The sequence below is a fragment of the Pseudomonas sp. LSJ-87 genome (assembly GCF_032971465.1).
GTDB lineage: Bacteria > Pseudomonadota > Gammaproteobacteria > Pseudomonadales > Pseudomonadaceae > Aquipseudomonas > Aquipseudomonas putida_Z.
On the sequence record NZ_JAWJYQ010000043.1, the window covers coordinates 1 to 98328 of the forward strand.

The window sequence follows — 98328 nt, forward strand, 5'->3', positions numbered from 1 at the left end:
GGCAGATGCTCTCCCGGCTGAGCTAATCACCCTTCGTCTCGGTGTGGCGCGCATTCTACGGACGGCCCCGTACCCTGGCAAGCACTTTTTTAACTTTTTTCAAAAAAAACCTCAGGCCTTTCAAAGACCTAGCGTTGCCACGTGCATCTTTACATTCAGCTACAGCTACTGGCACTCCGACAGGGTTGGCCTGAGAGCACCGCTCGGAGAATAATGCCCGCCTTATGCATTAAGGAGAGATTGCCCCTCATGTGGTTCAAGAACCTGCTGACCTACCGCCTGACCCAGGAAGTCCCGTTCGAGCCTGAAGCGCTGGAAGCGGCCCTGGCCAGCAAGCCGGCCCGCCCCTGCGCCAGCCAGGAGCTGACCACCTATGGTTTCGTCGCGCCATTCGGCAAGGGCGAAGACGCTCCCCTGGTGCATGTCAGCGGCGAGTACCTGCTGATTGCCGCGCGCAAGGAAGAACGCATCCTGCCCAGCAGCGTGGTCAACGACGCGGTGAAGGAAAAGGTCGAAGAGATCGAGACCGAGCAGATGCGCAAGGTCTATAAAAAGGAACGCGACCAGATCAAGGACGAGATCATCCAGGCCTTCCTGCCGCGCGCGTTCATCCGCCGCTCGATGATCTTCGCTGCCATTGCCCCGCGCCTGGGCGTGATCCTGGTCAACTCGGCCAGCGCCAAGCGTGCCGAAGACCTGCTGTCGACCCTGCGTGAAGTGATGGGCTCGCTGCCGGTGCGCCCGGCCACCGTGAAAATCGCACCGGTTGCCACCATGACCGAGTGGGTCAAGTCGCAGGAAGCTGCCGAAGGCTTCTATGTGCTGGACGAGTGCGAACTGCGCGACACCGCCGAAGATGGCGGTATCGTGCGCTGCAAGCGCCAGGACCTGACCGGCGAGGAAATCCAGCTGCACCTGAGCACTGGCAAGGTGGTTACCCAGCTGGCCCTGGCCTGGCAGGACAAGCTGTCGTTCATTCTGGATGACAAGATGGTGATCAAGCGCCTGAAGTTCGAAGAGCTGCTGCAGGAGCAGGCCGAACAGGATGGTGGCGATGAGGCTGCGCAGCAGTTCGATGCCAGCTTCCAGCTGATGATGATGACCTTTGCCGAATTCCTGCCGGTGCTGTTCGAAGCGCTGGGTGGGGAAGAGATTCCGCAAGGGGTCTGACTGGTTTTGAAATGCCGGTGCTGGCCTTGAAGTGATTTTTGGCAGTGCCGGCCCTTTCGCGGCGGTTCGACGCCTCGATGAACCCGCTCCCACAGGAACCGCACAGGCTTCGAATCTTGTGCAGTACCTGTGGGAGCGGGTTCATCGAGGCGTCGAACCGCCGCGAAAGGGCCAGTGAAATCAATAACGCTATAAACAGAAAAGGAATTGCCCTCATGCGTGCCCTCGCCGCCCTCAGCCGCTTCGTCGGCAATACCTTCGCCCTGTGGGTGCTGGTGTTCGCCGTACTGGCCTTCCTGCAACCGCAATGGTTCATCGCCCTGAAGGTGGCCATCGTGCCGCTGCTGGGCTTGGTGATGTTCGGCATGGGCCTCACTCTCAAGCTCGATGACTTCGCCGCCCTCGCCCGCCAGCCCTGGCGGGTGATGCTGGGTGTGGTCGCGCACTTCGTGATCATGCCGGGCATGGCATGGCTGCTGTGCCAGCTGTTCCACCTGCCGCCGGAAATCGCCGTGGGCGTGATCCTGGTTGGCTGCTGCCCGAGCGGCACGGCGTCGAACGTGATGGTCTGGCTGTCCCGCGGCGACCTGGCGCTGGCGGTGGCGATCGCTGCGGTGACCACCCTGCTCGCCCCGCTGCTGACTCCGGCGCTGATCTGGTTCCTGGCCTCGGCCTGGCTGCCGGTGTCCTTCATGGACATGTTCTGGTCGATCCTGCAGTTGGTGATGCTGCCGATCGTGCTCGGCGTGCTGGCCCAGCGGTTGCTTGGCGCGCGGGTGCAGGCGGCGGTGCAGGTGCTGCCGCTGGTGTCGGTGGTGAGTATCGTGATGATCGTGTGCGCGGTGGTGGCGGCCAGCCAGGCGAAGATCGCCGAGTCGGGGCTGCTGATCATGGCGGTGGTGATATTGCACAACAGCTTCGGCTACTTGCTGGGGTACCTGACCGGCAGGCTGTGCAAGCTGCCACTGGCACAGCGCAAGTCGCTGGCGCTGGAGGTGGGCATGCAGAACTCCGGGCTGGGCGCGGCACTGGCAGCGGCGCATTTTTCGCCGCTGGCTGCGGTGCCGAGTGCGTTGTTCAGCGTTTGGCACAATATTTCCGGGGCGCTGCTGTCGACCTGGTTCCGGCGCATGGGGGAACCTGTGGCAGAAGCTGAAGGTGGGGAGCCGGCCAGGCATTGATGTTGCCTGCACTGGCCCTTTCGCGGGTAAACCCGCTCCCACAGGTACTGCACAAGTCTGAAAGTTGTGGATATCCCTGTGGGAGCGGGTTTACCCGCGAAGAGGCCCGCACAGGCTTGCCCAGAGGGCTGCATATGTGCACCATGGCACCCACTGTGAGGACGACCTCACGACGCACCGCGTGACCATTCCGGGGACGGCCCCATCATTCACAACGATGGAGACGCACCATGTCCTGGATCATCCTGTTCTTCGCCGGCCTGTTCGAGGTCGGCTGGGCCGTCGGCCTGAAATACACCGACGGCTTCAGCAAGCCTCTGCCCACCGTCCTCACCGTCGCCGCCATGGCCATCAGCCTGGGCCTGCTGGGCCTGGCCATGAAAGAGCTGCCGCTGGGTACCGCCTATGCCATCTGGACCGGCGTCGGCGCCGTCGGCACGGTGATCGCCGGCATCATCCTGTTCGGCGAGTCCATGGCCCTGGTACGCCTGGTCAGCGTGGCGCTGATCATTACCGGCCTGGTCGGCCTGAAAGTCAGCGCCAGCTGACGCCCTCCCCTAGCGCAGGTTGCCGCGCAGGCGGCTGACCTGCTCACGCAAGGCTTCTGGCTGCGCCGCCTCCACCGGAATGGCGGCGCCTGCCACGATGGTCACCCGCGACCACAGGCGCTTGAAAAAGCCCTTGGCCGGGTCACGGCTGAAGAAGCTGCCCCACAGCCCCTGCAAGGCCAACGGAATGACCGGCACCGGGGTTTCTTCGAGGATGCGGTTGACGCCGCCCTTGAACACATCGATCTCGCCGTCCCCGGTCAGCTTGCCTTCAGGGAAGATGCATACCAGCTCGCCATCGGCCAGGTACTCGGCAATGCGCGCGAAAGCACGTTCGTAGATGGCCAGGTCTTCGTTGCGCCCGGCAATCGGGATGGCGCCTGCGGTGCGGAACACGAAGTTGAGTACCGGCAGGTTGTAGATCTTGTAGTACATGACGAAGCGGATGGGCCGGCGGATCGCCCCGCCCAGCAGCAGCGCATCGACGAACGACACGTGGTTGCACACCAGCAGCGCCGCGCCTTCGTCGGGGATGCGCTCGAGGTCGCGGTGCTGCACACGGTACATCGAATGGCTGAGCAGCCAGATCAGGAAGCGCATGGTGAACTCGGGCACGATCCTGAAGATATAGGCGTTGACCGCGATGTTGAGCAGCGACACCACCAGGAACAGCTGCGGGATGGTCAGCTCGGCCAGGCCCAGCAGGATGATGGTGAGCACTGCCGACACCACCATGAACAGGGCATTGAGGATGTTGTTGGCAGCGATCACCCGGGCGCGCTGGTCTTCGGCGGTGCGGGCCTGGATCAGCGCATACAGCGGTACGATGTAGAAGCCGCCGAACACCCCAAGGCCTACGATCGACAACAGGATCCACCAGGCCTGGCCCATGCCCAACAGCGCCAGCCAGTCGTGCGGTGCCGCCGCAGCCGGTACATCGCCGGAGTGCCACCACCAAAGCAGGCCGAACAGGCTCAGGCCGAACGAGCCGAACGGCACCAGGCCGATTTCCACCTTGCGCCCGCTCAGCCGCTCGCACAGCAGCGAACCCAGGGCGATCCCCACCGAGAACAGGGTCAGTACCAGTGTCACCACCGTGCCATCACCGTGCAGCCAGTCCTTGGCGTAGGCCGGGATCTGCGTGAGGTAGATGGCACCGACGAACCAGAACCACGAGTTGCCGACGATCGAGCGCGACACCGCCGGCGGCTGCCCCAGGCCCATGCGCAGGATCGCCCACGACTGCCTGAAGATGTTCCAGTCCAGCGGCATTTGCGGTGAAGCGGCAGCGGCCCGCGGGATCCAGCGGCTGGCCAGGTAACCAAGCACGGCAGTGCCGACCACGCCACCAGCCACCACGGTGGCATAGCTGTCGGCCGACATCATCACCCCGGCGCCGATGGTGCCGGCGAGGATGGCCAGGAAGGTACCGGTTTCCACCAGCCCGTTGCCGCCGACCAGTTCTTCTTCGCGCAGGGCCTGCGGCAGGATCGAGTACTTCACCGGGCCGAACAGCGCCGAGTGGGTCCCCATGCCGAACAGCGCCACCAGCATCAGCGCCAGGTGGTTGGTGATGAAGCCGAGCGCGCCTACCGCCATGATCGCGATCTCGGCCAGCTTGATGGCCCGGATCAGCGCATCCTTGGCGAACTTCTCGCCAAACTGCCCGCCCAGCGCAGAGAACAGGAAGAACGGCAGGATGAACAGCAGGGCGCACAGGTTGACCCAGATCGAACGGTCACCGTCGCCCAGGCTGAGCTTGAACAGGATCGCCAGGATCAGCGACTGCTTGAACAAGTTGTCGTTGAAGGCACCCAGCGACTGGGTGATGAAAAACGGCAGGAAACGCCGCTTGCCGAGCAAGGTGAATTGCGAGGAGTGACTCATCGTCCTTGGTCCTGAGGGCTTTTCAATTGGAGGCGCGCCGGGCGCGGCAAGCCACAAATCTGCATGGGAAATGCACTGACTGGCAAGCGCGGTGATTCTGTAGCAAGCCTGTCCCGGCCTCATCGCCGGCAAGCCGGCTCCCACAGGTACCGCACATGGCTTGAGATCAATGCGGTCGAGGTGGGAGCTGGCTTGCCGGCGATGGGCTGCAGAGCAGCCCCCATTTGTCATATGCTCCGATTCGGCTATTCCACAACAAGGACGTGGCAATGCTCGCCGCCATCAAATGCTACCCGCACACTGTGCGCCTGCTGCTCACCACCACCTTCACCCTCACCGTCGCCCGTGCCCTTACCCTGCCCTACCTGGTGGTGTACCTGGCCGACAACTTCCAGCTGCCGATCAGCCAGATCGGCCTGCTGATCGGTGGCGCGCTGATCATCGCCTCGCTGCTGAGCCTGTATGGCGGCCACCTGGTGGATACCTTGCGCAACCACACACTGGTCAGCGCCAGCACCCTGCTGTTTGCCCTGGCCTTCGTCGGCGCGGTCGTCAGCAATTCGGCGCTGCTGTTCTTTCTCTGCCTGGTACTGATCAATCTGGCACTGGCAGTGGTCGACATCGCCGCCAAGGCGGGCTTCTGCGCCTTGCTGCCGGTGGAGGAACGGGCCGAAGTGTTCGCCATCAAGTACACCCTCAGCAACGTCGGCTACGCCGCCGGCCCGCTGCTGGGCGTGGCCATGCTGGAGCTGAACGACCATATGCCGTTCATCGCCTCTGCCCTGCTCGGCCTGGCCATGTGCCTGGCCTACTGGCGCCTGGGTGACCGCAGCCTGCAGGCCAGTGCACCGGACAAGCCCGGGGCCGGCTTTGGCCAGGTGGCGCTGGGGCTGGCCCGTGACCGGCGGCTGGTATGCTTCACCTTGGGCGGGGTGCTGAGCGCGGTGGTGTTCGGCCAGTTCACCGCCTACCTGTCACAGTACCTGGTGGTGATCAGCAGCCCGGCCGAGGCGGCGCGCCTGATCGGTTACCTGGTGACCACCAACGCGGTGACGGTGATTGCCCTGCAGTACCTGATCGGCCGCCGCATCAGCCGCCAGCGCCTGATGCCCTGGCTGCTGGCCGGCATGGGCCTGTTCATCGCCGGGCTGCTGGGCTTTGCCCTGGCCGGTTCGGCGCTGGCGTGGTGCCTGGCGATGCTGGTGTTCACCCTGGGCGAGATCATCGTGATCCCGGCCGAGTACATGTTCATCGACCTGATCGCGCCGGAGCACTTGCGTGGGGTGTATTACGGTGCGCAGAACCTGTCCAACCTCGGTGCGGCGCTGGGGCCGGTGATGGTGGGGTTTGCCCTGGTGCATCTGTGGCCGGGGGCGATCTTCTACCTGCTGGTGTTGTCGGTGATACTGGCGGGGGTGTTTTATTGGCTGGGTACCCGCAAAGGATGATGTCTGCTCTGCTGGCCTCTTCGCGGGTGAACCCGCTCCCACAGGGACAGCGCCGCTTTCGAAGCCTGTGCAGTACCTGTGGGAGCGGGTTCACCCGCGAAAGGGCCGGCACAGGTTAAAGAGAACCCTGCGACCACCTGCCACTGCGACCATCGTCTGCGCTGACGAAGCGGCACCTGCGTGCCAGACTGATTGATCGGGACCGCGTTATCTTTTTGCTTCGGAGTCTTCATGTCGTTGTCCAGCGGGCTGATCGCCGTGGTCGCCCTGGCCTATATGGCCATCATGTTCGCCATCGCCTTCTACGGCGACCGCCGCAGCACGCCGTTGCCGCCGAAGCTGCGTGCCTGGGTGTACAGCCTGTCGCTGGCCGTGTACTGCACCAGCTGGACCTTCTTCGGCGCGGTCGGCCAGGCCGCCGAACAGCTCTGGGCATTCCTGCCGATCTACCTGGGCCCGGTGCTGCTGCTGATCTTCGCGCCCTGGGTGCTTCAGAAGATGGTGCTGATCAGCAAGCAACAGAACATCACCTCGATCGCCGACTTCATCGCCGCGCGCTACGGCAAGTCGCAGTCCCTGGCTGTGGTCGTGGCGCTGATCTGCCTGGTCGGCGTGCTGCCGTACATCGCCTTGCAGCTCAAGGGCATCGTGCTGGGCGTGAACCTGCTGATCGGCGCCAATGCCGACGCCACCGGCACCCGCGTGCAGGACACCGCGCTGGTGGTGTCGCTGGTACTGGCGCTGTTCGCCATCGTCTTCGGTACCCGCAGCCTGGACGTGACCGAACACCACCGTGGCATGGTCCTGGCGATTGCCTTCGAATCGCTGATCAAGCTGCTGGCCTTCCTCGCCGTGGGCATCTTCATCGTCTTCAACCTGTATGACGGCTTTGACGACCTGTTCAGCCAGGCCCGCCAGTCGATCCACCTGCAGGACTATTGGCAGGAAACCATCAACTGGCCGTCGATGGTGGTGCAGACCGCCGTGGCGATGATGGCGATCATCTGCCTGCCACGGCAGTTCCACGTTACCGTAGTGGAGAACATCGAACCCCAGGACATGCGCCTGGCGCGCTGGGTATTCCCGATGTACCTGGCGCTGGCCGCGCTGTTCGTGGTGCCGATCGCCCTGGCCGGGCAGATGCTGCTGCCGGGCACGGTGATCTCCGATTCGTTCGTCATCAGCCTGCCGCTGGCCGAGGCACACCCGAGCCTGGCCCTGCTGGCATTCATCGGCGGTGCCTCGGCGGCCACCGGCATGGTCATCGTCGAGGCCGTGGCGCTGTCGACCATGGTCTCGAACGACATGCTGCTGCCCTGGCTGCTGCGCCGTACCAACGCCGAGCGGCCGTTCGAGGCGTTCCGCCACTGGATGCTCTCGGTACGCCGGGTGACCATCGTGGTGATCCTGCTGCTGGCGTATGTCAGCTACCGCCTGCTGGGCTCCACCGCCAGCCTGGCGACCATCGGCCAGATCGCCTTCGCCGCCGTGACCCAGCTGACCCCGGCCATGCTCGGTGCGCTGTACTGGAAGCAGGCCAACCGCCGCGGCGTGTTCGCTGGCCTGGCCGCAGGTATTTTCCTGTGGTTCTACACCTTGGTGCTGCCGATTGCCGCGCACAGCGTGGGCTGGTCGCTGCAGCTGTTCCCAGGGTTGGCGTGGCTGCACGGCAACCCGCTGAACCTGCCGATCAGCCCACTGACCCAGGGCGTGGTGCTGTCGCTGGCGGGCAACTTCACCCTGTTCGCCTGGGTCTCGGTGCTGTCGCGCACGCGGGTTTCCGAGCATTGGCAGGCCGGCCGCTTCATCGGCCAGCAGACCAGCGCCAGGCCCAGCAGCAAGCCGCTGCTGGCGGTGCAGATCGACGACCTGCTGACCCTGGCCTCGCGCTTTGTCGGCGAAGAACGCGCCCGGCAGAGCTTCATCCGCTTCGCCTACCGCCAGGGCAAGGGCTTCAACCCCAACCAGAACGCCGACGGCGACTGGATCGAACACACCGAACGCCTGTTGGCCGGCGTGCTCGGCACCTCGTCGACCCGCGCCGTGGTCAAGGCCGCCATCGAAGGCCGCGACATGCAGCTGGAAGATGTGGTGCGTATCGCCGACGAAGCCAGCGAGGTGCTGCAGTTCAACCGCGCCCTGCTGCAAGGGGCCATCGAGAACATCAACCAAGGCATCAGCGTGGTCGACCAGAACCTGCACCTGGTGGCCTGGAACCGTCGTTACCTGGAACTGTTCAACTACCCCGACGGGCTGATCAGCGTGGGCCGGCCGATCGCCGACATCATCCGCTACAACGCCGAGCGTGGCCTGTGCGGCCCGGGCGAGGCGCAGGTGCATGTAGCGCGGCGCCTGCACTGGATGCGCCAGGGCCGTGCGCACTCTTCCGAGCGCTTGTTCCCCAATGGCCGGGTGATCGAACTGATCGGCAACCCGATGCCGGGTGGCGGTTTCGTCATGAGCTTCACCGACATCACCCCGTTCCGCGAGGCCGAGCAGGCCCTGCGCGATGCCAACGAAGGCCTGGAACAACGGGTGGCGGAACGCACCCAAGAGCTGTCGCAACTGAACCAGGCGTTGTCCGAAGCCAAGAGCCGTGCCGAAGCGGTGAGCCAGTCCAAGACCCGTTTCCTGGCTGCAGTCAGCCATGACCTGATGCAGCCGCTGAACGCCGCCCGGCTGTTCTCCGCCGCCTTGTCGCAGCAGGCAGAGGGCATGAATGAAGAGGCCCGGCAGCTGGTGCAGCACATGGACAGCTCGCTGCGCTCGGCCGAAGAGCTGATCAGCGACCTGCTGGACATCTCACGCCTGGAAAACGGCAAGATCACTCCGGATGCCAAGCCCTTTGCCCTCAACGAGCTGTTCGACACCCTGGGCGCCGAATTCAAGGTGCTGGCCGCCGAGAAGGGCCTGGAGTTCCGCCTGCGCGGCAGCCGCCTGCGGGTGGACAGCGACATGAAGCTGCTGCGCCGGGTGCTGCAGAACTTCCTGACCAACGCCCTGCGCTATGGCAAGAGCCCGATCCTGCTGGGCGCACGGCGCCAGGGTGAACAGTTGTGGCTTGAGGTGTGGGACCGCGGCCCGGGCATCGCCGACGACAAGCTGCAGGTGATTTTCCAGGAGTTCAAGCGCCTGGACAGCCACCAGACCCGCGCCGAGAAGGGCCTGGGCCTGGGCCTGGCGATCGCCGACGGCCTGTGCCGGGTGCTGGGGCACAAGCTGGAAGTGCGCTCATGGCCGGGCAAGGGCACGGTGTTCCGCGTCAGCGTACCGATTGCCCGCCAAGCCGCCCCGGCGCCCACCGCCCCGGTGGAACAGGGTGGCCAGCCACTGGCCGGGCTGCAGGTACTGTGCGTGGACAACGAAGACAGCATCCTGATCGGCATGAACAGCCTGCTCAGCCGCTGGGGTTGCCAGGTGTGGACCGCGCGCAACCGCGCCGAATGCGAAGCCCTGCTGGCCAAGGGCATGCGCCCGCACCTGGCGCTGGTGGACTACCACCTGGACGACGGCGAGACTGGTACCGGGCTGATGGGCTGGCTACGCGCGCGCCTGGGTGAGCCGGTGCCGGGCGTGGTGATCAGTGCCGACGGCAGCAAGGAAACCATCGCCATGGTGCATGCCTCTGGCCTGGACTACCTGGCCAAGCCGGTCAAGCCGGCGGCCCTGCGCGCCATGCTCAATCGCCATCTGAGCCTGGTTCAGTAAGCGCTTCATCCGGCAACGCCTCGTCGGACAGCGCCCGCTCCAGCAGGTCGGCCGGCAGGCTCTTGCTGGCGCGGGCGCCCAGCAGCTTCAGCTGTTCGCTGCGGCTGACCAGGTTGCCGCGCCCTTCGCACAGCTTGTTGCGCGCGGCGGCATAGGCCTTGTCCACCTGCTGCAGGCGGCTGCCCAGCTCGTCCAGGTCCTGGATGAACAGCACGAACTTGTCGTACAGCCAGCCGGCGCGCTCGGCGATCTCGCGGGCGTTCTGGCCCTGGCGTTCCTGCTTCCACAGGCTGTCGATCACCCGCAAGGTGGCCAGCAAGGTGGTCGGGCTGACGATCACGATCTGCCGATCGAAGGCCTCCTGGAACAGGTTCGGCTCCGCCTGCAGGGCTGCCGAGAAGGCGGCCTCGATCGGCACGAACAGCAGCACGAAATCCAGGCTGTGCAGGCCTTCGAGGCGGTTGTAGTCCTTGCTCGACAGGCCTTTGACGTGGCTGCGCAGCGACTGCACATGCTGCTTGAGCGCGGCCTCGTCGTTGCCGGCGACGAACTGCTGGTAGGCGGTGAGGCTGACCTTGGCATCCACCACTACCTGCTTGTCGCCGGGCAGCATGATCAGCACATCAGGCTGGAAGCGCTCGCCATCGGCGCTCTTGAGGCTGACCTGGGTCTGGTATTCGCGACCCTTTTCCAGGCCGGCATGCTCCAGTACCCGTTCGAGGATCAGCTCACCCCAGTTGCCCTGGGTTTTCTGGCCCTTCAGCGCCTGGGTCAGGTTGGTGGCTTCGTCGGACAGGCGCAGGTTGAGTTGCTGCAGGCGCTCCAGCTCCTTGCCCAGCGAGAAGCGCTCGCGGGCTTCCTGCTGATAGCTCTCCTCCACGCGTTTTTCGAAAGCCTGGATGCGTTCCTTGAGCGGGTCGAGCAACTGGCCGAGATGCTGCTGGCTGGTCTGGGCGAAGCGCTGCTCGCGCTCGTCGAAGATCTTGGTAGCCATGTCGGCGAACTGGGCGCGCAGGGTGTCGCGGGCTTCCTGCAGGTCTTCCAGGCGCTGCTGGTGGCTTTCCTGCTGCTCGCGCAGTTCGGCGTCCAGGCGTGCGGTCTGGGCCTCCAGGCGGCGCAGTTCGGCTTCGCGGTTGGCACGCTCGAGGTTCCAGGCGTGGGCGGCGTCACGGGCGTTGTCGCGGTCGATCTGCAGCAGTTCCAGCTCACGCCCCTGGGCGGCCAGCTGGGTCTGCTTGACGGTGTTGGCTTCGCTGAGGTCGCTGACCTCGTCGCGGCTGGCATCCAGTTGCGCCTGCAGGCCGGCCAGGGCCAGCTGGGCAGCATTGAGGCGCTCTTCGAGCAAGGCCTGCTCGCCTTGCCGCGCACCCTGGCGGCGCTGCACCTGCATGACCCAACCCAGGCAAGGTAATGCACCTGCCACCAAGCCCAGCAGAATGCTGGCCAGATCCACTGTCATGCTTACCCCGATCGCTCTGTTGCAAATTGAGTGCAGCTTATCAGCCTGGCAGGTGTGTTGCCTGTTCCGGCCCTATCGCCGGCAAGCCAGCTCCCACAGGTACAGCGACAACCTCGAGAGCAACGCTGTACCTGTGGGAGCTGGCTTGCCGGCGATAGGGCCAGTGCTGACAACACACCTCAGGCATGGAACCACTGCCTCAAAAGCCGCCGCGCTTCCTGCGACCCCTGCCCCGCCGCCAGCTCCAGCCAGTACCGCGCCTGCTCCGGCTCGCTGTGCTGGCACAGCCGCGCATACTCCAGCTGCGCCCGCCGATCACCAGCGCGGGCGGCCTGGCGCAGCAGTTCATGGCCAATACGACGGTCACGGGCATTGCCGCAATCGCGGCACAACATCTGCCCCAGGCGGCTTTGCGCCACGACCACGCCCTGGCGCGCCGGCTGTTTCAACAGGCGCCCGGCCAGGTGCTTGACCTGCGGCTTGTCACCCAGGCGCGGGTTGTCGAGCAGCCACAAGGCCACTTTGAGAGAGAAACGTTTGGGGGGAGGCGCAGGCGTCGATGCAGCGGGGCTGGCGAGGGGTTTACCGCGAAACTTCATGAGCAACAGGTTTGGCAACTCGAAAGGCGCGCCACTCTACCCTTTTTCTTGCGCCTTGGCCTTTCGATTTCCGGAGGATTGAAAAAAATTTTCAATGATCTTTTCTTGACGTTTTCAAGTGGATGACCAACAGGTCTCCCGGAGCATGTCGATTGTCGGACAGTTCAATGTATTGCTGGCACGCCCGTCCTAGAGCAAGCGCTCGGGACAATCCACAGTTCCTGTGGATAACTCGGTGGACAACCCCCTCCTATCCCCCGCAAACCCCCATGAATTGGGGCTTTCGCTCAAACTGACGATTTTTTCACCAGCTAAAAATAGTGTTTTTTTTCATTGACTTAACCGCCCAGTCAAGGCATTGGCGAGGCTGTCGTGGCGTGTTGCCAGGCAGTTGCAAGCGCTGCTCCGAATGTGAACAAGTGCACCATAAACCTTCATTTGAGTGCACGAAATCGGTACATCAGGCCGGATGCGGGCCTTTTGCCCCCTCTTCCCAGCAGGGCAAATACGCGCCATACTGCTCGGCTCACCTGAACAAACATGAAATGCTTGCCAAGCGCCTGTATTTCCGCTAAGGTGCGCCTCGTTAGTACCAAGCTGAAAGTCAATTCTGGCCTCAAGCGTCCTTGCAGACCCGCCCCTCCCAAGGGTGGCGCTGCTGAAACCAAGACCGGCCCATTCGATGATTCACTCGCCAGCCACGCGCTGTTCAAGCACGAATCACGTGACAGATTGATCAGGATTCCACACCGACGGCCTAGAACCTTGGCCCCGGCGTGCTGCCTGCCTTCTGAAGTACCTACCAGTCAGCCCATGCGCCCACCTTTGATTGCGCTCCCTCTGGCTGCCCTGTTCCAGTCAGGTTCGTTCGTCCCTTAATAAAGGCGTCACTGGAACGTTTCTATCATGCACGGATCATAACCCCGTGTTTAAAGCAGGAACCTCCAACAATATGCAAACTCATCATCAGATTCAGGCTGCCATTGGCACCCTCTCCCAGGCCTTCTCGCCGTTGAAGTGCCTCATCGTTGCCCCTCGCAAGGGCAGCTTCAGCTTTACCCTGGTAGACGAACACGGCGTCGCCTGCCACACCGAGCGCCTGTACCCCGAACAGTACAGCCGCAGTGAACCGCTGCAGGCGGTCATCGCCCGAACCCGTCAGTCGCTCACCGCGTGAGCGGCGAATACTGCGGTATTCAAGCGCTGAATCATCCCATCGCAAGCCTGCCTGAACGTTCGTGGCGTAATTGCCTTAAGGCATATAGCCCGGTACGTCAGGCAGCAATCGATTTAAAAACAGCCCTTTACACCACGATTATCACACTACACTTCAACTCGAGCGGTGCTTGCCGCTTCCGGCGGGCCTGATCACTCACCAGCTGCCAAGCTCCAGTGCCCGTCCGGCCCTTAACTGCTCGAGGGCATCATGGGTATCGCGGCGAATGAATTGTGTCAGTATGTGATCCGACCCACCCTGGTCTACCTGAACCGTCACTGCGCCAGCGCCGAAGCCTTGTTGCTGGGCATCGCCGCCAGCCAGTCGGCCCTGGGGTCGGCCTTGCACGACCGTCGTGGGCATGGCCTTTACCGTATCGGCGAACACCGTCACCAGGCGATCTGGGACGACTACCTTGCCCGTGACCCCGACCTGGCCAGCCTGGTCCGCGGCCTGGCCAGCCAGCACGCCTTCCTCGGCGGCCCGCACCTGGAACTCACCGTCAACCTGCGCTATTCCACCGCCATTGCCTGGATGCTCGTCGAAGAGCAGGCCACGCCACTGCCTGCCGCCGATGACCTTCTCGCGCTGGCGCGGATCTGGCGACAGATTTTCAACCCACAAGGTCGCCTGCGCGACTTCACCCATGCCTGGCATACCTGCATAGATCAGAGATTGCCGCAGGCATCTTAAGACGTGTCCTACAACACACCCGGAAAAAAGGGAATTTTGGTCGGATTGTCCTACAAAACCGCTCTATCTCCTGCGATTTAGGCTATAGCGCGGCGCGTGATTTGTTGGTAGCTTTTCGCCCCGGAGATCCCAAGGAGTTTTCTAATAATGAAAAAAGTAATGCTCAAAACCTCCCTCGGCATTGCCGTTGCTCTTGCTTCCAGCCAACTGCTTGCCGCAGGTTTCGCGCTGAACGAGCAAAGCATCAGCGGCATGGGAACCGGTTTTGCGGGACGTTCGTCTTCTGCCGAAGATGCCAGCACTGTGTATGGCAACCCTGCAGGCATGTCGCGCCTGAAGCGCGAACAGGTCACCGTGGGTGGTGCGGCCGTGATTGCCAAAACTGATATTTCGGGTCCTGGCAGCAATTTCGGGGGGGAAACCGATGGCGACATGGTCCCGGTCGTGGGCGTGCCCATGGGTTACTACGTCAAGCCGATCGATGATCATTGGAGCGTCGGTTTCGGTGTTTACGTGCCATACGGCCTGATCACCGACTACGGTAGCGGCGACGCGGCACGTTACTGGGGCAAGAAGAGCAAGGTCGAGGTTGTCACCTTCCAGCCAACCATCAGCTATGCCTTCAACGACAAGGTGTCGATCGGTTTTGGTCCGACCATCAACCGTATCAAGGGTGAACTGGGCTCGAACCTGAGCAGCGCCGCCTTCCCCGGGTTTCTGGGCGGTGGCCCTGATGGCGAAGTCAAGATCAAGGGCGACGACACCGCTATCGGCTACAACATCGGCGTACTCGTACAAGCCACAGATCGTACCCGCGTGGGTCTGACCTATCACTCGATGGTCGACTACAAGCTTGAAGGCGATACCCGTGTTTCCTACCCGGTTGCTCTCGCTGGTCTCAGCGGCAAATTCGACGCCAGCCTGAAAATCAAGACACCGGAGTCCGTGGACTTCTCGGTCACCCATGAACTGGATGACCACTGGACCCTGTATGCGGGTAGCACCTGGACTCGCTGGAGCCGCCTGGAGAGCATCGTTGTAAAGAACGAAGCACCGGCGGGCTACCCACTGCAGACCATCACCGAAGAGCAGAACTGGCATGACACCTGGGCACACGCCATTGGTGCTGCCTACAAGGTGAACAAGGAGTGGACCCTGCGTGCAGGCTTCTCCGTCGACCAGTCGCCCACCAACAACCACGATCGCTCGCCGCGCATTCCTACCGGCGACCGTAAAGCGGTCAGCTTTGGTGCCGGCTGGAGCCCGAACGATGACATGACCATCGATGTTGCCTACTCCTACCTGTGGGAAGAGGACACCAAGGTCAACAATCAACCGGACTCGCCGACGGAAGGTGCCTTGAAAGGCAACTACCAGGCCAAGTACGAGAACAGCGCTCACGGTATCGGTGCATCCCTTACCTACCGTTTCTGATAGCTTCAAGAAAGTCGGGGCCGCTTTGCGGCCCATCGCGACACAAGGCCGCTCCTGCAACGACCGCACAAAACCGATTCTACGGGATCATGCGGACGCTGTAGGAGCGGCCTTGTGTCGCGATGGGCTGCAAAGCAGCCCCAATATCGTTTCAGGCCTGCACCTGCCAGCTGTCACCCAGGCATTCGCGCAGGTAGCCCATGAACACACGCACTTTTGCGGTCATGGCGAAGCGGTCGGCCAGGCACAGGTAGATATCCATCGGTTCGGTCTGGGCATAGGCCTGGCCGCTATCGCTGTATTCGAACAACGGCACCAGCGCCCCGGTGGCCAAATGCGGCCTTACGATGAACTCGGCCAGGCGGGTGATGCCGCCATCATGCAGTGCCATCTGGGTCAGGGCGTCTATGTCGTCGCTGATCAATACGCTGCCGAACTCTGCCTCGAACCGCAGCCCGTCGCGCATGAACCCCCAACGCAGGAAGCGCCCATCCACCGGGTAGCGGAACACCAGGCAGCGGTGGTCACGCAAGGCCTCGGGCGTGGCCGGCACACCGGCGCTTTGCAGGTAACCGGGCGAGGCACAGCAAATGAACGGTATACGGGCGATATGCCGGGCCAGCAACTGGTCTTCGAGTTGCGGGGCAATGCGCAGGCTCACGTCCACATCCTCCCGCGCGTGGTTGACCCGGCGATCAGTCGTTACCAACTCTATCGAAAGCAGTGGGTAGCGGGCACTGAACGCGGGTATCAATGGCGCCAGGACATGGCGACCGAAGGCGGACGTCGAGGCAATGCACAGCCGCCCTTGGGGTTCACTGTCGGGGGCGGTGACGGCCTGTTCGGCCAAGGCCAGGTCGCGCTCGATGTGCCTGACGCGTTCGTAATACTGGGTGCCGGCGGGTGTCAGCGCCATACTGCGGGTGGTGCGGCTGAGCAGGCGAACCTGCAAGTGGCCTTCCAGGCGTGCCAGGTTCTGGCTGACCGCGGCCGGGCTCAGGCCCAGGTTGCGGGCACCGGCGGCGATGCTGCCGGCTTCGACCACCTTGATGAAGCTGCGAATGGCGTTGAGCAGGTCCATGCTGAGCCCTTGGATTCGTAAGAATCTCTTTATAAAGAACTCAATACGGCTGGTCTACAGCTGCTGCCGGGTGCGTTGCTAACCTGCGCCTCTACTTTCTTTTCAGGAGTTCGCATGAGCAACCTGTCCCAGACACGCAGCCGACGCAAATTGCACCCGGGCGCCACGCCCTACGTTTTTGCCTTCTACATGTCGTCGATCATGGCGCTATTGATGTGTTTCGTGATCACGGCAGCGAATGGGGGGATTAACCCTGAATACCTTGGCAACGTGCTGAAGGCTTACCAGTTGGCGATGCCTGTGGCGTTCGTTTGTGTATTGATGGTCAGGCCGGTGGTTGTGCGGTTGGTGGCGATTACTGTGCATGCAAAGTGAAGTAACCTGAAACCCAGGCGAGTCCCCTGCTTTGGCTCTTGATCTTGATCTTCGCGTCTTCAGGAGACCTTCGCTCGGCCTCCTGAAGTCGCAATCGGCGGCGCCTGAACTATCGCGCGCTTAGAAGCAAGAGCAAGAGCAAGAGCAAGAGCAAGAGCAAGAGCAAGAGCAGCCAGGTTATGGCCGGGAGGCAATGGCCTTTTCGATGGCTGCCCGGAACGCTGGATCATCCGGCTTGGTCAGGCTGGAAAAGTTACCAATCACTTTGCCCTTGCGGTCTACCACGTACTTGTAGAAGTTCCACTTCGGCGCACTGCTCTGGCTGGCCAGTTCCGCGAACAGCGGTATCGCATCCGCGCCCCGAACCGCCTGTGTCTTGGTCATGGTAAAGGTGACGCCATAGTTGGCATAACAAACCTTGGCTGTCTTCTCGCTGTCGGCGTCCTCCTGCTTGAAGTCATTGGAAGGCACACCAAGCATTTCCAGGCCTTGCTCGTGGTATTCCTTGTATGTCGCCTCAAGCCCCTCGAACTGCGGCGCAAAACCGCAGTAACTGGCCGTGTTGACCACCACCAGCGGCTTGCCTGCAAAGCGCTTGCACAGGTCCACCTGCCCCTTGCCCCGCAACTCTGGCAGGCTACCCTGCAACAACGCCGGGCAATCGGCAGCCCAGCTCGATGCGCCGGCAAGCAAGGCCAGCACCGGCACCGTCAACCAATGTGCACGCATGACTCGTTTCTCCCGCAAGACAATCCCTGAACTTGCAGGGTAGCGCCTAACAAACACTCATGCCCAGCTGCATCAGCGCCATCCCGCCCTTGTGCCAGCCCCACCACACCAGCGCCAGCAGCAACAGGGCGGCGACGGCCAGTAGCCCTCGAGCCAGGTAGCGGTTCATGCGGCCTGGGCCTGCAGGCGGGCGACCGGGCGTTCGCGCACGGGCCAGTTGAGGGCGGCAGCCAGCAGACTGAGCAGGATGGAAATCTGCCAGACCAGGTCGTAGCTGCCGGTGCGGTCATACACTACCCCGCCCAACCAGCCGCCCAGGAAGGCGCCCAGCTGGTGGAACAGGAAGACGATACCGCCAAGCATGGACAGGTTGCGCACGCCGAACACAGTGGCCACGGTGCCGTTGGTCAGTGGCACCGTGGACAACCACAGCAGCCCCATGGCGATGCCGAACAGGTAAGCGCTGACTTCAGTCACCGGCGCCCAGAGGAACAGCACGATCACTACCGCACGCAGCAGGTACAACCCGGTCAGCAGGCGCGGCTTGGACATGCGCCCGCCCAGCCAGCCAGCGGTGAAGGTACCGACGATATTGAACAGGCCTACCAGCGCCAGCACCGTTGTGCCGGTGGTCGCAGCCAGGTGCTGGTCGACCAGGTAGGCCGGCAGGTGCACGCCAATGAACACCACCTGGAAACCACAAACGAAAAAGCCCAGCGCCAGCAACCAGAAGCCGGAATGCGAGCACGCCTCGCGCAAGGCCTGGCCCAGGGTCTGTTCGGTACCATGAGTGGGCAGCGGCCGGTCGCGCAGCAGGCCGACGAAGGGCACGATCAGCGCCACCATCAGGCCCAGTACCAGCAACGCTGCGGACCAGCCCAACCATTGGATCAGGCCGAGCGTGCCCGGCAACATGGCGAACTGGCCGAAAGAACCGGCAGCGCTGGCAATGCCCATGGCCATGCTGCGCTTCTCCGCCGGCACGGCACGCCCAACCACGCCGAGGATGACCGAGAACGAGGTGCCGGACAGGCCGATGCCGATCAGCAAGCCGGCACTCAGCGACAACGACCAGGCCGAGTCGGCCATGCCCATCAGCACCAACCCGGCAGCGTAGAGAATACCGCCAATGATCACCACCCGCGCCGCGCCCATGCGGTCGGCCAGGGCGCCGGCGAACGGTTGCGCCAGCCCCCAGATCAGGTTCTGCAAGGCAATGGCGAAGGCGAATACCTCACGCCCCCAGCCGAAGTCCGCGCTCATAGGCGCCAGGAACAGGCCGAAGCCGTGCCGCACACCCAGGGACAGCGCCAGGATCAGCGCTGCCCCCACCAATACCCACCCGCTGGTTCGCCACACCGAAGTCATTGTCGTTATCTCCAGCACATCGCAAGGTTTTACGGGTATATACCCGCTTATAGTCGTATCAATTCAAGCCAGCTGGTTCAGCAAACGCACCAGTTCATCCCGCTGCCCTGCCCCCAGCCGCTCCACCAGTTCGGCCTGTGCCTGTTCCCAGGCCGGATGGGCAGCGCGCAGCAGTTGGGTACCGGCCTCGGTCAGCAGCACCACGCGGTTGCGCTGATCGTCACCATCAGCCAAGGCCACCAGCCCTTCAGCCTCCAGCACCCGCAGGTTGCGGCCCAGGGTACTACGCTCCAGGCCCATGGCCTCCGCCAGGGTGGTGATACTCGGGCGATCGAGCCGCTGCAGATGACGCAACAGGGAAAACTGGGCGACATTGACCCCGAAGCCGGCAAGGGCCTCGTCGTAATGCCGGCTCACCCCACGGGCGGCACGACGCAGATGGGTGCAGATGCATTCACTGGTCAACATGGATACGTGTATATACCCGCGTCATGCGTGTTGCAAGAGATTTCACGATTACCGACGCCCCTCAGCCCTAATGCCTGTCAGATAGCGTTAATGGGGCTGCTACGCAGCCCATCGCCGGCAAGCCAGCTCCCACAGGTACAGCGTTGCTCTCGAGGTTGTCGCTGTACCTGTGGGAGCTGGCTTGCCGGCGATGGGCCGCAAAGCGGCCCCCAATTACTTAACCAGGTTCAAGCGCCGGCGAATCGGCTCGAACTCTGCTGTAGCCTTGCGCGCCAGCGGGTCTGGAACGCCCTGCTCGATTGCCTGCCAATAGCGCCACGGCACCTTGGCCGAGCCCAGTTCGTAGTCCATGCCGTCCCAGTTATCTTCACGGAAGCTGTAGAAGGCCCAGTGCAACTGGTGGCGATCCAGCACGCTGAGCACGTCTTCCAGGTATTGCCGGCAGCCCGGCAGCCTGCGCATGCAGCCGAACTCGCCCACCACCAACCGCGAGCGGGGCACGTTCATGGCCGCGGCCCAGTCCAGCGGCTGGCGCAGATATTGCGCCACACGCTGGCCATCCCACTGCTGCGTTTGCCCCGCGAACGGTGCCGAGCCGGGATAGGCGATGGGTTGCTTGCGCGTCATGTTCGGTGCACTGGTCACCAGATAGGGCTCGTACATGTGCACGCTGTACAGCACCCGCTGGTCTTCCAGAGGTGCCGGCCAGTAACCAAAGGCGTCGGCGGCGGCGAACCAGCCGGCATCGAGCATGACCGGCGTGTCCGCGTCCTCCTCGCGAATGGCCGCTATCAACTGCCGATACAGGGCCGGCAGATCACGCGCACTGCCCTGCTGCCGTGCATACCACTGCTGCATTTGCCCAGGGTCGGCATGCTCGGCCAGGCCACCTTGCTTCTCCGGGGCGGGCTCGTTGACCAGGTTGTAGGCGGCGATGGCCGGGTGACCTTTCAGCTCACGGGCCAGATCCCGCCAGAAGGCCGCAGCCTGCAACCAGTAGCGTTTGTCCTGCCAGAGGCGGTCGTCGAACTGGCCCTGGTTGTTTTGCGACCAGCGCATGCCGGGTAGCGAGAGCGGTGCGATCACCACCTTGAGGCCGGCCTTATGGGCGCGGTCGAGGGTGGCTCGCAGCGTGGCCAGGTCAGCCGCAGCCAGGCCTTGATAGGCATCGGCATCGCCGAGGAGGAAGTCGCGTTCCGCCGGCTGCCATTTGTCGTAGGACAGCCGCACCCAGGTCGCGCCATAACCGCTCAAGGCGTCGAAGTAGGCTTGATCAGGCGGCAGCCGGTTGAAGCTGTTGCCACCGTGGCGGGGGGTGTTCCAGAAAGCCATGAGATCGGCTGCCATGGCAGCAGGCCCCATGGCCAACAAAAACGCAGCGAGAATGACATGACGCATGGTGCCGACACTCCTCGACGTTTGCGGGAGGGGCAAGCATACGCCAGTGAAAAGATGCCGGTTCTTGCTGAGTTTTTTCAGGAATTTACCAACACGTTAGGCTCAGAAACGCCCTACAGAAACATCCTGCTTGCGCGGTCACTAGGAGCGGCCTTGTGTCGCGAAAGGGCTGCAAAGCAGCCCCACGACTTCAGCGTTAGTGCATAAATCGCCGGGGCTGCTTTGCAGCCCTTTCGCGACACAAGGCCGCTCCTACAGGGTCCAGAGCAAGGCTCAGAGGCCCAACGCCAACCCCAGCACCACGGCCAGTTCGAGCAACTCCAGCATTGCACCAGCGGTATCGCCGGTAGTCCCGGCCAAGCGCCGGCACATCAGTTGTCGCAACCAGGCAAACACCGCCAACGCCAGCACCACGACCCACCCGCCCAGGACCAGGCAAAAAAGCACACAGCCCAGCAGCACCCAGCCGGCCGCATGCCGGGGCAGGTGCTCGGCCAGCGCTTGCCCCAAACCACCCTGCCGTACATAAGGCGTACTCAGGAACAATCCGAGCATCGCCGCCCGCCCGATCAACGGTGCCAGTAGCAACTGCACGCCAATGCCCTGCTCGACCAGCACCCACAAGGCGCAGAACTTCAACAACAGCACCAGCACCAGAGTGACCACGGCAATCGGCCCGCTACGCGGGTCTTTCATGATCAGCAGGGTGCGTTCGCGGTCACCGAAACCACCCAGCCAAGCGTCGGCGCTGTCCGCCAGGCCATCCAGGTGCAAGGCGCCACTGAGCAACACCCACAACGTCAGCAGCAGGGCCGCGTGCAACGGCGCCGGTGTACCCTCCATCAAGTGGCTGGCCAGCCACAGCAACAGGCCGAACAGCAACCCGACCAGCGGGTAGCAGAGCAGCGAGCGCCCCACCTCGCGCGGCGCCGGCATGCCCGGCAGACTCACCGGCAGGCTGCTGAGAAACTGCAAGGCAATCCACAACGGCAACATTTCAGCGCCCCTCGACCAACTGGCCGTCATCACCCGGCACCAATCGCATCAACGCAGCGTGGCCGACTTCGACCTGCAGCAACTGCGCCCTCGGCAACCCACGGGCACGGGCCAGCAGCAGCCGCATCACGCCGCCATGGGTGACCAGCAGCACACGCTTGCCAGCATGCTGATGGCTCAGGCGCTCGACAGCCGCCAGCACACGCTCGGCGAACGCCTCGACCGGCTCGCCATTGGGCGGTGTAAACGCGTAAGGGTCCGCCCAGAAGCGCCCCAGCGCGTCCGCCTGGTCTTCCATGATCTGCGCTGCACTACGGCCTTCCCAGTCGCCAAAATGCAGTTCCTGCAACGCCGCTTCGCGCTGTACCGGCAGGTTCAGCCGCTCGCCCAGTTCCTCGGCAAAACGCGCACAGCGCTGCAGCGGCGAACTGACCAACACCTCCCACGGGCCGGCTTCGGCCACGGCGCCACGCATCTGCGCCCAGCCCTTGTCGGTCAAGGCATCATCAAGGCTGCCACGCAGGCCTCCCTGTTCCGTTTCGCCATGGCGCAGCAGGTCAAGGATCATGCCGGGCGGTCCGCCACCGCAGCCTCGGCGAAGGTCGCCATCTGCCCGTGCAGCGCACAGGCCAGGCGTAACAGCGGTACGGCCAGGGCAGCCCCACTGCCCTCGCCCAGGCGCAGGCCCAGGGCCAGCAACGGCTCGGCCTGCAAAGCGTCGAGCAAGGCTTTGTGCCCAGGCTCTGCGCCTTGGTGGGCGAACAGCAACCAGGCCCGGCACTGCGGGTTGAGGCGCACCGCCAGCAGCGCGGCGACACTGCAGATGAAGCCGTCTACCAGCACCGCAATACCCGCCTGCGCACAGCCGATGTAGGCACCGGCCAGGGCCGCGATCTCGAAACCACCGACACAGCCCAGTGCCTGCAATGGATCGTTGGCGCTCAGGCCATGCAGGCTCAGCGCCCGTTCGATGACCTCGGCCTTGTGCCGCACCCCGGCGTGGTCCAGGCCGGTACCCGGGCCACTCAACTCAGCCGGCGGGCAGCCCAGCAAGACGCTGGCCAAGGCAGCGGCAGCCGTGGTGTTGCCAATACCCATCTCGCCACCGATGAACAGCTGCGCGCCCTGTTCGGCGGCGCGCAGGGCACTATCGCGACCAGCCTGCAGGGCGGCCTGCAGCTGGCCCTCGGTCATCGCTGGCTGGCGGGCGAAGTTGGCGGTACCGGCGCCCAGGCGCAGATGGCGCACGCCAGGCAGTTCCAGGTGCGGGTCGATGGTGCCCAGGTCGACCACTTCCAGGCTTGCCTGCAGCTGGCGCGCCAGCACACTGATTGCCGCGCCACCACCGACGAAGTTGCGCAGCATCTGCCCGGTCACCGCTTGCGGGTAGGCCGAGATGCCTTCCTCGACCACGCCGTGGTCACCGGCAAAAATGCTGATTGCGGCGTTATCCAAGGTCGGCCGTTCACACCCCTGCAGGCCGGCCAGCTGAATGGCCAAACCTTCCAGTTGGCCGAGCGAACCGGCAGGTTTGGTCAGCTGCTGCTGACGGGCGCGGGCCTGGTCCATGGCGGCGTTGTCGAGGGGTTGGCAGGCGTCACGCCACCAGGCTTGGGTCATAGTGCAGGTCCTTTGAGCATTAGGGGCAGGCCGGCCACGGTCAGCACCACGCGCTGACAGCGTTCGGCCACGGCCTGGTGCAGCCAGCCGGCCAGGTCGACATAGCGCCGGGTCAGCTCGCCCATGGGCACGACGCCCAGGCCAGTTTCGTTACTGACCAGGATGACCGTGCCCGGCAACTGTTCCAGGCAGGCCAGCAGCGCATCACGCTCCTCGGCCAGGCGCTGGTCGTCTTCGAGCATCAGCAGGTTGGTCAGCCACAGGGTCAGGCAATCCACCAGCAGGCAGCGCCCTTCGGCCGCTTCGGCGCGCAGTACCGCGGCCAGGGCCAGGGGCTCTTCGATCAACCCCCAGTCATCGGGGCGACGCTGGCGGTGCAGCAGCACGCGTTGGTTCATTTCACCATCCAGCGGCTGGCTGGTGGCGATATAGGTCACCGGCAGGCCACTGGCGCTGGCCAGCTGTTCGGCCAAGCGGCTCTTGCCCGAGCGGGCGCCACCGAGGATCAGGTTGAGCATGTCAGGCCACCCCACAGAGCTGGCGCAGGCGCGCGGTGTCCAGGTGCTTTTCCACCAGGTCGGCCAGGCGCTCGATATCGCGTTCGCGCAGGGCCTGGTAATCGACGGCCTGCACATCATCCAGCCCAGCCCAGCGCAGCAGCGCCGCGCACGACTGGCTACCTTCGAACAGGCCGTGCAGGTAGGTGGCAAGTATCTGGCCATCAGCGCTGACAGCACCATCGCAACGGCCATCGGCAAGTTGCACGGCTGGCTGCTCCAGGGCAGGCCCCGTGGTGACGCCAGCATGAATTTCATAACCGGCAACCGGGACTGCCTCCAGGTTCAGCGTGCCGGCAACGTTGCGCAGTTGCTTCTCGGCTTCGAGCACCGTGGCGTAATCGAGCAGGCCAAGCCCCGGGCTGGAGCCGGCGGCACCTTCGAGACCAAGCGGGTCATGCACTTCGCGGCCCAGCATCTGCAGGCCACCGCAGATCCCGATCAGCTTGCCGCCATAGCGCAGGTGCCGGTCGATGGCCTTGTCCCAACCGCGCTCACGCAGTTGCGCCAGGTCGCCGCGCACACTCTTGGAGCCCGGCAGGATGATCAGGTCGGCGGCCGGGATCGGCTGGCCCGCGCCGATGAACTGCAGGTCCACCTGCGGGTGCAGGCGCAGCGGGTCAAAGTCGGTGTGGTTACTGATACGCGGCAGTGCCGGGACGATCACCTTGAGCACGCGCTCGGCCTTTGCCCCCTGGCGTGCGTCGATGCCGTCTTCGGCTTCCAGATGCAGATCGGTGACATACGGCAGCACGCCCAGCACCGGCTTGCCGGTGCGCTGCTCCAGCCAGTCCAGCCCCGGCTGCAGCAAGGCGATGTCGCCGCGGAAGCGGTTTATGACAAAGCCCTTTACCCGCGCCTGCTCACTGGGCGACAGCAGTTCCAGGGTGCCGACCAGATGGGCGAAAACACCACCACGATTGATGTCGGCAACCAGGATCACCGGGCAGTCCACCGCTTCGGCAAAGCCCATGTTGGCAATGTCACCGGCACGCAGGTTGATCTCCGCTGGCGAGCCCGCACCTTCGACCATGACCACCGGCCAGGCAGCACTCAGGCGCTGGTGCGAAGCCAGCACCGCCTGCATGGCGATAGCCTTGTAGTCGTGGTAGGCCACCGCGTTCATGCTAGTGACGGCGCGGCCATGGATGATCACCTGGGCGCCGGTGTCGCTATTGGGCTTGAGCAGCACCGGGTTCATGTCGGTGTGCGGTTGCAGCCGACAGGCCTGGGCCTGCACCGCCTGGGCCCGGCCGATTTCACCGCCGTCGGCGGTCACCGCGCTGTTCAGCGCCATGTTCTGTGGCTTGAACGGCACCACACCGACGCCCTGGCGCAACAGCCAGCGGCAAAGTGCAGTCACCAGCGTGCTCTTGCCGGCGTCGGAGGTGGTGCCTTGCACCATGAGGGTGGTCATGCCGTTTCCTTCTGATAGGCCGCCAGGGCCTGGGCCAGGCGCTGTTCGTCCACCGCATGGGCAGGCAGCCCAAGGCGTACCGCCGACGGCTGCTCGAACAGCCGCACCAGGATGCCGCGGCGGGCAAGAAAGTCATGCAGTTGCGCAGCGTGCTCGCTGCGTACGTACTGGAACAGATCGCAACCGCCGCTGGGCGCCAGGCCGGCGCTGCGCAACAGCATAGCCAGCCGCTGGCTGGCGGCAGCGCAGCGTTCGACCTGCACACGCTGGGCGGCGTGGTCGGCCAGGCTGGCCTGGGCCAGCACCCGGGTCGGGCCATTGACGGTCCACGGCCCAAGCAACTCGGCCAGGCGTAGCAGCAGGCTGCGTTCGGCGGCAACGAACCCCAGGCGCACGCCGGCCAGGCCGAAGAACTTGCCGAACGAGCGCAGCACGATCAGCCCCGGGCGCTCGGCACAATCGACCACGCCATCCGCCGGGGTGTTGTCCATGAACGCTTCGTCGACCAGCAGCCAACCACCGCGGGCGGCCAGGCGCGCATGCCAATCCAGCAGGCGTTCACGCGGCACCCGGCGGCCGGTGGGGTTGTTGGGGTTGACCAGCACCAGTACGTCGAGGCTGTCGAGCGTCGCCTCGACCTGTGCTTCGTCCAGCTCAAGCAACTGGTGCCCCGCCCGTTGCCAGGCGTAGGGGTGCTCGGCATAGCATGGCGTCAACACCCCTACCCGGCCGGCTGCGCGCAACAGCGGCAAGGCCTGGATCGCGGCCTGGGAACCGGCCACCGCCAGCAATTGGCGGGCGCCGTAATACGCACGCGCGGCGTCCTCCAGGCCGTCCTCGGTCTCCGGCAGGCGAGCCCAGGCCTCCACGGGAATCGGTGGAATCGGGAAAGGCCATGGCGCAATGCCGCTGGACAGGTCGAGCCACTGCTCGCGGGCGATGCCGTATTGCCGTACCGCCCGCAGCAGGCGGCCTCCGTGTTCAAGCATTGATATAGGCCCCCAGGCAGATCACCAGCAGCCACAGCCATACGCCGCGCTGCACCAGGCCCCAGCCGCGCTCGATGGCGTCGGCGTCGGCCATTGGCCCGTCACCCAGGCGTGGCCGCTCATGCAGCTCGCCGTGGTACACCGCCGGGCCACCCAGTTCCACACCTAACGCACCAGCACCGGCGGCCATCACCGGCCCGGCATTGGGGCTGTCCCACAGCGGGCCCTGCTTGCGCCAGCAGGCCAGGGCCAGGCGGGTCTTGCCCAGCAGCGCGTAGGTCAACGCCACCAGCCTGGCAGGGATATAGTTGAGCACATCGTCGACGCGCGCCGCGCACCAGCCGAAGCGTTCGAAGCGCTCGTTGCGGTAGCCCCACATCGCGTCCAGGGTGTTGCTCAGGCGGTACAGCACCACGCCCGGCGCGCCGGCGACCACGAACCAGAACAGCGCGGCGAATACCGCATCGCTGCCATTCTCCAGTACCGATTCGGTGGCCGCCCGGGCAACCGCAGGTTCGTCCAGTTCGCGGGTTTCGCGGCTGACCAGGTAGCCCACACGGCGCCGCGCTTCTTGCAGGTCACCCTGGCGCAAGGCACTGGCCACCGGCAACACGTGTTCGCCCAGGCTGCGCAGTCCGACGGCGCAGTACAGCGCCAGCACGTCGACCAGCCAGCCGATATACGGCAGCCAGGAGAGGATCAGTGCCACCAGGGTAAGCGGCACCACGGCCAGGAACCATGCGCTCACCCCGTGGCTGCGCCAGCCGCGCCCACCGGCATTCAGTCGGCGCTCGAGGTTACCGGCCATGTTGCCGAAGGCTACCAGCGGATGGCGCCGCTGCGGTTCGCCCAGCAAGGCATCCAGGGCCACCCCGGCCACGGTCAGCAAGGCCACGCTCATTGGCGCTCTCCCCATTGGTTCTCAAAGAGCATTTCACTCAAGGGCCGTTCCTCGGCCCAGTTTTCCAGCACCAGCATCGGTGCCGGGTAGAACTCGGTTACCGGCCCCAGGCACAGCACCGCGACCGGCTTGGCCCCGGCCGGCATGCCCAGCAGCGCCGCCAGCGCCTGCGGGTCGAACAGCGACACCCAGCCCATGCCCAGGCCTTCGCCACGGGCTGCCAGCCACAGGTTCTGGATGGCGCAGGCCAGCGAGGCCAGGTCCATTTCCGGCAGGGTGCGGCGGCCGAAGATATGCGGCTCGCGGTTGTCCATCAGGGCGGCCACCAGCAACTCGGCGCAGTCATTGATGCCCTCCACCTTCAGTTTCATGAAGGCGTCGGAGCGTTCGCCCAACGCTTCGGCGGTACGCACCCGCTCTGCTTCCACCAAGGCCTGGATACGCGCACGCAGGTCGCGCCGGGTGATTCGGATGAAACGCCAGGGCTGCATCAGCCCGACGCTGGGCGCCTGGTGCGCGGCAGCCAACAGGCGGCCCAGCAGTTCCGGGGCTACCTCGCCACCGGCGAAATGGCGCATGTCACGGCGCTCGCCGATGGCCCGGTAGATCGCGGCGCGCTCGGCGTCGCTGTAGGCGTGTTCGCTCATGGTCGCAACAGCGCCGCCGCCGCATCCGGGTTGGAGGGGAAGTAGAAATGCACGTAGGAAGCCGTCAGCCGACCCAGGCGGTACACCGCTTCGTTGCCACGCCCGCCATTGGGGCTCAGGCCACGTGCGATCGGCTCCAGTGCGGTACTGGTCAGCGAATGGTGATAGGTGTGACCGCGCAGGGTGCCTTCCGGCAGTTCCACCGCCTGCAAGGCCAAGGCAGCCAGGCGCTTCTGCATGGTCGCTTCGCCCGGCAGCAGGCCGAGCAGCTCGGCACGCTCGCCGGCCACGTCGGTCAGGGCATCGAGCAGATACAGCATGCCGCCGCACTCGGCCAGCAACGGTTTGCCCTGGGCGTGATGGGCACGGATCGCCTCGCTCATCGGCGCGTTGGCGGCCAGGGCGTGGTGGTGCAGCTCGGGATAACCACCCGGCAGGTACAGGCTGTCCACTGCCGGCAGTTCGCGGTCATGCAGCGGCGAGAAGAATTCCAGCTGTGCGCCCAGGTTGCGCAGCAGGTCGAGGTTGGCGCCATAGGTGAAGGCAAAGGCCTCGTCCCGCGCCACGCCAATGCGCACACCGGCCAACGAGGCAGTACTGGCTTGCGGCTCGGGTTCGGCAAAGGTCACTGGCGGCGGCAAGGCAGCATCGCAACTGGCGCCAAGCGCCTCGGCAGCGGCATCCAGGCGCGCGTCCAGGTCGTTCAGCTCGCTGGCCTGGACCAGCCCCAGGTGGCGGCTGGGCAGCTCGATACCGCGCTCGCGGGACAAGCCGCCATACCAGCGCAGGCCCTCGGTCAGGCTACCTTCCAGCAGTTGCGCGTGGCGCAGGCTGCCGACCCGGTTGGCCAACACACCGGCAAACGGCAGGTCCGCCTGGTAGCGTGCCAGGCCCAGGGCCAGGGCGCCGAAGGTCTGGGCCATGGCCGTGCCGTCGATCACCGCCAGCACCGGCACGCCGAAGTGGCACGCCAGGTCGGCGCTGGACGGCGTGCCGTCGAACAGCCCCATCACTCCTTCGATCAGGATCAGGTCGGCCTCGCCGGCGGCTTCCCACAGCAGGCGGCGGCTTTCCTCGGCGCCGATCATCCACAGGTCGAGCTGGTACACCGGCGCGCCGCTGGCTCGCTCGAGGATCATCGGGTCGAGAAAGTCGGGCCCGCACTTGAACACCCGCACCTTGCGCCCGAGGTTGCGGTGCAGGCGGGCCAGGGCGGCGGTGACGGTGGTCTTGCCCTGGCCAGAGGCCGGTGCCGCGATCAGCACGGCGGGGCAATGGCGCGGCTGGCTCACAGTTCCACGCCCTTCTGTGCACGGATGCCGGCCTGGAAGGCGTGCTTGAGCATGCCCATCTCGGTCACGGTGTCGGCCAGCTCGATCATCTCGGGTTTCGCGGCACGGCCAGTGACGATCACATGCTGCATCGGTGGGCGGGCCTGGATGTCGGACAGCACCTGGTCAAGGTCGAGGTAGCCGTGCTTGAGGGCGATGTTCAGTTCATCGAGCACCACGAACTGCACGCTAGGGTCTTGCAGCAACTGGCGCGACACGGCCCAGGCCGCTTCGGCGGCGGCAATGTCGCGCTGGCGGTCCTGGGTTTCCCAGGTAAAGCCCTCGCCCATCACGTGGTAGCGCACCTGCTCGGGGAAGCGGCGGAAGAACAGCTCTTCGCCGGTGCTGTTGCGGCCCTTGATGAACTGCACCACACCGCACTGCATGCCATGGCCCAGGGCGCGCGCGAGCATACCGAAGGCCGAGCTGCTCTTGCCTTTGCCATTGCCGGTCAGCACCAGCAGCAGGCCGCATTCGTTGGGGGATTTGGCGATGCGCTCGTCGATGATCGCCTTCTTGCGCTGCATGCGCGCCAGGTGGCGTTCGTCGCGTTCGGTGGATTCGCTCATCAGGGTTCTCCGCTGGCTGGCGCCACGGCAACGCGCGGCGACAGGTAAAAGGCGGGCAGACGGAGAACGCGCAGGGGCCGTGGCCGTACGCCACGGTGCACCGCGCATCACCCTCCGTGATGCCGTTGGCAGTATCAGGCCGGTCTCCGGGCTTGTGAGCGGGCCTTGGCCCAGGCCTGCGCGCCTTCCCGGGTGCTGGCACCCAGTGGCCCTGCGCGGCCGCGACTCACCTACCGTTGCGGGGGCAGCGCCGGAATCGCGCCATGCTGGCACCCACCGGCTTCCCAGTTTCACCCTGCCCAGTCGGGGCTGGCAGGGCACCTGAAACACGCGCGAAGGTTAGAGGGTTGCACCGGGAGCGTCAATCGAAGCGGACCGCTTTGCAGTCGAACAGGCACCGCCCGGGTAATGGCCAATTCACCTGGTTGTGCCACACTGAATACAGTGATATCACATAGCCATCACTTTCAGCTGAACGCGATCACAACGATAACAGGAGAGCGCAGCATGCGAGGCCAGATCATCAACAACCCGCGCCTGGAGTTTCTCGCCCCGGTGCTGGAGCGCTGGGGCGACTGTATCGACCGCTTCAACCAGTTTGCCGGCGATGCCGAAGCCCCTTACTGGCATGGCGCCGCCGCCAATACCGGGCTGCTTGCCGCAGCGGCGTGGCAGGCCGAACTGGCGGCGCTGCAGCAGTTTGCCAGCAAGAAGCAGCGCGACGAAGGTGAACACGAAGGGCGCTGCGACCTGTCGATCAGCAGTGCCGATGAAGCGCTGTACCTCAGTGTCAGCCAGCGCTGGCCAAAAGTTGCCCGGCTGGACATGGCCGACGCCCTGCAGCAGACCGCTGCCCTGGCGCGCCAGGTGGCCTACCCCAGCCAGTTGAAAGCCGGGGCGCTGTTCATCAGCCCGTGGAAGGCTGGCCAGCATGCCAGCCCCGAGGAACTGCAGGACCTGGTCGACGATCTGCAGAAACATACCGCCTGTGCCATCGCCTGGTACTTCCCGTATGCCTATCGCAAATTGCACAACGAGCTGGGGCAGTATTTCCCGGGGGTAGCGTTGTTGCTCAAGCAGGCTTGAAGCAACTTCGGCTCGGGCCGGGGCCGGAACTCGTTTCGCAAGCGCGACGTGGTTTCTGTGGGAGCGGGCGTGCCCGCGAAGAATCCAGCGCGGTGGCTGGCACCGGCTGCGCCGGTGTTCGCGGGCGCGCCCGCTCCCACAGAGCCCCTGCTAAACCTTTCAGTTATATGCGGCTCCATGAGAGCGCGGCCCAGATAAGCTTTGGCTTGTCTTCCATCAGGCCGTCGATGGTCAGGTCCCGTGCATAGCCGATCAATTCCGAGGCTTGTTCGCGGGCGTTCTGGCAGGAGATACCGGGTTCGATGCGGAAAAGGGGGTGGGTCTGGTTTTCACCTTGAAAGAATATGGTTTTGCCGACTGTGCATTTCGTGTCTTCGGTGGTCATTTAAGGCTCCTGTCGTAGTGAAGCGACCACCGACCGCGGCTAAACAGTATGGTGGCAGCTGTACGTGGGTTAGCCGACCGGGACGTCAGGCACCCGGCGCACCCGCAGGTGCCCCACGCACAGCCGCCATAAGGCGCCAATGCCGATTACTCGGTATTGCTCAGCTGCGGTGTATGACGATTTCGGGCGGCTAACCCGGTCATTGAAGGTCAACGACATGCCGAGACTAGAGACCGCATTTGGCGCGCGCAACGGAGAATAGGTGTTAAGAGTATCTTTGGGAAACGGCCTACAAGAAAGGTGTTAAATCTGATTCTTGGTCTCGCCCCCACGCCACCTTTGCAACAGCAGCGCATCTCACTGGCACATTGAGCCACCACCAGACCTGCTTGCTCTTGCTCTTGCTCTTGATCTTGATCTTGATCTTGATCTTGATCTTGATCTTGATCTTGATCTTGATCTTGATCTTGATCTTGATCTTGATCTTGATCTTGGCGACTTCAGGAGGCCGAGCAGAGGTCTTGCGGAGGGAGGTGACGGGCATGGATGCCCGTCACCTCCCTCCGCAGTCCCTTCGCTCGGCCTCCTGAAGTCGCAATCGGCGGCGCCTGAACTATCGCGCGCTTAGAAGCAAAAGCAACGGCAACGGCAACGGCAACGGCAACGGCAACGGCAACGGCAACGGCAGTTGGATGGTTCACGGGAACCCGGCGAACGTCGCCGACCTCTCAGTTCCATAGGCCTTCTTAGGAGGATGCCGCCCATGAAACACCTGATGCCTTGGTTATTGGCCGCCAGCCTGACTGCCTGCGGCGAAACCGCCCTGCTGAATGTACTCGACGGCAGTGGCCCAACGCCCCAGCTGCCTGCTCCAGTCAAGACCACCCTCCCCACTGTGAATATCGCACCGGCAGTGGGCTGGCCCAAGGACGTCAAGCCCGAAGCAGCACCAGGCACTCAGGTGAAAGCGTTCGCCAGCGGGCTCGACCACCCTCGCTGGCTATACCTGCTGCCCAACGGAGACGTGCTGGTAGCTGAAACCAATGCCCCGCCCAAACCCGAAGATGGCAAGGGCCTGCGCGGTTGGGTCATGAAGAAGGTGATGAAGCGGGCAGGTGCAGGCGTGCCCAGCGCCAACCGCATTACCCTGCTACGGGATGCCGACCACGACGGGGTGGCTGAAATCCGCACGACCTTCATCGAAGAGCTCAACTCACCGTTCGGCATGGCCCTGGTCGGCAAGGATCTCTACGTCGCCAACACCGACAGGCTGCTGCGCTTTCACTACGAGCCCGGTGCCATGCAAATTCGCAATGAAGGCCAGCCGGTAGTCGAGTTGCCAGGCGGGACGCTCAACCACCACTGGACCAAGAACGTCATCGCCAGCCCCGATGGCAAGAAGCTTTTCGTGACGGTCGGCTCCAACAGCAACGTAGGCGAAAACGGTATGGACAAGGAACAGGGACGCGCCGCGATCTGGGAGGTGGACCCCGCCAGCGGCCAGCACCGCCTGTTCGCCAATGGCCTGCGCAACCCTAACGGCCTGGCCTGGGAGCCGCACAGCGGCGCGTTGTGGACGGCAGTCAACGAGCGTGACGAGATCGGTAGCGATCTGGTACCGGACTACATCACTTCCGTGAAGGACGGCGGTTTCTATGGTTGGCCCTACAGCTACTACGGCCGCCACGTGGACGAGCGCGTGCAACCGCCAGCGCCTGAAAAAGTAGCCCAGGCGCTGGTGCCCGACTACGCCGTGGGCCCACACACGGCATCGCTGGGGCTGGCATTCGCCGAACCGAATGGGCTACCACCGCCCTTCGAACAAGGGGCATTCGTAGGCCAGCACGGGTCGTGGAACCGCAAGCCACACAGTGGCTACAAAGTGATTTTCGTGCCGTTCGACCCGTCAGGAAAACCCTCGGGCAGGCCAGTGGACCTGCTTACCGGTTTTCTGGATGAGCATGGCAAGGCCCAAGGGCGCCCGGTCGGCGTAATCACCGACGGGCGTGGCGGCGTGCTGGTAGCCGATGATGTCGGCAATGTGGTCTGGCGGGTGAGCAAAGCCCCGCCTGTCCTCAGGGGTTCTGCGCCAGATGCCCTTGCGGAATGACGCGCTTGGCCTGCAGGTAAGCCTTGGCCCAGTAGCTGTTGGACAGGTAGTCCAGGCGCACCGTGCCACCGCTGGAAGGTGCATGCACGAAGCGCCCTTCCCCAACATAAATGCCAGCATGGCTGACCTGCGAGCCGCCACTGGTGGCGAAGAACACCAGGTCACCGGACTGCAGCGACTTGGCATCCACGGTTGGCGCACGCATGACGATCATCTCACGCGTCGAACGCGGCAGGCTTATGCCGGCAGCATCACGGTAGACGTACTTGATCAGGCCACTGCAATCGAAACCGGAGTCCGGCGTGTTGCCGCCCCAGCGATAAGGCGTGCCCACCAGGCCGATAGCACGCATCAGCACGTCATCGGCAATCGGCGAAGGGCTGGGCTGGCTATAGGTTACCTGCGGCTGTACCACAGGAGCCGGCGCAGGCGCACGGCTGGAGCAGGCAGCCAGCAAGGCTGCCAAGGAGAGAAATGCGAAGCGCGCCATCTTTACCATGGCCAGAACATCCTGTCTGAGTCCGCTGGGCCGCAGCCGAAAAGAATTGAGAATTTAGATTAGACGCTTTCTATAAATGCGCACGGCGGCGAGCTTTTTTCAAAGCATCGCCGCCGCAGCAGGATATATCATTTTGCTATCAGTTGCGCGCGATATTGGTGGTCGGCGCCATGGCCAAGGCACGCTTGGCTTCGATGAAGGTCTTGCTCCAGTAGCGGTCACCGAGGCTGTCGATGCGCACGCCACCACTGCGGCGGCTGCTGGAGTGGATGAACTGGTTGTCACCCAGGTAGATGCCGGCATGGCTGACGCGGCCGCGACCATTGGTGCTGAAGAACAGCAGGTCACCTGGCTTGAGCTTGTTGCGGGCCACTTTCGGGGCATCGACGTTGATCATTTCACGCGTGGAACGCGGCAGGGTAACGCCCGCCTCTTCGCGGAACAGGTAGCCGATGAAACCACTGCAGTCGAAGCCGGACTTCTCCGAGGTACCACCGAAGCGGTAGCGGGTGCCGATCAGCGACATGCCGCGCTCGAGAATGCTGTCAGCCAGAGCTGGCAACTGGTAAGGCTTGCTGCTGGAGAAAGCCTCCAGGTCATCTTCGGTGGCCAGCTCTTCCGGCTCGCCGAATACCGACGAGGACGAGGCTTTGGCCTTGAACGCCGATTGTGCGGCGATCGGGGAGTGATCCTGTGGCTGCGGCTCTGAATGAGAAGCTGGGCCTTGGGCCGCGCAGCCAAAAAGCAGGGTCACGAGTGCGAGTGGCACGAGGGGTGCGAAGCGCTTCAGCATGGGCACGACCGTGTCTGTAATCCTTTAGAAGGGTGAAACTATGCCCTCTATCATGGCCATTTGCAAATTTTATCGAAAAAGATGTGACTTTTTTGTTTTGCCGCTCTGGCCCAGCGTTTTCGGGGTTACCAACCCAGGGTTTCCTTGAGGAACGGGATGGTGAGCTTGCGTTGTGCCTGCAACGAGGCCTGGTCGAGACGTTCGAGCAGGTCGAACAACGCACTCATGCTGCGTGCGCCGCGGGTGAGGATGAAGTGACCGACTTCGTCGGTAAGGTGCAGGCCACGGCGCGAAGCACGCAGTTGCAGGGCACGCAGCTTGTCTTCGTCGGACAGGCCACGCATCTGGAACACCAGGGCCAGGGTCAGCCGCGACTTCAGGTCCGGCAGCTTGATCGGCAGTTCGCGCGGCGATGCCGAGGCAGCCAGCAGCAGGCGCCGGCCGCTGTCACGCAGGCGGTTGAACAGATGGAACATGGCCTCTTCCCAGTCAGCCTTGCCGGCGATCACGTGCAGGTCGTCGATGCACACCAGTTCGTACTGGGCCAGGTAGTCGAGCAGCCCTACGCCACGATCGAGCAATTGCGCCAGTGGCAGGTAGACGGCTGGCTCGCCGCGTTGCTGGAAGCGGTGGGTGGCGGCCTGTAGCAGGTGGGTACGGCCAACACCTTGCTTGCCCCACAGGTAGATAAGGCTCTCGGTCCAGCCGGCGTCGGCTTCGCATAGCCGCTCGACGTAGCCCAATGCCGCGGCATTGGCGCCCGGATAGTAGTTGATGAAGGTGGCGTCATCGCGCAGGCGCACACCCAGGGGCAACTGGATCGGTGGTTTCATGCTCGCGGGCGGTCGACAGGACCGCAGGGGGCCTTTGGTGAACAATGTGCAAAGTCTATACCCGCAGCGCGGGGCGCACAATCACGGCAGCGGATAGTACAAGTAAAATCAACGAGTTGCGCTTTTTTTGGCTGTTTTGGGGCTGCATTGCAGCCCTTCGCGGGCTTGCCCGCTCCCACAGGGGGCGCATAAATCATGGGCTCAGCGACACACCTGTGGAGCGGGCAAGCCCGCGAAGGGCCGCAACGCGGCCCCGGGATCACAACTCCGGGTCGATATCCCCGGCATACATGTCCGATTCCTTGTACAGGTCATGTACATGCCGCAGCAGCACCATGATCACCGCCGCCACCGGCAGCGCCAGCAACACCCCGGTAAAGCCGAACAGCTCACCGCCGGCCAGGATCGCGAAGATCACCGCCACCGGATGCAGGCCGATACGGTCGCCGACCAGCAGCGGGGTCAGCACCATGCCTTCCAGCGCCTGCCCGACCATGAACACCGCGACGATACCCAGCATCGGGTACAAATCGCCACCGAACTGGAACAGGCCAGCCACCAAGGCCGCGCCGATGCCGATGATGAAGCCCATGTACGGCACGATGGCAGCCAGCCCGGCGAGCATGCCGATCAGCAGCCCCAGCTCCAGCCCCACCAGCATCAGCCCGGCCGAATAGATGATGCCCAGGGCCACCATCACCATCAATTGCCCGCGCACGAACGCCCCCAGCACTTCATGGCATTCGCCCGCCAGGCCCATCACTTGCGGCTCACGCTGGCGCGGCAACAGGCCACGCAGCTTGGCCATCATCAGGTCCCAGTCGCGTAGCAGATAGAAGCCCACCACCGGGATCAGCACCATGTTGGCCAGCCAGGCCATCAGCGCCAGGCTCGATGCAGTGGCATGGGACAGCAGCACGCCGACGATATCGGTGGTCTGGCCCATGTGCGTGCCGATGGCGGCCTTGATCTTGTCGAACTTCCAGAAGCCGTCAGCCAGGCCCAGGCGGCTCTGCACCCAGGGCAGCGCCACGTGCTCGAGCCAGTCGAGCATCTGCGGCGCCAGTTCGTACAGGCGCACCAGCTGCTTGGCCAGCAGCGGCACCAATACCAGCAGCAAGGCCAGCAACAGCAAGGTAAACAGGCCGAAAACCACCACCACGCCCCAGGTGCGCGACAGCCCCAGGCGCTCCAGGCGGTCGACCAGCGGGTCGGCCAGGTAGGCCAGCAGGATGCCGACCAGGAACGGGGTAAGAATATTGTGCAGGCTGTAAAGCAGCACGGCGACCAGCAGGGCAACGCCCAGCCAGATCCAACGACGTACGTCGGTCACGGTGTGCTCCCCTTACCAGCGAAAACGCAAACCGTCGAACGGCTTGGGTGCTGGCTGGGCCGGCACTGGTTGCCCAGCGCCGGCAGCGTCTGCCGGAGCTGGAGGGGGCTGCACAGCGGGCGCCTGCTCTACCGGTACTTCCTGCAGCTTGGCCAGGCCAAGCTGGGCGCGCAGCTGTTCGCGGTTGGCGGTCACGCCGTAGGTCAGGGTGCTGCCTTCGGCCATCTGCAGGCGCGGGCCAAAGGGTTCGAGCACGCGGGCCAGCTCGGCGTAGCGCTGCAGGTTCATCCCCTGCACTTGCACCTGCAACTGGCTGCTGGCGCCCGGGCGGGTGACGTAGCGCGGCGCCAGGCGGCTGCTGAGCGCCAGCATCACGGCGTCGGCCAGTGCTGCCGGGTCGGCACCTTCGGCAGTGCCTTGTTCACGCTGGTCACCCAGCCACAGCTGCCATTTGCCCTGCCACTTGCCGTCGGCTTCCCGGGCATGCACCGCCAGCAAGGCATCGGCGCCGTAGCGCCCTGAGGCTTCGCGCAGCGCCGCAGGGTCGCTGCCTTCGATCTGCTCGGCATTGGCCACCAGTTGCTCCTGCAGGTCGGCCAGCGGCAGGCGCAACGGCAGGCCACGGTGCTGCGCGGCGCGGCGCAGGGGTTGGGCACTGGCCTGGCCGTCACCGACCAGGTTGCTGCCTTCGGCACTGTCGTTCAGCCACCAGCCGAGGATCGAGGGGCGGTTGCTGCCCCACAAGGCCAGGCCGGCCTTGCGCAAGGCCCGTTCGGTACTGCCCGGGTCGAACTCGACCAGCACCGACTCGGGTGGCCCGGCTTCGCTGGCGACCTGGTTGATGATTTGCTGCGGGTCCTTGCGCAGCCCGGCCAATGCCGGGCTTTGCGCTGCCTTGGGGTCGCCGGTCAGGCGCGTTACCAGGGTATCGAGGGCCTGGGCGGTAGCCGCGGCACGGGCTTCGGCGCCCTGCCCGGATACCGGTTCGCGCACCTGGTACAGGCCGGAGACACTTTCAGCCTGGGCAGTGGCCGAGATCAGGGCCAGGCAACCGACTGCCAGAATATTGAAAAGACGCATGGAGGATTCCTGTCCAGAACACATGGAGCGACGTGGCGCTACCTGCAGGCTGTGACCGCCACGGGCAAGAAATGCTCCGTGGCACCGGGCATTTCTGCCTGCCACCTTTCCTATACCTTATACAGCCACCCGCGCGGCAACCAGTCGCGGCCCGTGAAAGGATGTTTTTTTAATGCTTTCGGCACCTGCCCGTCGGCCTGAGGATGGCCGCTGCCCGGCAACCCTGATAAAATCGCGCGCCTTCACAGACCACTGACGTTTCAGGCAGCCGCCGCTTACCAGCCGGCCTTGGCCGTCATGGTCGTTTTTAAGAATCCCTCCCTCCTAAAGGCCTGGATCAATGAGCAAGCAACCCTCCCTGAGCTACAAGGACGCCGGTGTAGACATCGACGCCGGCGAAGCACTGGTCGAACGCATCAAGGGCGTGGCAAAACGCACCGCACGCCCTGAAGTCATGGGTGGCCTGGGCGGCTTCGGCGCCCTCTGCGAGATCCCGGCCGGCTACAAGCAGCCGGTGCTGGTCTCCGGCACCGACGGCGTCGGCACCAAGCTGCGCCTGGCACTGAACCTGAACAAGCACGACAGCATCGGCCAGGACCTGGTCGCCATGTGCGTCAACGACCTGGTAGTGTGCGGCGCCGAGCCGCTGTTCTTCCTCGACTACTATGCCACCGGCAAACTGAACGTCGACGTGGCCGCCACCGTGGTCACCGGCATCGGTGCCGGTTGCGAACTGGCCGGCTGCTCGCTGGTCGGTGGTGAAACCGCCGAAATGCCTGGCATGTACGAAGGCGAAGACTACGACCTGGCCGGCTTCTGCGTCGGCGTGGTGGAAAAGGCCGAGATCATCGACGGCTCCAAGGTTGCCACCGGCGACGCACTGATCGCCCTGCCGTCCTCGGGCCCGCACTCCAACGGCTACTCGCTGATCCGCAAGATCCTCGAAGTGTCCGCCACCGACATCGAGAACACCCAGCTCGACGGCAAGCCACTGACCGACCTGCTGATGGCGCCGACCCGCATCTACGTCAAGCCGCTGCTGCAACTGATCAAGAACACCGGCGCGGTCAAGGCCATGGCCCACATCACCGGTGGCGGCCTGCTGGACAACATCCCGCGCGTACTGCCGGCCAACGCCCAGGCGGTCATCGACGTGGCCAGCTGGCAGCGCCCGGCGGTGTTCGACTTCCTGCAGGAAAAAGGCAACGTCGACGAGCATGAAATGCACCGCGTGCTGAACTGCGGCGTCGGCATGGTCATCTGCGTGGCCCAGGATCAGGTAGAAGCTGCCCTGAACGAACTGCGCGCCGCTGGCGAGCAGCCATGGGTGATCGGCCACATCGCCGAAGCCGCCGAGGGCGCTGCCCAGGTCGAGCTGCAGAACCTCAAGGCACACTGATGCCAAGCAAGACCTGCAATGTAGTGGTACTGCTGTCGGGCTCCGGCAGCAACCTGCAAGCCCTGATCGACAGCTGCCAAGGCCAGGACAGCCCGGTGCGCATCCGTGCGGTGGTTTCCAACCGCGCCGATGCCTACGGCCTGCAACGCGCCGCGGCGGCCGGCATCGACAGCGTCGTGCTCGAGCACACCCAGTTCGACGGCCGTGAAGCCTTCGATGCCGCGCTGATGGCGCGCATCGATGCTTTCACCCCGGACCTGGTGGTGCTGGCCGGTTTCATGCGCATCCTCAGTGGCGACTTCGTGCGCCACTACCAGGGCCGCCTGCTCAACATCCACCCGTCGCTGCTGCCCAAGTACAAGGGCCTGCATACCCACCGCCGGGCGCTGGAGGCAGGCGACGCCGAGCACGGCTGCAGCGTACACTTCGTGACTGAGGAACTCGATGGCGGCCCACTGGTCGTACAGGCTGTGGTTCCGGTGGCGTCTGACGACACCGTCGAAAGCCTGGCCCAGCGGGTACACCGCCAGGAACACCTGATCTACCCGCTGGCGGTGCGCTGGTTCGCCGAAGGGCGCTTGCGCCTTGGCGAACAGGGTGCATTACTGGATGGCCAGCCCCTGGCGGCCAGCGGTCACTTGATTCGATCCTAGGAGAATTTATGCGTCGCGCCCTGCTCTTGGCTCTCGCCGTGCTCGCCCTGCCCCTCCAGGCAGCTGATCTGAAGCCTTTTTCGGCCAGCTACACCGCAGACTGGAAGCAACTGCCCATGAGCGGCACCGCCGAGCGCAGCCTGGTCAAGAATGCCAACGGTACCTGGGACCTTAACTTCAAGGCTTCCATGATGATCGCCAGCCTGACCGAGCAAAGCACCCTGCGCCTGGACAACGACACCCTGCTGCCGCAGAAGTACCACTTCGAGCGTGGCGGCCTGGGCAAGGCCAAGAAGGTCGACCTGACCTTCGACTGGAACAGCAAGAAGGTCACCGGCAGCGACCGTGGCGATGCCATCAGCCTGCCGCTGAACCGTGGCGTGCTGGACAAGTCGTCCTACCAGCTGGCCCTGCAGCATGACGTGGCCGCCGGCAAGAAGAGCATGACCTACCAGGTGGTCGACGGTGACGAGATCGACACCTACGACTTCCGCGTGCTGGGCACCGAAAAGGTCACTACCAAGACCGGCCAGGTCGATGCGGTGAAGGTCGAGCGCGTGCGCGACCCAAGCCAGAGCAAGCGCATCACCGAGCTTTGGTTCGCCAAGAACTGGGACTACCTGCTGGTGCAACTGCGCCAGGTCGAGACCGATGGCAAGGAATACGTGATCGTGCTGCAGGATGGCACGGTCGATGGCAAGCCGGTGAAGGGCAACTGAGCCAGCGTTGCCTGCAGTACCCGAAGCCCCGCCTTGTGCGGGGCTTTTTTCTGCCTGACGTTTCTGGCCTGTCTGTACTGGCCCTATCGCCGGCAAGCCAGCTCCCACAGGGACCTCAGAGCCTGAGCCCTTGTGCAGTACCTGTGGGAGCTGGCTTGCCGGCGATAGGGCCAGCCCAGGCAATACACCTTTCAGCTTCCATGAAACTTGTTTCATGCCGGTTTTATTTACTTAGCCTGCTAACAAACTCTATAAAGAGGTTGTGCGACACAGTGTCGCAGCCAACTGAAGCAGTGGAGTTTAACGATGACAGTCCAAGTAACCGAACGCGACGAATCGAAAATGTCCCACGAAGCCCTGACCGCTGGTGTGCGGATCTGGGATGTGCACCAACAGGGCCAGCTGGTGGGGATGTTCCACAACGAACATGAAGCACACCAGTACCGTACAGAGCTGGAAAACCTGGAAAACCAGCGCGCCACGCAATGACCCATCTTCAAATGAAAAACCCCGCCAAGGCGGGGTTTTTCGTGGTTACCACATCAGATCATCAGGGATCTTGTAGGCCGCGTACGGGTCGTCCTCGTCCGCTTCCTCGACATGGGTATTCAGCAACAGGATACGGTTGGGGTCGCGCTCCTGGATCTTCACCGCCGCCTCACGAGGGATCACCTCGTAACCGCCGGCAAACGACACCACGGCCAGCGCGCCATTGCTCAGCTTGGTCCGCATCAGGGCATTGACGGCAATGCGCTTGACCTTCTTGTCGTCGACGAAGTTGTAGTAGTCCTCGGTGCTCAGCTTCGGCAGGCGAGTCGCTTCGATCAACTGCTTGATCTGCGCGGCGCGGGCCTTCTGCTCGGCTTTTTCCTGCTGCTGGCGGTTCAGCTCCTGGTCACGCTTGGCTTTCTCGGCCATGGCTTCCTTGGCCAAGCGCTGCTGGCTGTCGTCCACCTCGACCTGGCCTTTGTGCTCCAGGCGTTTCTGTTTCTTCTCGGCCTTGTTGGCCTGGGAAACCTGTTTCTGGTTGACCAGACCGGCTTTGAGCAGTTGGTCGCGAAGGGAAAGGCTCATGAATGTTCACTCACTTATGCAACAGCTCAGCCGCAGCTGGGCAGGTTCTTTTCCTGACGTTTGGCTTCACCCCAAAGGGCATCCAGTTCGTCAAGGTTACAATCTTCGATGGGTCGGCCACTGTCGCGCAATGCCTGTTCGATGAAGCGGAAACGCCGCTCGAACTTGCGATTGGCACGGCGCAGGGCGTGTTCCGGGTCATGCTTGAGGTGGCGGGCCAGGTTGACGGCGGCAAACAGCAGGTCGCCGATTTCATCCTCGAGCGCATCGGCATCGCCGTCGGCCATGGCCTGCAGCACTTCGTCCAGCTCTTCGCGGACCTTGTCCAGCACCGGCAATGCCGCAGGCCAGTCGAAACCGACCGTGGCCGCGCGCTTTTGCAGTTTGGCTGCCCGCGACAACGCCGGCAATGCCGCTGGTACGTCGTCGAGCAACGACAGCTGTTCGGGCTGGCTCTTTTCCGCCCGCTCTTCAGCCTTGATTTCTTCCCAGCGTGACTTGACCTGGGCCTCGCTCAGGCTGGGGGTGTCCACCGGCGCGTACAGCTCGCCGGTGGGGAATACATGCGGGTGACGGCGAATGAGCTTGCGGGTGATGCTGTCGACCACGCCGTCGAACTCGAAACGCCCTTCCTCGCGGGCCAGCTGGCTGTAGTAGACCACCTGGAACAGCAGGTCGCCCAGCTCACCTTGCAGGTGCTCGAAGTCGCCACGTTCGATGGTGTCGGCAACCTCGTAGGCCTCTTCGATGGTGTGCGGGACGATGCTCGCGTAGTTCTGCTTCAGGTCCCACGGGCAGCCGTACTGCGGGTCGCGCAGGCGGGCCATGAGGTGCAGCAGGTCTTCGAGGGTGTAGGTCATGGTCAGCTATTCCTCGGCGGGGGCTTTGCCCCCGATCGCCGGCAAGCCAGCTCCCACAGGTATTGCACAGGACTTGAGGCCTGCGGAGTACCTGTGGGAGCTGGCTTGCCGGCGATGGGCCGCATAGCGGCCCCAATCCAGTTTATCAAGGGGTGCGATTACGCCGCGTCTCGATGATATTCGGCAACTGCGAGATCCGACCCAGCAGGCGCCCCAGCGCATCCAGGCCTGGAATCTCGATGGTCAGCGACATCAGCGCAGTGTTGTCTTCCTTGTTCGAGCGGGTGTTCACCGCCAGCACGTTGATCTTCTCGTTCAGCAGCACTTGCGACACATCGCGCAGCAAGCCCGGGCGGTCGTAGGCACGGATGACGATGTCGACCGGGTAGGTCTGCACCGGGATCGGCCCCCAGCTGACCTGGATCATGCGCTCCGGCTCCTTGCCCGCCAACTGCAGCACCGAGGCGCAGTCCTGGCGGTGGATGCTCACGCCGCGGCCCTGGGTGATGTAGCCGACGATGGCGTCACCCGGCAGCGGCTGGCAGCAGCCAGCCATCTGCGTCAGCAGGTTGCCGACGCCCTGGATCTGGATGTCGCCACGCTTGCCGGTACGCGGCCCGGTAGGTTTGCGCGGTACCAGTTCGATCTGCTCGATGCGCTCGGGCTCCAGCAACTGCTGGGCGGCGTTGACCAGGTGCGCCAGGCGCAGGTCGCCAGCACCGAGCGAGGCGAACATGTCCTCGGCGGTCTTGACGTTGGTCTTCTCGGCCAGGCGCTCAAAATCCACCTGCGGCAGGCCCAGGCGGCTGAGCTCGCGTTCGAGCAAGGTCTTGCCGGCAGCGACGTTCTGGTCGCGCGCCTGCAGCTTGAACCAGTGCACGATCTTGGCCCGCGCCCGCGAGGTGGTGACGTAGCCCAGGTTGGAGTTCAACCAGTCACGGCTGGGGTTGCCATGCTTGCTGGTGATGATCTCGACCTGCTCGCCGGTCTGCAGGCTGTAGTTGAGCGGCACGATGCGCCCGTTGATCTTGGCGCCGCGGCAGTTGTGGCCGATTTCGGTGTGCACGCGGTAGGCGAAGTCCAGCGGCGTGGCACCCTTTGGCAAGTCGATGGCGTGGCCGTCCGGGGTGAACACGTAGACCCGGTCCGGCTCGATGTCGACCCGCAGCTGCTCGGCCAGGCCACCGATGTCGCCCAACTCTTCGTGCCACTCCAGCACCTGGCGCAGCCAGGAGATCTTCTCTTCGTAATGGTTGGAGCTGGACTTGACGTCGGTGCCTTTGTAACGCCAGTGGGCGCAAACCCCAAGCTCGGCTTCCTCGTGCATGCCGTGGGTACGGATCTGCACTTCCAGCACCTTGCCCTCGGGGCCGATCACCGCGGTGTGCAGCGAGCGATAGCCGTTCTCCTTAGGGTTGGCGATGTAGTCGTCGAACTCCTTGGGGATATGCCGCCACAGGGTGTGCACGATGCCCAGCGCGGTGTAGCAGTCGCGGATTTCCGGCACCAGCACGCGGACCGCGCGCACGTCGTAGATCTGGCTGAATTCCAGGCCTTTGCGCTGCATCTTGCGCCAGATCGAATAGATATGTTTCGCCCGGCCGCTGATGTCGGCCTTGACGCCAGTGGCCAGCAGCTCGTTCTGCAACTGGTTCATCACCTCGCTGATGAAGCGCTCGCGGTCCAGCCGGCGCTCGTGCAGCAGCTTGGCAATCTGTTTGTACTGGTCGGGTTCGAGGTAGCGGAAGGACAGGTCTTCCAGCTCCCACTTGATGTGGCCGATACCCAGGCGGTGGGCCAGCGGCGCATAGATGTCGAACACCTCGCGCGCGACACGCAGGCGTTTCTCGTCGTCGGCGGCCTTGACCGCACGGATCGCGCAGGTACGCTCGGCCAGCTTGATCAGTGCCACGCGCACGTCGTCGACCATGGCCACGAGCATCTTGCGCAGGTTCTCGACCTGCGCCTGCGAACCCAGCACCAGCGATTGGCGCGGGCTAAGGCTGGCGCTGATCGCAGCCATGCGCAGCACACCGTCGATCAGCTTGGACACCACCGGGCCAAAGCGCTGGCTGACCTCGGCAAGGGTCACCTTGCCCTCACGCACCGAGCGGTAGATGACCGCCGCCACCAGGGAATCCTGGTCGAGCTTGAGGTCGGCGAGGATTTCGGCAATCTCCAGGCCTGCCTGGAAGCTGGACGTACCGTCCGCCCAGGAATGCTTGGCCGGGTTGCCCTTTTTCTCGACCTCATGGGCAAACTCGCAGGCCTCTTTCAGCGCTGCGCGATCCAGTGCCGAATCGACGCTTACCACATGGTCCAACCATGCTTCGAGATTGATACTGCCGTCGGTGTTGACCGGCTGGTGCACTCTCACCTGTACCATCTTTGTTTTACCTTTCCATACAGCGCACCACGCGGGTGCGCTGGCAATCACCGTGCGGCCACCCTTCCGTGAAAGCCGCACCAAGGGGCCAGTCAGCTAGCCCGCTTCGAATAACGCCATGGCCTCGACATGCGCCGTCTGAGGAAACATGTCGAGAATCCCGGCCCTTTTTAACCGGTACCCCTGGCCGACCAGCACCTGGGCGTCTCGCGCCAGCGTGGCCGGGTTGCACGATACATAGACCAGCCTTCTGGCCTTGAGGCGGGCGATGCCTTGCACCACCTCGAAAGCACCGTCGCGCGGTGGATCCAAGAGTACCGCAGAAAAGCCCTCGGCGGCCCATCCGGCGCCTGCCAAAGGCTGCGATAAATCGGCCTGAAAAAACCGTGCGTTATGCACATTGTTGTTTCGGGCATTGGCTGCAGCCCGATCGACCATGGCCTGCACACCTTCCACTGCAACCACCTCGCGCGCCTGGCGGGCCAGCGGCAGGGCGAAGTTGCCCAGGCCGCAGAACAGGTCCAGCACGCGCTCGTCGGCCTGGGGTGCCAGCCAGGCCAGGGCCTGCTCGATCATCGCCGTGTTGACCTGGGCATTCACCTGCACAAAGTCACCTGGGCGCCAGGCCAGTTCCAGCTGCCAGGGCGCCAAGGCAAAGCCCAGTTGCGCGGCCGGGTCCACTGGCGCCGGCTCACCTTCGCCCTGCAGCCACAGCTGGGCATTGGCCTGCTCGCAGAACGCCTGCAGCCTGGCCAGGTCTTCAGCCGGCAACGGCGCGACATGGCGCACCAGCAGCGCCTCGGCAGTGCCGCTGAACAGTTCCACATGGCCCAGCGCCTGCGGCTTGCTCAGCGAGCGCAGCACGGTCGGCAAGTGGCGCAGAATCGATTGCAAGGGCTGTACCAGCACCGCGCAATCGTCGATGGCGATGATGTCCTGGCTGGCTTCGGCGCGGAAGCCGACCTCCAGCTGGCGCGCCTTGGCGTCCCAGCGCACTGCCACGCGGGCGCGGCGCCGGTAACCGAACTCCGGCCCGCTCAGCGGTGCGGCCCATTCCTCGGGCTGCACGCCGGCCACCCGCTGCAGCTGCTCGGCCAGGGTGCGCTGCTTGAGCGCCAGTTGCGCTTCATGCGGCAGGTGCTGCAGGTTGCAGCCACCGCAGCGCTCGTAATACCGGCATGGTGCCTGACGGCGCTCGGGGCTGGCCTGCAGCAGGCGCTCAAGGCGGGCCTCGACCACTTTGCCACGGGCATTGAGCACCCGCGCCTCCACGGCCTCGCCGGCCAGGGCGCCACTGACGAACCAGGTGCGCCCTTCGTGGAACGCAATGCCCCGGCCGTCACCGGCCAGGCGCTCGATTTCCAGGCGCTGCTTCTTGCCCACCGGGACCTGGGGGCTGCGGTTGCCGCCGGCCGGCTGGAAGCGCAGGCCGCTGTTGCTTTTCTTCTTGGACATTTAGCTCGGGTCGAACAGGCCGGTGGACAGGTAACGGTCGCCGCGGTCGCAGATGATCGCGACCATCGTGGCATTTTCCACCTCGCGGGACAGGCGCAGCATGGCCGCGACTGCACCACCGGAAGACACGCCGCAGAAAATGCCCTCTTCACGGGCAAGGCGGCGGGTGGTTTCCTCGGCTTCCTGCTGCGACATGTCGACCACGCGGTCGACGCGGCTGGCGTCGAAGATTTTCGGCAGGTATTCCTCGGGCCAGCGGCGGATGCCCGGAATGGCCGAGCCTTCCATTGGTTGCAGGCCGACGATCTGCACCGCCGGATTCTGTTCCTTGAGGTACTGCGAGCAGCCCATGATGGTGCCGGTGGTACCCATGGAGCTGATGAAATGAGTGATGGTGCCCCGGGTCTGCTGCCAGATCTCGGGGCCGGTGCTGTTGTAGTGGGCGATGGGGTTGTCGCCGTTGGCGAACTGGTCCAGCACCAGGCCGCGGCCTTCGGCCTGCAGCTTCTCGGCCAGGTCACGGGCGCCTTCCATGCCCTCTTCCTTGGTCACCAGGATCAGCTCGGCGCCGTAGGCGGTCATGGCGGCCTTGCGCTCGGCGGTGGAGTTGTCGGGCATGATCAGGATCATCTTGTAGCCCTTGATCGCCGCAGCCATCGCCAGGGCGATGCCGGTGTTGCCGGAGGTGGCTTCGATCAGGGTGTCGCCGGGTTTGATCTGGCCGCGCAGTTCGGCGCGGGTGATCATCGACAGTGCCGGGCGGTCCTTCACCGAGCCGGCGGGATTGTTACCTTCGAGCTTGAGCAGGAGGGTGTTGCTGGTTTCGCCAGCGATACGCTGCAGGCGAACCAGGGGCGTATTGCCGACGCAATCGGCGATGGTTGGGTACTGCAAGGTCATGGCGTATTTCACAATCCGGACGGCAGGGGTGCCTATCATACCGGCAAACCCTTCCCGGCCATATCACGCAATCTGTGGTGAATATAGCTACAAGCTATATCGATAGCCTGTACCGGCCCTTTCGCGGGTGAACCCGCTCCCACAGGGACTCCACTGGCCTCAAGAGTAGTGATGAACCTGTGGGAGCGGGTTCACCCGCGAAGGGGCCGGCACATGTAACGGCAATCTCATCCACAACCGCAGCCCGCGTTTGCCATTCTGCGCCCACAAGGTGCCACCCTGGCGCTGGATGGCACTGCGGGCAATGCTCAGCCCCAGGCCGAAACCGCCATCCCCGGGCCGCGAACCGTCCAGCCGCGAGAACGGTGCAAAGATCCGCTCCAGGTCTTCTTCAGCCACGCCTCCCCCTTCGTCTTCCAGCCACAACCACCAATACCCGCCTTCACGCTGCCCGCCGAGGCGCACCACACCATCGGCTGGCGAATGACGAATGGCATTGCGCAACAGGTTCTCCAGCGCCTGGGCCAGGTGGTTCAGGTTGCCCTGCACCCAGCAGTCGGCCGGTACTTCGCAGCGCAGCCGCGCCAGCGACCAGCCGCTTTCATAGCTGGCATTCTCGGCCAGCAGCTCCCACAGCGCCTGCACCTCGATCGGCTCCAGGTTCATCGGCGCACGCTCGGCGTCCTGCCAGGCCAGTTGCAGGGTGTCCTCGACCAGCTGCTGCATGCAGTCCACCTCCCGTGTCAGGCGTTCACGCAGGCGCTGCAGGTCGGTTTCGCCATCGCAGGCCACCCGCAGCCGGCTGAGTGGCGTACGCATTTCGTGGGACAGGTCACGCAGCAACTGCTGCTGCATGGCTACCGTGCCCTGCAGCCGCTCGGCCATCTGGTCGAAGGCCCGGGCCAGTTCGCCCAACTCGTCATGCCGGGCGATGGTGCGTGGGTCGAGGCGAGCCGACAACTGGTCGGCGCGCCAGGCATTGGCCTGCTCGCGCAACTGGTTCAACGGCACGATCAGCATGCGGTAAAGCCCCACGCACAACAGCAGGGTGAACAGGCCGGGGATGATGCCGTTGGTGACGATGCGCCACAGCATCCGATACTGCCCGGGGTTGAAGCGCTGCGGCAGTTCGATCACCAGCAGGCCCTGCTCCGGAGCACCCGGGAACGGTATGCGCAGCCACGGCTGCTCGACGCTGCGCCGACTCATCGGCCAGTCGACACCGCGCAGGCGGGTCAGCCGCTGCATGATCTGCGGGTCGAGGCTGGCGCTGTCCAGCGGCCGCAGGTTGAGGTCGAGCACGCCAACCCAGCCGCGTTCGCGCTGGTGCATCGCCGCCACCCAACGGTCCAGCCCTGCCCGCCCACCACTGCGCCAGGCCTGCTCGGCCTCGGCAGCATAGCCACGCAAGGCCTGCCGCGCCGGTTCCGAGAGGAAGGCGTTCTGGGTTTCCATGTGCCGGCCCCAGGTGTAGCTGAGGCCGATCATCAGCAGGCAGAAGCCCACCAGCAGGATCGCCAGTTTCCAGAACAGCGAGTGGCGGTCGAGCATGGGTCACTCCGCCTCGCTGGCGCTGAGTACGTAGCCCTTGCCCCACACGGTGCGGATCTGCCGTTCGTGATAGCCGATACCCTTGAGCTTGCGGCGGATCTGGCTGATGTGCATGTCCAGGCTGCGGTCATGCCGCGAATAGCCCCGCTGCAGCACTTGCTGGTAGAGGAACGGCTTGCTCAGCACTTCGTCGAGGTTGCGGTTGAGGATGTCGAGCAGGCGGTATTCGCTGGGAGTCAGGCCGGCCAGGCGACCCTCCAGGCGCACGTCGCACAGCGCCTCGTCGTATTGCAGTTCGCCGCTGCCGGCACGCGCCTGCGGGGCTTGATGGCGCCGCTCGAGGGCGACGCGGCGCAGGATGGCCTCGATGCGTACCTGCAGCTCGGCCATGCTGAACGGCTTGGGCAGGTAGTCGTCGGCACCGCGCTGGAAACCGCTGATGCGGTCGGCCTCGGCGCCCAGCGCCGACATCAGGATCACCGGCGTGGCGCTGCGCTTGCGCAACTGCGCAAGGGCATCCAGGCCGTTGAGCCCGGGCAGCAGGATGTCCATGAGCACCACATCGAAAGCCTGGCGCCCCGCCGTTTCCAGGCCCTCCAGGCCATTGCGGCACCAGGTCACCTGGAAGCCGCCGCGCTGCAGCTCTTCGTGCAGGTAGGCACCGAGGACCGGGTCATCCTCGATGGCGAGGATATTGGAGTTGTGAATAGCTACAGGATTCATTGGCAACTGCCATGCATTCTCAATTGCGCAATTATTGAGTATCCAGCGCCCGCCAGGCAACCGCCCTGCGACCAATGCCCCTGCAAGGGCGCAAAACACGTACTAAAGAGGTGCAATAGCGCGGCAGGCGGAGTAACTTCCCGGCTTGGCCGTCATCGCTTGACGGCGTCCAGGCACATGACAGGAGGCGAGTGTGCTCGATCGCTTGGGAATTCGCAGCCGGGTCCTGCTGCTGGCCCTGCTGCCGGCCGGCCTGATGGCCCTGGTGCTGGGTAGTTACTTCACCTGGCTGCAACAGAACGACCTGCGCACCCAGCTGCTGCAACGCGGCAAGATGATCGCCGAGCAACTTGCGCCGCTGGCCGCGCCCGCCATGGCCAAGCTGGCACCGGCACAACTTGAGCGCATTGCCGCACAAACCCTGGAGCAGGCCGATGTGCGTGCGGTCGCCTTCCTGGCCCCGGACCGCACGCGCCTGGCCCACGCCGGCCCGAGCATGCTCAACCAGCCACCCAGCGGCGGCAGCGGCACCCAGCTGCTGCAGCGCAGCGGCAATGACGCCACACGCTACCTGATGCCGGTATTCGGCCACCATCGTGACCTGGCCACCGATGCCGTGCCGGCCGAATCCGAACGCCTGCTGGGCTGGGTCGAGATCGAGCTGTCCCACGACGGCACCCTGCTGCGCGGCTACCGCAACCTGTTCACCAGCCTGTTGCTGATCCTCGCCTGCCTGGTGCTCAGCGGCCTGCTGGCACTGCGCATGAGCCGCACCATCAACGACCCGATCAAGCGCATCAAGCACGCGGTCAACCAGCTCAAGGACGGCCACCTCGAGGAACGCCTGCCGGCCATGGGCAGCCATGAGCTGGACGAGCTGGCGCGCGGCATCAACCGCATGGCCGAAACCCTGCACAACGCCCACGAAGAGCTGCAGCACAGCATCGACCAGGCCACCGAGGACGTGCGCCAGAACCTGGAAACCATCGAGATCCAGAACATCGAGCTGGACATGGCGCGCAAGGAAGCCCTGGAAGCCAGCCGCATCAAGTCGGAATTCCTGGCCAACATGAGCCACGAAATCCGCACCCCGCTCAACGGTATCCTCGGTTTCACCCACCTGCTGCAGAAAAGCGAGCTGACACCGCGCCAGCTGGACTACCTGAGCACCATCGAGAAGTCCGCCGACAACTTGCTGGGGATCATCAACGAGATCCTCGACTTCTCCAAGATCGAGGCCGGCAAGCTGGTGCTCGACAGCATCCCCTTCAACCTGCGCGACCTGATCCAGGACACCCTGACCATCCTCGCCCCGGCCGCCCACGCCAAGCAGCTGGAGCTGCTCAGCCTGATCTACCGCGATACCCCGTCGTCGCTGATCGGCGACCCGTTGCGGCTCAAGCAGATCCTGACCAACCTGGTCAGCAACGCCATCAAGTTCACCCGCGAAGGCACCATCGTCGTGCGCGCCATGCTCGAAGACGAGCACGAAGACAGTGCGCAGCTGCGCATCAGCGTGCAGGACACCGGCATCGGCCTGTCGCCACAGGATGTGCGTACGCTGTTCCAGGCCTTCAGCCAGGCCGACAACTCGCTGGCCCGCCAGCCCGGCGGCACCGGCCTGGGGCTGGTGATTTCCAAGCGCCTGATCGAGCAGATGGGCGGCGAGATCGGCGTCGACAGCACCCCGGGCGAGGGTTCGCAGTTCTGGATCAGCCTCAACCTGCCCAAGGCCCACGATGGTGTCGAGGAGTTGCCGCTGCAACCGCTGCTGGGCCGCCGCGCAGCCATCGTCGACGGCCACGAGCTGGCGCGCCAGGCGTTGGAACACCAGTTGGAAGACTGCGGCCTCAGCGTCAGCCTGTTCGCCTCCTACGACCAGCTGCTGCAGGGCGTGCAGGCCGCCAGCCAGGCTGGCCTGCCGTTCGAGTTCGCCGTGCTCGGGGCAAACCTTGGCAACCTGTCGCCCGAGCAGCTGGGCCATTACCACCAGCAGCTCGAGCGCTACCATTGCCAGTGCGTGGTGCTGTGCCCGACCACCGAGCAGGCGCTGTACCATCCGTACCTGCCCAACGGCCATGGCCAGTTGCTGTCCAAGCCGACCTGCACGCGCAAACTGCGCCGCCTGTTGCTGGAACTGGTGCAACCGCGCCGCCCGCAGGGCGAGGTGAACAGCGTCAACGGCCAGCGCCAGCCGAAGATCCTCTGCGTCGACGACAACCCCGCCAACCTGCTGCTGGTGCAGACCCTGCTCGAAGATCTGGGCGCCGAGGTGCTTGCCGTCGACAACGGCTATGCGGCGGTGCAGGCGGTGCAGGACGAGCCGTTCGACCTGGTGCTGATGGACGTGCAGATGCCCGGTATGGACGGCCGCGCCTGCACCGAGCAGATTCGCTTGTGGGAAAACACCCAAAGCGGCAACCCGCTGCCGATCGTCGCCCTCACCGCCCACGCCATGGCCAACGAGAAACGCGCGTTGCTGCACGGTGGCATGGACGACTACCTGACCAAGCCGATCAGCGAACGGCAGCTGGCCCAGGTGGTGATGAAATGGACCGGCCTGAGCCTGGGCGCGCCACAGCAGGAACGCCTGGCCGAGCAACTGGCCAACGGTGATGACCTGAAGGTGCTGGACCCCGAGGAAGGTCTGCGCCTGGCCGCCGGCAAGGCGGACCTGGCGGCGGATATGCTGAGCATGCTGCTGACCTCGCTGGAAGCCGACCGCGAAGCCATACGCGCTGCCCGCGAGGCCGACGACCGCAACGGCCTGATCGAACAGGTGCACCGCCTGAACGGCGCCTCGCGTTATTGCGGCGTGCCGCAGTTGCGGGCCGCGTGCCAGCGCAGCGAAACCTTGCTCAAGCAGGAAAACCCGCTGGCACAGCAGGCGCTGGACGAACTGGATGCGGCAATCAACCGCTTGGCGGCGCAGGCCAGATTGAGCGCCTGACCTCACCGGCCCTATCGCCGGCAAGCCAGCTCCCACAGGAAATCACTGCTCTTGAAGGCTGTGTTGTACCTGTGGGAGCTGGCTTGCCGGCGATAGGGCCGGTCCAGGTCAACACCCCTTTCAACCCGCTGGCTACAATCCCCAGACCATTGCAAAGGAACCCACCATGCGCGCCCTGTTGTTCAGCAGCCAGCACTACGACCAGGAAAGCTTCACCCGTGCCGCCAGCGGCACCACCCTGGACCTGCACTTCCAGCCCGCCCGCCTGACCCTCGACACCGCTGCCCTGGCCGATGGCTACGAGGTGGTCTGCGCCTTCATCAATGACGAGCTCGACGCCCAGGTGCTGCAACGCCTGGCCGCAGGCGGCACGCGCCTGGTCGCCCTGCGTTCGGCCGGCTACAACCATGTCGACCTGGCCGCCGCCCAGCGCCTGGGCCTGACCGTAGTGCGGGTGCCGGCCTACTCGCCGCACGCCGTGGCCGAACACGCCGTGGCGCTGATCCTGGCCCTGAACCGGCGCTTGCACCGGGCCTACAACCGCACCCGCGAGGGTGACTTCACCCTGCACGGGCTGACCGGCTTCGACCTGCACGGCAAGACCGTCGGCGTGGTCGGTACCGGCCAGATCGGCACAGCCTTTGCCCGCATCATGGCCGGTTTCGGCTGCCAGTTGCTGGCCTATGACCCTTACCCCAACCCCGACCTGCTGGCCTTGGGCGCGCGCTACCTGCCATTGCCCGAGTTGCTGCGCGAAGCCCGCGTCATCAGCCTGCACTGCCCGCTGACCGAGCACACCCGGCACCTGATCAATGCACAAAGCCTGGCCCAGCTGCAGCCCGGCGCCATGCTGATCAACACCGGCCGCGGCGCGCTGGTCGACACCCCGGCGCTGATCGACGCGCTGAAGAGCGGCCAGCTCGGCTACCTGGGCCTGGACGTCTACGAAGAAGAAGCCCAGCTGTTCTTCGAAGACCGCTCCGACCTGCCGCTGCAGGACGACGTACTGGCCCGCCTGCTGACCTTCCCCAACGTGATCATCACTGCCCACCAGGCGTTCCTTACCCGCGAGGCACTGGATGCCATCGCCGCGACCACGCTGGACAACATCAACCGCTGGGCGGCAGGCAATCCACAGAATCTGGTGATGGGTTAGTGCTAGGATACGCGGCATTTCTGGAGGACCCATGGTCGAGCACGATTTCCGCTACACCCTTTTCAACCCGCAACACACCCTGATCGAGTGCCGCGCCCTGGTGCCGGGCCGCTATCAGGTCACCGGCAACGGCGGTTCGATGCACAAAGGCGACACCCTGCTGGTCACCCTCAAGGGCAGCAAGGACTTGTCCATGCGCCTGACAGTGGAGAGCGTGCGCCACCTGATCAACCCGCGCGGCCAGTGGGTTGCCGTGGCCAGCGGCCCGGTGTTCAACGAGCTGGAAATCCTCACCTGGCAGGTTGCGTGCGACAGCTGCGACGCCGTGCTGGACTTCGAGTTCGCGGTGGACGCCAAGCTGGGCAAGAAAGCCCGCCAGCCTGCCGCCAGCGCGCGCGTTGCCGAGCTGGGCTGGGCCAGCCGTGGCGAAAAACACCTGTGCCCGCGTTGCCAGGAGAGCGCCGAGTGAAGAATCTGCTGACCGGCGTGCTGATTGCCACCGGCCTGCTCGGCTGCGCCGCGGAACCTTCCAAGCTGCAGCAGGAGCGCAGCTACGTGCTGGAGTGGATTGGCGAACGGCCGCTGATCGACTACAGCCACCTGACCCTGACCTTGGCCAGCGATGGCCGTGCCTATGGCAACGGCGGCTGCAACCACTGGTTTGCGCCGTACACACTGGACGGCGAGCACCTGAGCTTCGGCAAGGTCGGCAAGACCCGCAAGCTCTGCGCACCGGCGTTGATGGAGCAGGAAAAGCGCTTCCTGCAGGCGCTGGAAACAGTGCAGCGCTGGGATGTGTCGCCTATCGAGCAGATGCGTTTCTGGCCGGCCGAAGGCAAGCCGCTGCGCTTCTGGCCTGAGGAAGGCTGAATCGCTATTGCCTGTACCGGCCCTATCGCCGGCAAGCCAGCTCCCACAGGTACTGCACAGGATTCATATGCTGTGCAGTACCTGTGGGAGCTGGCTTGCCGGCGATAGGGCCGGTACAGGCTGACTTCAGGCGCCCTTCAGTGCCTTGATCTTGGCCTGCAGCCCTTCCAGGGTCTGCTCGCCCATCAGCTGTTCCCGCACCTTGCCCTTGTCATCGATGATGTAGGTCACCGGCAATGCCTCGCTACGTGGCAGGTCATAGCGCTCGGCCGGGTCCTGCGCCAATACGGTGAAAGCGATGCCCAGGGTTTCGGCAGCCTGCTTCAGCTCCTGCCCCTGCAAGCCATCGAAGTTCACCCCCACCACCTTGATACCGTCGGCCGCCCACTGCTTGGCTGCCGCGTTCAGTTCAGGGATTTCGGTACGGCACGGCCCGCACCATTCGGCCCAGTAGTTGAGCACCAGCCAGTGCCCATCGATCTGTTCGGCCTTAACCGTATTACCGTGTTGGTCCACGCCATAATCGGCACCGCAACCACCGAGCAACAGGCTCGCGGTGATGGCCAGTACTGCTGCCAGACGCCTTGCCATGGGTCAATCCTTCTCGAGTTTTAAAGCAAATTGGTCAGTCGCTGCGGTTAGAATAGCCGCCACACCCAGCTGGATGCGACCCGACATGACCGACCTCACGCTCTATCATAACCCGCGCTGCTCGAAATCCCGCGGCGCCCTGGAACTGCTCGAAGCTCGCGGCCTGGCGCCGACCATCGTGCGCTACCTCGAGAGCCCGCCCGACGCTGCCACCCTGAAGGCCCTGCTCGGCAAGCTGGGCATCGCCCCACGCCAGCTGCTGCGTACCGGCGAGGACGAGTACAAGGAGCTGAACCTGGCCGACCCGGCACTGACCGACGCACAACTGATCGAGGCCATGGCCCGGCACCCCAAGCTGATCGAGCGGCCGATCCTGGTCGTCGGTGACAAGGCCGTGGTCGGCCGACCGCCCGAGAAAGTACTGGAGATCCTGCCGTGAGCCAGCCCTACATCCTGGTGCTGTATTACAGCCGCCATGGTTCGACCAGCGAGATGGCCCGGCACATCGCCCGCGGCATCGAGCTGGCCGGCATGGAAGCCCGCCTGCGCACGGTGCCGGCGATTTCCACCGAGTGCGAAGCAGTGGCCCCGGACATCCCGGCCAGTGGCGCGCTGTACGCCACCCTGGACGACCTGCGCCACTGCGCCGGCCTGGTACTGGGCAGCCCGACCCGCTTCGGCAACATGGCAGCGCCGCTCAAGTACTTCCTGGATGGCACCAGCAGCCTGTGGCTGGGCGGTGAACTGGTCGGCAAGCCGGCGGGCGTGTTCACCTCAACCGCCAGCCTGCATGGCGGGCAGGAAACCACCCTGCTGTCGATGATGCTGCCACTGATTCACCACGGCATGCTGGTAATGGGCCTGCCGTACAGCGAATCGGCACTGCTCGAGACCCGCGGCGGCGGCACCCCGTATGGCGCCAGCCATCATGCTGGCGCCGATGGCAAGCGCGAGCTCGACCAGCACGAGATAGCCCTGTGCCGCGCCCTTGGCCAACGCCTGGCGACCACCGCCAAGGCCCTGGAGGCCGCACGTGGCTAAGAAGCCCAAGGTATTGCCGGCGCTGGAATGGCTGGCACCGCGCCTGCGCCTGACGCGGGCATTGAGCCTGGCGTTCTTCTTCGGCCTGATCGCCCTGCTGCTGGTGAACAACCTGTGGTTCGCCAACCTGCACGGGGCGCGAGTCGAGGTGATCCTGGCGATCGAACTGGTGCCGTTGCTGCTGTTGCTGCCGGGCATGCTGACGGGCAGCGCCCGGGCACATGCCTGGACCTGCTTCGTGGTGAATATCTATTTCATCAAGGGCGTGCTGGCGGCGTTCGACCCGGCGCGGGCGGTATTTGGCTGGGTAGAAGTGCTGGTGAGCCTGGGGCTGTTCATTGCCGGGCTGCTGTATGTGCGCTGGAAGTTCCAGCACGAGCGGCGCATGGCGGGCGAAGGCAGTTGATATCCGGGGGCCGCTTTGCGGCCCAATCGCCGGCAAGCCAGCTCCCACAGGTACAGCGCAAGGCTTGAGACCTGTGCTGTACCTGTGGGAGCTGGCTTGCCGGCGATTGGGCCGCAAAGCGGCCCCAAAATCTCAATGGTTGACGGTATGCGCCAGCATCACCGACAACTGGCACAGCGGCCGCCCACTCTCGGCATGCCACTGGTTGAACGCCTGCTGCACCAAGGCCAGGTCCCGCTGGCTGGTCGGCGGCTTGTCGATCACCTTCTGCGCAATCAACGCCGCAGCCATGTCATCGGTAGGGATGAACGTATCCTTGCCGACCATGCGCAAGAAACGCGGTGCCGACAACCCGCCCAGCTGGTTGCCGTGCTTGGCCAGGTACTTCCACAAACCGACGATGTCGGTCACCGGCCAGTCGGCGATGAAGGCGCCGAAACTGCCCTTCTCCTTGGCCACGTCAAGAACCATCTGCGCATTGCGCGGCACGCTCTTGAGCTTGCCCAGGTGGCGGATGATGCGCTCGTCGTGCATCAGCCGCTCGAGGTGCTCGGCGCCCATCAATACCACCTTCTCCGGGTCGAAGCCGAAGAACACCTGCTCGAACGCCGGCCACTTGGCATCCACCAGGCTGTGCTTGAGCCCGGCGCGGAACACGCGCAGGGCCAAGGTCGACAGGTAGCGGTCGTCGCCGATATCACGCAGTTGCGCCGGTGTGCGCGGCTGCGGCAGGAAGGCCTCCAGGGCCTGGGCCGAGCCGAAGCGGTTCAGGCAGTACTCGTGCAACCACTGGTAATCGCGCATGGGCTCAGATGTTCAGCACGTCAAGGAAACGCGGGGTAGCGTTTTCGTCGATCTTCAGGCTGGTGAAGTCGAACAGGTTGCGGTCAGCCAGCTGCGACGGTGCCACGTTCTGCAGGGCGCGGAAGATGCTCTCGGTACGCCCCGGGTGCTTGCGCTCCCACTCCACCAGCATGTCCTTGACCACCTGGCGCTGCAGGTTTTCCTGCGAACCGCACAGGTTGCACGGGATGATCGGGAATTCCTTCATGTCCGAGTAGGCCTGGATATCCTTCTCGCTGCAGTAGGCCAGCGGGCGGATCACCACGTTGCGGCCATCGTCGGCGCGCAGCTTCGGCGGCATGCCCTTGAGCGCGCCGTTGAAGAACATGTTGAGGAAGAAGGTTTCGACGATATCGTCGCGGTGGTGCCCCAGCGCCATCTTGGTCGCGCCGATTTCGTCGGCGAAGGTATACAGGGTGCCACGGCGCAGGCGCGAGCACAGCGAGCAGGTGGTCTTGCCCTCGGGGACCAGCTCCTTGACCACCGAGTAGGTGTCCTTCTCGACGATGTGGTACTCGACACCCAGTTCCTTGAGGTAGGCCGGCAGCACATGCTCGGGGAAACCCGGCTGCTTCTGGTCCATGTTCACCGCGACGATCTCGAACTTGATCGGTGCCACCTTCTGCAGGTGCAACAGAACATCGAGCATGGTGTAGCTGTCCTTGCCGCCGGACAGGCAGACCATGACCTTGTCGCCATCCTCGATCATGTTGTAGTCGGTGATGGCTTCGCCGGCGAGACGACGCAGGCGTTTTTGCAGTTTGTTCTGGTTGACCGAGAGGGTGCCCATAGCGCTTGGATCCGCGAGGTGTGACAAAAGCCGGCTATTTTACGCACAAACGCGGCGGCGCTGTAGGCATTCCGATAAAGACTTCATTGTAATCAACAGCGCGCCTTACAGCGCAATTTGCTCTAAAAAGCTCGGTTTATGCAGGTAACGGCTTCCTATACTGCGACATAAGGCCACATTACCGCTTGCTTCGGTGTTCGGGCCTCGGGCCGCTTGCGCTCCATCTGGGGGGCGTTTGGCAACATTGAGAGGAGTGATCGGCATGATTCATCACGTTGTGGGGCTGTTTACCCATCCCGACCAGGAATGGCGGGAAATTCGTGGCGAAGAAGAAACCATCAGCCACATGTACCTGACGCACACCCTGATCCTGGCTGCGATCCCCGCCATTTCGGCGTTCATCGGTACCACCCAGGTCGGCTGGGTGATCGGCGACCGGCCAGCGGTGATGCTGACCATGGAAAGCGCCATCTGGATGAGCATCATGTCGTACCTGGCGATGCTTGCCGGGGTGGCGGTAATGGGGGCGTTCATCCACTGGATGGCCCGCACCTACGATGCCAACCCGTCCATGGCACAGTGCATCGCCTTTGCCACCTACACCGCCACCCCGTTGTTCATCGGCGGCCTGGCGGCACTGTACCCGCACCTGTGGCTGGGCATGCTGATCGGCACCGCCGCCATCTGCTACACGGTGTACCTGCTGTACGTCGGTTTGCCGACGTTCATGAACATACCGTCCGACGAAGGCTTCCTGTTCTCAAGCTCCGTGCTGGCGGTGGGCCTTGTGGTACTGGTGGCGATCATGGCCGCCACGGTGATCATCTGGGGACTGGGCGTGGGGCCCGTCTACACCAACTAGAACAGACTCGACCAACACTGGGGCATCAACCTGGGGCCGCCGCAAGGCGGCCTCTGGCTGTGCGCTGACCAGTGGCTCGGCACGCTGCCCGGGGTTGCGGCATAATGCCCGGTCAGGAGAACCACCCCGCCATGCCCGAGCTGCTCAGACAACGCGTCGAAACCTGTTACCAGCAAGCTGAAACCTTCTTCAAACGCCCCTTCCCGCGCCCGGAAGTCAGCTTCAAGCTGCGCGGGCAAAAAGCCGGTGTCGCCCACCTGCACGAGAACCTGCTGCGCTTCAACCTGCAGCTTTACCGCGAAAACCAGGAAGACTTCCTGCGCCAGACCGTGGCCCATGAAGTGGCACACCTGGTGGCCCACCAGCTGTTCGGCGACCGCATCCAGGCCCATGGCGAGGAGTGGCAGCTGATCATGCGCGGGGTGTATGAACTGCCGCCCAACCGTTGCCACAACTACGAAGTGCAACGGCGCGTGGTGACCCGCTACATCTACCGCTGCCCGTGCCCGCAAAGCGACTTCCCGTTTACCGCGCAGCGGCACAAGCTGGTGCGCCAGGGGCGGCGCTACCTGTGCAAGCGGTGTCGGGAGATATTGGTGTATAGCGGCGAGACGCGCGTGGAATAGATTGGGGTTTGCCTGCACTGGCCTCATCGCCGGCAAGCCAGCTCCCACAGGTTCGGCACAGGTTTCAAATGTTGTGGGATTCCTGTGGGAGCTGGCTTGCCGGCGATAGGGCCGGTACAGGCGATACATGAATCACAGGCACAAGAAAGGCGACCCAAGGGTCGCCTTCTTTGCATCAGCCTGCGCCTTACTTCTCGACGAAGGCACGCTCGATCAGGTAATCACCCGGCTCGCGCATGCGCGGGGAGATCTTCAGGCCGAAGCTGTCCAGTACTTCGCTGGTCTCGTCGAGCATGCTCGGGCTGCCGCAGATCATCGCGCGGTCGTCCTGCGGGTTGATCGGTGGCAGGCCGATGTCGCTGAACAGCTTGCCGCTGCGCATCAGGTCGGTCAGGCGGCCCTGATTCTCGAACGGTTCACGGGTCACGGTCGGGTAGTAGATCAGCTTGTCGCGAACCGACTCACCGAAGAATTCGTTCTGCGGCAGGTGCTCGGTGATGAACTCGCGGTAGGCCACTTCGTTCACGTAGCGCACGCCGTGCACCAGGATCACCTTCTCGAACCGCTCGTAGGTTTCCGGGTCCTGGATGACACTCATGAACGGTGCCAGGCCAGTGCCGGTGCTCAGCAGGTACAGGTGCTTGCCCGGGTTCAGGTCGTCGAGTACCAGGGTACCGGTAGGCTTCTTGCTGATGATGATCTCGTCGCCTTCCTTCAGGTGCTGCAGCTGCGAGGTCAGCGGACCGTCCGGCACCTTGATGCTGAAGAACTCCAGGTGCTCTTCCCAGTTCGGCGAAGCGATGGAATAGGCGCGCATGAGCGGACGGCCGCTTTCTTGTTGCAGGCCGATCATCACGAACTGACCGTTCTCGAAGCGCAGGCCCGGGTCGCGAGTGCACTTGAAGCTGAACAGGGTGTCGTTCCAGTGGTGCACACTGAGGACACGTTCGTGGTTCATGTTGCTCATTTAATGGGGCTCCTGAAGAAAGACGCGGCGCGCGCAAGACGCGCAGTTGCGCGATAGTTTAGGGGCAGCGACAATATCTGTTAACTGGATTATCAAGATATGTGTTATCGGTTATATCGATATGCGATTTACACTTCGTCAGCTGCAAGTCTTCGTTGCCGTGGCCCAGCACCAGAGCGTTTCGCGCGCCGCCAGTGTGCTGGCCCTGTCGCAGTCGGCCGCCAGCACCTCGATCACCGAGCTTGAGCGCCAGTCCAGCTGCCAGCTGTTCGACCGCGCCGGCAAGCGCCTGAGCCTCAACGCCCTGGGCCAGCAACTGTTGCCGCAGGCCGTGGCCCTGCTCGACCAGGCCAAGGAAATCGAAGACCTGCTCAACGGCAAGTCCGGTTTCGGCTCGCTGGCGGTCGGCGCCACGCTGACCATCGGCAACTACCTGGCCACCCTGCTGATCGGCAGCTTCATGCAGGTGCACCCGGAAAGCCAGGTGAAGCTGCATGTGCAGAACACTGCGCATATCGTGCAACAGGTGGCGCATTACGAAATTGATCTGGGTCTGATCGAAGGCGATTGCAACCACCCGGACCTGGAAGTGCAGCCTTGGGTCGAGGACGAGCTGGTGGTGTTCTGCGCGCCGCAGCACCCGCTGGCCAAGCTGGGCCGCGCCGATGTACAGACCTTGTCCCAGGAAGCGTGGATCCTGCGCGAACAGGGCTCGGGCACGCGCCTGACCTTCGACCAGGCCATGCGCCACCACCGCACCAACCTCAATATCCGCCTGGAGCTGGAACACACCGAAGCGATCAAGCGCGCGGTGGAGTCGGGCCTGGGCATCGGCTGCATCTCGCGCCTGGCCCTGCGTGACGCCTTCCGCCGCGGCAGCCTGGTAGCGGTAGAAACCCCGGAGCTGGACCTGATGCGCCAGTTCTACTTCATCTGGCACAAACAGAAGTACCAGACCTCGGCCATGCGCGAATTTCTCGAACTGTGCCGCAACTTCACTGCGGGCTTCACCCGCAGTGACGAGATCGTATTGCCACCGATCGCTTAAAGCAGGATCACACCCCACACCAGCGCCACCATGGTCAGTGCCACCAGTTGCGCGGCGCTGCCCATGTCCTTGGCGTTTTTCGACAGTGGGTGGCGCTCCAGCGAAATGCGGTCGATGGCTGCTTCCACCGCCGAATTGAACAGTTCGACGATCAGGCCCAACAGGCACACGGCGATCATGATCGCCCGCTCCGCACGGCTGACCGGCAGCCAGAAGGCGACCGGGACCAACAGCACGTTGAGCAGCACCAGCTGGCGGAACGCGGCCTCGCCCTTGAAGGCGGCGCGCAGGCCGTCCAGCGAATAGCCGGCGGCGTTGAGGATACGTTTGAGGCCGGTCTGGCCCTTGAATGGCGATGTCATGTGAGTCACTTCACAACGGAAAGGCCAGCAGACTAGACCGGCACGGGTCAAAAAAGCGTGAAGCCACGCGCACTCAGCTGCTGGCAACCGATTCAAGTTGTTGCAGCAACAACGCCGCCTGGGTGCGGGTACGCACACCCAGCTTGCGGAAGATCGCGGTCACGTGAGCCTTGATGGTCGCTTCCGACACGTTCAGCTCATAGGCGATCTGCTTGTTCAGCAAGCCTTCGCAGACCATGGTCAGCACGCGGAACTGCTGCGGCGTGAGGCTGGCAAGGCCTTCGCTGGCGGCCTTGGCCTCGGCCGAGACATCGACCTTTTCGAACGCCTGCGGCGGCCACCAGACCTCGCCGTCGAGCACCTTGCGCACCGCATCCTGGATCACTTCCAGGGTGCTGGACTTGGGAATGAAGCCACTGGCGCCAAACTCGCGGGACTTGACCACCACTGCGGCCTCTTCCTGCGCCGATACCATCACCACGGGGATCTGCGGGTATTGCCCGCGCAGCAGCACCAGCCCGGAAAAACCGTAGGCACCCGGCATGTTCAAGTCCAGCAACACCAGGTCCCAGTCGGCTTTTTCGCTCAGACGGGTTTCCAGTTCGGCAATGCTGGCGACTTCAACCAGGCGTACATCCGGGCCCAGGCCGAGGGTAACGGCCTGGCGCAAGGCGCCACGGAACAGCGGGTGGTCATCGGCAATCAGGATTTCGTAAGTGGCCATCGATCTGGGGATCCTGTTCTGTGTCGGGCACTCGGGTAAGGGTCATTATGAACCAAAGCAGGGGTTGTGCCCCTTGGACTATAGGAAGGTATGCAAACGCTGGTGGGTGTCGTCCTGCTCGTCCAGCGGCAGGCGCCGCTTGCCGCTCAGGTAATGCAGGCTGAACACATCCAGGTAGGCGTCCAGCGCCTGCGAGGCCTGGGTATCACCGGCCAGGTCCAGGCACATGGCAGCGACTTCCGCGGTGCAGAAGTGATCGTCGCGCTTGGAGCGGCGCAGGCGATAGCGAGACATCTGCTCGGCCTGCAGGCTCAACACCGGGAAGCGGTCAAGGTACGGGCTTTTGCGGAACATCTTGCGCGCTTCGGTCCAGGTGGCATCCAGCAGGATGAACAGCGGGCGCTTGCCCGGCTCGCGCACTACCTCGCTGACCACCCGCTCCTGGGCAACGAATTCGCCGGGGAAAACGATGTAGGGCTGCCAACGCGGATCGCCCAGCAACGCCAGCAAGCGTTCGTCGACCGAAGTGCGCAGCCAGCCGAAGGCCGAGGTGTCCTCGATCAGGTCGGCGATCAGCCAGCCGGTATTGGTGGGCTTCAGCGGCTCGGTGTCATGCATCAGCAGGCACACGCCGGACTCGGCCTGCACCCGCGGCTTCCAGGCGCACAGGCAATGAGTGGCGATGACCCGGCAATCGGGGCAGCGCTCGGCACGCGAACCACGGGCGATGAAGGGCTTGTTGCTGCGGGCCAGGCGTTCGGCGCGCAGGCGCGCTACCGCATGGCTCATGCCGGCAGGCCTCTGGACAGGTTGGGAATGGACACAAGGATGACTCGGAAAAAACTAAGGGCGCCAGTCTACCAGAACAGGGGGCAATTGCTGTGCAGGTGGCGGCGCGGCCCTTATAATCGTTGTTTCTACCCTACCCCAGCCTCGCGCCTGCGCGCTTCTGGGGCTGCTGCGCAGCCCATCGCCGGCAAGCCAGCTCCCACCTCGACCGCATTGCCCCCAGGCCATGTGCAATCCCTGTGGGAGCTGGCTTGCCGGCGATGGGCCGCACTGCGGCCCCAATTGCAGCCACAGTGGGGTTTTCACGGAACGCCGTCGACCCGCGCATGTCAAAGCGCCAGTCATCGAACCAGGAGAGATTCATGCTGCGCCGTATCGTCCCCGCCCTGAGCCTGTTGCTCGCCCTGCCCCTGGCAGCCCAGGCGGCTTCCAAGCAGGAATACGACCTGAACAACACGCTGCAGAAGGTTGCCAAAGAGAGCAGTGTCGGCACCCCGCGAGCCATCAACGAGGACATCCTCGACCAGGGTTACACCGTGGAAGGCAAGGCACTGGTCAACCACCTGAGCGTGCGCCAGGAGCATGCCGAGCGCATGCAGGCCAACCCCGAACAGGTACGCAGCCAGCTGGGTGACAGCGTCTGCCGCAACAGCGGTTTCCGCAACCTGATGTCCAAAGGCGCGGTCATGGTCTACCGCTTCACGGTCTACAAGACCAACCAGCCGATCATGGACCAGGCGTTCGACAATGCCAGCTGCGTGGCCGGCAACAAGAAGAAGTAACCAACTTCGATCGCTACGCCTTCTCGTCTTCACGGGCGCGCCAGCGCCCTTCAGCGGCATCGGCGCGCATCTCTGCCAGCAGCGCCTGCAGGTAGCGCGACTGGCATTCCAGCCCCGACAGCCTGCGCCGGCACTCGGCCTCCAGGCTCAGGTGATGCACCTGGGCCGCATTCTCCAGCTGCTGGTAAAGCTGCCGGTCCACTTCGATGATCAAGCGATGCATACCGCCACCTCCTGCATCGACACGTTTCGCTTTACCCAGTTAACCAAACCCGCATCCCCTGTGGCTGCATGCCGACGGGCGGCTGTGCCGAACACCCCCGGCACAATCGAGCGCAAGGGTCTAGATTGAGGTCAGAGGTATTGGTGCAGAAGGAGACGTTGCATGCCTTACCAATCGAGTGAACTGCTGTTCAGCCACTTCCGCGACAACAACATCGACCTGAGCAACATCGACGCACAGCTGCAACTGGTGGCACCGAACAGCCCCAACCTGCCGCTGTACCGCGACATGATGCTGACCATCCTGCGCATGGCCCATGACGACACCGACCGCTGGAGCGCCAAGATCACCCTGCAGGCCCTGCGCGAACTGGACCATTCGTTCCGCACCCTGGAACGCTACAAGGGCCGGCGCAAGGTGACCGTGTTCGGCTCGGCGCGCACTCCGCTGGAGCACCCGATGTACGCCCTGGCCCGCGAGCTGGGCGCAACCCTGGCACGCTCCGACCTGATGGTCATCACCGGTGCTGGCGGCGGCATCATGGCAGCTGCCCACGAAGGCGCCGGCAGCGACCACAGCCTGGGGTTCAACATCACCCTGCCCTTCGAACAACACGCCAACCCCACGGTGGACGGCACCGACAAGCTGCTGCCGTTCCATTTCTTCTTCATCCGCAAGCTGTTCTTCGTCAAGGAGGCCGATGCCCTGGTGCTGTGCCCGGGTGGTTTCGGCACTTTGGATGAAGCGCTGGAGGTGCTGACCCTGATCCAGACCGGCAAGAGTCCGCTGGTACCGGTGGTGCTGCTGGATTCGCCAGGTGGCAGCTTCTGGCGCGACTGCCTGGACTTCATCAGCCGCCAACTGGAGGAAAACCGCTACATCCTGCCCAGCGACCTGAAACTGCTGCGCCTGGTGCACAGCGCTGACGAGGCAGTGGAAGAAATCAACCAGTTCTACAGCAACTACCACTCCAGCCGCTGGCTGAAGAGCCAGTTCGTGATACGCATGCATCACCCGCTCAGCGAGGCGGCGCTGTATGACATCCAGGAAGGCTTTGCCGACTTGCGCCTGAGTGGCAAGTATCACCAGCAACCTGACAGCAGTGCCGAGCACGAAGTGGGCAACTTCAGCCACCTGACCCGTTTGTCATTTGCCTTCAATGGCCGAGACCAGGGCAGGCTGCGCGAGCTGGTGGACTTCATCAACCTGCCGGAGAACTGGGCCAAGCCGCAGCCCATGCATACCACGCAGCGGGCCAGGGAGGCGTTGAAGGTCAGTTGATTGTCGAACAAATTTCCAAAGCGCGCCGCGCAACCTGTGGGAGCGGCGTTGCCGGTACTCGCGGGTAAACCCTAATGCCGGTCAGATAACGTTTGCCGGCTGGATTGGGGCTGCTTTGCAGCCCTTCGCGGGCTTGCCCGCTCCCACAGGGACCGCGCATTTTCTGAACCTTGCACCAAACCTGTGGGAGCGGGCAAGCCCGCGAAGGGCCGCAAAGCGGCCCCAGCCTTCAGTAGTCGTCGATATCACGCCCACTGAGCAGACGGCCGATCATGTCCATGGGGAAACCCCGGTAAGCCAGAAACCGGGTCTGCTGGGCACGGCTGCGGGGATCTTGCGGGCGCTGGCCAGCAAACTTGCGCTGCCAAACGTCACGCATGCGCTCGCCCCAATCCACTTCGCTCTCGCGTAGCGCCTGCTCGATATCAGCACGCGCCAAACCGCGCTGGCCTAGCTCTTCGCGAATACGCGCAGGGCCGTAGCCGGAGCTGGAACGGTATCGGATGAAACTTTCGAGGTAACGGGCTTCGCTAAGCAGCCCTTCTTCGGCGAGCCGGTCGAGTTCAGGCTCGATCAGCTCGTCCGAAGCGCCGCGCTGACGCAACTTGCGCGTCAGCTCGACGCGACCGTGCTCACGTCGCGCGAGCAGGTCCATGGCTGTCCGCCGAATGGCGACGGGGGTGTCGAGTACGGCGGACATGTTCGGCTATCTACCGCGCAATCAATAACCGGCGTCAGCGTCGGCCATGTCATCGGCATCGGCTTCGGCAGCAGCAGCCTTACCAGCAGCCGCAACAGCACCAGAGGTCAGCAGCTTCTCGCGAATCTGCTTCTCGATCTCGGCACCAATAGCCGGGTTCTCAGCCAGGTACTTGGCAGCGTTTGCCTTGCCTTGACCGATCTTGTTGCCCTGGTAGGCATACCAGGCCCCGGACTTCTCGACCAGGCCTTGGGAAACACCCAGGTCAATGATCTCGCCGTTACGGTAGATACCCTTGCCGTAGAGGATCTGGAACTCGGCCTGACGGAATGGCGGCGAAACCTTGTTCTTGACGATCTTGACGCGGGTTTCGCTACCGACCACCTCGTCGCCTTCCTTGACCGCGCCGGTACGGCGGATATCCAGACGCACCGAGGCGTAGAACTTCAGGGCGTTACCACCGGTGGTGGTTTCCGGGCTGCCGAACATCACGCCAATCTTCATACGGATCTGGTTGATGAAGATGACCAGGCAGTTGGCGTTCTTGATGTTACCGGTGATCTTGCGCAGCGCCTGGGACATCAGGCGCGCCTGCAGGCCCACGTGCATGTCACCCATCTCGCCTTCGATCTCGGCCTTCGGTACCAGAGCAGCCACGGAGTCGACGATGATTACGTCAACAGCGTTGGAACGCACCAGCATGTCGGTGATTTCCAGGGCCTGTTCGCCGGTGTCCGGCTGCGAAACCAGCAGGTCGTCGACGTTGACGCCCAGCTTGCCGGCGTACTCAGGGTCGAGGGCGTGTTCGGCGTCGACGAAGGCGCAGGTGGCGCCGTTTTTCTGGGCTTCGGCGATGACCGACAGGGTCAGCGTGGTCTTACCCGACGATTCCGGGCCGTAGATCTCGACGATACGGCCTTTTGGCAGGCCGCCAATGCCCAAGGCGATGTCCAGGCCCAGCGAGCCGGTGGAGATGGCAGGGATAGCCTGGCGCTCGTGGTCGCCCATGCGCATGACGGCGCCCTTGCCGAATTGGCGTTCGATCTGACCCAGGGCCGCAGCCAAGGCGCGCTTCTTGTTGTCGTCCATTGAAATCCTCACGTGTTCGACTTGGCCCTGACGGCCGGAATACCTGTATAAGTAGCCAGTATTATTCCACAGGCAAGCGCCCGCGCAAACCCCTGTCGTCGATTTACTCGGCACCAAGCTGTAACAAGCCGTCTAACGCGGCGATCACCGTCTGTCGGCGCACCGCCTCGCGGTCGCCGTCGAACTGGCGCCGCTCGCTGAACACATGGTTGCCGTCGCCCCAGGCCAGCCACACGGTGCCCACCGGTTTGGCCGGCGAACCACCGTCCGGCCCGGCCACGCCGCTCACCGCCACGGCAAAGCGCGCGCCGCTGGCGGCCTGGGCGCCGCGGACCATGGCTTCGACCACTTCCTGGCTGACCGCGCCAACCTGGCCGAACAACGCCGCGGGCACTCCCAACTGACGGGTTTTCTGGGTGTTGGAATAGGTCACGTACCCAGCCTCGAACCAGGCCGAGCTGCCGGGCACGCGGGTGATGGCCTCGGCGATGCCGCCACCGGTGCAGGATTCGGCGGTGGTCACCTGCGCGTTGAAGCGGCGCAGGTGTTCACCCAGGCGGGTGGCAAGCGTGGTGATCGGGTCCATGTCGGGCTCCTTGAAGGCTGGCCTCTACCCTAGCATTTTGGATGCGAGGAAAGGGCATCGAACGGCGCGCGGGACCTGGGGTGTTCGCCTTGAGATTTTTATCGCCCATGAGACCGAGCGCCGCCCGCGCGGCGCATCGCCGGCAAGCCGGCTCCCACATCTGTTTCGGGCCAATTACTCCTGGGGCACCGGCGCGCGACCCTTGGGTATCGCCTCAATATCGAGTCGGGCAAACAAGGCGGGCAGCGGAGGAGTCACAGGCATGACTGGCCCGAAACAGATGTGGGAGCCGGCTTGCCGGCGATGCGCCGCGCGGGCGGCGCTCGATCTCACAGGCGCCAAACCGCTCAAGGCATGCACCTCAAGCCCACACCCAATCAGAAATTCAGCCGCAGCACACTACGCCAGATATTCTTCATCGGTGAGCGACAGTGCTCGGCCCAGTTGCGCTTCTGTCAACATGCCTTCAGTGCATCCCTGCACACTCGCCGGACTTGCAGGTACAGCCTGCCGGGTAGCCGTGTTAACCTATGCGGCTTGAAAAATCCGGTGGGTCTCGGCGTCGCGCATGCAACACAGAACGCCCCAATTTGCCCCACAACATTGAGACCTACTTTCTAAGCCCTTGATGAATAAAGCAATTTCCGATTTCTCCGCACACACCCCGATGATGCAGCAGTACTGGAAGCTGAAGAACCAGCACCCGGACCAGCTGATGTTCTACCGCATGGGCGACTTCTACGAGATCTTCTACGAAGATGCGAAAAAAGCCGCAAAGCTGCTGGACATCACCCTGACCGCGCGCGGTCAGTCGGCCGGCCAGTCCATCCCCATGTGCGGGATTCCGTTCCATTCGCTGGAAGGCTACCTGGCCAAGCTGGTCAAGCTCGGCGAATCGGTGGTGATCTGCGAGCAGATTGGCGACCCCGCCACCAGCAAGGGCCCGGTGGAACGCCAGGTGGTGCGCATCATCACCCCGGGTACGGTCAGCGACGAGGCCCTGCTCGACGAGCGTCGCGACAACCTGATTGCCGCGCTGCTCGGTGACGAGCGCCTGTTCGGCCTGGCCGTACTGGACATCACCAGTGGCAACTTCAGCGTGCAGGAGATCAAGGGCTGGGAAAACCTGCTGGCCGAGCTCGAGCGCCTGAACCCGGTCGAGCTGCTGATCCCCGACGACTGGCCGCGCGACCTGCCCGCCGAGAAACGCCCGGGCGCCCGTCGCCGTGCGCCATGGGACTTCGACCGCGACTCGGCGCGCAAGGCCCTGTGCCAGCAGTTCGCGACCAAGGACCTCAAGGGTTTTGGCTGCGACAAGCTGACCCTGGCCATCGGCGCCGCCGGTTGCCTGCTGATCTACGCCAAGGAAACCCAGCGCACCGCCCTGCCGCACCTGCGCAGCCTTCGCCACGAACGCCTGGACGACACGGTCATCCTCGACGGCGCCAGCCGCCGCAACCTGGAGCTGGACATCAACCTCGCCGGCGGCCGTGACAACACCCTGCAGTCGGTGATCGACCGCTGCCAGACCGCCATGGCCAGCCGATTGCTGAGCCGCTGGTTGAACCGCCCGTTGCGCGACCTCAAGGTGCTGCAGGCACGCCAGGATTCGATCCGCTGCCTGCTCGACGGCTACCGCTTCGAGAAGCTGCAGCCGCAGCTCAAGGAAATCGGCGATATCGAGCGGATTCTCGCCCGTATCGGCCTGCGTAACGCCCGCCCACGCGACCTGGCACGCCTGCGCGATGCCCTGGGCGCGCTGCCCGAGCTGCAGAACGCCATGGCCGAGCTGGAGGCGCCGCACCTGGCACGCCTGGCCGCCATTACCGGCACCTACCCCGAACTGGCCAGCCTGCTGGAACGGGCGATCATCGACAACCCGCCGGCGGTGATCCGCGATGGCGGCGTGCTCAAGGCCGGCTATGACAACGAACTGGACGAGCTGCTGGCGATCAGCGAGAACGCGGGCCAGTTCCTGATCGACCTGGAAGCCCGGGAAAAGGCCCGCACCGGCCTGGCCAACCTCAAGGTCGGCTACAACCGGGTGCATGGCTACTTCATCGAGCTGCCGACCAAGCAGGCCGAGCAGGCCCCGGGCGACTACATCCGCCGTCAGACCCTGAAAGGCGCCGAGCGCTTCATCACCCCGGAGCTGAAGGCGTTCGAGGACAAGGCCCTGTCGGCCAAGAGCCGCGCCCTGGCCCGCGAAAAGATGCTCTACGACGCCCTGCTGGAAACCTTGATCAGCCACCTGGCACCGCTGCAGGACAGCGCCGCCGCCCTGGCCGAACTGGACGTGCTCAGCAACCTGGCCGAACGTGCACTGAACCTGGACCTGAACTGCCCGCGCTTCGTCGACGAGCCGTGCCTGCGCATCGAGCAGGGCCGCCACCCTGTGGTGGAACAGGTATTGACCACGCCGTTCGTGGCCAACGACCTGGGCCTGGACAACAGCACACGCATGCTGATCATCACCGGCCCGAACATGGGCGGTAAGTCCACCTACATGCGCCAGACCGCCCTGATCGTGCTGCTGGCGCATATCGGCAGCTTCGTGCCGGCTGCCAGCTGCGAGCTGTCGCTGGTCGACCGCATCTTCACCCGCATCGGCTCCAGCGACGACCTGGCCGGCGGCCGCTCGACCTTCATGGTCGAGATGAGCGAAACCGCCAACATTCTGCACAACGCCACCGACCGCAGCCTGGTGCTGATGGACGAAGTGGGCCGTGGCACCAGTACCTTCGACGGCCTGTCGCTGGCCTGGGCCGCCGCCGAGCGCCTGGCCCAGCTGCGTGCCTACACGCTGTTCGCCACGCACTACTTCGAGCTCACCGTGCTGCCGGAAAGCGAGCCGCTGGTGGCCAACGTGCACCTGAACGCCACCGAGCACAACGAACGCATCGTGTTCCTGCACCACGTGCTGCCTGGCCCTGCCAGCCAGAGCTACGGCCTGGCCGTGGCGCAGCTGGCCGGCGTGCCGACGGCCGTCATCCAGCGTGCCCGTGAACACCTGGCAAGGCTGGAAACCACCAGCCTGCCGCATGAACAGCCCCCGGCCCAAAAGGCCAAGGACGTGCCACAGGTCCCGCACCAGAGCGACCTGTTCGCCAGCCTGCCACACCCCGCCATCGAGAAGCTGGGCAAGCTGCAGCTGGACGACATGACCCCGCGTCAAGCTATCGAAATGCTATATCAACTAAAGAACCTGTTATAACGGCGCCCACTACAAGCTGGTAGAATCCGCCGCGGTTTGCTGGTGCTGCAGGTTATTAGCCTGGCCTGCAGCCACATGCCCGCAAACCGCGCGGCCCTGAGAGGAAGGGCCGCCGCCGTCGCCTGAGGAGAGAATTAGAAATGACCTTCGTCGTCACCGACAACTGCATCAAATGCAAATACACCGACTGCGTGGAAGTCTGCCCGGTGGACTGCTTCTACGAAGGCCCGAACTTCCTGGTCATCCACCCGGACGAGTGCATCGACTGCGCCCTGTGCGAGCCGGAATGCCCAGCGCAAGCCATCTTCTCGGAAGACGAAGTGCCTGCGGGCATGGAGAACTTCATCGAGCTGAACGCCGAACTGGCGGAAATCTGGCCGAACATCACCGAGCGTAAGGACGCCCTGCCGGACGCTGAAGAGTGGGATGGCAAGACTGGCAAGATTGCAGACCTGGAGCGCTGATAGCGTCCGGACACGAAAAAGGCCCCTTGGGGCCTTTTTTGTTTTCTGCAGGCAAAAAAAAGGGGCGGTTTGACCCGCCCACATTTTTTCCGTAGTCCCTGCTTGTCCCAAACATCATCCTGATGAAATCGCCTCTTGCGACGTCCCTGGCTTTCCTCCTGAAAGCCTGTGCATGTCCCTGTGCACAGTTCGAATACTAGCGACTTGAACCGGGCGGGCAAGCGCTAAACCTCACAGGGTGTTGCAGGTGACACATTTCCTCACAGCTGAATAAGCCAGGTTTTTCAATGAGTTGGGAAAACGCAGGATCTGGATACGACAATGATTTACTGAAGCGTACATAGAAGGCTTACAAAACAAGTAAGCAAAGGCTTACACGCGATGTTACTGGGGTAGCGCAGTACATAATGTCTTGGGGCTGCTTTGCAGCCCTTTCGCGACACAAGGCCGCTCCCACAGGATAGTGGCGCATTCGAAGGCGATGAAATACCTGTGGGAGCGGCCTTGTGTCGCGAAAGGGGCGCAAAGCGCCCCCGGAAATTTTGAATGGGGCACCTCTGATCGAAACATACAAAAACGCCCCGAAATCATCGGGGCGCTTTGTGTTGCAGGCTTCCGCTACTGGAACAACGACTCACTGGACAGGCCGTTCTTCTCGAGGATCTCACGCAAACGCTTGAGCCCCTCGACCTGGATCTGCCGCACCCGCTCACGGGTCAGGCCAATCTCCAGGCCGACATCTTCCAAGGTACTGCTTTCATGCCCGCGCAGGCCAAAGCGGCGCACCACCACTTCACGCTGCTTGTCGGTCAACTCGCCCAGCCATTGGTCGATGCTCTGCGACAGGTCGTCATCCTGCAGCAGTTCGCACGGGTCGGTCGGGCGGTCGTCGGTCAGGGTATCGAGCAGGGTCTTGTCCGAGTCCGGGCCGAGCGACACATCCACCGAAGACACCCGCTCGTTCAGGCCCAGCATGCGCTTGACCTCGGCGACCGGTTTCTCCAGCAGCGTGGCGATTTCTTCTGGCGAGGGTTCGTGGTCCAGTTTCTGGGTCAGCTCACGCGCAGCGCGCAGGTAGACGTTCAGTTCCTTGACCACGTGGATCGGCAGGCGAATGGTGCGGGTCTGGTTCATGATGGCCCGCTCGATGGTCTGGCGAATCCACCAGGTCGCATAGGTCGAGAACCGGAAACCACGCTCCGGGTCGAACTTTTCGACGGCACGGATCAGCCCCAGGTTGCCCTCCTCGATCAGGTCGAGCAGCGACAGGCCGCGGTTCACGTAACGACGGGCAATTTTTACAACCAGACGCAGGTTGCTTTCGATCATGCGCTTACGGCCGGCAGGGTCGCCCTTTTGCGACAGGCGCGCAAAGTGCACTTCCTCTTCCGGCGAAAGCAGAGGCGAGAATCCGATCTCGTTGAGATACAACTGGGTGGCATCGAGCGCCCGGCTGTAATCGATATACTTGTGTTGCTTGAGCGAAGAGCCCGACTTGGCCCTCGTCCGAACCGAAGATACAGCAGGTTCGTCTGACACCACATCCGTTTCCAAAACGATACCCGTCTCCATCAGAAGCAGGTCATCGTCGATGTCAAACTCCGGCACTTCTTTACTGAGAGCCATTGTTATAGTCCTTTGCTGAGTTCGAACTCAGACTCGAGCGGCACCTATCTCCCTGGCAGCGCTGGAGCCTGTCCCCTCTACATCACAGGAACAGGCCGGGTACAACGGTCAACGACGTGGCAGGAACTGGAGCGGATCGACGGGTTTGCCCTGGCGGCGAATCTCGAAATGCAGCTTCACCCGATCTGTGCCCGTGGACCCCATTTCAGCAATCGACTGCCCTGCCTTGACCTGCTGCCCCTCCCGAACCAACAGCCTGCGGTTATGGCCGTAGGCACTGACGTAGGTATCGCTGTGCTTGATGATGATCAGTTCGCCGTAGCCCCTCAAGCCACTCCCGGCGTACACCACTGCACCATCAGACGCAGCAAAAACAGGCTGTCCCAAATCACCGGCGATATCAATGCCTTTATTCAAACTACCGTTTGAAGCGAATTTTCCAATCAGCACGCCATTGGCAGGCCAGGTCCAGCCGCCTACCGCGCGCTCCGCGGCAGGCACCGTGGCGACCACCGGGGCGCTGCTGGAGGCTGCCGGCGTGGCCGGTTTGCTGGTACTGGCAGGGGGTGTGCTGGTACTGCCCACAGGCCGCCGGATGACCGTGGTCTTGCTCGACGACGACGGGCTGGACACCACCGTGGTGCTGCCGGTAGAGCCGCTGCTGAAACGAATCGCTTGCCCCGGGCGAATGGTGTAAGGCGCCGCGATGCCGTTGCGCGCAGCCAGTTCCTTGTAGTCCCAGCCATAACGGAAGGCAATGGAGAACAGCGTATCGCCAGGTTTGACGATGTACTGCCCGGTGGTTACCGCCGGGCGCTTGGGCACGGTGTTACTGCGGTCGACCACCCGCGCGCTGTTGCTGCTGGTGCTCGAGCAACCCACCAGTAGCGTGCCCATGGCCAGTGCAATCACCAGAAGCGTGAAACCCGACCCGTCCTTGCGCTGCCGAATGACTGTGTGACCCACCCGCGCTCCCCTCATGGTGCCGAAAACGATATGAAGACAAGAAATGCAATATTATTGCAATTATAACCAAGCCCGCCCGCATTGGCAGGGTTGGTGAAAGACTGCTGCAAAGCCATGGCACACGCTGTGCGCTAGCGCTTCACCCCGCCAGATAGACAGGGCGTTGCTGCAAGAATTCGGTGCTGGCGCAAAAATATCGCGCGGCTCGAACCTGCAGTGTTCAGGCCAGCGGGCCGTTGAGCAGCGGTACGAAGCGCACTGCCCCCAGCACGCGGCGGGAGAATCCATGCTCCTCGCGCACGATCAGCATCAGCTGCTGGGTTTCGCCGGCTGGCCCCACCGGGATCACCATACGGCCACCGGGCGCCAGCTGGTCGAGCAATGCCTGCGGCACTTCCGGCGCCACGGCGGTGACGATGATGCCGTTGTACGGCGCCAGCGCCGGCCAGCCTTCGCAACCGTCGCCCCAGCGGAACACCACGTTGCGCAGGTTCAGTTCCACCAGGCGCTCCTTGGCCCGGTCCTGCAACACCTTGATGCGTTCCACCGAGAACACCCGCTCGACCAACTGGGCCAGGATTGCCGTCTGGTAGCCCGAGCCGGTGCCGATCTCCAGCACCTTGTCCAGCGGCCCGGCCTCGAGCAGCAGCTCGCTCATGTGAGCAACCATGAACGGTTGCGAGATGGTCTGGTTGTGGCCGATCGGCAGCGCGGTGTCTTCGTAGGCGCGATGCGCCAGCGCCTCGTCGACGAACAGGTGGCGCGGGGTACGACGGATCACGTCGAGCACCTTGGTGTTCGAAACGCCCTCCTCGCACAGGCGCTGGATCAGCCGCTCCCGGGTACGCTGGGAGGTCATGCCGATGCCACGCCGCAGCATATCGTCCTCGCGCATCAGAGCAGGCCCTCCAGCCAACCGTCGAGCTGCTCGAAGGCATCACTGAAGGTGCGGTCGAGCTGCAGCGGAGTGATCGATACATAGCCTTGCATCACCGCGTGGAAGTCGGTACCCGGGCCACCGTCCTCGGCATCCCCGGCCACGGCGATCCAGTAGCCTTCCTTGCCGCGCGGGTTGACCACCTTGGTCGGCGCCGCCGCCCGCGCCCGGTGACCGAGGCGGGTGAGCTGGATGCCACGAATGTGCTCCAGCGGCAGGTTGGGGATGTTGACGTTGAGCACGGTGCGCGGCGGCAAGGCCAGGCGCGACTGCGCCTCGACCAGGCGGCGGGCGATATGGGCCGCGGTTGGCAGGTTGTCCGGCTGGCGCGACAACAGCGAAAACGCCAGCGAGGTACCGCCAAGAAAACGGCCTTCCAACGCGGCCGCGACCGTGCCCGAATAGAGCACGTCGTCGCCCAGGTTGGCACCGAGGTTGATCCCCGACACGACCATGTCCGGCGCCTGTGGCAACAGCCCATTGAGCCCCAGGTGCACGCAGTCGGTCGGCGTGCCGTTGAGGCTGATGAAGCCATTGGCCAAGGTCTGCGGATGCAGTGGCCGGTCCAGCGTCAGCGAACTGCTGGCGCCGCTCTTGTCTTGATCCGGGGCAATAACCACGCACTCGGCGTAATCCGCCAGCGCAGCGTGCAGCGCGGCGATGCCGGGTGCGGTAACACCGTCGTCGTTCGAAATCAGAATACGCATGAGCTGTCCGTCTGCCCCGCCGACACCAGATCCACGACTTCGCGCACCACCACGGTGGCGAAGCATCCGGCCGGAAGGACGAATTCCAGTTGCAGGATATCAGGCTCCGGATAATGCCACGTAAGACCGCCAATAGGGAGCCGCAGAATGCGTCGTTCGTGATCCATGCCCGCCAAGGCCAGCCACTGGCAAAGTGCCGGCTGCCGTGCGGCGATCGCATCCTCTTGTTGCGCAGTACTCCCCGTAGCCGGCGAATCGCCTGCCCCCCACAGCGGGCCGGTCGGATGCAGGTCAAGGATCGCCAGACGAGGATCGGAACATTCCGACTCCCCAGCAGGAAAGAAGCTACGACTCGTGGTGAACGCCAACAGGTCGCCCACCTGCGCACGCGCCCAGCTGCCGTCGGCAACACGGGCTGCCAGCACCTGGTTGAACAGGTAGCTGCGCCCGGCCGAGAGCAACCGCGAACGCACGTTGCGCTGTTCAGGCAGGGCCTTGCGTGCGGCCCAATCGAGAGCGTCGTGAACGTTGCCGCCACCGTGGCCGAAGCGCTGGGTGCCGAAATAATTCGGCACACCGTGCTGCTTGAGCTGTTCCAGGCGTGCATCCACCGCCTGGTGATCGGCAGCCAGGGCAGTCAGGCGCAGCGTGAAGCCGTTGGCCGAATGCGCACCGCGCTGCAGCTTGCGCTGGTGGCGCACCTGCTTGAGCACACGCAGGCTGGCATCCTCGGCACGCGACAGGTCCGGGTCGGCCTTGCCGGGCAGGTGCAGGCTGAACCACTGGCGGGTCAGGGCCTGGCGGTCCTTGAGGCCGGCGTAGCTGATCGTGCGCACCGGCACCCCAGCGGCACGGGCCAGGCGGCGGGCCGCCTCTTCGGTGTTCAGGTCACGCTTCTCGACCCACAGCCACAGGTGTTCGCCCTGGCCCGAGAGGGGGATGTCCAGCACCTCGTCGACCTGGAAATCCTCGGCCACCGCCTTGAGGACGGCGGTACCCAGTGGTTCGCCCGATGCGCGCGGGCCCAGCAGTTCCAGTTCGGTCATGCTGGCAGCAGCAGGGCTACCGAATGCACGGCGATGCCCTCCTCGCGGCCGGTGAAGCCGAGCTTCTCGGTGGTGGTAGCCTTGACGTTGACCTGGTCGAGTTCGACCTGCAGGTCTTCGGCGATCAGCTTGCGCATGGTCTCGATGTGCGGGGCCATCTTCGGCGCCTGGGCGACGATCGTGGCGTCGATGTTGCCGACCTTCCAGCCCTTGGCCTGGACGATGCCGACCACATGGCGCAGCAGCACCCGGCTGTCGGCGCCCTTGAACTGTGGATCGGTGTCGGGGAAGTGTTTACCGATGTCACCCAGCGCCGCCGCGCCAAGCAAGGCATCGCTCAGGGCGTGCAGCAGCACGTCGCCATCGGAGTGGGCCAGGAGGCCGTATTTGTGGGGGATACGCACCCCGCCCAGGGTAATGAAATCACCGTCGCAGAAACGGTGCACATCGTAGCCGTGGCCAATACGCATAGAAAAACGCCCTGAATGAGTCAGGGCGTGATTCTACCTGCTTTTGAGGCATTGGGGCTGCTTCGCAGCCCATCGCCGGTAAGCCAGCTCCCACAGGTACGGCACAGGTCCGAGGCCCATGCGGTCGAGGTGGGAGCTGGCTTGCCTGCGATGAAGCAAGCACCACAGCTACGCCTTACACCCGCCCCAAGGCCACCGCATGATGACGCAGGTGCTCCTCGATGAAGCTGGCGATGAAGTAGTAGCTGTGGTCATAGCCAGGCTGCAGGCGCAGGGTCAGTTCATGCCCACCTTTGCGTGCCGCCTGCTCCAGGGCTTCAGGCTTGAGCTGCTTCTCGAGGAAGTCGTCGCGGTCGCCCTGGTCCACCAGCAACGGCGGGCATTCGCCGGCCGGGGTTTCGGCCAGCAGCACGCTGGCATCCCACTCGCGCCAGCGCGCACGGTCTTCACCCAGGTAGCGGCTGAAGGCTTTCTCGCCCCACGGGCAATCCATCGGGTTGCTGATCGGCGAGAATGCGGACACCGAGCGGTAGCGCCCCGGGTTGCGCAAGGCGCACACCAGCGCGCCATGCCCACCCATGGAGTGGCCACTGATGCTGCGCTCGCCCGAAGCCGGGAAGTGCGCCTCGATCAACGCGGGCAACTCCTCCACCACATAGTCGTGCATGCGGTAGTGCTGGGCCCAGGGCTGCTGAGTAGCATTGAGGTAGAAGCCGGCACCCAGGCCGAAGTCCCAGGCACCGTCCGGGTCGCCCGGCACCTGCTCGCCACGCGGGCTGGTGTCGGGGGCAACGATGATCAACCCAAGCTCCGCGGCCAGGCGCTGGGCGCCGGCCTTCTGCATGAAGTTCTCGTCGGTGCAGGTGAGGCCGCTGAGCCAGTACAGCACCGGCAGCTTCTCGCCCTGTTCGGCCTGCGGCGGCAGGTAGACGGCGAACACCATGTCGCAGCCCAGCACCTTGGAGTGATGCCGGTAACGCTTGTGCCAGCCGCCGAAGCTCTTCTGGCAGGAGATGTTATCCAGGCTCATGGCAAACCTCAGAAGTGGATCACGCTGCGAATGCTCTTGCCTTCGTGCATCAGGTCGAAGGCCTTGTTGATGTCTTCCAGGCCCATGGTGTGGGTGATGAAGGTATCCAGCGGAATCTCGCCCTTCTCGGACATTTCCACGTAGCTTGGCAGCTCGCTGCGCCCACGTACGCCACCGAACGCCGAACCACGCCATACACGGCCGGTGACCAGCTGGAACGGACGAGTGGCGATTTCCTGGCCGGCACCGGCCACGCCGATGATCACCGACTCGCCCCAGCCCTTGTGGCAGCACTCCAGCGCAGCACGCATCAGCTGCACGTTGCCGATGCACTCGAAGGAGAAGTCCACGCCGCCGTCGGTGAGGTCGACGATCACTTCCTGGATCGGGCGGTCGTAGTCTTTCGGGTTGATGCAGTCGGTGGCACCCAGCTGGCGGGCGATTTCGAATTTGGCCGGGTTGATGTCGATGGCAATGATGCGCGACGCCTTGGCCTTGACCGCACCGATCACTGCCGACAGGCCGATGCCGCCCAGGCCGAAGATGGCCACGGTGTCACCCGGCTTGACCTTGGCGGTGTTGAGCACCGCGCCGATACCGGTGGTGACGCCACAACCCAGCAGGCAGACCTTTTCCAGCGGCGCTTCTTTCTGGATCTTGGCCACGGAGATTTCCGGCAGCACGGTGTACTCGGAGAAGGTCGAGGTACCCATGTAGTGGAACAGTTGCTGGCCTTTGTAGGAGAAGCGCGTGGTGCCGTCCGGCATCAGGCCCTTGCCCTGGGTGGCGCGGATGGCCTGGCACAGGTTGGTCTTGCCCGAGAGGCAGAACTTGCACTTGCCGCATTCCGGGGTGTACAGCGGGATGACGTGGTCACCGACGGCGACCGAGGTGACGCCCTCGCCTACCGCCTCGACGATCGCGCCACCTTCGTGCCCGAGGATCGACGGGAAGATGCCCTCCGGGTCGGCGCCCGACAGGGTGTAGGCGTCGGTGTGGCAGACACCGCTGGCGACCACGCGCAGCAGCACTTCACCGGCCTTGGGCATGGCCACGTCGACTTCGACGATTTCCAGGGGTTTCTTGGCTTCGAAGGCTACGGCAGCACGGGACTTGATCATCAAAGGTCTCCAGACAGAGGGTCGATTCAGTCTGGCAGTGTAATTCACCGCCTTTTGATGAATAATCCGGCCAAAGACAAAACATTATTGCCATACAGGGATAATCAATGAGCAGCCGCTGGGAAGGCATCGACGAGTTCGTCGCCGTGGCCGAGTCGGGCCAGTTCACCGCGGCCGCCGAGCGCCTGGGGGTTTCCTCGTCGCACATCAGCCGGCAGATCGCCCGGCTGGAGGAACGGCTGCAGACGCGCCTGCTGTACCGCAGTACCCGGCGGGTGACCCTGAGCGAGGCCGGGCAGACATTCCTGCAGCACTGCCAGCGCCTGCAGGATGGCCGCGAGGAAGCCCTGCGCGCCATGGGCGACCTGGCCAGCGAGCCCAAGGGGTTGCTGCGCATGACCTGCGCGGTGGCTTATGGCGAGCGCTTCATCGTGCCGCTGGTGACACGGTTCATGGCGCTGTACCCGCAGCTGCGGGTGGATGTGGAACTGAGCAACCACACCCTCGACCTGGTGCACGAAGGCATGGACCTGGCCATCCGCCTGGGCCGGTTGGCCGATTCACGACTGGTGGCAACCCGCCTGGCGCCCCGGCGCATGTACCTGTGCGCTTCGCCGGCCTACCTGGAACGTTACGGTCGGCCACACAGCCTGTCGGAACTGGCGCGGCACAATTGCCTGGTGGGCAGCTCGGATTTGTGGGCGCTGCAACAGGACGGCCGCGAGATCAGCCAGCGAGTGCAGGGCAACTGGCGTTGCAACAGCGGGCAGGCGGTGCTGGACGCGACGCTGCAGGGGATGGGGTTGTGCCAGTTGCCGGATTATTACGTGCTGGAGCACTTGAACAGTGGTGCGCTGGTATCGTTGCTGGAGGCGCACCAGCCACCGAATACCGCGGTGTGGGCGCTGTATCCGCAGCAACGGCATCTGTCGCCGAAGGTACGGCGGCTGGTGGATTACCTGAAGGAAGGGTTGGCGGGGTTGCCGGAGTATCGCTTGAACTGAACCTTGTGCTGGCTGGTCTGGCCTCTTCGCGGGTAAACCCGCTCCCACAGGTACAGCGCAAACCTGAAGGGATGTGCGATACCTGTGGGAGCGGGTTTACCCGCGAAGAGGCCGGCACAGGAGCAAGAAATTCAGCGGCGCCCTGCCCAACGCTGGCGCAACCACTCCAGGTCTTCCGGCCGGGTCACCTTGATGTTGTCGCTGCGCCCTTCGACCAGCCGCGGCGCCTGGCCGGACCACTCGATGGCGGAGGACTCGTCGGTTACCAGCACATCCGACACCAGGCACTCGGCCAGCGCCCGATGCAACGCCCCCAGGCGGAACATCTGCGGCGTATAGGCCTGCCAGATGGTGCTGCGGTCGACGGTAGCGCCCACCCGGCCATCGGCATCGGCCCGCTTGAGGGTATCGCGCGCCGGCACCGCCAACAGGCCACCCACCGGGTCGTCCGCCAACTCCGACAACAGCTTGTCCAGATCGCTGCGCGCCAGGTTCGGTCGCGCGGCATCATGCACCAGCACCCAGTCGCTGTCCGCCGCCCCTTGGGCATGCAGCATCAGCAAGGCATTGAGCACCGAGTCGGCACGCTCGCGGCCACCCGCGGCGCGCTGGATGCGCGGATCGCTGGCACAGCGCAGGCGAGGCCAGTACGGATCATCTTCGGCAATGCTGACCACCACGCCCTTGAGCATCGGGTGGCCAAGAAAACAGTCGAGGCTGTGCTCGAGAATGGTCTGCCCGGCCAGCTCCAGGTACTGCTTGGGGCGGTCGGCAGCCATGCGGGCACCTACGCCCGCAGCAGGAATCACGGCCCAGAAGGCCGGTAAGGTTTCGATCATTTCTGTGGCAACTGGAAGAGGGTTTCGCCCTCTTTGACCATCCCCAATTCGTGGCGAGCCCGCTCTTCAACGGTCTCCATGCCTTTTTTCAGCTCCAGCACTTCGGCATCGAGCACGCGGTTGCGCTCGAGCAAGCGCTCGTTTTCGGCATGCTGCTCGGCAATCTGCTGCTTCAGCTCGGTCACTTGCGCCAGGCTGCCATTACCCACCCACAGGCGGTACTGCAGGCCACCCAGCAGCAGGAGCAGGACGAGGAACAACCAATAGGGACTGCGCATCACGTTATCCAGGTTAAAAAGGCTGCCGGGTACTTTTTACTTCGGGGCCTCGAATAGCACGAAGCCTGGCCGAGGCCAGGCTTCGTCGACAGAAACCCGTTGGAATGTAGGAAAGAACAGTACGAACGTTCCTACAACTCCGGCTGCTGTCTTTTTACCATCTCTTGCTTAGCCGCGAAACTCGGCACGACCGCGGTAAACCGCTTTGGCACCCAGTTGCTCTTCGATGCGCAGCAGCTGGTTGTACTTGGAAACGCGGTCGGAACGGCACAGCGAACCAGTCTTGATCTGGCCAGCAGCGGTACCCACGGCCAGGTCGGCGATGGTCGAGTCTTCGGTTTCACCGGAACGGTGCGAAATCACCGCGGTGTAGCCAGCAGCCTTGGCCATCTGGATGGCTTCCAGGGTTTCGGTCAGCGAGCCGATCTGGTTGAACTTGATCAGGATCGAGTTACCGATGCCCTTCTCGATGCCTTCCTTGAGGATCTTGGTGTTGGTCACGAACAGGTCGTCGCCAACCAGCTGCACCTTGGTGCCGATCTTGTCGGTGAGGATCTTCCAGCCAGCCCAGTCGGACTCGTCCAGGCCGTCTTCGATCGAGATGATCGGGAAGCGCTCGGTCAGGCCTTTCAGGTACTCGGCAAAGCCTTCGGCGTCGAACGACTTGCCTTCGCCAGACAGGTTGTACTTGCCGTCTTCGTAGAACTCGGAAGCCGCGCAGTCCAGGGCCAGGGTCACGTCGGTGCCCAGCTTGTAGCCGGCTTTCTCGACAGCTTCGGCGATGGCGCCCAGGGCGTCTTCGTTGGAAGCCAGGTTAGGGGCGAAACCACCCTCGTCACCAACAGCGGTGTTCAGGCCACGGGCCTTCAGCACGGCTTTGAGGTGGTGGAAGATTTCGGTACCCATGCGCAGGCCGTCGGAGAAGGTCTTGGCGCCAACCGGCTGAACCATGAACTCCTGGATGTCGACGTTGTTGTCGGCGTGCTCGCCACCGTTGATGATGTTCATCATCGGTACCGGCATCGAGTACTGGCCCGGGGTGCCGTTCAGGTTGGCGATGTGCGCGTACAGCGGCAGGTCCTGGTCCTGGGCAGCGGCCTTGGCGGCAGCCAGGGAAACGGCCAGGATGGCGTTGGCGCCCAGCTTGGCCTTGTTCTCGGTACCGTCCAGTTCGATCATGGCGCGGTCCAGGCCCTTCTGGTCGGCAGGGTCCTTGCCCAGCAGCAGGTCACGGATCGGGCCGTTGATGTTGGCGACGGCCTTCAGCACGCCCTTGCCCAGGTAACGGCTCTTGTCGCCATCACGCAGCTCCAGCGCTTCGCGCGAGCCAGTGGAAGCACCGGACGGCGCGCAGGCGCTGCCGATGATGCCGTTGTCGAGCAGTACATCGGCTTCCACGGTGGGGTTGCCACGCGAATCGAGAACTTCACGACCTTTGATGTCGACGATTTTTGCCATTGTTGTAAGCACTCCAGAATTGACGAAAACAACTTAGCTTAGGAAATTCTTGCCGTTCACCGGGCGGACTTGCAGTGGGCAGGCCGGGTGAAGGGAACCCCTGACCGACTGGTCAGGGGTGGATCGGACGGTACTTTACCCGAGAATCGAGCTTTACGCGGTTTCTACCGTCGGAAAACTTTTCACCAGGTCGTCCAGTTGCTTGAGCTGGGCCAGGAACGGCTCCAGTTTGTCCAGGCGCAGGGCGCATGGGCCATCGCACTTGGCGTTGTCCGGATCGGGGTGGGCTTCGAGGAACAGCCCGGCCAGGCCTTGGCTCATGCCGGCCTTGGCCAGGTCGGTGACCTGGGCGCGGCGACCACCGGCGGAATCGGCGCGACCACCCGGCATCTGCAGGGCGTGGGTCACGTCGAAGAACACCGGGTACTCGAACTGCTTCATGATGCCGAAGCCGAGCATGTCCACCACCAGGTTGTTGTAGCCGAAGCTCGAACCACGCTCGCAGAGGATCAACTGGTCGTTACCGGCCTCCTCGCACTTGGTCAGGATGTGCTTCATTTCCTGGGGTGCGAGGAACTGGGCCTTCTTGATGTTGATCACCGCGCCGGTCTTGGCCATGGCCACCACCAGGTCGGTCTGCCGCGACAGGAAGGCCGGCAGCTGGATGATGTCGCACACCTTGGCTACAGGCTCGGCCTGGTAAGGCTCGTGCACGTCGGTGATGACCGGCACGTTGAAGGTGCGCTTGATCTCTTCGAAGATCTTCAGCCCCTCTTCCATGCCCGGGCCACGGTACGAGGTTACCGACGAACGGTTGGCCTTGTCGAAGCTGGCCTTGAACACGTACGGGATACCGAGCTTCTCGGTCACCCGCACGTACTCCTCGCAGACCTTCATTGCCAGGTCACGGGACTCCAGGACGTTCATGCCGCCGAACAGGACGAACGGCTTGTCGTTGGCGATCTCGATGTTACCGACGCGAATGATCTTCTGGGTCATTGATCAGGCCTTGTTCTTCTGAGCCAGGGCTGCCTTGACGAAGCCGCTGAACAGCGGGTGGCCGTCACGCGGGGTCGAGGTGAATTCCGGGTGGAACTGGCAGGCGACGAACCATGGGTGGTCCTTGGACTCGACCACTTCCACCAGCGCACCGTCTTCGGAACGGCCGGAAACCACCAGGCCGGCGTCGACCAGTTGCGGCAGCAGGTTGTTGTTCACTTCGTAGCGGTGACGGTGACGCTCGGTGATCACGTCCTTGCCGTAGCAGTCGTGCACCTTGGAACCGGCGGCCAGCTGGCAGTCCTGTGCGCCCAGGCGCATGGTGCCACCCAGGTCGGAGGCTTCGCTGCGGGTTTCGACGGCACCGGTGGCATCGGCCCACTCGGTGATCAGGCCGACGACCGGGTGGCCGCTGTTGCGGTCGAACTCGGTGGAGTTGGCGTCTTTCCAGCCCATCACGTTACGGGCGAATTCGATCACGGCCACCTGCATGCCCAGGCAGATACCCAGGTACGGCACCTTGTTCTCACGGGCGTATTGCACCGCGGTGATCTTGCCTTCCACGCCGCGCAGGCCGAAACCGCCCGGTACCAGGATGGCATCGGCGCCTTCGAGCAGGCTGGTGCCCTGGTTCTCGATGTCTTCCGAGTCGATGTAGCGCAGGTTGACCTTGGTGCGGTTGGTGATGCCGGCGTGGCTCATCGCTTCGATCAGCGACTTGTACGCATCCAGCAACTCCATGTACTTGCCGACCATGGCGATGGTCACTTCGTGCTCGGGGTTGAGCTTGGCATCGACCACCTTGTCCCACTCGGACAGGTCGGCGCCATTGCACTGCAGGCCGAAACGCTCGACGACGAAGTCGTCCAGGCCCTGTGCGTGCAGCACGCCCGGGATCTTGTAGATGGTGTCGACGTCTTCCAGCGAAATCACCGCACGCTCTTCAACGTTGGTGAACAGCGCGATCTTGCGACGCGACGAAGCATCGACCGGGTGGTCGGAGCGGCAGATCAGCACGTCAGGCTGCAGGCCGATGGAGCGCAGCTCCTTGACCGAGTGCTGGGTCGGCTTGGTCTTGGTCTCGCCAGCGGTGGCGATGTACGGGACCAGGGTCAGGTGCATCAGCATGGCGCGCTTGGAGCCCACTTCGACGCGCAGCTGGCGGATGGCCTCGAGGAACGGCTGCGACTCGATGTCACCCACGGTACCGCCGATTTCCACCAGGGCCACGTCGGCATCGCCGGCGCCCTTGATGATGCGACGCTTGATTTCGTCGGTGATGTGCGGGATGACCTGGATGGTCGCGCCCAGATAGTCACCACGACGTTCCTTGCGCAGTACGTGCTCGTAGATGCGGCCGGTGGTGAAGTTGTTGTTCTGGGTCATGGTGGTGCGGATGAACCGCTCGTAGTGGCCCAGGTCGAGGTCGGTCTCGGCGCCATCGTGGGTGACGAACACTTCACCGTGCTGGAACGGGCTCATGGTGCCCGGATCGACGTTGATGTACGGATCCAGCTTGAGCATGGTGACCTTCAGGCCCCGCGCTTCCAGGATGGCCGCCAGGGAAGCCGAGGCAATGCCTTTCCCCAATGAAGAAACAACACCGCCCGTGACGAATATGTAGCGCGTCATGAAAAACCCTAGAAGTCTGCGTTAAGGCGGCCAGCGCCGCCGGAGAAAGCGAAGGAAGGCCGAAGCCCCCGATCACCTGCGTCAATCACAGTGCATCTCGAAAAACTGCCGCGTCTGTACAGACCAGGGGTATCCCCGGCATGGAGCTCGCTCGTCATTTCCAGAATCAGCCCAGCAAAAAACTGCTTGGTAATCGGCAACTCCTGTGTTTTCGCGGAACCCACAGAAGCTGTATCAAGAAGGGAGGGTAGTCTACCCGAATGTACCCTTCAGCTCAAACCTTGCGCGTTCGTCGGCAACTGCCAGGACAGCTGGCAATCAGCCTGCACCAGCCCGGGCAGGTTGGCCACCGCCAGCAGGCGCTCGCCCTGGTACAGCAGTGGCAGGCGCGGGCGCAGGAAAAGCGGCACCTGCAACTCGTTGAGCAGGCGCTTGAGGTCGCGTCGGCCGCGGCCGGGGAGGTCCAGCACTTCACCGCCCTGACGGTAGGCAACGCGCAAGCCGTGCAGCGGCGCTGCGCCAACAAGACGCACACTGCCGTTACCCGGCAACGGCAAAGGCTTGGCGGGATCGGCCCAGGCCAGTTCGCCGACGGGCAGCTGCAGCCAGTCACCGCTCAACCACCAGATGCGCCCATGACTGCGCAGTAGTTGCCCATCGGCAAGTTGCCAGGCGGGCTGGGCATCGGCGGCGGCATCGCGCAGGTCCGCCCAGCCGGCCCAGTGCCGGGTGTCGGGCAGGCGGGTACGGCGGCTCAGCCAGTATTGCAGGGCATTGCGCTGACGGGCCGGCGACAGCGCCAACAGGGTAGCCAGGTCGAGGGAGTCCAGCCCCGGCCAAGCCACCGGCGCGCCCTCCCCGGCGAGCGCCAGGTCGTCCTGGGCCAGTTCGTCCAGCAGCCCTTGGGCTTCGCCCAGGTGCTCGGCGGCGCGGGCCAGGTTCTGGCTGGCCTGCGGCCAACGTTGCTGAAGCAGCGGAAACACTTCGCTGCGCAGGTAGTTGCGGGCAAATTGTGTGTCAGCGTTTGACGGATCTTCGATCCAGGCCAGCCCATTGGCCTGAGCATGGTCCTGCAGTTGCTGGCGGGAACAGCCCAGCAATGGCCTGACCAGGCTGCCCTGCCCTAGCGCCCGCTGCCCCGGCATTGCAGCCAGGCCACGCAGGCCTGCACCGCGCAGCAGGCGGAACAGCAGGGTTTCGGCCTGGTCGTCGCGGTGCTGGCCGGTGAACAGGATGTCGCCTGGGCCGAGGGCTTGCCTGAAAGCAGCATAGCGGGCGTCGCGGGCGGCCTGTTCGAGGCTGGCGCCGGGGGCGACCTGGACGTGGATGACCTGGAGTTCGATGCCGAGATTGTCGCAGACGGTTTGGCAGTGGGCGGGCCAGGCATCGGCGGCGGGTTGCAGGCCGTGGTGGACGTGGATGGCGCGCAGTGGAGGGGATGCGTGATTGCGGGCGTAGTCGGCCAGCAGGTGCAGGAGAACGGTGGAATCGAGGCCGCCGGAGAAGGCGATGTACCAGGTGGGGGCGTTGAGCCAGGGGGTGAGGTTGATCATCGAACCCGCACTCAATTCGAGAATGCATTCGCGGGTGAACCCGCTCCCACAGGGATCGCGCCGTTTCAGAGGGCTGCGCAATACCTGTGGGAGCGGGTTCACCCGCGAACACCGGCGAAGCCGGTGCCATTCATCTCGCTATCAGAGACCGTAGCTCATCAGGCGATCGTAACGGCGGGCCAGCAGCGCGTCATGGTCGAGCTTGCCGAGCATGTCCAGCTGCTGTACCAGGTCGGCACGGATGCTTTCCGACATCTTCGCCGGGTCACGGTGGGCGCCGCCCAGCGGCTCCTGGATGACCTTGTCGACGATGTTCAGGCTCTTCAGGCGCTCGGCAGTGATGCCCATGGCCTCGGCTGCGTCGGCTGCCTTGTCGGCAGTCTTCCACAGGATCGAGGCACAGCCTTCCGGCGAGATCACCGAGTAGGTGGAGTACTGCAGCATGTTCAACTGGTCGCACACGCCGATGGCCAGCGCACCGCCGGAACCACCCTCACCGATCACGGTGGCGATGATCGGGGTTTTCAGGCGCGCCATCACGCGCAGGTTCCAGGCGATGGCCTCGCTCTGGTTGCGCTCTTCGGCGTCGATGCCCGGGTAGGCGCCCGGAGTGTCGATGAAGGTCAGGATCGGCATCTTGAAGCGCTCGGCCATTTCCATCAGGCGGCAGGCCTTGCGGTAGCCTTCAGGGCGCGGCATGCCGAAGTTGCGGCGTACCTTCTCGCGCACTTCACGGCCCTTCTGGTGGCCGATGACCATGACCGGCTTGCCGTCCAGGCGCGCGGTACCACCGACGATGGCAGCGTCGTCGGAGAAGTGGCGGTCGCCGTGCAGCTCTTCGAACTCGGTGAAGATGTGCTCCAGGTAGTCCAGGGTGTAAGGACGACGCGGATGACGGGCCAGGCGGGCGATCTGCCAGCTGGTCAGGTTGCCGAAGATGCTTTCGGTCAGGGTGTTGCTCTTGTCTTGCAGACGGGCAATTTCATCGCTGATGTTCAGCGAGTTGTCGTTGCCTACCAGGCGCAGGCCTTCGATCTTGGCTTGCAGGTCGGCAATCGGCTGTTCGAAATCGAGAAAATTCGGGTTCATAGTCATCCGTCTTGGGTCTACGGCCAGGCGGCCGGCCGGTTGATCCGTTTGGCGCCCTACCTTAAGGGATCAGGCGCATTCAGGTCGAGATTAAATTTTTGTCGGTTCAACGATATTGCAGGAAGACGTTCTCACGCCCGAACTGGTCACGCAGCGCCTGAATCAGCCCATCGGCCGGGTCGATCGCCCACTGCTCGCCGAACTGCAGCATGGCCTTGGCGTCGCTGCCGGTGTACTCGAGGGTGATCGGGCAAGCGCCGCGATGGCGGGTAATCAGCTCGCCCAGCCACTTCAGCCGGTCGCCCTTTAGCGCTTCGTGTGCCACCTTCAGGCGCAGGCTCTCGGCCAGCTTGGTGCGCGCATCCTCCATGGTCATCACCTGCTTCACCCGCAGGCGCAGGCCACCGGAGAAATCGTCGTTACTGACCTCGCCTTCGACCACCACCATGGCATCGGTCTGCAGCAAGGACTGTGCCGCCATGAAGGCATCGGCAAACAGCGACGCCTCGATGCGCCCGGAGCGGTCATCCAGGGTGACGAAGCCCATCTTGTCGCCCTTCTTGTTCTTCATCACCCGCAGGGCAATGATCATGCCGGCGATGGTCTGGGTTTCGCGTGACGGCTTGAGGTCGATGATGCGCTGGCGGGCGAAGCGGCGGATCTCGGTCTCGTACTCGTCGATCGGGTGGCCGGTGAGGTACAGGCCGAGGGTGTCCTTCTCGCCCTTCAGGCGTTCCTTGAGGGTCAGTTCGCGCACCTTGCGGTGGTTGGCGTAGACGTCGGCATCCGCCTCTTCGAACATGCCGCCGAACAGGTCGACGTGGCCACTGTCGGCGGTGTGGGCGGCCTGCTCGGCAGCCTTGATGGCCTCGCCCAGCGCCGAGAGCAAGGTTGCACGGTTGATGTCGATGTTGGCGTGGTAGGCCTTGATCTCGTCATGGAAGTGCGGGCCCAGGCGGTCCAGCGCGCCACTGCGGATCAGCGCGTCGAGGGTACGCTTGTTGACCCGCTTGAGGTCGATGCGCTCACAGAAATCGAACAGGTCCTTGAACGGGCCACCCTGGGCGCGGGCCTCGACGATCGCCTCCACCGGGCCTTCGCCGACGCCCTTGATGGCGCCCAGGCCGTAGACGATGCGCCCGTCATTGTTGACGGTGAACTTGAAGTCGGAGAAGTTCACGTCCGGCGCGTCGAGGCGCAGCTTCATGCTGCGCACCTCCTCGACCAGCACCACCACCTTGTCGGTGTTGTGCATATCCGCCGACAACACCGCGGCCATGAATGGCGCCGGGTAGTGGGTTTTCAGCCAGGCGGTCTGGTACGACACCAGGCCATAGGCGGCGGAGTGGGATTTGTTGAAGCCGTAGCCAGCGAACTTCTCTACCAGGTCGAAAATGTTACCCGCGAGATCCGCATCGATATTGTTGGCCACGCAGCCTTCGATGAAACCACCGCGCTGCTTGGCCATTTCCTCGGGCTTTTTCTTACCCATCGCACGGCGCAGCATGTCGGCGCCGCCAAGGGTATAGCCAGCCATGACCTGGGCGATCTGCATCACCTGCTCCTGGTACAGGATGATGCCGTAGGTCGGTGCCAGTACCGGTTTCAGGCCCTCGTACTGGTAGTCGGAGTGCGGGTAAGCCAGCTCGGCGCGACCGTGCTTGCGGTTGATGAAGTCGTCCACCATGCCCGATTGCAGCGGGCCCGGGCGGAACAGTGCCACCAGTGCGATCAGGTCTTCCAGGCAGTCGGGCTTGAGCTTCTTGATCAGCTCCTTCATGCCACGCGATTCAAGCTGGAACACCGCCGTGGTTTCGGCCTTCTGCAACAGCTCGTAGGTCTTGCGGTCGTCCAGCGGGATGAAGTCGATGTTGACGTCGGGCAGGTTCTTCTTGGCCTGCTCGCGGTTGATGATCTCCATCGCCCACTTGATGATGGTCAGGGTCCGCAGGCCGAGGAAGTCGAACTTCACCAGGCCGGCAGCCTCGACGTCATCCTTGTCGAACTGGGTTACCAGGCCGCCGCCCTCTTCGTCACAGGCGATCGGCGAGAAGTCGGTGAGCTTGGTCGGGGCGATGACCACACCACCGGCGTGCTTGCCGGTACCGCGCGTCACGCCCTCGAGCTTCAGGGCCATGTCCCAGATCTCGCGGGCGTCTTCGTCGCCCTTGAGGAAGTCACGCAGGATCTCTTCCTGCTCGTAGGCCTTCTCCAGGGTCATGCCCACTTCGAAGGGGATCATCTTCGACAGGCGGTCGGCCAGGCCGTAGGACTTGCCCTGTACCCGCGCCACGTCTCGCACCACCGCCTTCGCCGCCATGGTACCGAAGGTGATGATCTGGCTGACCGCGTTGCGGCCATAGGCTTCGGCGACGTAGTCGATCACCCGGTCACGGCCATCCATGCAGAAGTCGACGTCGAAGTCGGGCATGGAAATACGTTCAGGGTTGAGGAAGCGCTCGAACAGCAGGTCGTAGGCCAGCGGATCGAGGTCGGTAATCTTCAGCACGTACGCCACCAGCGAGCCGGCACCCGATCCTCGGCCCGGGCCAACCGGTACGTCGTTGTTCTTGGCCCACTTGATGAAGTCCATGACGATCAGGAAGTAACCGGGGAAGCCCATCTGGATGATGATGTCCAGTTCGAACTTCAGGCGGTCCAGGTAGACCTGGCGCTTCTCTTCGTAATTGGGTGTGGTCTCTTTCGGCCACAGCACCGCCAGGCGCTCTTCCAGGCCTTCGTGGGACACATGCCGCAGGTAGTCATCGATGCCCATGCCGTTGGGCGTGGGGAAGTCGGGCAGGAAGTACTTGCCCAGCTGCACCTGGATGTTGCAGCGCTTGGCGATCTCGACAGTGTTGGCGATGGCGTCGGGCAGGTCGCTGAACAGCTCGGCCATTTCCTCGGCCGACTTCAGGTACTGCTGGTCGCTGTACATCCTTGGCCGACGCGGGTCGTCGAGGGTCCACCCCTCACCGATGCATACTCGGGTTTCGTGGGCGTCGAAGTCGGACTGCTTGATGAAGCGCACATCGTTGGTTGCCACCAGCGGAGCGCCGAACTTGTCGGCCAACGCCACGGCGGCATGCACGTACTCCTCGTCGCGGGCGCGGTTGGTGCGCTGCACTTCGACGTAGAAGCGCTCGGGGAACATGCCCATCCAGTCTTGCAGCAGGGCCTCGGCTTCATCGTCCTTGCCGGCCAGCAAGGCCATGCCGATATCGCCTTCCTTGCCTGCGGAAAGGGCGATCAGGCCCTCGCTGGCTGGGGCGATCCATTCACGCTGGAGGATGACCAGGCCGTTGCGCTGGCCGTCGGTCCAGCCGCGCGAGATCAGCTCGGTGAGGTTGCGGTAGCCCTTGGGGTTCATGGCCAGGAGGCAGATACGCGACAGCGGTGCTTCCGGGTCGGCAGCGGCCAGCCACAGGTCGGCGCCGCAGATCGGCTTGATGCCGGCGCCCATGGCAGTCTTGTAGAACTTTACCAGCGAGCACATGTTGCTCTGGTCGGTGATCGCCACCGCCGGCATGTTCATCCCGGCCAGCGCCTTGGCCAGCGGCTTGATCCGCACCAGGCCGTCGACCAGCGAGAATTCGGAGTGGACGCGCAGGTGAACGAAGGGAACCGACATGGAAGATCCTGTAGCAGTGCTGAACGACAAGGGCGGGATTGTAGCTTAAATGGGGATAGGATTTGGGATTGCGGTATCGGCCAGAGAATAAAGAATGTGCGCGCACCGCCCCCCTGTGGGAGCGGGTTCACCCGCGAAGAATCCAACGCGGTGTATGGCACCGGCTGCGCCGGTGTTCGCGGCTAAAGCCGCTCCCACAGAGGATAGCGTGACACCTGTAGCAACGAACTAATAGCTCAGATCAGGGAGTTGGTGACGCCTTCACGTGCATCCCACGCGGCCCGCACCGGGGCAAAGGAACGCCGATGGATGGGCGTAGGCCCCAAGCGTGCCAGCGCCTCGAGGTGCACCGGGGTTGGGTAGCCCTTGTGCCCGCCAATGCCATAACCCGGGTAGATCAGCTCGAATGCGCTCATCTCCCGGTCACGGGTCACCTTGGCCAGGATCGACGCCGCCGCGATGGCCGGCACCTGGCTGTCGCCCTTGACTACCGGCGACGCCGGTACGGCGAGTTTCGGGCAGCGGTTGCCGTCGATCAGGGCCAGCTTCGGTGTAATGTGCAGGCCTTCCACGGCGCGCTGCATGGCCAGCATGGTCGCATGCAGGATGTTCAGGCGGTCGATTTCCTCGACCTCGGCGCGGGCGATGCAGAAGCTCAGGGCCTTTTCGCAGATCTCGTCGAACAGCGCCTCGCGCTTGGCTTCGGTGAGTTTCTTCGAATCGTTCAGGCCGAGGATCGGGCGCGCCGGGTCGAGGATCACCGCCGCGGTCACCACCGCGCCGCACAGCGGGCCACGGCCCACTTCGTCGACGCCGGCGACCAGGTCTTCGACCAGGTTGAAGTCCAGTCCAATTTGCATGTCAGCGGTCCTTGAGCAAGGCCAGTACCGCCTCGGCCGCCTGGTTGGAGGCGTCACGGCGCAGGGTGCGGTGAATTTCGTCGAAACTTTCGGTCTGCTGGCTGCCATCGGCCACCAGCGGCGCCAGGGTATTGGCCAGGGCTTCGCTGGTGGCGTCGTCCTGCAGCAACTCGGGTACCAGCGCCCGCTGGGCCAGCAGGTTCGGCAACGACACGTAGGGGCTCTTTACCAGGCGCTTGAGGATCCAGTAGGTCAGGGGCGCGAGGCGATAGGCCACCACCATCGGTCGCTTGTACAGCAGTGCTTCGAGGGTGGCGGTACCCGAGGCGATCAGCACCGCGTCACAGGCCGCCAGGGCCTGGTGCGACTGGCCATCGAGCAGGGTCAGCGGCAGCTGGCGCCCTTCGAGCATCTGCTCGACCTGGGCGCGACGCGCAGCATTGGCGCAGGGCAGCACGAAACGCACGCCCGGTACCTGCTGGCGCAGCCGTTCGGCAGCATCCAGGAACAGTGCGCCCAGCCGCCCTACTTCGCCGCCCCGGCTGCCCGGCATCAACGCGACCACCGGCCCTTCGCCCAGGCCCAGCGCGGCACGTGCGGCAGGGCGGTCGGCTTCGAGCGGGATGGTGTCGGCCAACGGGTGGCCGACGAAGCGCACCGGTACGCCCTGCTCTTCATAGAACCGCGCCTCGAATGGCAACAGCGTCAGCATCAGGTCGCAGCCTTCACGAATCTTCAGCACACGCTTCTGCCGCCAGGCCCAGACCGACGGGCTGACGTAGTGCACGGTCTTGATCCCGGCCTGACGCAGTTTCAGTTCTATGTTGAGGGTGAAGTCGGGGGCATCGATGCCGATGAACACATCGGGCTTTTCGCCGATCAGGGTCTCGATCAGCAGCTTGCGGCGCTTGAGCAGCTCGCGCAGGCGCCCCAGCACTTCGACCAGACCCATGACGGCCAGGCGTTCCATGGGGAAATAGGATTGCAGGCCTTCGGCTTCCATCAAGGGGCCGCCAACGCCGATGAACCGTACGTCGGGGTGGCGTGCCTTGATGGCACGCATCAAGCCGGAACCGAGAATGTCGCCGCTGGCCTCACCTGCGACCAAGGCTACGCAAAGCTGGGCCATGTCAGCGGGTGATGCCGCGGGCGGAGTTCACGATCGACTGACGGAACAGATCGACCTCAGGGTGCTTCGCAGCCAGTTCGTCCAGCTCCTTGAGCGCGTCTTCGACGGTCAGGCCCTGGCGATAGACGATCTTGTAGCAACGGCGCAGCACATGGATCACCTCGTCGCTGAAACCCCGGCGGCGCATGCCCTCGAAGTTCATGCTGCGGGCTTCGGCCGGGCTGCCGAACACGGTGACGAAGGCCGGGACATCCTTGCCGATCGCCGTGCCCATGCCGGAAAACGCGTGGGCACCGATATGGCAGTACTGGTGCACCAGGGTGTAGCCGGACAGGATCGCCCAGTCCCCCACGTGCACATGGCCGGCCAGGGCCGTGTTGTTGACCAGGATGCAGTGGTTGCCGATGACGCTGTCGTGGCCGATGTGGGCATAGGCCATGATCAGGTTGTGGTCGCCCACGGTGGTTTCCGCACGGTCCTGGACGGTGCCGCGGTGAATGGTCACCCCTTCGCGGATCACATTGTGATCGCCGATCACCAGGCGCGTCGGCTCACCCTTGTACTTGAGGTCCGGGGTGTCTTCGCCGATCGAGGAAAACTGAAAGATACGGTTGTGCTTGCCGATGCGGGTCGGCCCTTTGAGCACAACATGCGGGCCGATAACGGTGCCCTCCCCGATTTCCACATCGGGGCCAACGATCGACCAGGGGCCGACCTCGACACCATCGGCCAGCTTGGCCGACGGGTCGATAATGGCCCGAGGATCAATCGAATTCATAGGGAGCGTTCCGCGCAGGTGATTTCTGCCGAGCAAACCGGCTTGCCGTCGACCAGGGCGCGGCACTCGAATTTCCAGATCATGCTCTTGCGGCTGAGGAATTTGGCTTCCAGCACCAACTGGTCACCCGGCAGTACCGGCTGACGGAAACGCAGCTTGTCGGAGCCGACGAAGTAGTACAGGGTGCCATCGGCCGGCTTGGCGTCGAGCATCTTGAAACCGAGGATACCCGCGGCCTGTGCCATGGCTTCGATGATCAGGACGCCCGGCATGATCGGGTGAGCCGGGAAATGGCCGTTGAAGAACGGCTCGTTGATGCTGACATTCTTGTAGGCACGAATGCTCTGGGCCTCGTAGTCCAGCTCCGTCACGCGGTCCACCAGCAGGAACGGGTAACGGTGAGGCAGGTATTCGCGAATCTCGTTGATGTCCATCATTTCGGGGGGGAAGCCTGTAATAAGAATAGGGAGCGCAGGTGCTGACCACACGCTCCTTTTGCAGTCCAAAGAGGAGCCAGCTAGCGACTGTTCACTCTTGCTCAGGGAATGGTATCAGCCTTCTGATGTCGGCTGGCCACCTGAGGTCACGGTATCGACGCGTTTTTCCAGCTGCTGGAGACGCTTGGCCATGTCGTCCAGGTGGCGGATACGCGCGGCGCTCTTGCGCCATTCAGCCAGTGGCTGCATGGCAGTGCCGGAAGAATAGGCACCCGGTTCGGTGATCGAACGGGTCACCATGGTCATCCCGGACACGAAAACGTTATCACAGACATCGATATGACCCACCATGCCGACACCTCCGGCAATGGTGCAATGCTTGCCGATGCGCGTGCTGCCGGAAATTCCGACACAGGCGGCCATGGCCGTGTGCTCACCGATCTGCACGTTGTGGGCGATCTGGATCTGGTTGTCGAGCTTTACCCCGTCAGCGATCCGCGTATCCGACAGCGCGCCACGATCGACCGCGGTGTTGACACCGATTTCCACGTCGTCGCCGATGGTCACGCCACCGATCTGGGCGATCTTGCGCCACACGCCCTTCTCGTTGGCAAAGCCGAAACCTTCACCGCCGATCACCGCACCCGACTGGATGACCACACGCTTGCCGATGGTCACATCATGGTACAGGGTGACCCGTGGAGCCAGCCAGCCACCCTCACCGATCACGCAACGGGCACCAACCACGCAGTGTGCACCCACGCTGACATTGGCCGCGATGCGCGCACCGCTTTCGATGACCGCGAACGGCCCGATGCTGGCACTGGCGTCCACCTGCGCGTCCTCGGCCACCACGGCGCTGGGATGAATACCCGCCACAGCCTTGGGTTTGGGGTCGAACAGGTGGGAAATGCGAGCGTAGGCCAGATACGGATCGGCGACGATCAGCGCATTGCCGGCAAAGCCTTCGGCGTCCACCGCCTTCAGCAGCACCGCGGCCGCCTGGCTGCTATCCAGGAATTTGCGGTACTGCGGGTTGGCGAGGAAGCTCAACTGACCTGGGCCAGCCTCCTGCAAGGTGGCGAGCCCGGTAATCTGCAGCGCCTCGGGCCCCTTGAGGGTGGCGCCGAGGGCCTCGGCCAACTGGCCTAGCGTCATGGTCACGGTCATATCAACGGGCTTGGTTCATGCGCTCGATGACTTGGCGGGTGATGTCGTACTGAGGTTTGACATCGATGACCGCACCACGCTCGAGGACCAGGTCGTAACCACCTTTCTTGATCACTTCCTCGACAGCGCCATCCAGCTTCGGCTTCAGCTGCTTGAGCATGTCGCGGTCAGCAACGGCCTTGGCTTCGTTCAGTTCCTTGGACTGGAACTGGAAGTCACGGGCCTTCTGCTTGAACTCGAGCTCCAGGCGCTCACGCTCCTGCTGCTGCATCTTGTCGCCGCCCTTGATCAGACGGTCCTGGATGCCCTTGGCGCTGCTTTCCAGGCTTTTCAGCTTGGTCAGTTGCGGGCCGAACTTCTTCTCGGCATCCACCGCGTATTTCTTGGCGGCATCCGACTCCAGCAGGGCCATCTGATAGTTCAGGACGGCAACCTTCATTTCGGCGAAAGCCGGGGTGGCGACCAGCGCCGCGGCCACTACGGCCAGTTGGGTCAACTTACGCACGATGCACTCCTGGATAAACCGTTGTCATTAAGCGAGGGCCGACCTCAGAAGGTCTGGCCCAGAGAGAATTGGAACACCTGGGTGTCGGCATCGTCCGGCTTCTTGACCGGCATTGCCAGGCTGAAGCTCAGCGGGCCCAGTGCGGTGATCCAGGTCACGCCCAGGCCGACCGAACTGGCCATGCCCGAGAAACCGACCTTCTCGCAATCCGGCTGGTTGCCGCAATTGGTGTCAAACACGTTACCCACGTCCCAGAACACGGAAGTGCGCAGCGAACGCTGGTCCTTGACGAACGGCAGCGGGAACAGCAGCTCGACACCACCTTGTACCAGCACGTTGCCACCAAACGGCAACGGATCCTGGTCCGGGTCGGCGAGGGTGCCTTCGTTACCAGTCACTGCTGCACCACGGCTCGGCGTGCTGCGCGGGCCCAGGCTGCTGTCCTTGAAGCCACGGACGGAGTTGAAGCCACCCGCGAAGTAGTTCTCGTAGAACGGCAGGCCCGAGGTGCTGCCGTAACCGTCACCGTAACCCAGCTCGGTGTGCAGGCGCAGGGTGTAGTCGTTGGTAATCGGCTTGAACAGCTGGCCGCGGTAGTCGAGCTTGAAGAACGACAGGTCGCTGCCCGGAATGGTGGATTCCAAGGTCAGGCTCTGGGAGTGACCACGGGTTGCCAGCACACCTTTGTTCAGGGTCGACTCGGACCAGCCGATCGAGGCCTTGAAGTTCAGGAAGTTATCGCCTTCCTGCTCCAGGAAGTCGAAGATCTCATCAACTGTATAACGGCCGGTCTTGATCTTGTCCTGCTGCACGCTCAGACCATAGGTCAGGCGCGATGTCTCGCTGATCGGGTAACCGAGGCTGACGCCCGCACCGTAGCTGTCCACCGCGTAGCTGGCCACATCGACGTCGAGGTCGTCGTAGTCGGTGCTGCGGTAGAAGGCGTTGTAGCCCAGGCTCACGCCATCGGCAGTGAAGTAGGGGTCAACGAAGCCGAAGTTGTAGCGGGTCTGGTATTCCGAACGGGTCAGGCCGATCGACACCTTGTTACCGGTACCGAGGAAGTTGCTC

Annotated in this window: 97 protein-coding genes and 1 riboswitch; of the genes, 30 read left to right on the forward strand and 67 right to left on the reverse strand. The window is 63.8% G+C overall.

Annotation, left to right across the window (positions count from 1 at the left end):
* Window positions 1-249 precede the first annotated feature (249 nt).
* The 3 genes from rdgC (at window position 250) to sugE (ending at window position 2899) form a co-directional block, all read left to right on the forward strand.
* Window positions 250-1170, forward strand: a complete 921-nt coding sequence (rdgC, locus tag RYH74_RS21410) for a recombination-associated protein RdgC (RefSeq protein ID WP_013971401.1) — start codon at window positions 250-252, stop codon at window positions 1168-1170.
* A 215-nt stretch (window positions 1171-1385) separates the two neighbouring features.
* The gene (locus RYH74_RS21415) at window positions 1386-2351 is read left to right on the forward strand and encodes a bile acid:sodium symporter family protein (RefSeq protein ID WP_025338048.1); all 966 of its coding nucleotides are present in this window, start codon (window positions 1386-1388) and stop codon (window positions 2349-2351) included.
* Between the two features lie 230 nt (window positions 2352-2581).
* Window positions 2582-2899, forward strand: a complete 318-nt coding sequence (gene sugE / locus RYH74_RS21420) for a quaternary ammonium compound efflux SMR transporter SugE (protein WP_009686221.1) — start codon at window positions 2582-2584, stop codon at window positions 2897-2899.
* A 9-nt stretch (window positions 2900-2908) separates the two neighbouring features.
* On the opposite strand, the gene RYH74_RS21425 is transcribed toward sugE, so the two are convergent.
* The gene (locus RYH74_RS21425) at window positions 2909-4786 is read right to left on the reverse strand and encodes an MFS transporter (protein ID WP_015269262.1); all 1878 of its coding nucleotides are present in this window, start codon (window positions 4784-4786) and stop codon (window positions 2909-2911) included.
* 269 nt (window positions 4787-5055) lie between these two features.
* Here RYH74_RS21425 and RYH74_RS21430 point away from each other — a divergent pair, with 269 nt between their 5' ends.
* Window positions 5056-6234 (forward strand): MFS transporter, encoded by a 1179-nt coding sequence (locus RYH74_RS21430; RefSeq protein ID WP_286101194.1) that lies wholly within the window; start codon window positions 5056-5058, stop codon window positions 6232-6234.
* Between the two features lie 231 nt (window positions 6235-6465).
* Window positions 6466-9942, forward strand: a complete 3477-nt coding sequence (locus tag RYH74_RS21435) for a hybrid sensor histidine kinase/response regulator (protein ID WP_025338044.1) — start codon at window positions 6466-6468, stop codon at window positions 9940-9942.
* Here RYH74_RS21435 and rmuC read toward each other — a convergent pair.
* Window positions 9914-11287, reverse strand: coding sequence for a DNA recombination protein RmuC (rmuC, locus tag RYH74_RS21440; protein WP_162276782.1), 1374 nt, complete (start codon window positions 11285-11287; stop codon window positions 9914-9916). The genes RYH74_RS21435 and rmuC overlap by 29 nt on opposite strands.
* Window positions 11288-11580: 293 nt before the next feature.
* The gene (locus RYH74_RS21445) at window positions 11581-12000 is read right to left on the reverse strand and encodes a tetratricopeptide repeat protein (protein ID WP_025338042.1); all 420 of its coding nucleotides are present in this window, start codon (window positions 11998-12000) and stop codon (window positions 11581-11583) included.
* A 952-nt stretch (window positions 12001-12952) separates the two neighbouring features.
* Here RYH74_RS21445 and RYH74_RS21450 point away from each other — a divergent pair.
* The 3 genes from RYH74_RS21450 to RYH74_RS21460 all read left to right on the forward strand — a co-directional run bounded on the left by RYH74_RS21450 (window position 12953) and on the right by RYH74_RS21460 (window position 15343).
* Window positions 12953-13177, forward strand: coding sequence for a hypothetical protein (locus RYH74_RS21450; protein ID WP_003257337.1), 225 nt, complete (start codon window positions 12953-12955; stop codon window positions 13175-13177).
* Window positions 13178-13426: 249 nt separating this feature from the next.
* Window positions 13427-13909, forward strand: a complete 483-nt coding sequence (locus RYH74_RS21455; protein ID WP_025338041.1) for a hypothetical protein — start codon at window positions 13427-13429, stop codon at window positions 13907-13909.
* 147 nt (window positions 13910-14056) lie between these two features.
* Window positions 14057-15343, forward strand: a complete 1287-nt coding sequence (locus RYH74_RS21460; RefSeq protein ID WP_137163195.1) for an OmpP1/FadL family transporter — start codon at window positions 14057-14059, stop codon at window positions 15341-15343.
* Window positions 15344-15494: 151 nt separating this feature from the next.
* Here RYH74_RS21460 and RYH74_RS21465 read toward each other — a convergent pair whose 3' ends face one another.
* Window positions 15495-16424 carry a LysR family transcriptional regulator gene (locus tag RYH74_RS21465; protein ID WP_317410097.1) on the reverse strand — a complete coding sequence of 310 codons (930 nt, stop codon included), beginning with the start codon at window positions 16422-16424 and terminating at the stop codon, window positions 15495-15497.
* A 114-nt stretch (window positions 16425-16538) separates the two neighbouring features.
* On the opposite strand from RYH74_RS21465, the gene RYH74_RS21470 reads away from it, so the two are divergent.
* Window positions 16539-16799 carry a DUF2798 domain-containing protein gene (locus RYH74_RS21470; RefSeq protein ID WP_317410098.1) on the forward strand — a complete coding sequence of 87 codons (261 nt, stop codon included), beginning with the start codon at window positions 16539-16541 and terminating at the stop codon, window positions 16797-16799.
* A 177-nt stretch (window positions 16800-16976) separates the two neighbouring features.
* Here RYH74_RS21470 and RYH74_RS21475 read toward each other — a convergent pair whose 3' ends face one another.
* The 15 genes from RYH74_RS21475 to cobO form a co-directional block, all read right to left on the reverse strand.
* Entirely contained in the window at window positions 16977-17528 is a 552-nt protein-coding gene (locus RYH74_RS21475) for a glutathione peroxidase (RefSeq protein ID WP_317410099.1), read from the reverse strand.
* A gap of 46 nt (window positions 17529-17574) precedes the next feature.
* Window positions 17575-17697 (reverse strand): hypothetical protein, encoded by a 123-nt coding sequence (locus RYH74_RS21480; protein ID WP_075044023.1) that lies wholly within the window; start codon window positions 17695-17697, stop codon window positions 17575-17577.
* Window positions 17694-18896: an MFS transporter gene (locus RYH74_RS21485; RefSeq protein ID WP_084785067.1), complete on the reverse strand. Its 1203-nt coding sequence runs from the start codon at window positions 18894-18896 to the stop codon at window positions 17694-17696. The genes RYH74_RS21480 and RYH74_RS21485 overlap by 4 nt, the downstream gene beginning before the upstream one ends.
* A gap of 63 nt (window positions 18897-18959) precedes the next feature.
* Window positions 18960-19364, reverse strand: coding sequence for a MarR family winged helix-turn-helix transcriptional regulator (locus RYH74_RS21490; RefSeq protein ID WP_025338032.1), 405 nt, complete (start codon window positions 19362-19364; stop codon window positions 18960-18962).
* Between the two features lie 213 nt (window positions 19365-19577).
* The gene (locus RYH74_RS21495) at window positions 19578-20696 is read right to left on the reverse strand and encodes a glycoside hydrolase family 5 protein (RefSeq protein ID WP_317410115.1); all 1119 of its coding nucleotides are present in this window, start codon (window positions 20694-20696) and stop codon (window positions 19578-19580) included.
* 339 nt (window positions 20697-21035) lie between these two features.
* Window positions 21036-21758 (reverse strand): adenosylcobinamide-GDP ribazoletransferase, encoded by a 723-nt coding sequence (locus tag RYH74_RS21500; protein WP_286101189.1) that lies wholly within the window; start codon window positions 21756-21758, stop codon window positions 21036-21038.
* A 1-nt stretch (window position 21759) separates the two neighbouring features.
* Entirely contained in the window at window positions 21760-22326 is a 567-nt protein-coding gene (locus RYH74_RS21505) for a histidine phosphatase family protein (protein WP_025338028.1), read from the reverse strand.
* Window positions 22323-23378 carry a nicotinate-nucleotide--dimethylbenzimidazole phosphoribosyltransferase gene (gene cobT / locus RYH74_RS21510; protein WP_182328617.1) on the reverse strand — a complete coding sequence of 352 codons (1056 nt, stop codon included), beginning with the start codon at window positions 23376-23378 and terminating at the stop codon, window positions 22323-22325. The genes RYH74_RS21505 and cobT overlap by 4 nt, the downstream gene beginning before the upstream one ends.
* Complete coding sequence (cobU, locus tag RYH74_RS21515) at window positions 23375-23896, reverse strand: bifunctional adenosylcobinamide kinase/adenosylcobinamide-phosphate guanylyltransferase (protein ID WP_317410100.1); 522 nt, start codon at window positions 23894-23896, stop codon at window positions 23375-23377. Before cobU ends, cobT begins: the two co-directional genes overlap by 4 nt.
* Before the next feature lies 1 nt (window position 23897).
* Entirely contained in the window at window positions 23898-25352 is a 1455-nt protein-coding gene (locus RYH74_RS21520; protein WP_085721795.1) for a cobyric acid synthase, read from the reverse strand.
* Window positions 25349-26341: a threonine-phosphate decarboxylase CobD gene (gene cobD, locus RYH74_RS21525; protein ID WP_317410101.1), complete on the reverse strand. Its 993-nt coding sequence runs from the start codon at window positions 26339-26341 to the stop codon at window positions 25349-25351. The genes RYH74_RS21520 and cobD overlap by 4 nt, the downstream gene beginning before the upstream one ends.
* Window positions 26334-27242 carry an adenosylcobinamide-phosphate synthase CbiB gene (gene cbiB, locus RYH74_RS21530; protein ID WP_085593447.1) on the reverse strand — a complete coding sequence of 303 codons (909 nt, stop codon included), beginning with the start codon at window positions 27240-27242 and terminating at the stop codon, window positions 26334-26336. Before cbiB ends, cobD begins: the two co-directional genes overlap by 8 nt.
* Window positions 27239-27889, reverse strand: coding sequence for a 5,6-dimethylbenzimidazole synthase (gene bluB, locus RYH74_RS21535; RefSeq protein WP_025338024.1), 651 nt, complete (start codon window positions 27887-27889; stop codon window positions 27239-27241). The genes cbiB and bluB overlap by 4 nt, the downstream gene beginning before the upstream one ends.
* Window positions 27886-29181 (reverse strand): cobyrinate a,c-diamide synthase, encoded by a 1296-nt coding sequence (locus RYH74_RS21540; RefSeq protein WP_317410102.1) that lies wholly within the window; start codon window positions 29179-29181, stop codon window positions 27886-27888. The genes bluB and RYH74_RS21540 overlap by 4 nt, the downstream gene beginning before the upstream one ends.
* Window positions 29178-29789 (reverse strand): cob(I)yrinic acid a,c-diamide adenosyltransferase, encoded by a 612-nt coding sequence (gene cobO, locus RYH74_RS21545; RefSeq protein WP_075044013.1) that lies wholly within the window; start codon window positions 29787-29789, stop codon window positions 29178-29180. Before cobO ends, RYH74_RS21540 begins: the two co-directional genes overlap by 4 nt.
* Window positions 29790-29908: 119 nt before the next feature.
* A riboswitch (cobalamin riboswitch) is annotated at window positions 29909-30129 on the reverse strand.
* 167 nt (window positions 30130-30296) lie between these two features.
* On the opposite strand from cobO, the gene RYH74_RS21550 reads away from it, so the two are divergent.
* The gene (locus RYH74_RS21550; RefSeq protein ID WP_075044012.1) at window positions 30297-30875 is read left to right on the forward strand and encodes a hypothetical protein; all 579 of its coding nucleotides are present in this window, start codon (window positions 30297-30299) and stop codon (window positions 30873-30875) included.
* Window positions 30876-31038: 163 nt separating this feature from the next.
* Here the strand turns inward: RYH74_RS21550 and RYH74_RS21555 are convergent, their stop codons facing one another.
* Both RYH74_RS21555 and RYH74_RS21560 read right to left on the reverse strand, forming a co-directional pair.
* On the reverse strand, window positions 31039-31260 hold the full coding sequence (locus RYH74_RS21555) for a DUF3077 domain-containing protein (RefSeq protein ID WP_317410103.1): 222 nt from the start codon (window positions 31258-31260) through the stop codon (window positions 31039-31041).
* 289 nt (window positions 31261-31549) lie between these two features.
* Window positions 31550-31804, reverse strand: a complete 255-nt coding sequence (locus RYH74_RS21560) for a hypothetical protein (protein ID WP_317410104.1) — start codon at window positions 31802-31804, stop codon at window positions 31550-31552.
* A 219-nt stretch (window positions 31805-32023) separates the two neighbouring features.
* Here RYH74_RS21560 and RYH74_RS21565 point away from each other — a divergent pair, with 219 nt between their 5' ends.
* The gene (locus tag RYH74_RS21565; RefSeq protein ID WP_317410105.1) at window positions 32024-33370 is read left to right on the forward strand and encodes a sorbosone dehydrogenase family protein; all 1347 of its coding nucleotides are present in this window, start codon (window positions 32024-32026) and stop codon (window positions 33368-33370) included.
* On the opposite strand, the gene RYH74_RS21570 is transcribed toward RYH74_RS21565, so the two are convergent.
* From RYH74_RS21570 to RYH74_RS21590, 5 genes are all read right to left on the reverse strand, one after another.
* On the reverse strand, window positions 33336-33869 hold the full coding sequence (locus RYH74_RS21570; RefSeq protein ID WP_013971371.1) for a C40 family peptidase: 534 nt from the start codon (window positions 33867-33869) through the stop codon (window positions 33336-33338). The two genes, RYH74_RS21565 and RYH74_RS21570, sit on opposite strands and share 35 nt — an antisense overlap.
* Before the next feature lie 139 nt (window positions 33870-34008).
* Window positions 34009-34662: a C40 family peptidase gene (locus RYH74_RS21575; RefSeq protein ID WP_084785065.1), complete on the reverse strand. Its 654-nt coding sequence runs from the start codon at window positions 34660-34662 to the stop codon at window positions 34009-34011.
* A gap of 125 nt (window positions 34663-34787) precedes the next feature.
* The gene (hda, locus tag RYH74_RS21580) at window positions 34788-35495 is read right to left on the reverse strand and encodes a DnaA regulatory inactivator Hda (RefSeq protein ID WP_013971369.1); all 708 of its coding nucleotides are present in this window, start codon (window positions 35493-35495) and stop codon (window positions 34788-34790) included.
* A gap of 259 nt (window positions 35496-35754) precedes the next feature.
* Window positions 35755-36828, reverse strand: a complete 1074-nt coding sequence (locus RYH74_RS21585; protein ID WP_085665678.1) for an AI-2E family transporter — start codon at window positions 36826-36828, stop codon at window positions 35755-35757.
* A gap of 12 nt (window positions 36829-36840) precedes the next feature.
* Window positions 36841-37908, reverse strand: a complete 1068-nt coding sequence (locus RYH74_RS21590; protein WP_085593180.1) for a DUF2066 domain-containing protein — start codon at window positions 37906-37908, stop codon at window positions 36841-36843.
* Between the two features lie 340 nt (window positions 37909-38248).
* On the opposite strand from RYH74_RS21590, the gene purM reads away from it, so the two are divergent.
* The 4 genes from purM (at window position 38249) to RYH74_RS21610 (ending at window position 41168) form a co-directional block, all read left to right on the forward strand.
* Window positions 38249-39307, forward strand: coding sequence for a phosphoribosylformylglycinamidine cyclo-ligase (gene purM, locus RYH74_RS21595; RefSeq protein WP_013971366.1), 1059 nt, complete (start codon window positions 38249-38251; stop codon window positions 39305-39307).
* Window positions 39307-39960 carry a phosphoribosylglycinamide formyltransferase gene (gene purN, locus RYH74_RS21600; RefSeq protein WP_286101182.1) on the forward strand — a complete coding sequence of 218 codons (654 nt, stop codon included), beginning with the start codon at window positions 39307-39309 and terminating at the stop codon, window positions 39958-39960. The genes purM and purN overlap by 1 nt, the downstream gene beginning before the upstream one ends.
* Window positions 39961-39968: 8 nt before the next feature.
* A complete protein-coding gene (locus tag RYH74_RS21605; RefSeq protein ID WP_025338015.1) occupies window positions 39969-40679 on the forward strand; it encodes a DUF3108 domain-containing protein in 711 nt (236 codons plus the stop codon).
* A 306-nt stretch (window positions 40680-40985) separates the two neighbouring features.
* On the forward strand, window positions 40986-41168 hold the full coding sequence (locus tag RYH74_RS21610; RefSeq protein ID WP_075044007.1) for a hypothetical protein: 183 nt from the start codon (window positions 40986-40988) through the stop codon (window positions 41166-41168).
* A gap of 45 nt (window positions 41169-41213) precedes the next feature.
* Here RYH74_RS21610 and RYH74_RS21615 read toward each other — a convergent pair whose 3' ends face one another.
* From RYH74_RS21615 to RYH74_RS21645, 7 genes are all read right to left on the reverse strand, one after another.
* Complete coding sequence (locus tag RYH74_RS21615; RefSeq protein ID WP_025338014.1) at window positions 41214-41753, reverse strand: DUF2058 domain-containing protein; 540 nt, start codon at window positions 41751-41753, stop codon at window positions 41214-41216.
* Window positions 41754-41779: 26 nt separating this feature from the next.
* Window positions 41780-42613 carry a nucleoside triphosphate pyrophosphohydrolase gene (mazG, locus tag RYH74_RS21620; protein ID WP_025338013.1) on the reverse strand — a complete coding sequence of 278 codons (834 nt, stop codon included), beginning with the start codon at window positions 42611-42613 and terminating at the stop codon, window positions 41780-41782.
* A 145-nt stretch (window positions 42614-42758) separates the two neighbouring features.
* Window positions 42759-44999 (reverse strand): GTP diphosphokinase, encoded by a 2241-nt coding sequence (relA, locus tag RYH74_RS21625; RefSeq protein WP_015269231.1) that lies wholly within the window; start codon window positions 44997-44999, stop codon window positions 42759-42761.
* A 96-nt stretch (window positions 45000-45095) separates the two neighbouring features.
* Window positions 45096-46454 carry a 23S rRNA (uracil(1939)-C(5))-methyltransferase RlmD gene (gene rlmD / locus RYH74_RS21630; protein WP_061551293.1) on the reverse strand — a complete coding sequence of 453 codons (1359 nt, stop codon included), beginning with the start codon at window positions 46452-46454 and terminating at the stop codon, window positions 45096-45098.
* Complete coding sequence (gene cysM / locus RYH74_RS21635; RefSeq protein ID WP_317410106.1) at window positions 46455-47354, reverse strand: cysteine synthase CysM; 900 nt, start codon at window positions 47352-47354, stop codon at window positions 46455-46457.
* A 159-nt stretch (window positions 47355-47513) separates the two neighbouring features.
* Window positions 47514-48905 carry a sensor histidine kinase gene (locus RYH74_RS21640; protein ID WP_075044004.1) on the reverse strand — a complete coding sequence of 464 codons (1392 nt, stop codon included), beginning with the start codon at window positions 48903-48905 and terminating at the stop codon, window positions 47514-47516.
* A 3-nt stretch (window positions 48906-48908) separates the two neighbouring features.
* Window positions 48909-49628: a response regulator transcription factor gene (locus RYH74_RS21645; RefSeq protein WP_317410107.1), complete on the reverse strand. Its 720-nt coding sequence runs from the start codon at window positions 49626-49628 to the stop codon at window positions 48909-48911.
* 193 nt (window positions 49629-49821) lie between these two features.
* Here RYH74_RS21645 and RYH74_RS21650 point away from each other — a divergent pair, with 193 nt between their 5' ends.
* The 4 genes from RYH74_RS21650 to RYH74_RS21665 all read left to right on the forward strand — a co-directional run bounded on the left by RYH74_RS21650 (window position 49822) and on the right by RYH74_RS21665 (window position 54604).
* Window positions 49822-52578 carry a response regulator gene (locus RYH74_RS21650; RefSeq protein ID WP_317410108.1) on the forward strand — a complete coding sequence of 919 codons (2757 nt, stop codon included), beginning with the start codon at window positions 49822-49824 and terminating at the stop codon, window positions 52576-52578.
* Window positions 52579-52744: 166 nt separating this feature from the next.
* Entirely contained in the window at window positions 52745-53734 is a 990-nt protein-coding gene (locus RYH74_RS21655; protein ID WP_025338007.1) for a 2-hydroxyacid dehydrogenase, read from the forward strand.
* Window positions 53735-53765: 31 nt separating this feature from the next.
* A complete protein-coding gene (locus tag RYH74_RS21660) occupies window positions 53766-54203 on the forward strand; it encodes a hypothetical protein (protein WP_004375491.1) in 438 nt (145 codons plus the stop codon).
* Window positions 54200-54604 carry an META domain-containing protein gene (locus RYH74_RS21665; RefSeq protein ID WP_004375489.1) on the forward strand — a complete coding sequence of 135 codons (405 nt, stop codon included), beginning with the start codon at window positions 54200-54202 and terminating at the stop codon, window positions 54602-54604. The genes RYH74_RS21660 and RYH74_RS21665 overlap by 4 nt, the downstream gene beginning before the upstream one ends.
* A 126-nt stretch (window positions 54605-54730) precedes the next feature.
* Here RYH74_RS21665 and RYH74_RS21670 read toward each other — a convergent pair whose 3' ends face one another.
* Window positions 54731-55195, reverse strand: a complete 465-nt coding sequence (locus tag RYH74_RS21670; protein WP_015269224.1) for a TlpA disulfide reductase family protein — start codon at window positions 55193-55195, stop codon at window positions 54731-54733.
* Window positions 55196-55280: 85 nt separating this feature from the next.
* On the opposite strand from RYH74_RS21670, the gene arsC reads away from it, so the two are divergent.
* Genes arsC through RYH74_RS21685 form a run of 3 tightly spaced genes read left to right on the forward strand, consistent with a single transcriptional unit; the run spans window position 55281 to window position 56642 of the window.
* Window positions 55281-55634: an arsenate reductase (glutaredoxin) gene (gene arsC / locus RYH74_RS21675; protein ID WP_075044001.1), complete on the forward strand. Its 354-nt coding sequence runs from the start codon at window positions 55281-55283 to the stop codon at window positions 55632-55634.
* Window positions 55631-56236 (forward strand): NAD(P)H:quinone oxidoreductase, encoded by a 606-nt coding sequence (gene wrbA, locus RYH74_RS21680; RefSeq protein WP_317410109.1) that lies wholly within the window; start codon window positions 55631-55633, stop codon window positions 56234-56236. The genes arsC and wrbA overlap by 4 nt, the downstream gene beginning before the upstream one ends.
* Window positions 56229-56642 (forward strand): DUF2069 domain-containing protein, encoded by a 414-nt coding sequence (locus RYH74_RS21685; RefSeq protein WP_085593200.1) that lies wholly within the window; start codon window positions 56229-56231, stop codon window positions 56640-56642. The genes wrbA and RYH74_RS21685 overlap by 8 nt, the downstream gene beginning before the upstream one ends.
* A gap of 132 nt (window positions 56643-56774) precedes the next feature.
* Here RYH74_RS21685 and RYH74_RS21690 read toward each other — a convergent pair whose 3' ends face one another.
* Window positions 56775-57446 carry a DNA-3-methyladenine glycosylase I gene (locus tag RYH74_RS21690; RefSeq protein ID WP_317410110.1) on the reverse strand — a complete coding sequence of 224 codons (672 nt, stop codon included), beginning with the start codon at window positions 57444-57446 and terminating at the stop codon, window positions 56775-56777.
* A gap of 4 nt (window positions 57447-57450) precedes the next feature.
* Window positions 57451-58275 carry a tRNA 2-thiocytidine(32) synthetase TtcA gene (gene ttcA / locus RYH74_RS21695; RefSeq protein ID WP_012270926.1) on the reverse strand — a complete coding sequence of 275 codons (825 nt, stop codon included), beginning with the start codon at window positions 58273-58275 and terminating at the stop codon, window positions 57451-57453.
* Between the two features lie 262 nt (window positions 58276-58537).
* Here ttcA and RYH74_RS21700 point away from each other — a divergent pair, with 262 nt between their 5' ends.
* Together RYH74_RS21700 and RYH74_RS21705 are read left to right on the forward strand one after the other, a co-directional pair.
* Window positions 58538-59137: a Yip1 family protein gene (locus tag RYH74_RS21700; RefSeq protein ID WP_012270925.1), complete on the forward strand. Its 600-nt coding sequence runs from the start codon at window positions 58538-58540 to the stop codon at window positions 59135-59137.
* A 131-nt stretch (window positions 59138-59268) separates the two neighbouring features.
* Complete coding sequence (locus tag RYH74_RS21705) at window positions 59269-59763, forward strand: SprT family zinc-dependent metalloprotease (RefSeq protein WP_025338002.1); 495 nt, start codon at window positions 59269-59271, stop codon at window positions 59761-59763.
* Between the two features lie 187 nt (window positions 59764-59950).
* Here the strand turns inward: RYH74_RS21705 and fpr are convergent, their stop codons facing one another.
* Window positions 59951-60730 (reverse strand): ferredoxin-NADP reductase, encoded by a 780-nt coding sequence (gene fpr / locus RYH74_RS21710; protein ID WP_004375483.1) that lies wholly within the window; start codon window positions 60728-60730, stop codon window positions 59951-59953.
* A 121-nt stretch (window positions 60731-60851) separates the two neighbouring features.
* Here fpr and finR point away from each other — a divergent pair, with 121 nt between their 5' ends.
* Window positions 60852-61778: a LysR family transcriptional regulator FinR gene (gene finR, locus RYH74_RS21715; RefSeq protein WP_004375481.1), complete on the forward strand. Its 927-nt coding sequence runs from the start codon at window positions 60852-60854 to the stop codon at window positions 61776-61778.
* Here finR and RYH74_RS21720 read toward each other — a convergent pair.
* From RYH74_RS21720 to RYH74_RS21730, 3 genes are all read right to left on the reverse strand, one after another.
* On the reverse strand, window positions 61775-62140 hold the full coding sequence (locus RYH74_RS21720; RefSeq protein ID WP_025338001.1) for a diacylglycerol kinase: 366 nt from the start codon (window positions 62138-62140) through the stop codon (window positions 61775-61777). The two genes, finR and RYH74_RS21720, sit on opposite strands and share 4 nt — an antisense overlap.
* Before the next feature lie 73 nt (window positions 62141-62213).
* Window positions 62214-62864: a response regulator transcription factor ErdR gene (gene erdR, locus RYH74_RS21725; RefSeq protein ID WP_025338000.1), complete on the reverse strand. Its 651-nt coding sequence runs from the start codon at window positions 62862-62864 to the stop codon at window positions 62214-62216.
* A gap of 78 nt (window positions 62865-62942) precedes the next feature.
* Window positions 62943-63653, reverse strand: a complete 711-nt coding sequence (locus RYH74_RS21730) for a tRNA-uridine aminocarboxypropyltransferase (RefSeq protein WP_025337999.1) — start codon at window positions 63651-63653, stop codon at window positions 62943-62945.
* A gap of 362 nt (window positions 63654-64015) precedes the next feature.
* Between RYH74_RS21730 and RYH74_RS21735 the strand changes: the two genes are divergently transcribed.
* Window positions 64016-64435, forward strand: coding sequence for a quorum-sensing-regulated virulence factor family protein (locus RYH74_RS21735; protein ID WP_075043996.1), 420 nt, complete (start codon window positions 64016-64018; stop codon window positions 64433-64435).
* A gap of 13 nt (window positions 64436-64448) precedes the next feature.
* Here RYH74_RS21735 and RYH74_RS21740 read toward each other — a convergent pair whose 3' ends face one another.
* Window positions 64449-64658, reverse strand: coding sequence for a hypothetical protein (locus RYH74_RS21740; protein WP_025337998.1), 210 nt, complete (start codon window positions 64656-64658; stop codon window positions 64449-64451).
* Between the two features lie 162 nt (window positions 64659-64820).
* Between RYH74_RS21740 and RYH74_RS21745 the strand changes: the two genes are divergently transcribed.
* Complete coding sequence (locus RYH74_RS21745; RefSeq protein ID WP_025337997.1) at window positions 64821-65939, forward strand: LOG family protein; 1119 nt, start codon at window positions 64821-64823, stop codon at window positions 65937-65939.
* A 229-nt stretch (window positions 65940-66168) separates the two neighbouring features.
* On the opposite strand, the gene recX is transcribed toward RYH74_RS21745, so the two are convergent.
* The 3 genes from recX to RYH74_RS21760 all read right to left on the reverse strand — a co-directional run bounded on the left by recX (window position 66169) and on the right by RYH74_RS21760 (window position 68314).
* Window positions 66169-66639, reverse strand: coding sequence for a recombination regulator RecX (recX, locus tag RYH74_RS21750; RefSeq protein WP_085619270.1), 471 nt, complete (start codon window positions 66637-66639; stop codon window positions 66169-66171).
* Window positions 66640-66660: 21 nt separating this feature from the next.
* Complete coding sequence (gene recA / locus RYH74_RS21755; protein ID WP_015269214.1) at window positions 66661-67728, reverse strand: recombinase RecA; 1068 nt, start codon at window positions 67726-67728, stop codon at window positions 66661-66663.
* A 103-nt stretch (window positions 67729-67831) separates the two neighbouring features.
* Complete coding sequence (locus tag RYH74_RS21760; RefSeq protein WP_025337995.1) at window positions 67832-68314, reverse strand: CinA family protein; 483 nt, start codon at window positions 68312-68314, stop codon at window positions 67832-67834.
* A 640-nt stretch (window positions 68315-68954) separates the two neighbouring features.
* On the opposite strand from RYH74_RS21760, the gene mutS reads away from it, so the two are divergent.
* Together mutS and fdxA are read left to right on the forward strand one after the other, a co-directional pair.
* Window positions 68955-71528, forward strand: a complete 2574-nt coding sequence (gene mutS, locus RYH74_RS21765; RefSeq protein ID WP_075046894.1) for a DNA mismatch repair protein MutS — start codon at window positions 68955-68957, stop codon at window positions 71526-71528.
* 140 nt (window positions 71529-71668) lie between these two features.
* Window positions 71669-71992 (forward strand): ferredoxin FdxA, encoded by a 324-nt coding sequence (gene fdxA / locus RYH74_RS21770; RefSeq protein WP_004375459.1) that lies wholly within the window; start codon window positions 71669-71671, stop codon window positions 71990-71992.
* A gap of 618 nt (window positions 71993-72610) precedes the next feature.
* On the opposite strand, the gene rpoS is transcribed toward fdxA, so the two are convergent.
* The 8 genes from rpoS to RYH74_RS21810 all read right to left on the reverse strand — a co-directional run bounded on the left by rpoS (window position 72611) and on the right by RYH74_RS21810 (window position 79895).
* Window positions 72611-73618, reverse strand: a complete 1008-nt coding sequence (gene rpoS, locus RYH74_RS21775; protein WP_013971277.1) for an RNA polymerase sigma factor RpoS — start codon at window positions 73616-73618, stop codon at window positions 72611-72613.
* 108 nt (window positions 73619-73726) lie between these two features.
* Entirely contained in the window at window positions 73727-74584 is an 858-nt protein-coding gene (locus RYH74_RS21780; RefSeq protein ID WP_317410111.1) for a peptidoglycan DD-metalloendopeptidase family protein, read from the reverse strand.
* 220 nt (window positions 74585-74804) lie between these two features.
* Window positions 74805-75443, reverse strand: a complete 639-nt coding sequence (locus RYH74_RS21785; protein WP_015269209.1) for a protein-L-isoaspartate(D-aspartate) O-methyltransferase — start codon at window positions 75441-75443, stop codon at window positions 74805-74807.
* A 35-nt stretch (window positions 75444-75478) separates the two neighbouring features.
* Window positions 75479-76228: a 5'/3'-nucleotidase SurE gene (surE, locus tag RYH74_RS21790; RefSeq protein WP_025337991.1), complete on the reverse strand. Its 750-nt coding sequence runs from the start codon at window positions 76226-76228 to the stop codon at window positions 75479-75481.
* Window positions 76216-77274 carry a tRNA pseudouridine(13) synthase TruD gene (gene truD / locus RYH74_RS21795; protein ID WP_085593278.1) on the reverse strand — a complete coding sequence of 353 codons (1059 nt, stop codon included), beginning with the start codon at window positions 77272-77274 and terminating at the stop codon, window positions 76216-76218. Before truD ends, surE begins: the two co-directional genes overlap by 13 nt.
* Window positions 77271-77744: a 2-C-methyl-D-erythritol 2,4-cyclodiphosphate synthase gene (gene ispF / locus RYH74_RS21800; protein WP_015269207.1), complete on the reverse strand. Its 474-nt coding sequence runs from the start codon at window positions 77742-77744 to the stop codon at window positions 77271-77273. The genes truD and ispF overlap by 4 nt, the downstream gene beginning before the upstream one ends.
* A 175-nt stretch (window positions 77745-77919) precedes the next feature.
* Entirely contained in the window at window positions 77920-78774 is an 855-nt protein-coding gene (gene fghA, locus RYH74_RS21805) for an S-formylglutathione hydrolase (protein ID WP_025337989.1), read from the reverse strand.
* 8 nt (window positions 78775-78782) lie between these two features.
* Window positions 78783-79895: an S-(hydroxymethyl)glutathione dehydrogenase/class III alcohol dehydrogenase gene (locus RYH74_RS21810; RefSeq protein WP_016712915.1), complete on the reverse strand. Its 1113-nt coding sequence runs from the start codon at window positions 79893-79895 to the stop codon at window positions 78783-78785.
* A 107-nt stretch (window positions 79896-80002) separates the two neighbouring features.
* Here RYH74_RS21810 and RYH74_RS21815 point away from each other — a divergent pair, with 107 nt between their 5' ends.
* The gene (locus tag RYH74_RS21815) at window positions 80003-80899 is read left to right on the forward strand and encodes a LysR substrate-binding domain-containing protein (RefSeq protein ID WP_317410112.1); all 897 of its coding nucleotides are present in this window, start codon (window positions 80003-80005) and stop codon (window positions 80897-80899) included.
* 131 nt (window positions 80900-81030) lie between these two features.
* On the opposite strand, the gene ispD is transcribed toward RYH74_RS21815, so the two are convergent.
* The 15 genes from ispD to bamA form a co-directional block, all read right to left on the reverse strand.
* A complete protein-coding gene (gene ispD, locus RYH74_RS21820) occupies window positions 81031-81738 on the reverse strand; it encodes a 2-C-methyl-D-erythritol 4-phosphate cytidylyltransferase (RefSeq protein ID WP_085619276.1) in 708 nt (235 codons plus the stop codon).
* A complete protein-coding gene (gene ftsB / locus RYH74_RS21825; protein WP_004375443.1) occupies window positions 81735-82016 on the reverse strand; it encodes a cell division protein FtsB in 282 nt (93 codons plus the stop codon). Before ftsB ends, ispD begins: the two co-directional genes overlap by 4 nt.
* A 168-nt stretch (window positions 82017-82184) precedes the next feature.
* A complete protein-coding gene (gene eno / locus RYH74_RS21830) occupies window positions 82185-83474 on the reverse strand; it encodes a phosphopyruvate hydratase (protein WP_025337986.1) in 1290 nt (429 codons plus the stop codon).
* A gap of 153 nt (window positions 83475-83627) precedes the next feature.
* Entirely contained in the window at window positions 83628-84473 is an 846-nt protein-coding gene (kdsA, locus tag RYH74_RS21835) for a 3-deoxy-8-phosphooctulonate synthase (RefSeq protein WP_025337985.1), read from the reverse strand.
* Window positions 84474-84476: 3 nt separating this feature from the next.
* The gene (locus RYH74_RS21840) at window positions 84477-86105 is read right to left on the reverse strand and encodes a CTP synthase (protein WP_025337984.1); all 1629 of its coding nucleotides are present in this window, start codon (window positions 86103-86105) and stop codon (window positions 84477-84479) included.
* 269 nt (window positions 86106-86374) lie between these two features.
* Complete coding sequence (gene tilS, locus RYH74_RS21845; RefSeq protein WP_317410113.1) at window positions 86375-87658, reverse strand: tRNA lysidine(34) synthetase TilS; 1284 nt, start codon at window positions 87656-87658, stop codon at window positions 86375-86377.
* A 141-nt stretch (window positions 87659-87799) separates the two neighbouring features.
* Window positions 87800-88747: an acetyl-CoA carboxylase carboxyl transferase subunit alpha gene (accA, locus tag RYH74_RS21850; protein WP_015269200.1), complete on the reverse strand. Its 948-nt coding sequence runs from the start codon at window positions 88745-88747 to the stop codon at window positions 87800-87802.
* 106 nt (window positions 88748-88853) lie between these two features.
* Window positions 88854-92378 carry a DNA polymerase III subunit alpha gene (dnaE, locus tag RYH74_RS21855; protein WP_085593288.1) on the reverse strand — a complete coding sequence of 1175 codons (3525 nt, stop codon included), beginning with the start codon at window positions 92376-92378 and terminating at the stop codon, window positions 88854-88856.
* A 236-nt stretch (window positions 92379-92614) separates the two neighbouring features.
* A complete protein-coding gene (rnhB, locus tag RYH74_RS21860; protein WP_075043987.1) occupies window positions 92615-93238 on the reverse strand; it encodes a ribonuclease HII in 624 nt (207 codons plus the stop codon).
* Between the two features lies 1 nt (window position 93239).
* Entirely contained in the window at window positions 93240-94367 is a 1128-nt protein-coding gene (gene lpxB / locus RYH74_RS21865) for a lipid-A-disaccharide synthase (protein WP_085593292.1), read from the reverse strand.
* A 1-nt stretch (window position 94368) separates the two neighbouring features.
* Window positions 94369-95145 (reverse strand): acyl-ACP--UDP-N-acetylglucosamine O-acyltransferase, encoded by a 777-nt coding sequence (lpxA, locus tag RYH74_RS21870; protein ID WP_025337980.1) that lies wholly within the window; start codon window positions 95143-95145, stop codon window positions 94369-94371.
* Window positions 95142-95582 (reverse strand): 3-hydroxyacyl-ACP dehydratase FabZ, encoded by a 441-nt coding sequence (gene fabZ, locus RYH74_RS21875; protein ID WP_004375427.1) that lies wholly within the window; start codon window positions 95580-95582, stop codon window positions 95142-95144. Before fabZ ends, lpxA begins: the two co-directional genes overlap by 4 nt.
* 114 nt (window positions 95583-95696) lie before the next feature.
* Window positions 95697-96752, reverse strand: a complete 1056-nt coding sequence (lpxD, locus tag RYH74_RS21880; RefSeq protein WP_075043985.1) for a UDP-3-O-(3-hydroxymyristoyl)glucosamine N-acyltransferase — start codon at window positions 96750-96752, stop codon at window positions 95697-95699.
* 1 nt (window position 96753) lies between these two features.
* Window positions 96754-97257, reverse strand: coding sequence for an OmpH family outer membrane protein (locus RYH74_RS21885; RefSeq protein ID WP_015269197.1), 504 nt, complete (start codon window positions 97255-97257; stop codon window positions 96754-96756).
* Window positions 97258-97301: 44 nt separating this feature from the next.
* A partial coding sequence (gene bamA / locus RYH74_RS21890) for an outer membrane protein assembly factor BamA (RefSeq protein ID WP_317410114.1) occupies window positions 97302-98328 on the reverse strand: 1027 nt, incomplete at its 5' end.

Coding starts and splice junctions, on each gene's coding strand:
- rlmD (WP_061551293.1), bottom strand. CDS start 46,454: ATGTCCAAGAAGAAAAGCAACAGCGGCCTGCGCTTCCAGCCGGCCGGC.
- lpxB (WP_085593292.1), bottom strand. CDS start 94,367: ATGGCCCAGCTTTGCGTAGCCTTGGTCGCAGGTGAGGCCAGCGGCGAC.
- ispD (WP_085619276.1), bottom strand. CDS start 81,738: ATGATCGAAACCTTACCGGCCTTCTGGGCCGTGATTCCTGCTGCGGGC.
- RYH74_RS21655 (WP_025338007.1), top strand. CDS start 52,745: ATGCGCGCCCTGTTGTTCAGCAGCCAGCACTACGACCAGGAAAGCTTC.
- lpxA (WP_025337980.1), bottom strand. CDS start 95,145: ATGAATTCGATTGATCCTCGGGCCATTATCGACCCGTCGGCCAAGCTG.
- surE (WP_025337991.1), bottom strand. CDS start 76,228: ATGCGTATTCTGATTTCGAACGACGACGGTGTTACCGCACCCGGCATC.
- RYH74_RS21575 (WP_084785065.1), bottom strand. CDS start 34,662: ATGCTGAAGCGCTTCGCACCCCTCGTGCCACTCGCACTCGTGACCCTG.
- mazG (WP_025338013.1), bottom strand. CDS start 42,613: ATGACCTACACCCTCGAAGACCTGCTGCACCTCATGGCCCGCCTGCGC.
- finR (WP_004375481.1), top strand. CDS start 60,852: ATGCGATTTACACTTCGTCAGCTGCAAGTCTTCGTTGCCGTGGCCCAG.
- RYH74_RS21735 (WP_075043996.1), top strand. CDS start 64,016: ATGCTGCGCCGTATCGTCCCCGCCCTGAGCCTGTTGCTCGCCCTGCCC.
- cobU (WP_317410100.1), bottom strand. CDS start 23,896: ATGCTCAACCTGATCCTCGGTGGCGCCCGCTCGGGCAAGAGCCGCTTG.
- truD (WP_085593278.1), bottom strand. CDS start 77,274: ATGACCGAACTGGAACTGCTGGGCCCGCGCGCATCGGGCGAACCACTG.
- cobO (WP_075044013.1), bottom strand. CDS start 29,789: ATGAGCGAATCCACCGAACGCGACGAACGCCACCTGGCGCGCATGCAG.
- RYH74_RS21460 (WP_137163195.1), top strand. CDS start 14,057: ATGAAAAAAGTAATGCTCAAAACCTCCCTCGGCATTGCCGTTGCTCTT.
- RYH74_RS21810 (WP_016712915.1), bottom strand. CDS start 79,895: ATGATCAAGTCCCGTGCTGCCGTAGCCTTCGAAGCCAAGAAACCCCTG.
- RYH74_RS21700 (WP_012270925.1), top strand. CDS start 58,538: ATGATTCATCACGTTGTGGGGCTGTTTACCCATCCCGACCAGGAATGG.
- ttcA (WP_012270926.1), bottom strand. CDS start 58,275: ATGGGCACCCTCTCGGTCAACCAGAACAAACTGCAAAAACGCCTGCGT.
- cobD (WP_317410101.1), bottom strand. CDS start 26,341: ATGCTTGAACACGGAGGCCGCCTGCTGCGGGCGGTACGGCAATACGGC.
- dnaE (WP_085593288.1), bottom strand. CDS start 92,378: ATGTCGGTTCCCTTCGTTCACCTGCGCGTCCACTCCGAATTCTCGCTG.
- RYH74_RS21640 (WP_075044004.1), bottom strand. CDS start 48,905: ATGCTCGACCGCCACTCGCTGTTCTGGAAACTGGCGATCCTGCTGGTG.
- RYH74_RS21615 (WP_025338014.1), bottom strand. CDS start 41,753: ATGAGCCTTTCCCTTCGCGACCAACTGCTCAAAGCCGGTCTGGTCAAC.
- recX (WP_085619270.1), bottom strand. CDS start 66,639: ATGTCCGCCGTACTCGACACCCCCGTCGCCATTCGGCGGACAGCCATG.
- eno (WP_025337986.1), bottom strand. CDS start 83,474: ATGGCAAAAATCGTCGACATCAAAGGTCGTGAAGTTCTCGATTCGCGT.
- fdxA (WP_004375459.1), top strand. CDS start 71,669: ATGACCTTCGTCGTCACCGACAACTGCATCAAATGCAAATACACCGAC.
- ftsB (WP_004375443.1), bottom strand. CDS start 82,016: ATGCGCAGTCCCTATTGGTTGTTCCTCGTCCTGCTCCTGCTGCTGGGT.
- kdsA (WP_025337985.1), bottom strand. CDS start 84,473: ATGACCCAGAAGATCATTCGCGTCGGTAACATCGAGATCGCCAACGAC.
- RYH74_RS21500 (WP_286101189.1), bottom strand. CDS start 21,758: ATGTTGCCGTTGTGGATTGCCTTGCAGTTTCTCAGCAGCCTGCCGGTG.
- purN (WP_286101182.1), top strand. CDS start 39,307: ATGCCAAGCAAGACCTGCAATGTAGTGGTACTGCTGTCGGGCTCCGGC.
- RYH74_RS21560 (WP_317410104.1), bottom strand. CDS start 31,804: ATGCCCGTCACCTCCCTCCGCAAGACCTCTGCTCGGCCTCCTGAAGTC.
- RYH74_RS21645 (WP_317410107.1), bottom strand. CDS start 49,628: ATGAATCCTGTAGCTATTCACAACTCCAATATCCTCGCCATCGAGGAT.
- arsC (WP_075044001.1), top strand. CDS start 55,281: ATGACCGACCTCACGCTCTATCATAACCCGCGCTGCTCGAAATCCCGC.
- RYH74_RS21465 (WP_317410097.1), bottom strand. CDS start 16,424: ATGGACCTGCTCAACGCCATTCGCAGCTTCATCAAGGTGGTCGAAGCC.
- RYH74_RS21605 (WP_025338015.1), top strand. CDS start 39,969: ATGCGTCGCGCCCTGCTCTTGGCTCTCGCCGTGCTCGCCCTGCCCCTC.
- RYH74_RS21555 (WP_317410103.1), bottom strand. CDS start 31,260: ATGACCACCGAAGACACGAAATGCACAGTCGGCAAAACCATATTCTTT.
- RYH74_RS21455 (WP_025338041.1), top strand. CDS start 13,427: ATGGGTATCGCGGCGAATGAATTGTGTCAGTATGTGATCCGACCCACC.
- RYH74_RS21415 (WP_025338048.1), top strand. CDS start 1,386: ATGCGTGCCCTCGCCGCCCTCAGCCGCTTCGTCGGCAATACCTTCGCC.
- RYH74_RS21490 (WP_025338032.1), bottom strand. CDS start 19,364: ATGTTGACCAGTGAATGCATCTGCACCCATCTGCGTCGTGCCGCCCGT.
- RYH74_RS21840 (WP_025337984.1), bottom strand. CDS start 86,105: ATGACGCGCTACATATTCGTCACGGGCGGTGTTGTTTCTTCATTGGGG.
- RYH74_RS21785 (WP_015269209.1), bottom strand. CDS start 75,443: ATGACCTCCCAGCGTACCCGGGAGCGGCTGATCCAGCGCCTGTGCGAG.
- fghA (WP_025337989.1), bottom strand. CDS start 78,774: ATGAGCCTGGATAACATCTCCTGCCAGAAGAGCTTCGGCGGCTGGCAC.
- RYH74_RS21730 (WP_025337999.1), bottom strand. CDS start 63,653: ATGAGCCATGCGGTAGCGCGCCTGCGCGCCGAACGCCTGGCCCGCAGC.
- RYH74_RS21550 (WP_075044012.1), top strand. CDS start 30,297: ATGCGAGGCCAGATCATCAACAACCCGCGCCTGGAGTTTCTCGCCCCG.
- RYH74_RS21740 (WP_025337998.1), bottom strand. CDS start 64,658: ATGCATCGCTTGATCATCGAAGTGGACCGGCAGCTTTACCAGCAGCTG.
- tilS (WP_317410113.1), bottom strand. CDS start 87,658: ATGATCAACCTCACCCCCTGGCTCAACGCCCCCACCTGGTACATCGCC.
- ispF (WP_015269207.1), bottom strand. CDS start 77,744: ATGCGTATTGGCCACGGCTACGATGTGCACCGTTTCTGCGACGGTGAT.
- RYH74_RS21760 (WP_025337995.1), bottom strand. CDS start 68,314: ATGGACCCGATCACCACGCTTGCCACCCGCCTGGGTGAACACCTGCGC.
- RYH74_RS21450 (WP_003257337.1), top strand. CDS start 12,953: ATGCAAACTCATCATCAGATTCAGGCTGCCATTGGCACCCTCTCCCAG.
- cbiB (WP_085593447.1), bottom strand. CDS start 27,242: ATGAGCGTGGCCTTGCTGACCGTGGCCGGGGTGGCCCTGGATGCCTTG.
- RYH74_RS21815 (WP_317410112.1), top strand. CDS start 80,003: ATGAGCAGCCGCTGGGAAGGCATCGACGAGTTCGTCGCCGTGGCCGAG.
- relA (WP_015269231.1), bottom strand. CDS start 44,999: ATGGTACAGGTGAGAGTGCACCAGCCGGTCAACACCGACGGCAGTATC.
- RYH74_RS21610 (WP_075044007.1), top strand. CDS start 40,986: ATGACAGTCCAAGTAACCGAACGCGACGAATCGAAAATGTCCCACGAA.
- cobT (WP_182328617.1), bottom strand. CDS start 23,378: ATGACCCAAGCCTGGTGGCGTGACGCCTGCCAACCCCTCGACAACGCC.
- hda (WP_013971369.1), bottom strand. CDS start 35,495: ATGAAACCACCGATCCAGTTGCCCCTGGGTGTGCGCCTGCGCGATGAC.
- RYH74_RS21475 (WP_317410099.1), bottom strand. CDS start 17,528: ATGCGTGCACATTGGTTGACGGTGCCGGTGCTGGCCTTGCTTGCCGGC.
- fpr (WP_004375483.1), bottom strand. CDS start 60,730: ATGAGCAACATGAACCACGAACGTGTCCTCAGTGTGCACCACTGGAAC.
- rdgC (WP_013971401.1), top strand. CDS start 250: ATGTGGTTCAAGAACCTGCTGACCTACCGCCTGACCCAGGAAGTCCCG.
- lpxD (WP_075043985.1), bottom strand. CDS start 96,752: ATGACCGTGACCATGACGCTAGGCCAGTTGGCCGAGGCCCTCGGCGCC.
- RYH74_RS21670 (WP_015269224.1), bottom strand. CDS start 55,195: ATGGCAAGGCGTCTGGCAGCAGTACTGGCCATCACCGCGAGCCTGTTG.
- erdR (WP_025338000.1), bottom strand. CDS start 62,864: ATGGCCACTTACGAAATCCTGATTGCCGATGACCACCCGCTGTTCCGT.
- RYH74_RS21520 (WP_085721795.1), bottom strand. CDS start 25,352: ATGACCACCCTCATGGTGCAAGGCACCACCTCCGACGCCGGCAAGAGC.
- RYH74_RS21505 (WP_025338028.1), bottom strand. CDS start 22,326: ATGATCCTTGACCTGCTGCGCCATGGCGAAACGGAACAGGGAGGCCTG.
- RYH74_RS21690 (WP_317410110.1), bottom strand. CDS start 57,446: ATGCGCGATTACCAGTGGTTGCACGAGTACTGCCTGAACCGCTTCGGC.
- RYH74_RS21590 (WP_085593180.1), bottom strand. CDS start 37,908: ATGCGTCTTTTCAATATTCTGGCAGTCGGTTGCCTGGCCCTGATCTCG.
- RYH74_RS21480 (WP_075044023.1), bottom strand. CDS start 17,697: ATGAACCGCTACCTGGCTCGAGGGCTACTGGCCGTCGCCGCCCTGTTG.
- cysM (WP_317410106.1), bottom strand. CDS start 47,354: ATGACCTTGCAGTACCCAACCATCGCCGATTGCGTCGGCAATACGCCC.
- purM (WP_013971366.1), top strand. CDS start 38,249: ATGAGCAAGCAACCCTCCCTGAGCTACAAGGACGCCGGTGTAGACATC.
- rpoS (WP_013971277.1), bottom strand. CDS start 73,618: ATGGCTCTCAGTAAAGAAGTGCCGGAGTTTGACATCGACGATGACCTG.
- rnhB (WP_075043987.1), bottom strand. CDS start 93,238: ATGCAAATTGGACTGGACTTCAACCTGGTCGAAGACCTGGTCGCCGGC.
- RYH74_RS21570 (WP_013971371.1), bottom strand. CDS start 33,869: ATGGTAAAGATGGCGCGCTTCGCATTTCTCTCCTTGGCAGCCTTGCTG.
- RYH74_RS21705 (WP_025338002.1), top strand. CDS start 59,269: ATGCCCGAGCTGCTCAGACAACGCGTCGAAACCTGTTACCAGCAAGCT.
- RYH74_RS21425 (WP_015269262.1), bottom strand. CDS start 4,786: ATGAGTCACTCCTCGCAATTCACCTTGCTCGGCAAGCGGCGTTTCCTG.
- RYH74_RS21445 (WP_025338042.1), bottom strand. CDS start 12,000: ATGAAGTTTCGCGGTAAACCCCTCGCCAGCCCCGCTGCATCGACGCCT.
- RYH74_RS21485 (WP_084785067.1), bottom strand. CDS start 18,896: ATGACTTCGGTGTGGCGAACCAGCGGGTGGGTATTGGTGGGGGCAGCG.
- RYH74_RS21495 (WP_317410115.1), bottom strand. CDS start 20,696: ATGGCTTTCTGGAACACCCCCCGCCACGGTGGCAACAGCTTCAACCGG.
- recA (WP_015269214.1), bottom strand. CDS start 67,728: ATGGACGACAACAAGAAGCGCGCCTTGGCTGCGGCCCTGGGTCAGATC.
- accA (WP_015269200.1), bottom strand. CDS start 88,747: ATGAACCCGAATTTTCTCGATTTCGAACAGCCGATTGCCGACCTGCAA.
- RYH74_RS21660 (WP_004375491.1), top strand. CDS start 53,766: ATGGTCGAGCACGATTTCCGCTACACCCTTTTCAACCCGCAACACACC.
- bluB (WP_025338024.1), bottom strand. CDS start 27,889: ATGAGCGAACACGCCTACAGCGACGCCGAGCGCGCCGCGATCTACCGG.
- RYH74_RS21470 (WP_317410098.1), top strand. CDS start 16,539: ATGAGCAACCTGTCCCAGACACGCAGCCGACGCAAATTGCACCCGGGC.
- fabZ (WP_004375427.1), bottom strand. CDS start 95,582: ATGATGGACATCAACGAGATTCGCGAATACCTGCCTCACCGTTACCCG.
- RYH74_RS21745 (WP_025337997.1), top strand. CDS start 64,821: ATGCCTTACCAATCGAGTGAACTGCTGTTCAGCCACTTCCGCGACAAC.
- RYH74_RS21720 (WP_025338001.1), bottom strand. CDS start 62,140: ATGACATCGCCATTCAAGGGCCAGACCGGCCTCAAACGTATCCTCAAC.
- RYH74_RS21430 (WP_286101194.1), top strand. CDS start 5,056: ATGCTCGCCGCCATCAAATGCTACCCGCACACTGTGCGCCTGCTGCTC.
- sugE (WP_009686221.1), top strand. CDS start 2,582: ATGTCCTGGATCATCCTGTTCTTCGCCGGCCTGTTCGAGGTCGGCTGG.
- RYH74_RS21565 (WP_317410105.1), top strand. CDS start 32,024: ATGAAACACCTGATGCCTTGGTTATTGGCCGCCAGCCTGACTGCCTGC.
- RYH74_RS21435 (WP_025338044.1), top strand. CDS start 6,466: ATGTCGTTGTCCAGCGGGCTGATCGCCGTGGTCGCCCTGGCCTATATG.